Source organism: Serinibacter arcticus (assembly GCF_004786095.1).
GTDB lineage: Bacteria > Actinomycetota > Actinomycetes > Actinomycetales > Beutenbergiaceae > Litorihabitans > Litorihabitans arcticus.
The window spans coordinates 285,935-400,081 of record NZ_RHPJ01000001.1 but is presented as its reverse complement, the minus strand read 5'-3'; the positions used below and the strand labels follow the sequence as shown (position 1 = coordinate 400,081).

Sequence of the window (114,147 nt, the reverse complement as noted above, 5' to 3'; positions counted from 1 at the left end):
CTTCACGCTGTTCGGCCGCTACATCTTCGACTTCCTGCACGTCTCGGTGCCGGCGTTCCAGGCCTCGGGCGGGCTGCTGCTCCTGCTCGTCGCGCTCGACCTGCTCACGGGAAAGACCGAGGACCCCTCGCCGTCGCCCAGCGGGGTGAACGTGGCGCTGGTGCCGCTCGGGACGCCGCTGCTGGCGGGGCCCGGCGCGATCGTCGCCTCGATGCTGGCCGTGGAGAACTCGGACCGCTCGACCGCCGCCTGGGTGGCGATCGGGCTCGCGATCCTCGCGGTTCACGTGTGCCTCTACCTCGCGATGCGGTTCGCGGGGATCGTGCGCCGTGTCCTGGGCGACGGCGGTGTCACCGTCGTCACGCGCCTCGCGGGCATGCTGCTCGCCGCGATCGCGGTGCAGCTGATCGCCGACGCCGTGATGGCGTTCGTCGCGACCGCCTGAGCCCTACTCGAACGGAGTCGGGTCGCCGGCGCCGACGCGCACGACCTCGGGCTCGCCCGAGGAGAGGTCGACGACGGTGGTCGGCTCCGTGCCGCACTCGCCCGAGTCCAGCACGGCGTCCACGAGGTGCCCGATCTCCTCGTTGATCTGCCAGCCGTCGGTCAGCGGCTCGCTCGCACCGGGCAGCAGCAGCGTGGAGCTGAGGAGGGGTTCGCCGAGCTCGCGCAGCAGCTCCCGCACGACCGGGTTGTGCGGGATGCGCACACCGACCGTCTTCTTCTTCGGGTGGTGCAGCCGCCGCGGGACCTCCTTGGTCGCGGGCAGGATGAACGTGTAGGCACCGGGCGTCGCCGCCTTGATGGCGCGGAAGGCCCAGTTGTCCAGGTGCACGAGCGTGCCGAGCTGGTGGAAGTCGGAGCACACGAGCGTGAAGTCGTGCTTGGCGTCGAGGTCGCGGATCTGTCGGATCCGCTCGGGGCCGGTGACCGAGTCGAGCCGCGCGCCGAGCGCGTAGCAGGAGTCGGTGGGATAGGCGATCAGCGCGTCGTCGTCGCGGAGCATGGCCACGACCTGCGAGATCGCGCGCGCCTGCGGGTTGACGGGGTGGACCTCGAGGAAGCGTGCCATGCAGCCACCCTAGGACGCTGACACGGGGACCGACAGGGCCGACGGTCGAACCTCGCCCGCGATCCGTGATTCCTCTACGGTGGAAGAGATCAACGACGCAGCAGCGTGCCCGACCAGGACGCGCCCGAGCACGGAGGTCACCATGCACCACGCACGACACGGCGGTCGCGACAGCCGCACGCCTCGCACGATCACGACCACCATCGTCGCCCTGACGATCCTGTCGGCGTGCACGCCGCCGCAGCCGCCACCGCGCGTGCCGCCAGGGCCGGAAGCCGACGTGGCCTTCCGCGAGGCGCTGGACGAGGCGCTTCCCGGGGTCTTCACCGACGACGAGCCGGGGATGATTCCTGCGTCGTTCCACGCCCGGCTGACCTGTGGGGCGATGCTGCCGCCGAAGGACCGGCCCGGGGCGGACGCGAGCCACAGCAGGGCCGAGATCATCGACGTCTGGGCCGAGGATCTGGGGCCGGGGCGTGCCGAGACGTTCGTCGACGTCGCGATCGAGCACCTGTGCCCGGGCGCGGGACGCGGGGCGTAGCGGCGACAGGGCGGGACGCGACGATCCCGCCGTGACGACGCCGGAGCGCGTCCCGACGGGATCGTCGGGTGTGGTGCGGGGTGGGCTACTCGCCGGAGGCCACCGGGGTGGCGTCCTCGCCCGAGCCGGCACCGCCGCGACGACGACGACGGCGCGGTCGGCGCTCGCCACCCTCGTCGGGGGCTGCCGCCGTGCCCGGGAACGCGCCGGAGCGGTCGGGCAGGTCGATGCTCACGTCCGAGCCGGGCACCGTGACGCCCGACGAGGCCGGCGCAGCGGGCTCGGTGCCGGTCTCCTGGCGACGACGGCGGGGCTCGCCGTCGCGCGGAGCCTGACGTTCGGTGCGCTCCGCACGGGGCCGATCGGTGCCGCGGCCGCTGTCGCGTCCGCCGCGGCCACCCTCACGAGGTGCGCGGCCGCCGTCGCGACCGCCACGGCCGCCGTCCCGCGAACCGCCGTCGCGCGATCCGCCGCCGTCACGAGGACCGCGGCCACCGGCGTCGCCGCCGGCGCGCGAGTTGCGCTTGCCCGTCTCGCCCAGGTCCTCCACGACCTCGGCGCCGAGCCCGGCGCGCGTGCGCTCGGAACGGGGCAGCCGGCCCTTGGTGCCCTCGGGGATGTCGAGGTCGGTGTACAGGCTGGGGGTGGAGGAGTACGTCTCCGGCGGGTCGGGCGTCTCGAGGCCGAGGGCCTTGTCGATGAGGGACCACTTGGGCACGTCGTCCCAGTCCACGAACGTCACCGCGGTACCCGTGTTGCCCGCGCGACCGGTGCGACCGACGCGGTGCAGGTAGGTCTTGTCGTCGTCGGGGCACTGGTAGTTCACGACGTGCGTGACGTCGTCGATGTCGATGCCGCGCGCTGCGACGTCGGTCGCGACGAGCACGTCGACCTTGCCGTTGCGGAACGCGCGCAGCGCCTGCTCGCGCGCGCCCTGGCCGAGGTCGCCGTGGATCGCGGCCGAGGCGAAGCCGCGCTCGGCGAGGTCGTCCGCCACCTTCGCGGCGGTGCGCTTGGTGCGCGTGAAGACGATCGTCAGGCCGCGGCCGCGCGCCTGCAGGATGCGCGCGAGCACCTCGACCTTGTCCATCGCGTGGGCGCGGTAGACGAACTGCTTGATCGCCTTCAGCGTCACGCCGTCGTCGTCGGGGTCGTGCGCGCGGATGTGCGTGGGGTGCGACATGTAGCGGCGCGCGAGGGCGATGACGGCGCCGGGCATCGTCGCCGAGAAGAGCATCGTGTGGCGCGTGGGCGGCGTCGCGGCGATGAGGGTCTCGACGTCCGGCAGGAAGCCGAGGTCGAGCATCTCGTCGGCCTCGTCCAGCACGACGGTGCGGACGTGGGACAGGTCGAGGTGACGCTGCTTGAGCAGGTCGATCATGCGGCCCGGGGTGCCTACCACGACCTCGACGCCCTTGGTGAGCGTGTCGATCTGCGGCTCGTACGCACGACCGCCGTACAGCTGGATGACGCGGACGCTGCGGCGCCGCGAGGCGGTCGCGAGGTCTCCCGCGACCTGCGCGGCGAGCTCGCGCGTCGGCACCACCACGAGCGCCTGCGGCTTCCCGGGGGAGGCGAGCTCCTCGAAGCCGGGCTCGCCGGGGGAGGTGACGTTCTGCAGCAGGGGCACGCCGAAGCCGAGCGTCTTGCCGGTTCCGGTCTTGGCCTGGCCGATGATGTCGTGCCGCGAGAGGGCGACGGGGAGGGTCAGCGCCTGGATCGGGAACGGGTGGATGATGCCGACGTCGGCGAGCGACCCGACGATCTCGGGCGAGACGTCGAAGTCGGCGAAGGTCTGGGGGACCTCGGTGTGGGGGTCGACGGCGGGGCCGTCGAGCGTCTCGCTCGCGAGGGCCTCGATCTCGGCCTGCGACGCGGGCTCGACCGCGGCGTCGCCGGACACGTCGATCCCGGGCTCGTCGGAGGGGCTGGTGGTCGGCTCTGTCGAGCCGACGGGAGTCTCGGACATGTCTGCCTTGCTCTCGTGGCGCCGTCTGCACGCGGTGGGCGGTGCCTTCCGCGGCGATGCGTGCGCCTGGTGGCGGCAGCCGATCGCGGGTTTTCGCGCCCGTCCGTGACGTGTCACGACGACGGGCAGTGGCAGGGGCTTGGCAGCGACCGGGCAACCTGTGTCCGGGCCAGTGTAGTGCCGCCGATAGGCTGGCGTGCATGTCTCAGCCCGCCGGTCCCGGCGCCCACGATCCGTCCGTCGGCGCGCTCGACGCCCTCGCGCTCGTCGCGGCGAGCGAGCTCGCGAACTTCGCCCGACTGGCCGACGACGCCGCGCACGCCCCCGAGCTGCGCACCCGGATCGCGCTGTCGCGGATGGCTGCCGGGGAGCTCGCCTCGCTGGAGGCGGTCGAGACGCACGCGCACGCGCTCGGCGCCGGCGCCGAGGACTTCGACGACAGCATCTGGACGTTCCGCGAGCTGCTGAGCGAGTTCGACGCGCGACTCGTGCCGCGCGACTGGTGGGAGCGCCTGGTCAAGACCTACATCGGTTACGGGATCGTGCTCGACCTGCAGCGGGAGATCGTGAACGGACTGACCGGTCAGACCCGCGAGGTGGCCGCGGTGCCGCTCGCCGACAACGGGCACGGCGACTTCGTCGTCGCGACGCTCGAACCCGTCATCTCCGCCGAGCCCCAGGTGGCGGCGCGGCTGGCGCTCTGGGGGCGCCGCGTGGTGGGCGAGGGTCTCGGGATCACCGCCCGGCTGCTCGCCGTCCACCCCGGGCTCGCGACCCTGGCCGCGGGGCCGGGGTGGACCGTGGAGCAGGTCACGGCGCTGACGGGCCGTCTCACCGGTGAGCACGCCCGTCGGATGAAGCGACTGAACCTGACGGCCTGAGCCGGCGGTCGGGCGGCGGCGTCCTGACACCGCAGAACGAGAACGAGCCGGGCCCGCGGGCCCGGCTCGTTCTGCGTCGCACGTGGGGCGAGGGTGTCAGGCCTTGCCGAAGCCGACCCGACGCGTCTCCTCCACGCCGAGCTCGACGTAGCCGATGGCCTCGGACGGGACGATGACGCGGCGGCCGCGCGCGTCGGTGAGGTCGAGGATCGCGCCGGCGAGGGCCTTCTCCACCGCCGCCGTGACCTCGTCGGCCGTCTGGTTGGTCTCCAGGGTCAGCTCGCGAGCCACCTGGCGGATTCCGATCGTGATCTCCATGGCGTCATCGTAGGCAGCGCCGGTCCCGACCCGTGCGCGCGTTCGCTGGCGGCGCACCGCCGCGTTCGACCGGCGATGTCGGGCCGGCGCGGTCCGACCGACGATGTCGGACGGCCGTGATGGGATCGTCACCGTGACCGCACCTCCTACGCTCGCGCCGGACGGCGCCCGCGACCTCGACCCCGCAGCGGCGGGGGAGGCCGCGCTCGCGTCGGTGGTCGCCTCGGTGCGCGCGGGCGGGCACCACGTGGTCCTCGGCGCGCCGGGCAGCGGCCGCAGCACGGTCGCGCTCGAGCTGATGGCCGCTCTGGCGCGCGACGGCGGTACGGACGACCTCCTGCTGCTCGCCCCCACGCGACGCGCGGCGGGGCGCCTGCGCGACCAGCTCGCCCAGCTGCTCCCGGTGACGGTCGGTCGCGTGCTGGTCCGCACGCCCGCGTCGTTCGCGTTCTCGGTGCTGCGCGCTCGCGCCGCGCTCCTGGGGGACGTGCCGCCCAGCATGCTCACGGGCGCCGACCAGGACGCGGTCCTGACCGAGATGCTCGCCGGGCACGCCGAGGGTGTGGGCCGCGACCCGCGCTGGCCCGCGGACGTGCCCGAGGCGGCGCTGACGCTGTCGACGTTCCGCCACGAGCTGCGCGACCTCCTCATGCGTGCCGCGGAGGCGGGCTGGGACGGGCCGGAGCTCGTGCGTCGGGGCGAGCGGCACGGCCGTCCCGCCTGGTCGGCGGCCGGTCGCGTGCTGACCGAGTACGAGGAGATCACGCGACTGGGTGAGACGACGCCGGACCGCGGGCGGCGCTACGACGTCGCCACGATCCTGGACGAGGCGGTGCTCGCGCTGTCCTCCTGGGAGAACGACCTGCCCGGCCACCCCCGACCGCGGATGCGCGTCGTCGTGCACGACGACTACCAGGACGCGACCCTCGCGACCGCACGTCTGCTGCGCGTGCTGGCCGACGACGGCTCGCGCCTGGTCCTGCTGGGGGACCCGGACATCGCCGTCCAGACGTTCCGCGGCGCCGTCCCCGCGCTCCTGGACCGGGCCACGACCGGCCCGGCGGGGATGCTCGGCGGGATCGCCTGGCCGACCGGGGCCGGGTCGGCCCGAGGAGCTGCCGGCGGTGCCCCCGAGGTCGTGGGCGAGTTCGGTGCGCAGCCGCACGTGCTGCCCACGGTCTGGCGCGGGGACGACCGCCTGCGCGACGTCGTCGACGCCGTGACCGCCGGCCTGCCCGCGCTGGGCGACGTGCGACGTCGTCGCGCCCGCCCCGTGCGGACGAGCGATCCCGACGCCGCACCCACCTCGAGCGTGACCGTCTCCGTGCTGCGCAGCGTCCCCGAGGAGGCCCGCGCCATCGCCCGGACGCTGCGCACCCACCGGCTCCGCGACGGGATCGCCTGGAGCGGGATGGCCGTCCTGGTCCGGGCGAGCGGTCAGGTCGCTGCGCTGCGCCGCGGCCTGCGCGCCGGCGGCGTGCCCGTCGCCACGGCGCAGGGCGAGGTGCCGCTGCGCGAGGAGCCCGCCGTGCGGCCCCTCCTGCGCGCCCTCGCGCTCGCGGTGCTGCCCGACGACGAACCACCGCCCCCCGAGGAGATCACCGAGCTGCTGCTCTCGCCGATCGGCGGGCTCGATCCCGTCGGCATGCGCGCCCTGCGCCGGGCCCTGCGCGGGGCGGAGGCGCTCGCGGGCGGTGTGCGACCGAGCGACGAGCTCCTGGTCGAGGCGGTCCTGGCCGACGACGTCGCGGCCGAGGTCCCGCACCGGCTGCGATCCGGTCTGCGTCGCGTGACGCGCGTGCTGCGCGCGGGCCGTGGAGCGCTCGCGCAGCCGGGCGCCTCCCTCGAGAGCGCGCTGTGGGCGGTCTGGGACGCGACCGGCCTCGCCGCGTCCTGGCGCCAGCGTGCGCTCGGGACGGGGGCGGCCGCGGAGCGCGCCGACGCCGACCTCGACGCCGTCCTCGCGCTGTTCCGCGCGGCCGAGTCGTTCACGCTGCGGCAGGAGGGTGCCGCGATCGCCGGCTTCACCGCCTACCTCGAGGCGCAGGAGTTCGCCTCGGACACCCTGGCCGCCACGGGCGAGCGCAGCGAGGCCGTGACCGTCATGACGGCGGCGGCCGCCGCCGGGCTGGAGTGGGACGTCGTCGCCGTCGCCGGGGTGCAGGAGGACGTCTGGCCCGATCTGCGGCTCCGCGCGCGGCTGCTCGACCCGGTCGGCGTGAGCGACATCGCCACGGGGCGGGGCGACGCCCCGGTGCGGCCGGTCGACGCCCGCCGGGCGGTGCTCGCCGACGAGCTGCGCCTGCTCGCGAGCGCCGTCAGCCGGACGCGCGCGCACCTGCTCGTCACGGCCGTCCAGGACCCCGACACCCGGCCCTCGGGACTGCTCGACATCGTCGACCCCCCGCCGCCCGACGCCGATGCGGACCGCCCCGTGCAGCCGGTTCCGCCCGCCCTGGACCTGCGCGGACTCACCGCAGCACTCCGGCGCGAGGTGCTGCACCCCTCGTCCGCACGTCGCGCGCGTGCGGCCGGCGAGCTGCTGTCGCTGCTCGCGGCGCACGCCGTCCCCGGCGCGGACCCGTCGGCCTGGTGGGGCACGGCCGCCGACTCGAGCACCCGCGAGCTGTGGACGGACGGGGAGAACGTACGGATGACCCCGTCGGACCTCACGACCCTCGACCAGTGCGCCCTCAGGTGGGCGCTGACCAGCGCGGGCGGGCGTTCCGGCTCCTCCGTCGTCGCCGAGCTCGGCACGCTGGTGCACGGCATCGCCGCCGACCTGCCGCACGGCAGCGCGGAGGAGATGCTCACCGAGCTCGACGCGCGCTGGTCCGGCCTCGGGCTGGGCGACGCCTGGCCGGCCCGGCTCCAGCGTCGTCGGGCCGAGAACATGGTCCGGCTGCTGGCGGAGTACGTCGCCGGGGTCCCGGGGCGCGTCGACGCCGAGCAGGCGTTCGCGGTGACGGTCGGTCGGGCCGATCTGACCGGCCGGGTGGACCGCGTGGAGCACCTCGACGACGGCGCGGTGCGCATCGTCGACCTCAAGACGTCCTCGAGCAGGGTCAGCGTCGCCGACGCCGAGCACCACCCGCAGCTCGCCGCCTACCAGGAGGCCGTGCTCGCGGGCGGCTTCCCGGGCTCCGTGGTCGGGGGCGCTCGGCTCGCCTACGTCGACGGCACGGCGGCGAAGCACGGTCTGCGGGACCAGGCGCCACCGACGCCGGAGGATCCCTGGACCAGCCGGCTCGTCGCGGAGTCGGCGGACACGATGGCGTCGGCGACCTTCGTCGCGACGGCCGGACCCTACTGCGGCGGCTGCCCGGTGGCGAGCAGCTGTCCGGCCCAGGACGCCGGCGCCCGGGTGGTGGGACCGTGATCGGCGCGCGCGAGCTCGCCGCCGTTCTCGGCAAGCCCGAGCCGACCGACCAGCAGGTCGCCGTGATCGAGGCCCCCCTCGAGCCGATGCTCGTGGTCGCGGGAGCGGGGTCCGGCAAGACCGCCACGATGACCGACCGCGTGGTCTACCTCGTGGCGAACGAGATCGTCGCGCCGTCGGAGATCCTCGGCCTGACCTTCACCAGGAAGGCCGCCTCCGAGCTCGCGGGCCGCATCGAGCGGCACCTCCGCGCGCTCGCGCGCTGGCGGGCGGGGAGCGAGGGGCGCTCCGGTGTGCGGGAGCAGGGCGGCCAGGGACCGAGCACGGCCGATCACGGGTGGCTGACCGAGCGCCCCCGGATCTCCACGTACAACGCCTACGCCGGGCAGCTCGTGAACGACCACGGCGTGCGCCTCGGGATCGAGGCCGACCAGACGCTGCTGAGCGAGGCGGGCCGCTACCAGGTCGCCACCCAGGTGGTCGAGCGCTGGACCGGCGACCTCGAGCTGACGAAGGCCCCGATCACGGTGGTGCGCGCCGTCGTCACGCTCGCGGGCGAGCTGGCGGAGCACCTGAGCACGCCGGAGGCGGCCGCCGTCGAGCTGCACCGCATCGCCGACGGCCTGGCCGACGCCCTGCCGACCGCGCGGAAGAAGGACCCGTACGCGGACGTGGCCAAGGTCATCGGGTCGCTGCGCGACCGCGCGAGCCTGATGCCGCTCGTGGCGGAGTTCAGCGCGGGCAAGCGTGCCCGCGCAGCCATGGACTTCCCCGACCAGGTGGCGGCGGCGGCCACACTCGCACGACAGTTCCCGGTGGTTGGACGGGGCGAGCGCGACGCGGCGCGCGTGGTGCTGCTGGACGAGTACCAGGACACCTCCGTCGCGCAGCTGGAGATGCTGCAGGCGCTGTTCGCGCACGGCCATCCGGTCACCGCCGTCGGCGACCCGCACCAGGGCATCTACGGCTGGCGCGGCGCCAGCGCCGGTGCGCTGCTCTCCTTCCCCGAGCAGTTCCCGCGGGCCGACGGCGGGCCGGCGCCCGTGGCGCACCTGACGACGTCGTGGCGCAACGACGAGGCGATCCTCGCGGCCGCGAACCTGACGTCGGCGCCGCTGCGGGACGCAGGTGTCGACACGCACGCCGGGGTGGGCGCGGATGATGGTGCGGAGTCCGACGCGGACGCGGAGGCGCGTGCGGCCACGGACGTTCCCGACGTCGACGTGCCGCCGCTGCTGCCGCGCCCCGGTGCCGGGCCCGGCGTCGTGCGCTGGACGTTCGCGCCCGACTCCGCCGCCGAGGCGACCGCGCTCGCCCGGGCGCTGCGCACCGCCTGGCGCCCGGGGGAGCGGACCGCCGCCGTGCTGTGCCGCAAGCGCAGCCAGTTCGAGGCGGTCCGTGCCGCCCTCGCCGAGCACGGCGTCCCCGCCCAGGTGGTCGGGTTGGCCGGACTGCTGCGCACCCCCGAGGTGAGCGACGTCCGCGCCGTCCTGACGGCCGCGTACGACCCGTCGCGCGGCGACGCCCTGCTGCGCCTGCTCACGGGTCCGTCCCACCGGCTCGGCGCGAGCGACCTGTTCGCGCTGTCGGACCTGGCCCGCCGTCGCACGTCCGCGCGCCGCCTTGACGGCGCGGCTCGCGAGGACACCGACACCGCCAGCATCGTCGAGGCGCTCGAGATGCTGCCGCAGCAGGAGACCTGGACCTCCGACCGCGGCCGGTCGTTCACGCCGGACGGGCTGCTCCGCCTGCGCGACGCCGCGACGCTCCTGCGGGACGTGCGCGGCCTGACCCACCTGGCGCTCGCGGACCTCGTCGTGGCCGTGGAGCAGTCCCTCGGCCTGGACCTCGAGGTGCACGCGCACGCCGGCGGGGCCGCGCACGGCCGGGCCGACCTGGACGAGCTCGCCGTCGTGGCGGCCGAGTTCGAGGCGGGCTCGCCCTCGCCCACGCTGGGCTCGTTCCTGGCCTGGCTCGACGCCGCGGACGAGTACGAGCGCGGCCTCGACGTCGCCGCGAGCGAACCCGACCCCACGTGCGTGCAGATCATGACGATCCACGCGGCCAAGGGCCTGGAGTGGGACGTCGTGGGCGTGGTCGGCCTCATGGAGGGCGACTTCCCGAGCATCACGACGGCGAAGGGGATGCCCAGCTCGTCCGGGTGGACGACCTCGCTGGAGGCGCTGCCGTACGAGATGCGCGGCGACGCGTCGCACCTGCCCGACCTCGAGGTCCCTCCCGGGGCCGACCACGCGGGGGTCAGGGACGCGCTGGCGGACTTCAAGCTGGCCGACGGCGACCGCGCGCTGCGCGAGGAGCGGCGGCTCGCTTACGTCGCCTTCACCCGCGCTCGCTCGATCCTGGTGCTGACCGGGTGCTGGCACTCCGGGCGCACGACGGTCAACGCGCCGTCGCGATTCCTGCGCGCGCTCGTGGCGGGGGGCGCCGCGACCCCGCTGCCCGGTACGGCGCCGGACGCGCTCGAGACCCCACCGCTCGAGGCCGAACCGCCGGCCCCGGTGCAGGCGACGTGGCCGGTCGAGCGGGACGGTGACCTGCTCGAGGCGCTGCGGCGCGCGGCCGAGCTCGTGCCGCCGCCCGGCGAGCGCGTCCCGACCCCGCCCGCGACGGGCGGGGACCCGGTGCTCGTGCAGTGGCGCTGGCAGGCCGAGACCCTCCTCGCCGAGCTCGAGGACGCCGGCCGCGAGCGCACGGCCGCCGACCCGCAGCACCTCTCCGCCTCCGCCGTCGTCGCGCTCGCCACCGATCCGCAGACGTTCGCGCTCGACCGTCGCCGCCCGATCCCCGCACGCCCGTCGATCCACACCCGCCGGGGCACGCAGTTCCACGCGTGGGTGGAGCGGCACTTCGCGCGCGCCGCGCTGCTGGACGTCGACGACCTGGACGTGGCCGACGTCGTCGGCTCGGACGAGGAGCTCGCGGCGCTGCAGGACGCGTTCCTCGCCTCGCCGTGGGCCGACCGGGAGCCGATCGCGATCGAGGCCGACGTCGAGACGCCGGTCGCGGGCACGACGGTGCGGTGCCGCATCGACGCCGTCTTCCCGTGGGCGGGACCCGTCCCCGAGACGGGTCGGCAGCCGCTCGTGCACGTCGTGGACTGGAAGACCGGCGCCCCGGCGCGGGGTGAGCGGGCGCACCGGGCGCGCGAGCTGCAGCTCGCGCTCTACCGGCTGGGGTGGTCGCGCCTGCACGGCGTGCCGATCGAGCGGGTCGCGGCCTCGTTCCACTTCGTCGGCGCGGGCTACACGCACGACGCCCCGATGCTCGGCGAGGCCGAGGTCGAGGCGCTCGTGGGCGCGCAGCTCGGCGAGCTGCGCGGGATCGTGCCCGGTCGCTGACGGTCGCCGTCGGCCGTCGGTCCCCGACGGCCGGTCGGGCCTACGCCCCGACGATGTCCGCGGCGCCGTCGATCGCGATGGCGAGGTCGGCCAGCATGGCCTCGGCCTCGTCGGTCACGAGGCTGTCGCCGATCCGCAGGCCGTGCAGCAGCCAGCGTCCCAGCGCGAGCTCGCTGAGCAGCTGCGCACGCGCGATCACCATCGTGCCCGCGCCCTCGCCCCGGTGCAGCGCGTAGGCCTCGAGGATCGACTCCAGCGCGTCCTCGGGGGCGGCGGCGATGAGCCAGGCGAGGTCGACGGCGGGGTCGCCGATGTGCGCGGCCGTGAAGTCGGTGATCGCCAGCACGCGGTCGCGGTCCGCGAGCACGCGTTCGGGCGCGAGGTCGCCGTGCACGAGCACGGGGCGGAAGCGCCAGGCGCGGACGTCCTCGAGCGCGGCCTCCCAGCGGCGCAGCACCTCGGGCGCGACCCGGCCGGTCTGGGCCATCAGGTCGAGCTCGGCGAGCAGGCGGGTGCGGCACTCGTCGGCGGTGTAGACGGCCAGCCCGGAGTCGGCGATCGCGGCGGTCTCCACCTCGTGCAGCGCCGCCAGGCTGCGGCCGAGGTGGGCGCTCAGGCCCGGTCCGGGCACGAGCGTGTGCAGCGGCAGGTCCCGGCCGGGCAGATCGGGGTGCACGACGGCGCGGCCCCCCTCGTCGAGGTCGGCGAAACCGGTCGGGCGCGCGATCTCGAACGGGAGCTCGTCGTGGCGGGTGGCGTCGGCCAGCGCCGCGAGCAGCGCCCACTCGGCCTCGAGCGCGGCTCCGGCGGCGACCGTGCGCGGTGCCCGCACCACCCAGCTGCGTCCGGCGGAGTCCAGGATCCCGGTGTACTCCACGGTCTCCTCGACCCCGCGCGGGTGGCGCGTGGCGACCACCTCGAGACCGGGGACGGCCGCCGTCGCGAGCGCGGCCAGGAACACGGCCGAGCGGGGCGGCGCCGGCGTCGTCGAGGGGGAGGAGGGGGAGGAGTCGGCCACGGAACCACGGTAGCCGCGTGCGGGGGCCGGGCGGGTGAGCGCACGCCGGGGAGGGCCGACGAGGGCGGTCGCGGTGACGGCGTCGGCGGGATCGGCGACGGTGGCCGCCGCGGGCGTAGCGTGGCGCGCGTGACCCATCCCGCGCCCGGCTCCGCCGCGTCCAGCCCAGGCACCACAGCGACCACCCCGACACCGCTCCCGCTGCCGCTGGGTCGCTCCGCGATCTCGCGCGACGCCGAGCGTCGCGCGCAGGAGGGACTCGTGGCCACCCTGCTGGACGAGGCCTCGACTCGGGTCCTCGTGGTCGCCGCCCCGCACGTCCGCGTCACGGCACCGGACGCCCTCGACCTGCGGCCGGCGGCCGAGGTCCGTGACGAGCCGGGGGAGTGGTTCTACCTGGGGCGCGACGCGGAGCACTCCTACCTGGCGCTCGCACCCGCGTCGCCGCCCGAGATCGAGCGCGGCGCGACACCGCCCGGCTGGGCCTCGTTGCGCGACGCCGGGCACCTGCTGTCCGACGGCGAGGCCGGGCTGGCCACGGCCGCCGTCGCCCTGTCCGCCTGGCGGCGCGGCCACAGGCACTGCCCGCGCTGCGGCACGGCCACGGTGCTGACGGAGTCGGGCTGGTCGGCGCGGTGCGAGCGCGACGGGTCCACGCACTACCCGCGCACGGACCCCGCCGTGATCATGACCGTGCGCGACGGCCAGGACCGCCTCCTGCTGGCGCACTCGGCGGCGTGGCCGGAGCGGCGTCGGTCGGTGCTGGCGGGGTTCGTCGAGGCGGGCGAGGGCCTCGAGCAGGCCGTGCGGCGGGAGGTGGCCGAGGAGGTCGGCATCGAGGTGGACGCGCTCGCCTACCTCGGGGCGCAGCCCTGGCCGTTCCCCGGCTCGCTGATGGTCGCGTTCCACGGCTGGGTGGCCGACGGGGCGTCACCGCAGCCGCGTCCGGACGGCGTCGAGATCCTCCGCGCGGACTTCTTCACGCGCGACGACCTCGCCCGCGCGGTCGCGTCGGGCGAGGTCGTGCTGCCGATGCGGACGTCGATCGCACGCGTGCTGATCGAGTCGTGGTTCGGCGGACCGGTCGGGGACTGAGCCCCGGCTCGCGACTCAGGCGGCGGCGAGCTGACGCTTGACGTCGGCCAGCGAGGGGTTCGTGCTCGCCGAACCGTCGGGGAAGACGACCGTGGGCACGACCTGGTTGCCGCCGTTGACGGTCTCGACGAACGACGCGGCCTCGGGGTCCTCCTCGATGTTGACCTCCGTGTAGCCGATCCCGGCGGAGTCGAGCTGGGTCTTCAGCCGACGGCAGTAGCCGCACCAGGTCGTGGAGTACATCGTGACGGTGCCGGACTCGGGAAGCGTGGTGCTGCTCACGGGGATGCCCTTCGGTGGTGGCGGACGCGCGGACGGCGATCGGGATCGTCTGACTGGTCGAACCGCGTCGTCCGTCGGACTATTCCGGCCGACTCCCGTCCGCCGGCCCGGTCCCGGGCCCGCCCGACCGTGTCGGTGGGGCCTGGGAGGATGGGCGGTGATGTCCGACGCCTCCCGTTCCACCGCGCAGCTCAGCCCGGCCCAGCTGCTGGCCGCGCTCGACGACGACCAGCGCGCCGTCGCCGAGCACCTGTCCGGCCCGCTGTGCGTGCTCGCGGGCGCCGGCACCGGCAAGACCCGTGCCATCACCTACCGGATCGCCCACGGCGTGGCGACGGGCGCGTTCGCGCCGACCAGCGTGCTCGCGGTGACGTTCACGTCCCGGGCGGCGGCCGAGCTGCGGACCCGGTTGCGCGACCTCGGGGTGCAGGGGATCCAGGCCAGGACGTTCCACGCCGCGGCGCTGCGACAGCTGTCCTACTTCTGGCCGCAGGTCGTGGGGGGCGGGCTGCCGCGGATCGCCGAGCACAAGGCGCCCCTGGTCGCCGAGGCGTCGGGCCGGCTCGGCCTCGGCGCCGACCGACTCGCCATCCGTGACCTCGCCGCCGAGATCGAGTGGGCCAAGGTCAGCCTCGTCACACCCGACGACTACGTGCGCGCCGCCGCGGCCGCCGGCAGGCCGGGCGCAGCCGGCCACGACCTCACCACCGTCGCCCGGCTGCTTGCCGTCTACGAGGACGCCAAGACCGAGCGCGGGGTCATCGACTTCGAGGACGTGCTGCTGCTGACGGTGGGCGTGCTCGCCGAGCGCGAGGACATCGCCCGGACGATCCGCAACCAGTACCGCCAGTTCGTCGTCGACGAGTACCAGGACGTCTCGCCGCTGCAGCAGCGGCTGCTCGACCTGTGGCTCGGCGACCGGCACGACCTGTGCGTGGTGGGCGACGTCTCCCAGACCATCTACTCCTTCACCGGCGCCTCGCCGCGCCACCTCGTGGACTTCCCGAAGAAGCATCCCGGGGCACAGGTGGTCCGCCTCGTGCGGGACTACCGGTCCACGCCGCAGGTGGTCTCGCTGGCCAACGACGTGCTGGCGCGGGCCGGGCGCTCGCGGTCGGACGCCGCGGTGACGCTCGTGGCGCAGCGGCCCTCGGGCCCGGCCGCCTCGTTCGACGCCTACGACGACGACGAGGAGGAGGCCCGCGGCGTCGCGACGACGATCTCCGCCCTCGTCGCGCGGGGCGTGGCGCCGAGCGAGATCGCGATCCTGTACCGGACCAACGCCCAGGGCGAGGCGTTCGAGCAGGCGCTGTCCACGGCGGGGATCGGCTACCTCGTGCGCGGTGGCGAGCGCTTCTTCGCCCGCCGCGAGGTGCGCGAGGCGATCGCCCTGCTCCGGGGCGCCTCGCGCGCCGTCGACCCCGATCAGAGCATGCCTCAGGCCGTGCGCGACGTGCTCACCGGTTCCGGGTGGGAGACGCAGCCGCCCGCGGCGCGCGGCGCCGTCCGCGAGCGCTGGGAGTCGCTCGACGCGATCGTCAAGCTGGCCGACGACCTGTCGGCGCGGCGCGGCGCGGACCTGGGCGCCTTCGTCACCGAGCTGCTCGAGCGCGCCGCCGAGCAGCACGCGCCGACGCTCGAGGGCGTGACCCTCGCGTCGCTGCACGCCGCCAAGGGCCTGGAGTGGGACGCGGTGTTCCTGGCCGGGGTGTGCGAGGGACTGCTGCCGATCTCGTTCGCGGAGACGCCCGAGGCGGTCGAGGAGGAGCGGCGGCTCCTGTACGTCGGCGTCACCCGCGCCCGCGAGCACCTCGCGCTGTCCTACGCGCGGTCGCGCACGCCGGGCGGGCGGGCCAGCCGCAAGCCGTCCCGCTTCCTCGACGGCATCTGGCCGTCGAGCGACGGCGGCACGGGCGTCCCGGAGCGGGCGCGGCGCCGGGCGAGGGCCCAGGCGAACACGGACGCCCTCACCCACGGCGACGCCGACCCCGAGGTGTTCGCCGCCCTGAGCGCGTGGCGCGCCGACCTCGCGCGCGCCACGAGCAAGCCGCCGTACACGATCCTGCACGACACGACGCTCGTGGCCATCGCGACGGCGAAGCCGAAGACGCTGCGGCAGCTCGCCCTGCTCCGCGGGATCGGCGCGGCCAAGATCGAGGCTCACGGGGGCGCCGTTCTGGCCATCGTCGCAGGTGAGAGGCCTGCCGAGGCGCTCGACGGCGGAGCCTGAACCGCACGCCAGGAACCCGCGGGAAGAAAGTTCGGTTAATCGCTTGGCCCGCTGCGACGGGGGCGGCTAGGGTCGTCACCGTTCGTGTTCATCACTGCCCTGCCTCACCAGCACCAGGGGCCGCAACCGAAGGAGGTGTCCTGAAGATGTCCAACCAGATCATGACTCGCACCCGCGTCGCGTCGATCGCCGTTGTTCTCCGCATCCGCAGGACTCCCGTCCTCGGCGGCTCCGTGCACACCGCCTGACAGGCGTCAGCAGCGCAGCTCTGCTCCCACGGGAGCAGCACCCCGAGCCCTCGCGGCTCCTCGGCCCTCGTGGCCCTGTCTCCTGATGAACACGCAACACAGAAATCTCCGAGGTCTCCCTCATGTCTCTCACGATGTCCGACGCTGCCGTCGGCACGACCCTGTCCGCCCTCAACCCGTCCGCCCTCTCCGCGAGCGAGGACTCCGACCTCGACGTCACGCTGCCCTGCCAGGTGAGCACCACGATGGACCTGTGGTTCGCCGAGGGCGGAGCCGACGTCGAACGGGCCAAGTCGATGTGCACCGACTGCCCCCTGCGTGCCCAGTGCCTGGACGGCGCCCTCGAGCGTCGCGAGCCCTGGGGCGTCTGGGGCGGCGAGGTCCTCGTCGACGGCGCGGTCGTCGCCCGCAAGCGGGGGCGTGGCCGCCCGCGCAAGATCGCCGCGTGAGCCGCGCAATCCTCGCGCGTCCCTCACCCCCGCGCGTCCCCCTGGGCGCCGCACCCGCACTCCGGGTGCGGCGCCCAGCGTCGTTCCGCCACGCGTCCGCCGCCGACCTCGCGCGAGCGCTGCCACGGGGGACCGGCCCCGACGTCGCCCTCGTGGTCCGCCGCGTCCTCCATCCCTGACGCGTCACCGTCCAGCATGGCCAGGACGGCCGAGCACGCCAGCCCCGCCGCGGTCGCGACCGTCGCCGCGTCGTGCCGCGGGGGCGGCGCCACGGCCAGCTGCGTGGCGACGGCGGGCCAGCACGGATCGGCGTCGCGCCGGTGCAGGTCGAGGCAGCGCAGGCAGGCGTCGCGTCCCGGCCGGACCGCCGGTCCGACGACCACGTCCAGCTCGCGCTGCACCAGCGACAGGTGCGGCACGTCCCCGCCCAGCAGCGCGGACGAGCGGAACGGCACGCTGACCCGGCTCTCGACCAGCACCACCACGTCGGGCCGCTCGGGCGGTCGCGTCCGGACGTCGGGACGGCAGTGCCGCAGGTGGGCGACGGCGGCCACCTCCCGCGGGCGGCCGACGTCGGCGGCGTGGTAGCCGAATGCGGAGACGTCGCTCGTCAGCACCGGAGCCCTGTCCCACGGGGCCACCGTCCCGACGCCGGCCCCCGCCAGCAGGCGCGCGAGCGTCAGCCCGAGCGGATCGGCACCGAGGACGACGACGGCGGCCGTCCGCCGCCCGTGCGCGACCGGCCCCGCCGAGCCAACCGGCCCCGACGGGTCCGTCACCCCGGCCGGCCTCGCGGATCCGGCGAGGGCGGCGAGCCGGCGGGCGCGGGCCGCCCGCGCGAACCGGTCCGCCTCGGGTTCGGCCGACCACCGGGTCGCCGCCCACGCGGCGATCGACCGCGGGGGGTCGATCAGGACGCCCGCCCTGGCGAGGCGGCGGACGAGCTCGCGACTCTCGCGGACGCTGCCGCGCGACTGGTGCGCGAGCTCGACGCAGGACGCCACCGATTCCCGTGCCAGCACGTCGAGCGCACGCTGCTGAGGACCGCTCAGCCGGTCGAGCACCACCGCCAGCCGGGGGTCGGCCCCGAGCTGGCTCTCGCCGTCGCGCCGCCACAGGGTCAGCAGTCCGTCCGTGAGTCGCATGTCCACCTCCTGTCGGCCGAGGGTGGCACGGTCCCCGCGACGGCCGCGTGCCCGGACGTGCGCCTGTGGACGAGCGCCCTGTGGATGCACGCCGGCACCCGCTGACGGCGACCTAGGGTGGCCCGGTGACCTCATCCGACCCCCTGGCGCAGCGCGTCGTCCCTCGCGCCGACGACCCCGACGTGGAGGTCAGGCGCAGCCGCCGCCGCACCCGCACGGTGACGGCCTTCCGGGAGGAGGGGCGCATCGTCGTCGCCATCCCCGCCCGCTTCACCGCGGCGCAGGAGCGGGAGTGGGTGGAGAAGATGCTCGCCCGGCTGGCGCGCACCGAACGTCGGCGCCGGCCGAGCGACGAGGCCCTCGCCGCCCGCGCCGCCGAGCTCTCGCGGACCTACCTCGAGGGGCGGGCGCGACCGACGTCGGTCGCGTGGGTCACCACGATGCGCAGGCGGTGGGGCTCGGCCACCCCGAGCACGGGGGAGATCCGGCTCAGCCACCAGCTGCAGGGCGTGCCCGGCTGGGTGCTCGACGGCGTGCTCGTTCACGAGCTCGCACACCTGGTCGAGGCCAACCACACGCCGCTTTTCCGCGAGCTGACGCGCCGCTACCCGCGCCAGGTGGAGTCGGAGGCGTTCCTCGCGGGCATCACGTGGGCGCGCGGCCAAGGGGTCGACACGGCCGACGACGGCGACGGCGTCGACGAGGGGCCAGAGGCCGGTCCCGTGGAGTGAGGCGGAACCCGCCGGGTCAGGCGGTGCCGGGGCCCGAGGAACCGGGGCCCGTGGGACCGGTCCCCGAGGATCCGCTGCCGTCCCCGCCGTCGAGCAGATCGGCCAGGGCTGCGTCGATCTCGGCGTCCTGCCGGCCCTGCTCCTCGCGCCGCGCGACGAACGTCGTCGGGGAGTCGAGGTCCTCCGCACCGGGCAGCAGGTCGGGGTGGACCCAGATCGCGTCGCGGGCCTCGGGGCCGCCGTCGGCCACCAGGCTCGCCATCAGCGTGGCGGCCTCGCGCAGCCGGCGAGGGCGCAGCTGCAGCCCGACCAGCGTGGAGAAGACGTGCTCGGCGGGACCGCCGGCGGCCCGACGGCGTCGCATCATCTCGCGCAGCGGCACGCCGTGCGGGAGGTGCGGCGCCACGGTGCGGGCCGTGACGTCCTCGACCCAGCCCTCGACCAGCGCGAGCGCGGTCTCGAGACGTTCGAGCGCCCCGGCCTGCTCGGCGGAGACCTCGGGGGCGAACACCCCGCCCGAGAGCGCCGCGCGCAGCGCGTCGGGGTCGCTGGGGTCGATGCTGCGCACCGACTCCTCCATGCGCTCGAGGTCGATCGAGATGCCGCGCGCGTACTCCTCGACGAGGCCGAGGATGTGGGCGCGCAGCCACGGGACGTGCGCGTAGAGGCGGGCGTGGGCGCTCTCGCGGACCGCGAGGAACGCGAGCACCTCCTCCGCCCCGGCGTCGAGACCGTCGGCGAACGCGGCGACGTTGCTGGGCACGAGCGCGGTGCCCGGACCCTCCAGCAGCGGGAGCCCGGTGTCGGAGGAACCGAAGACCTCGCGCGCCAGGGTGCCGGCCGCCTGGCCGACCTGCAGCCCGAACACCGAGCCGCCGAGGCCGCGCAGCATCGCGGCGGGATCGCCGGCTCCCGGTCCGCCGAAGCCCTCGGGCAGACCGCCGAGGGCGCCGTCGCCCGAGGTCAGGACGGTCGCCAGGGCGTCGGAGACCGAGGAGGCGACGGGACCGGTGAGGCGCTTCCACGTCTCCAGGGTCGCCTCGACCCACTGCGCGCGGCTCCACGCCGACCGGGCGCCGCCCGCGGGCGGGAGGTCCGTGGCGGCGTCGAGCCAGAGGTCGGCGACGCTGAGGGCGGAGACCGTGCGGGCGCTCTCGGCGGCCGTCACGCTGGGGTCGCCGCCCTGGTGCGCGGTCTGACGGGCGATGTCGTGAGCGAGCGACCAGTTGACGCTCTGGCCGTCGGAGCCGGCCATCATCCGCTGCATCTGGGCCATCATCGCCTGCATGCCGGCGGCGTCACCGGGGAGTCCTGCGGCCTGCGCCATCTGGGCCGGGTCGAAGCCGCCGGCCTCGAGCGCCTCCATCGCGTCGCGGGCACCGTCCTCGCCGAGCATCTGGCGCAGGAGCTGCTCCCACGTCCGGCGGGCGTCGTCGGGGCTGCTGGGATCGCTCATCGGTGGCCGCCTTCGTCTGGGTGCACCCGAGCGGGCCGGCCCGGGTGCCCAACGTAACCCGCACGTCAGCGGCGGTCTCCGGGCTTTCGCTGACGGCGGATCGCCGGAACCCGCCCGTGGACCCCGTGCACGCGGGACGCCGCACGGTGGCGGAGAATGTCGGGATGAGCTCGCCGTCCGCCCCGTCGACGCCCCCCGAGGGACGCGCGGCGCCACGCACCTTCGAGATGATCCCGACGCCGACCCACGTCTGGGACCGCGTCCCCGCGGCGGCGTTCGTCCTCGGCCTCGTGCTCGCGGTCCTGCTGCTGCTGTGCGTCGTCGTCCCGGCCCCGTACGCGGTCCGGATGCCCGGACCCACGGTCGACACTCTGGGGGAGTCCGACGGCGTCGCGCTCATCACGGTGCGCGACGCACCGACGTACCCGACCGACGGACAGCTGCGGCTGACGACGGTCTCGGTCGCCGGCGGCCCCGGCTACCCGGTCTCGGTCGGCAACGTCGTGCGCGGCTGGCTCAACCCGGCCGTCTCGGTCGTGCCGCGCGAGTCCGTCTTCCCCGAGGGCGAGACGCGCGAGCAGGCCGACGAGCGCTCGCAGGCCCAGATGACGTCGTCGCAGACGTCGGCGACGGTCGCGGCTCTGGAGTCCCTGGACTACGAGGTGCCCGCGACCCTGAACGTCGCCGGGGTGGACGACGACGGCGCGTCCGTCGGCGTCGTCGAGGACGAGGACGTCATCACCGCCATCACCGTGGACGGCGTCGAGACACCCGTCGACTCCTTCTCCCGCCTCACCGACGTGCTGCGAGCGACGCCGCCCGGGACCGCGGCGACGCTCACGGTGCTGCGCGACGGCGCCGAGGAGGACCTCGCCGTCACCACGGGCGACGACGGCGACGGCGGCAGCACGCTCGGCGTCCTGCTCGACCCGGCCTACGAGTTCCCGGTCGACGTCGACATCGAGATCAGCAACATCGGGGGCTCGAGCGCGGGCACGATGTTCGCGCTCGGGATCATGGATCGCCTCACCCCGGGGGACGCGACCGGCGGCGAGATCATCGCGGGCACCGGGACGATGGACCTGGACGGCAACGTCGGCCCGATCGGCGGCATCGTGCAGAAGATGAACGGTTCGGTCCGTGACGGGGCGCGATACTTCCTCGCCCCCGCCGACAACTGCGACGAGGTCGTCGGCAACGTGCCGGACGGGATCAGGGTGGTGCGCATCGCGACGCTGGACGAGGCGTGGGCCTCGGTCCAGGCGATCGGCGACGGCTCGGCGGCCGACCTGCCCGCCTGCTCCTGACCGCGCGCCCGAGCCTCAGGCCAGCGTCGCCGCCAGCGCCGTCACCAGTCCCGGCACGGTGTCGCGGCCACCGACGACCTGCTCGTCGGTGTCGTGCGACCGGGCGCGCAGCGCGCACCACGACTCGCCCGTGCGCAGCACCCCGGCGGCGATCCGCACGTCCTGCGCGTCGGGGTGGGTGCTGAGCGCGGCGACGGCGGCCGCCTCGTCCGTCGGCAGGTCGGCCTCGGCGGCCGGAGGAACGACCAGGCGTTCGACGACGACGGCGGCGCCGTCGACCTGGTCGGGCCACGCGAGCTGAGCCAGCAGGTCCTCGAGCTCCTCGGCGTGCGGCAGCCCCTCCTGCTCGACGGCGGTGAGGTGGTGCGGGTCGCCGCCCGTGTCGGGCAGGACCGCCGCGAGCGAGGGGTCGGCGGCGAGCGCGGCGGCCGTGCGCACCAGAGCGAAGACGCGCACGGGACCGTCCCAGCCCGCGCCCGCGACGTGCTGCTCGGTCTCGCGCACGCAGCGCGCCAGGGCCGCCGTCGCGAGGCTGTCGGCCGGGGGAGCGGGGGTGCCGGAGTCATCGATAGGCGCGCCGATCAGGTCGTCGAGAGGGCCGTCGGAGGCCTGGTCCAGGGGCTCAGTCATCTCACGATCATGGCATCCCGCGCTCCCGCCCGACCCGCCCGGACCCCTGTGGGAAACTTGACGGAGGTGGTGGGCGTTGTCCCTGTGGTGGATTCGACCCCAGGTCGCCCCCGCAGACATTCCCCCGATCCGAAGGTGCTCCCTCGTGACCTCCGCTGCACCGGCCAAGCCGGCTCGCCGCCGTTCTGCCCTCGGGCCGACGATCCTCATCCTGGCCGCGCTCCTGGTGGCCCTGTTCGCGTCCTCCGGCCTCGTGACGGAGTGGCTCTGGTACAGCCAGCTCGACGTCACGCAGGTGCTCCGGACCGAGTGGGTCACCCGCGCGATCCTGTTCGCCATCGGCGCCGTCGTGCTCGGCGGTGCGACGTGGCTCAACCTCCACCTCGCCTACCGCAGCCGTCCGGTCTACGCGCCGGCCACCCAGGAGCAGCGCAACCTGGACCGCTACCGCGAGGCCGTCGAGCCCCTGCGCCGCGGCGTCCTGGTCGGCGCCCCGATCCTGCTGGGCCTGTTCGGCGGGCTCGCCGTCTCGAGCCAGTGGCAGACGGTGCTGCTCGCGATGAACGGGGAGTCGTTCGGTCAGACCGATCCGCAGTTCGGCATGGACCTGTCCTTCTTCATGTTCACGCTGCCGGCGCTGCGCTTCCTGGTCTCCTTCCTGATGGCCGTGGTGTTCATCTCCGCGATCGCCGCCGTCGTGACGCACTACCTGTACGGCGGCCTCCAGGTCGGCCAGGGCCCGCACGTCAGCCCGGCCGCCCGCGTGCACCTCGGCGTCCTGGCCGCGGTCTTCGCGCTCCTCATCGCCGGCTCGTACTGGCTCGACCGGTTCTCGCTGCTGGCGCAGGAGGGTGACCGCTTCGACGGCGCCGCCTACACCGACGTGAACGCCGTGCTGCCGGGTCGCGAGATCCTCGCGGGAATCGCGGTCGTCGTGACGGTGCTGTTCGTCATCGCGAGCGTGCGCGGCACGTGGCGGCTGCCCGCCGTCGCCGTCGCGCTCATGGTGGTGGCCGGCCTCGTGGTCGGCGGCATCTACCCGGCGCTCGTGCAGCGCTTCCAGGTGGCGCCGAACGAGCAGGACCTGGAGGAGCCGTTCATCCAGCGCAACATCGACGCGACCCTGGCCGCCTACGACCTCCAGGACGTCGAGACCAGCCCGTACGACGCGACGACCACCGCCGAGGCGGGCGCGCTGCGCGAGGATGCCGAGGCGACTGCCAGCATCCGCCTCCTGGACCCGACGATCATCTCGCCGACGTTCCGTCAGCTGCAGCAGATCCGCCAGTACTACTCCTTCCCCGAGACTCTCTCCGTGGATCGCTACGACCTCGACGGCACCAACGCCGACACCGTCATCTCGGTGCGCGAGCTCGACCTCGCGGGCCTGGGCGCGAGCCAGCGCAACTGGACGAACGACACCACGGTCTACACGCACGGCTTCGGCGTGGTCGCGGCCTACGGCAACACGCCGGGTGCGGGCGGTCAGCCCGAGTTCTTCGAGGGCGGCATCCCCAGCACGGGCGAGCTCGGCGACTACGAGCCGCGCATCTACTTCGGCCAGCAGTCGCCGGACTACTCGATCGTCGGAGCCCCCGAGGGCACGGCCCCGTGGGAGGTGGACTACCCCTCGGACGAGAGCGAGGGCGAGGTGCTGTCGACCTACACGGGCGACGGCGGACCGGTCATCTCCAACCCGATCCTGCGGGCGTTCTACGCGCTGCGGTTCGGCAGCCAGGAGATCCTGTTCTCCGACCGCGTGACGAACGAGTCGCAGGTGCTCTACGACCGTGACCCGCGCGTGCGCGTGGAGAAGGTGGCCCCGTTCCTCACGGTGGACTCCAGCACCTACCCCGCCGTCATCGACTCCAACGGTGACGGGACCGGCGAGGTCGTCTGGATCGTCGACGCGTACACCACCTCGAACGCCTACCCCTACTCGGCGCGTCAGGCGCTCGAGGAGGCGACCCTCGACTCCAACCTCGTGGATGCGGCAGGCAACCCGCTGACCGTCACCCAGATGCCCGAGTCGATCAACTACATCCGCAACTCGGTCAAGGCCGTGGTCAACGCCTACGACGGCAGCGTCACGCTGTACGCGTGGGACGAGAACGACCCGGTCCTGAAGTCGTGGGGCAACGTCTACCCGGACCTCGTGCAGCCGATGTCGGAGATGTCGGGCGACCTCATGAGCCACGTGCGCTACCCCGAGGACATGTTCAAGGTCCAGCGCACGCTGCTGAACACCTACCACGTGACCGACGCCGGGCAGTTCTTCGCCGGTTCTGACTTCTGGCGCACTCCGGAGGACCCGACGGAGGCCGGCAGCGTGCCGCAGCCGCCGTACTACCTCACGCTGCGGATGCCCGACCAGGAGGAGTCGGCCTTCTCGCTGACGACGTCGTTCATCCTCGACGACGACGGCCGCAACGTCCTGCGAGGCTTTGCGGCGGTGGACGGCGACGCCGGCACCGTGGCGGGGGAGCGGGCGGACGGCTACGGGCGGATCCGCCTGCTCGAGCTCCCGGCAGGGTCGGCGATCCCCGGACCGGGCCAGGTGCAGAACAACTTCGACACCGACCAGGCCGCCGCCAACACCCTGAACATCCTCGACTCGCAGGGCTCGCAGGCCGTGCAGGGCAACCTGCTCACGCTCCCCGTGGGCGGCGGGTTCCTCTACGTGCAGCCGGTCTACGCGCAGGCGTCCTCCGGGACGCAGTACCCGCTGCTGCGCTACGTGCTCGTCGCTTTCGGCGACAAGATCGGCTTCGCGACCACGCTGGACGAGGCCCTGGACCAGGTCTTCGGCGGCGACTCCGGGGCCGACGCCGGTGACGCCGGCACCGACCCCGAGGTCGAGGTGCCGGTCGAGCCGGGCACGGATCCGACCGAGCAGCCGACCGACGAGGGTTCCACCGATCCGGGCGACGGCGCGACCACGCCTCCGGCCGGCAGCGCGCAGGAGCGCCTGAACCTGGCGCTCGACGACGCGCAGGCCGCGCTCGAGGCGAGCCGCACGGCCCAGACCACGGGCAGCTGGGCGGAGTACGGCGTCGCGCAGGACGACCTCGCCGAGGCGCTGGAGCGCGCGATCGCGGCGCAGGACGAGATCGACGCTGCCGCTGGCTGATCCAACCGGTCGAGGCTGATCAGAGCCTCCCGACCTGGCTCGCGCGGGCCGCCACCGCCCGCGTGAGCCAGGTCACCCGGCCAGGATTTGGCAGTCCGGCAGAGGCCACGTAGAGTGGTCTTACCGACGCGGGGTGGAGCAGCTCGGTAGCTCGCCGGGCTCATAACCCGGAGGTCGCAGGTTCAAATCCTGCCCCCGCTACAAAGGAAGTACGAAAGGCCCGGACCACTGGTCCGGGCCTTTCGTCGTTCTCCGGCATCCCCGCAATGGACTTCCGCCGATGGTCGTGACAGTCTCGAACTGTTAGACGATCCAACCATTCGCAGGACTGACTGTCGGATGACGAGTGCCTCCGAGGAGAAGCCGTGACCACCGTGCCGAGACCCGTGTCCATAGCGCCGCGCTCGACGATGCGCGCCGCGGCGCACGTGCTCGTGACGACGGGCGCCGACCTCGTCCCGCTCGACCCGGCGGCCGCCGTCGCGGCGCCCACGCCGTCCGACGTGTGGTGCGCTCTCACGCCCGACGTCCGCTCGCAGCTGCTGCGCAGCCACGGCTCCGATCTCACCCCCGAGCAGGTCGTCAGCCTCGGGGACGCGGGCGGCGTGGTCGTGCTCGGGGACGCCGGACGCTGGGAGGTCGGGGACGACCTCTGCCGCTTCATCGCCCAGCTCACCCGGCTGCTCGAGCTGACCGACTGACCGTCAGAACAGCGCGCCCTGCACCTGGTCCGCCGGGACGAGCCGCTCGAGAGTCACGCCGAGCCCCGTCAGGCGGGGGAGCGGTGCGCGCTCCAGCAGGCCCCGCGCCAGCAGCTGCCAGTCCTCGTTCTGCGCCGTCGCCTCGACGCGCGAGGTCCGCAGCACGCGCGCGCGCTCGCCCGACGCCGGGGTGAGGGTCAGCGAGATCGAGGAGCCCGCCAGGCCGGAGCGCTCCGCCCGGTGGCAGACGCGCCCGACGCACGTCTCCAGCAGCTCCAGCGGGGTGCGGTCAGGGCGCGCGTAGCCCGACGTCGCCCCGGTCGCCGTGAACGAGGTCCGCCGGGTCACGGGACGCACGACCGCGTCGTCCGTGCCCTCGCGGATCTGGCGCAGGCGCCGCGCCATCGCCGCGCCGCACGTCTGCTGCAGCTCCTCGCGCGGGACGGCGTCGAGGTCGGCGAGGGTCGCGACCCCCAGGTCGGCCAGCCGGGCCAGCGTCCGGGGACCCACCCCCCAGACCCGGTCCGGCGTGAGGCTCGTCCGCAGCTCCCGGTCGCGCACGGCGTCGATCACGTGCAGCCCGTCGGGCTTGCCGGCCCGCGACGCGAGCTTCGCCATCAGCTTGGTGCGGCCGATCCCGACCGTGAGCGGCAGCCGCAGCTCCGACGCGGCGCGCCGTCGCAGCGACGCCGCGATCGCGACGGCCGTCTCGACGTCGTCCGTCCCCGGGTCGAGGAACGCCTCCTCGATCGATCCCGGCTCCACGGCGGGCGCGTGCGCGTGGAAGAGCTCGAGCAGCGCGTCACCGGCCTCCTCGATCTCACCGTGCGGGACGTCGAGCAGCACCAGCTCGGGGCAGTGGCGCAGGGCCTCGTCGATCCCCATGCCGGCGTGCACCCCGTGGGCGCGGGCGGGGTAGGAGGCGCACGCCACCACGACGTGGGCGACGACGGCGACCGGCCGCTCCCTCAGGTCCTGTCGGTCGCGGAGGGCGACGGACGCGAAGAACGCGTCGGCGTCGGCGTGGAGCAGCAGTCGTCGTCCCATCCTCGCATCGTACGCGCGTTCGAAGCAGGTCGACGGCGAGCGGTCATCCGTCGACTCGCCGCGACGTCATCGAGCGAACCGCCACCCCGACCGCGAGGACGACGAGTCCCACGACGACCGACGCCGGGGGCAGCGTCGCGACGAGCACGAGACACGCGAGCGCGCCGAGCAGGTTCAGGGCGCGCGGCATCCGGCGTTCGGGTCGCGGCTGCCGCCACGCGGCGAGCTGTGCGACGCCGTAGTAGAGCAGGACGCCGAACGAGGAGAAGCCGACCATCTCGCGCAGATCGACGGTCAGGACGAGGGCGACGACCGCGACAGCCACCGCGAGCTCGGCGCGCACCGGGGTGCCGCGACCGGCGTCGACGACGGCGAGGCCGCGGGGCAGGTCGCCCGTGCGTGCCATGGCCAGCGCCGTGCGGCCGACGCCGGCGACGAGCGCCAGCAGCGACGCCGCGCACGCCACGGCCGCCACGACGCGCACGCCGACGACCGCCGGACCGCCGAGACCGGCCACGAGGTCCGCGACGGGCGCGGCCGCCGTGGCGAGGTCAGCCCCCAGGCGCAGCTGCAGCACGGCTCCGAGCGCCAGGTACAGGGCGAGCACGATCGCGAGGCTGACGGCGACGGCGCGGGGGATCGCCCGGCGCGGGTCGCGCACCTCCTCGCCCAGGGTGGCGACCCGGGCGTAGCCCGCGAACGCGAAGAAGAGCAGACCGGCCGCCTGGAGCACGCCCAGCGGACCGGACGGCGGGGGGAGCGGGGCGGTTGCCGTCGCCGGACTCGGGTCGAGGACGAGGCCGACGGCGATCACCCCGATCAGCGCCGCCACGACGACGGTGGCCAGCACCCGCGAGACCGCCGCCGTCCGCGCCACGCCGCCGAGCGCCAGGAGCGTGATCGCGAGCACGGCCGCCACCGCCACCCAGCGCTCGCGGCCGGGGGCGACGTAGGCGCCCAGCGTCCACGCGACCGCGGCGCAGCTGGCGGTCTTGCCGACCACAAAGCCCCAGCCGGCGAGAAAGCCCGGCCAGGGACCGAGCCGCTCGCGGCCGTAGACGTAGGCGCCGCCCGCGACGGGGGAGGCGGCGGCGAGCTGCGCGGTCGCCGTGGCGTTGAGCGCGGCGACGACCCCGGCCACGCCGAGCGCCACCAGGAGGAGGTTGCCCGCGGCACCCGCGGCGGGCGCGAAGACGGAGAACACCCCGGCGCCGAGCATCGCGGCGAGGCCGACGGCGACGGCGTCGCGCGTCGTGAGCGCGCGGCGCAGCGTGGTGTTGGCGGGACCGCCGGGACCGCCGTGCATCGACACGCGGCTACATCCTGGCGTAGCGGGCGCGGGCGAAGGAGTACAGCCCGTAGGCGGCGAAACCGATGCCGACGGCGATCACCACGACGGGGCCGCCCGGGGCACCGAGCAAGGTCTCGACAGCGCCGTCGACCCCCTGCGCCTGCGCGGGGTCGGCCGTCATCGCCGCGAGCACGAAGAGGCCGCCGACCACCGCGAGCGCGACGCCCTTGGCCGCGTAGCCGATCGTGCCGAGGAGCTCGACGCCGCGGCCCAGCTCACCGCCCGGTGCCGCCCGCAGGTCCTCGCGGAACTTCTTCCTGGCGCCCTTGACGACGTGGTAGACCCCACCCGCCAGGATGCCGAGACCGACGACGGCGACCAGCACGCGCCCGGCCGGGGCGGCCATCAGCCCGGCCGCGAAGCCCTGGGCGCTCTCGTCACCCGAGCCCGAGCCCGAGCCCGAGCCCGAGCTGCCGGCGAGGGCGAGCGACCCCGCCGTGAAAGCGAGCGCGAGGTACAGGCCGCCGCGTCCGGCGGACTTCACGCGATCGACCGCCTCGTCCCGACCCGTCACGGCGTCGGCGAGCTGCCACGCCCCGAGCGCCACGAACGCGGCGACCGCGACCCAGAGCACGGCGGCGCCGAACGGGGTCCCGCCGAGCTGCCCGAGGGCGGCCTGCTGGTCCGCCTCGCCGCCCGCCCCGAGGCCGATCGAGACGATCGTCGCGCCGAGGACGAGGTGCAGGACGCCGCTGACCGCGTACCCCCCGCGGGCCACCCGCTCCCACGCGGTGCCGGCGTGGCGCTTCGCCGTCGAGGAGTCGATGCCGGAGCCGCTGCCCGACCCGCCGCCGGTCACGCCATCGCCCCGGTGGTCGGTGCGGGCGACCTCTCGGGTGCCGGATCGCTCAGCATCGGCGAGCTGACGAGCTCGTGCCGGCGCAGGTAGGTGTTGGCCACGGCCTGGATCGTCGCGGCGATCGGGAGCCCGAGGAACGCCCCGAGCGGCCCGAACACCGCGCCGAACGCGAGCACCACGACGAAAGAGACGGCCGGGTTCATCTCGAGCGCCTTCGCGGACACCTTGGGGGCGAGCAGCAGGTTCTCGATCTGCTGGTAACCCACGATGAAGGCCGCCACGATCACCGCGCGGGTCAGGTCCTGCGACGTCAGGGCGACGACGATCGGGAGGGCGCCGCCGACGTAGGTGCCGATCGTCGGGATGAACTGCGAGACCAGGCCGGTGAACAGTGCCAGCGGCAGCGCGTACGGGGTCCCGAGCACGAGCAGGAACGCCGCCGTCGCGACGGTGCAGAACGCGGCCAGCACCACGCGCGTGCTGATGAAGTCCGAGACCTTGGTCTGCGTGACGTCCCACAGCCGCAGCACCTCGGCCTGGCGGCTCGGGGTGAGGTAGCGGCAGATCGTGGCGCGGAACCTCGGGCCGGCCGCGAGCAGGTAGTAGGTCACGAGCATCACCGTGAGGAACGCGATGATGCCGCCCGCGATCGTCGTGCCCACCAGCAGAGCGCCGCTGGCGACGTCGCCGCCCCACGAGGCCAGCGCCTGGTCGATGAGCTCGCCCGACTCCGGCACCGTGACGTCGAACTGTCCCTCGACCCAGGCCGTGACGGTCCCGTAGGTCTCGGGGGCGGCCTCGATCAGCTGCACCAGCTGCTGCACGAACAGGTTGCCGAACATCGCGAAGACGCCGGCCGCCACGACGATCGACCCGATCAGCGCGGTCCCGGCCGCGGCACCGCGTCGCCAGCCGTGCCGCACCAGCCACAGCACGACGGGTTCGAGCGTGAGCGCGATGAACAGCGCGATGAGGAGGTTGACGAACAGGCTCTGGAGCGAGCCGAGGGCGTTCCACGCGAAGATCGCCGCGAACACGACCACGACCGCGAGGATCAGCGCTCGCAGCAGCCAGCGTGGTGGTCGGTTCGCGCCGGCGTCGCTGTAGCTCGGCTGCTCGGGCGGCGCGAGCCCCCGGCCGTCGGCCACCGCGGGCGCGCCGTCGACGACGTCGCTCGCGTACTCCCGCGCCTCGTCGGCGCCGGGCCCCTGCTTCCTGGATCGTCGTCTCACGCGCTCATCATGCCGGTCGCGCGGGACGGTCAGGTGAACGCGCCCGGGGCGCCCGCGCTCACGTCAGCGCAGCAGCCGCGACATGCGACGGTCGGCCAGCGGGGTGCCGCCGGTCTGGCACGTGGCGCAGTACTGCAGGCTGCGGTCGGAGAAGGAGACCTCGCGCACGACGTCGCCGCACACGGGGCAGAACTGGCCCGCCCGGCCGTGCACGGCCATCCCGCGCCGCTTCGCGTCCTTCAGCTCGGCCGCGGGCTTCCCGGTGGCCTGGGCGACGGCGAAGCCCAGGATCCCCGTCGTCGCGACGGCGAGGCGCGCGACGTCGTCGTCGGACAGGGAGGAGGTCAGCGCGAAGGGCGACATCTTCGCGGCGTGCAGGATCTCGTCGCTGTAGGCGTTCCCGATGCCGGCCACGAGGCTCTGGTCGCGCAGCGCACCCTTGATCTGCTGGTTGCGACGGCGCAGCGCCTCCCCGAGCGCCTGCGGCGTCATGGCCGTGACCGGGTCGAAGCCGAGGGTCGCGATCGGCGGGATGCTCGCGACGTCGGTGACGAGGTGGACGGCGAGCCGCTTGCGGGTGCCGGCCTCGGTGAGGTCGAAGCCGGAGTCGTCGTCGAACCAGACCCGCAGCGCGAGCGGACCGGCCGACCGGCCCATGGGGCGGCCCTTCGGGGTCGAGGCCGGGACCATCGACTCGCGCCAGCGCAACCAGCCCGCCTTGGCGAGGTGGAGCACGAGGTGGAGCTCGGCGTCGGTCGGGTCGATCTCGCCGCGCGGTCCCAGGCCGATCGCGAGCCACTTGCCGTGTCGCTCGACGCCGACGACGCCGCGTCCGACGACGTCGTCCAGCGGCGGGGCGAACGTCTTCAGCGCGCCGATCTGGGCGACGTGCGCGGCCACGACGACGCGGGACGTGGTGCGCTCGCGCAGGAAGGCTCCCAGCGCGTCGACCTCGGGCAGCTCCGGCATGGCACCACTGTGCCACCGGGGACCGACGGCGTCATCGTCCGTCGCGCAGCACCCACCAGGTCAGCGCCGTCACCGACACGAGCGCCCCGACCGTCAGCCACGGCAGCGCGGCGCCCGTGGCCTGCAGCGCCCACGCCAGCGCCGCTGCCACCTGGCCGACGCCCTGGGCGACGGCGAACCCCGGCAGGCGCCGTCGCAGCACGGTCAGCGGCACGAGGCCGCCCAGGGGCAGCGCCTCGGACAGCCGGGCCAGCTCGAGCGCGAGGTGCAGGGACAGGACGGCGCCCGCGAGGGCCGCCGGCTCCGGCGACGGACCCCGCAGCACGAGGGTCGCCGCGCCGAGCACGAGCGCCGCCGGACCGAAGGAGCGCGGCGCGAGCAGGAGCGCGAGGACGGCGAGCCCGCCGATCACGAAGCCGAGCGCCTCCCGCCCGAGCAGCGCGACGGCAGCGGCCCCGGCGAGCAGCGCCGCCAGGCGCAGCACCCAGGACCGGGTCGCCGGTCCGACCGTGAGGTCGACCGGGGTGGCGGTCCTCGGACCCCGAAGCCCCCCGATCATCGCGCCCCCCGCGGGCGGCGTGAGAGGACCGCGATCTCGGCGCGCGCGCTCGCGAGGTCGTCTCCGGCGCCGGCGGCGCTCGCGGCGTGCCAGGCCACGACGGCGATGCCGGCCGCCCCGAGCCGGCGCAGCCGCGCGGCGCGCTCGGCGAGCACGAGCCGTGCCGCGAGCACCTCGGCGGGCGGGAGGTCGGCGAGGTGCGGTGTGGTCAGGACGTCGACGGCGAGGACCCGGTGCCCGGCCGCGGCCCAGAGCTGGGCGGCCGCGGCGGCCTCGTCGTCGAGGAACGTGGAGGCGATCACGACGAGCGCGCCGGTCGGTACCTGCGGTGCGCGTCGCAGCCGTGCCGGCTCGCCCTCGGGCGCGGCCAGGGCGAGCGCGTGCGTGACCCGCTGCAGGTGCCGGCGCCCGCCACCGGGCGCGATCGCCCGCCGCCGCGTGCCCAGGTCGGCGAGGCCGACGCGGTCGCCCTGCTCGAGGTAGGCGCGCGCGAGGGTGGCGGCGGCGCGGCGGGCGACGTCGAGGGACGTGGGTTCCGTGTCGGCGCCCGGCCGGCCGCCGGACCAGGTGCGCACGTCGACGCCGACGTCGTCGCGCGAGTCCAGCACGATCATCACGACGGCCTCGGCGGGGGCCTGCGTCCGCCGCACGTAGAGCTGCGTCCCGATGCGGGGATCGCTCGTGCCCCGGCGGGCGGTGACGCGCCAGTCGATGCGGGGGAGGCGGTCGCCGGAACGGAACGGGGCGACGTCGTGCAGCTCGTCGCCGTCACCGCGCCGGCGTGAGGGGTGGGCCCCCGTGAGACCCACGAGGTGGTCGGGCAGCGGCAGCGCATCGAGCGTCCCGACCCCGGGCTCGACGACGACGCGGTCCGCCCTCCTGGTCGTCGGCACGGTCTCGAACCCGTCGGCGACGCCGGCCCAGTCGAGGCGGAACAGCTCCAGCGGTCCGGTGCGCGCCGAGAACACGTCGGCGGTCGCCGTCGCCCCCGCGGGCAGGAGCGCGTGGGCGGGGCGGTGGCGCGGCACGGACACGCGCAGCCGGACGTCGTGCCCGGCGGGGGCGCGCAGTCGCGCGAGGTGGTGACCGGCGGGGGCGTCGGGCAGTCGGTCGAGGGAGACGGGCGACGACGGCTCCGGGTGGCCTGCCGCGTCGGCCTTCGTGCGTCGGGCAGCACCGAGCGCGGCGGCGACGACGACCGGCACGACGAGCGCGACGGCGTCGGGCCGGCCGGTGACCACGCCCGCCAGTGCGACGGCTGCGGCGAGCCCCGTCGCCCCGAGCCACGCGGCGGTGGGACGCCAGGGGCTGGTGCGCACGCCCGCCGTCACGACGAGCGGGCCGCGGTCGCCGCCGGGCTCGGCACCTGGGTCAGCAGCTGCTCGACGACGGCGCCCGGGGAGACGCCGGCCGCCCACGCCTGCGGTGTCAGCGTCAGGCGGTGGGCGAGGGTCGCCTGCGCCACGTCCTTGACGTCCTCCGGGGTGACGAAGTCGCGGCCGTCGAGGACCGCCAGGGCGCGGGCCACCAGCACGAGCGCCTGCGATCCTCGGGGTGAGGCGCCGACCTCGACCTGGCGGTGCTCGCGCGTCGCGGCGGCGAGGTCGACGCAGTACGCCACGACGTCGCGGTCCACCTCGACGGCCTCGACCCCGGCCTGGAGGGCGCGCACGCCGTCGGCGTCCACGACGGCGCGGACCCGCGCGGCCTCCTCGCGGCGCGCGAGCCGGCGCACGAGCACGTCGGCCTCCGCGGCGGGGTCGAGGTAGCCGACGCCGAGCCGGACCATGAAGCGGTCGAGCTGAGCCTCGGGCAGCGGGTAGGTGCCCTCGTGCTCGACGGGGTTGGACGTCGCGATCACGTGGAACGGGGCGGGCAGCGGGTGCGAGGTGCCCTCGACCGTGACCTGGCGCTCGGCCATCGCCTCCAGCAGCGCCGACTGCGTCTTCGGCGGGGTCCGGTTGATCTCGTCGGCGAGGAACACGCCGGTGAAGACGGGGCCGGGCCGGAACTCGAACGCGGTGGTGGCCGGGTCGTAGACGAGCGAGCCGGTGATGTCGCTCGGCAGCAGGTCGGGCGTGCACTGCAGACGCCGGAAGTCCAGTCCCAGCGCCGTGGCCAGGCTGCGGGCCGCGAGGGTCTTGCCGACCCCCGGCACGTCCTCCAGCAGCACGTGGCCGCCGGCGAGGACGGTCGCCAGCGCCGTCCGCAGCGCCGGTGCCATGCCGACGACGGCGGTGGCCACCTCGGCGAGAACCGCCTCGCCCGTGCGGGCGATCTCGGCGACGGTCGGCGTGCGCGGTGCAGGCGTGCTGGTCATGGGGATCCCTTCGTGCGCCGGTCGAGCTCGTCGAGCCCCTCCAGCGCGGTCAGCGTGCGTCGGAGCTCGGACGGGGTCAGGTGGCCCGTGCGCAGCGGCCCGGCGGCCACCTCGCGCAGCACCTGCAGGTGGGGGTGGTGGGAGGGGTGCGGGTCGTCGCGAGGCCCGTCGTCGCCGGGGAGCGCCGACCCGGCGAGCCGCTCCTCGACCAGCAGCTCGACCCTGGTCAGGACCTGGTGGCCCACGACGCCGTCGCGCGAGCCCACGCCCCACGAGAGCCGGTAGACGTCGGCGCGCCGTCCCGACCGCTCGTCGGCGGGCAGCCGGGGCAGCCGCGGCGAGTCGGCGTCGGGCAGCACGCGCAGCAGGAGGACCACCCCGACCGTGAGCCCGACCACCAGCGCGGTGTCCGACGGCGCGAACCGGGCGACGGCCACGCCGACGACGATGACGACCGCGACGAGCGCGACCTCGCCGGCCAGGCGCGGCAGGCGGCGTCGGCCCCGCGCGTGCTCCGACGCGTCGCGAGGGGGGCGGCGTGACGCGGCGGCCGCGTCCGTGACGGAGCCACCCGCGGGAGGGCGCACGGGGATCCTCATCGGCCCTCCCACGTGGACTCGATGCGTTCGAGCGCCGCGGCGGCGGCCGCGACGTCGTCGTCGGTGGGCGCGCGACTGCCGAACCGCGCGGCCCGGTAGACGTCGCGCAGGCGGGCGACGGCGTCGGGATCGGCCGCGGTGCGGTGCAGGAGCCGGGTCGTGAACTCGGTCGGGGTGTCGGCCGCGGATCGCGCGGCGCCGGAGGCGGCCGCCGTCTCCTCGAGCGCCACCCAGGCGCCCACGATCGCGTCGGCGGGTGCGGCCCCCGCCCCGAGCGCGGCCGCGGCTCGCCGCAGGGCGGGGGACAGGTCGGGCACCTCCTCGTCCTCGCCGGCCTCCAGGGCGCTGACGGTGCCCGCTGCCTCCGCCCGCAGCGCGTCGGTGCGCAGGGTGCGGCGTCGGCGCCACAGCCACCACGCGCCGAGGGCCACGAGCCCCAGCAGCGCCGCGATCGCGAGGGCGAGCACGGTGTCGCTCGCCCACGCGGGAATGCCCGCGAGCGGGGGGTCGGTCGGGGTGGGCACCTCCTCCGGGAGGAGCGCTGTCTCGCTCTCGGTCACGGTGACGGGTGGCGGCGTCCCCGCCTCGGGGAGGCCGGCGCCGGGCGGGTCGGCGGTCCACGGACCGCGCAGGCCGGCGCCCAGGACCGCCAGCAGCAGCACGAGCGCGGCGAGCGTCACCGGCACCACGGTGCGCCGCTGGAGCCCCCCTCGCGTCGTCATCCCGGTCAGCTCCGCCGGTGGTGCACGATCCGCCAGCGGGTCCCGGTGGTCGACGTGCGCCAGCCGGCGACGTCGGGCGGGGTGACGTCGTGCCACTGCGCGGGGTCGAGCCGGGGCGCGGGGGTGAGGTGACCGTCCTCGGGTTCGGGCACGTCGATCTCGCTGACCACGAGGAGGTCGGCGTGCTCCAGCGCGAGCGCGTAGACCTCTCCGCCTCCCATGACCCACACCTCGGGCTCGTCGGCCAGCAGGGCGAGCGCCTCCGCGAGGGTGCCGACGACCTCGGCGCCCGGGGCGGACCACGCCTCGTCCCTCGTCAGGACGACGGAGCGCGAGTGGGGCATCGGCCTCAGGTCGGGCGGCATCGAGTCCCACGTCGCCCGTCCCACGAGGACGGCGTGACCGCGGACGGTGGCGTGGAAGTGCGCGAAGTCCTCGGGCACGTCCCAGGGCAGGGCGCCGTCGCGCGCGATCGTCCCCCCGGGCGTCTGCGCCCAGACCATGCCGATCGTGGGGCGTCCCACGTCAGCCCTCGGTGGTGATGACGAGGTCGACGCCGGCCCCCGCCTCCAGCGTGCGGGAGACGGTGCACAGCCGCTCGACCGCCTTGACGATCGCCGGTTCGAGCCGCTCGCGGCGACCGGGTTCGAGGTCGGAGGCGTCCACGACGAGCTCGACCTTCAGCCGCGGGTAGCGGTTCTCGCCGTCGTCCTTGGTGCGCGTGACGCCCACGGTGATCGCGACGTCGTCGCCCAGCTCCGAGGCCACGCGCGAGTCGGAGCTCATCCCGGTGCACCCGGCGAGCGCGATGGCGAGGAGCTCACCGGGGGAGAACACGCCGTCGGCGTCCTCCGGCCCGATCCGGACGCTGGCGCCCCGACCGTTGTGACCGGTGTAGGTGCGGGTGCCCGTGCGCTCGGCCCAGAGGGGATCGGGGGCGTTCGTGGAGTCGCTCATGCTCCATCCTGACACCCCGGCGACGCTGCCCGACGGCGCGGTTGCTGCAGGCGCCTCAGCCGACCTGGTCGCTCCGCCGCTCGAGCACGACCAGGTCGCGCCACACGCCGGCCATCGGGCCGTGGATCATCTTGCCGACCCGCTGCCGCGTGCCGACCACCCGGAACCCGAGCGAGGAGTGCAGGGCGATGCTGGCGACGTTCTCCGGGAAGACGGAGGACTGCAGCGTCCAGAACCCGGCCTGCTCGCTCTCGCTGACGAGATTCGCCAGGAGCGCGTGGCCGACGCCGTTCTCGCGGTGGTCGGGGTGGACGTAGATCGAGACCTCGATCACGCCGACGAACACGAGCCGGTGGGAGTGCGGGGCGCAGGCGAGCCAGCCGACGACGCGGCCGTCGTCGTCGAGCGCGACCGTGCGCAGGAGCGGCAGCTTGTCGTCGTCGAACGTGGCCCACGTGGGCGGGGTGTCGGAGAAGGTCGCGTGACCGGAGGCGATGCCGGCGGCGTAGATCGCGTGCACCTGCTCCCAGTGGGTGGCGTTCAGCGGAGCGAGTCGGACGCCGGTGGTGGTGATCCCCATGGAGCGATCGTGGGGGGTCGCGGTGTCGGACGAGGGACGAGATCGTTACGTTTTCGTGACGTTCGGTTGCTGTGAGGCAGGGCGGCCGCGACGGCGGAACAGCGCCGGCGTCTCGCCCGCCAGCCGTGCGAACTGGCGCGAGAACGCGGCCTGGTCGTAGAAGCCGGTGAGCTCGGCCACGCGAGCCAGCGGGGTGGTGGTCGTGGTCAGGAGGTGAGCCGCCCGGTCGATGCGCGCGCGGAGCAGCAGCTGGGAGGTGCTCAACCCCGTGATCCGGCGCAGCCGGCGGGACAGCACGGCCGGGGTCGTCCCCGCGATCGTCGCGAGCTCCGCTGAGGTGGGTGCATCGGTGCCGTCGAGCCGTTCCAGGACCTGCGCCAGACGCGGGAAGGCCGAGGTGTCGCGCGCGTCGTCGACGTCCTGCGACATCGTCACGACGCCGATCACCTGCCCGCCCGCGCGCACCGGCAGCTTGGCGGTCAGGTGCCAGCGGGGCGCTCCGCCCAGCGAGCGGATCAGCTCGAGCTCGTGGCGCAGCTCCTGGCCGGCCATGACGCGGGCGTCCTGCTCGACGTACCGGTCGGCGAGGTCGGGGACGAACAGGTCGTGCGCGCGGTGTCCGAGGACGGCGCGGCGCGAGGTCTGGCCGGCCCGGCGGACGAAGGTCGGGTTCACCGCGACGTAACGGCCGCTCGCGTCCTTGGCGCAGAACATCGTGGCGGTGAGGCCGTCCAGGAGCGCGAGCAGCGCGGGACCCATCGTGGCGGCGTCGAGGCCGCCGCTGCCATCGCTGCCGTCGCTCTCGGGGAGGTCGCTCATCGCCACCATTGTCGCGGAGCGCGCGCTGCGCGGTCGCTTCGGGACAAGACGGGCGGCGCGCCGATCACCAGACTTGGTCCATGACGACGGCGACCGGCCCCACCACCCTCCACGACCTCGTCCCCGCGGCGATCGACCTGGCGCGCCGCTGGGCCGCCGCCGAGGGCGAGGCGTCGGAGAACGCCGCCTCGGAGCGGCTCGGCCAGCTGGTCGCCGACCGCGCGGGCCTCGACCTCGCCGTCGCGTTCGTCGACAAGGTCGCGCGCCCGGAGGACACCGGCGTCGCCGCTCGCGAGCTCGCCGCCCTCCCGGCGCACGCCGCCCGCTCGTTCCTCACCCCGAGCGACGCGTTCCTGCTCGGCGTCGGTCAGCGCGTGGCGCGGCTGGCGCCGTCGCTCGTCGTCCCCCTGGCGCGGATGCGGCTGCGGCAGCTCGTCGGCCACCTCGTGGTCGACGCGAGCGACGCCGCGCTCACCGCCCACCTCGCGCGCTCGCGCGTCCAGGGCTACCGCCTCAACATCAACCTGCTCGGCGAGGCCGTGCTGGGCGAGCGCGAGGCCGCCTCGCGCGTGGCGCGCAGCATCGCGCTGGTGGGTCGCGACGACGTCGACTACGTCTCGATCAAGGTGTCCTCGCTCGTCTCGCAGATCTCCACGTGGGACACGCCCGGCACGGTCGCGCGCGTGCTCGAGCGGCTGCGTCCGCTCTACCGCGCGGCCCTCCGGGGCGGGGCGTTCGTCAACCTCGACATGGAGGAGTACCGCGACCTCGACCTGACGATGGAGGTCTTCGAGACGCTGCTGCGCGAGGAGGAGTTCGCCGACCTGGAGGCGGGGATCGTGCTGCAGGCCTACCTGCCGGACGCCCCGGCCGCGCTCGAGCGGCTCATCGACCTCGCGACGGCGCGGGTCGCCGCGGGCGGCGCCCGCCTCAAGGTGCGCCTCGTCAAGGGAGCGAACCTCGCGATGGAGCGCGTCGAGTCGCAGCTGCACGGCTGGCCCGTCGCGACCCACGCGAGCAAGGCGGACACCGACGCGACCTACGTCCGCATGCTCGAGCGCGCGCTGCGCCCCGACGTCGCCCCGGCGCTGCGTCTCGGCGTCGCCGGCCACAACCTCTACCACCTGGCCCTGGCGCACCTGCTGGCGCAGGCCCGCGGGGTGGGCGAGGCGATGGACGTGGAGATGCTGCAGGGGATGGCGCCCGCGCAGGCGCGCGCGGTGCGCGACACGGTCGGTTCCGTCCTGCTCTACACACCGGTGGTGGCGCGCGCCGACTTCGACGTCGCCGTGTCCTACCTCGTGCGGCGGCTCGAGGAGAACGCCTCGCCGGAGAACTACCTGCACCAGAGCACGGCCGAGGGCGGGCAGGACGAGGCGCGGGCACGGTTCGAGGCGTCCGTGCGGGAGGCGGCCGGGGTGACGACGGCGCCGCACCGGCGGGGCGAACCGCTCCTGCAGCACGGCGCGGAGGTGCTCGCGTTCGACAACGCGCCCGACGGCGACCCCGCCGTCGCGTCGGTGCGCGAGGCGGCGCGGGCGGCGCTCGCGCGCGGTGACGACGGCCGAGCGCCCCGCGCGGCGCACCTCAGCTCCCGGGGCGAGGTCGACGCCGTCGTCGGTCGGGCCCGGGGACTGGCCGCGGCGTGGGCGGCGACCGGGCCGGAGGAGCGCGTGGCCGTCCTGGCCGACGTCGCGAACCGGCTCGAGGCCGCCCGCACCGACCTGCTCGCGGTGATGGCGCACGAGGCGGGCAAGACGGTCGGCGAGGCCGACCCGGAGATCAGCGAGGCGATCGACTTCGCGCGCTGGTACGCAGGCAGCGCCGCGTCGCTGGCCGACGCCGGTGGTGACGAGCTCCGCTTCGACCCGGTGGCGGTCACGCTCGTGACGCCGCCCTGGAACTTCCCCGTGGCGATCGCCGTGGGAGGCGTGCTGGCGGCGCTCGCGGCGGGCTCCGCCGTCGCGATGAAGCCCTCGCCGCTCGCGGCGCGCTGCGGCGAGACGGTGGCCTCGCACGTGCGCGACGCCCTCGCGGCGGCCGGGCACGACGCCGATCTCGTGCAGATCGTGCAGGTGCCCGAGGACGAGGTGGGTCGCCACCTCGTGGCGCACGACGGTGTCGACCAGGTCGTGCTGACCGGATCGCTCGAGACCGCGGAGCTGTTCGCGGGCTGGCGTGCGGGGCGCCGCGGCAGCGGGGGGCCTCGCGTGTTCGCCGAGACCTCGGGCAAGAACACGCTGATCGTGACGCCGAGCGCTGACCTGGACCTCGCCGTCGCCGACGTGGTGCGCTCAGCCTTCGGTCACGCCGGGCAGAAGTGCTCGGCCGCCTCGCTCGTGATCCTCGTCGGGTCGGTCGGGCGCTCGCGGCGGTTCCACGACCAGCTCCTCGACGCCGTCACCTCCCTCCGCGTGGGGGTGCCGGACGACCTGGGTACGGGCATGGGGCCGGTGATCGAGAGGCCGGGCGGCAAGCTGCTGCGCGCCCTGACGACGCTCGAGCCGGGGGAGACCTGGGCCGTGGAGCCCCGCGAGGTCGCGCCGCCCGGTGACGGCGGTGGCGCGTGGGCGGGGCGGCTGTGGTCGCCCGGGGTGCGGGCCGGGGTGGCACCGGGATCGTGGTTCCACCTGACCGAGTGCTTCGGGCCCGTGCTCGGTGTCATGCGCGCCGACACGCTCGAGGAGGCCATCGCGTGGCAGAACGCCGTGCCGTTCGGGCTCACGGGCGGGCTGCACTCGCTCGACCCGGCGGAGATCGAGCTGTGGCTGTCCCGGGTGGAGGTGGGCAACGCGTACGTCAACCGCCACATCACCGGTGCCGTGGTGCAGCGTCAGCCGTTCGGCGGCTGGAAGGGCTCCTCGATGGGGCCGGGGTCGAAGGCCGGTGGACCGACGTACGTCGCCCAGCTCGGGCGATGGGTCGACGGCGACGGCGGGGCCGCCCGCGCGACCCGTGCCGGGCTCGGCGACGCCGAGATCGACCTGGCCGTGGTCGGTGCGGCGGACGACGCCTGGGCCGGGACGGCGCTCGTCGGGACGGACGAGGCCGCGCTGCCCGCCGAGGAGAACCGGTTGCGGTACGTGCCGGTGCCGTCGGTGACGGTGCGCGTGGCTGCCGGGGCCTCGCGGTGGGACCTGATGCGGGTGCTGAACGCGGCGACGGGGACGCTCGGGATCGAGGACGTGGCGGTGTCCGTGGCCGGGGGTGCCGAGGGAGCCGCGGGTGCTGCTGGCGCCGGGGCCGAGGCGGTGACGTTCCTGGAGTGGCGCGGGGAGTCCGACGGCGCGTTCGCCGCTCGGGTGCGCTCCGGCGGGGTGGAGCGCGTGCGCTGGATCGGTGGGGCGTCGGACGAGGTGGGCGCCGAGCTGTGGGAGGCGTCGATCGACGCCGGCGTGACGGTGCTGGACGCGCCCGTCGTCGCGAGCTCCGCCGTCGAGATGCTGACGCTGGTGCGGGAGCAGGCGATCTCGCGGACGCGGCACAGGTTCGGACACCTGACCGGGTGAGGGCGCGCTACCTCCCGAGGTGCGCGCGCAGCGCCGCGGGGTCGTCGGACACGATGAAGTCGACGTCGAGCCCGACCAGGCGATCCCAGTCGGCCGCCTCGTTCGCGGTGTAGACGCCCACCACGAGCCCGGCCTCGTGGGCGGCCACGACGACGGGCAGGGTGAGATCGTCGTGCGACGTCACCAGGGCGGCGAGCCCGAGCTCGGCCAGCTCCGCGACGTTCTCGGCGGGCGGCGTCGTCGCGGTCAGCAGCCCGACGGGGACCGGCAGCAGCGCGCAGCCGAGCTCGACCACCTCGGGGTCGAACGACGTGACCATGACGGTGTGCGCCTCGACGAGCCGCTGCCACGGTTCGGCCGTCAGGGTCGCTGCCACGTGCTGCACCACGGTGCGGGCGGCGTGCGCCGTCGGGGACTTGATCTCGAGGTCGAGGCCGACCGGTGCGCCGTCGTCGAGCGCTCGGGTCAGGAGCGCCGCGAGGTCGTCGAGGAGGGCGAGCCGCTCACCGGTGAACGAGCCCGCGAACCAGGATCCGGCGTCCAGCGTCCGCAGCGCCTCCCACGGCTGCGAGGACGCCGGTCGAGCGAGATCGAGCTGCTGCGCCCCGCCGTCGGTCGTCCGTCCGAGGGAGTCGTCGTGCAGCAGGAACAGCTCGTGGTCGGACGACAGCTGCACATCGGTCTCGACGGCGTCGGCGCCGAGCGCCGCGCGGAAGGACGCGAGCGTGTTCTCGGGTGCGGACGCGGCCGCGCCGCGGTGGCCGACGACCGCGGGACGTGCTCCCGCGAGCCAGAACGGGAGGACCGAGGGGGGCCGGGAGTCGCTCATGGCAACAACCTAGGGCGGGAGCAGGGACCGTGCGCACGACCTACGCTGGATGCCGTGTCGACCATGAGCGATCTGATCGCGACCCACGGCTCACTCAGCGCCTCCGAGGTGGACTGGCTCCACCTGCTGGTGGGGGACTGGCAGGTCATCTCCGACCTCGCGTTCGCCGATCTGGTGCTGTGGCTGCCCGACCGCAACGGCTCGTTCGTCGCCGTCGCGCACTGCCGCCCCTCCACGGGGAGCACGGTGCACTACGACGACGTCGTCGGGCGCCCCGCCCCCGAGGGCCAGGTCCCGTCGCTCGCCGCCGCGCTCGACCGGCTCGAGATCCGCCGGTCTCGCGTGCCGCGCTGGACGGGCGCCTACGCGGTGCGTGAGGAGGCCGTACCGGTCGTCAAGGACGGCCGCGCGATCGCCGTCCTCGGCCGCGAGACGAACCTCGGTGAGGCACGGACTCCCGGGCGGCTCGAGATCAACTACATCGAGGCCGCCGACGAGATGTGCGCGATGATCTCGCGCGGCGAGTACCCGTCCTCGAACGCCGCGACCGGCCGGCTGCGCGGCGCGCCCCGCGTCGGCGACGGCCTCGTCCGGCTGAACTCCGAGGGCGAGGTCCTCTACGGCAGCCCGAACGCGATGTCCTGCTTCCACCGGCTCGGCGTCATCGGCGAGATCGTCGGCCGCGCCCTCGCGCAGCTCATCGCCGACCACGTCGAGGAGTCCGAGACCGTCGACGAGGCCCTCCCGCTCGTCGCGATGGGACGCGCGTCCTGGCGGACCGACATCGAGTCGCGTGGCGTCTGCCTGTCGCTGCGCTCCATCCCGCTGACCAACGAGGGCGAACGCATCGGTGCCGTGCTGCTGTGCCGCGACGTGTCCGAGCTGCGCCGTCGCGAGCAGGAGCTCATCACGAAGGACGCGACGATCCGCGAGATCCACCACCGCGTGAAGAACAACCTGCAGACGGTCGCGGCGCTGCTGCGTCTCCAGGCCCGTCGCACCGAGTCGATCGACGCGCGAGCAGCGCTGGAGGAGGCGATGCGTCGCGTCGGCACCATCGCCACGGTGCACGAGGCGCTCTCGCAGACCATCGACGAGATCGTCGACTTCGACGCCGTCTTCGGCCGCACGCTGCGGCTCGCCGTCGACGTCGCCTCGTCGGAGGCGTCGGTGCGGATGGTGCGCGAGGGCAGCTTCGGCAAGCTCGCCGCGACCGAGGCCACGGCGCTCGCCGTCGTGCTGACCGAGCTCGTGAGCAACGCGGTCGAGCACGGTCTGGCGGTCACCGGTGGCACCGTGACCGTCGCCGCCGAGCGCGACGGCCGCGACCTGATCGTCACCGTGAGCGACGACGGCGTGGGCATCGACCCCGCGGCCAAGCCGTCGGGCACCGGGCTGGGCATGCAGATCGTCCGCACCATGGTGGCCGGCGAGCTCCGCGGCAGCATCACGTGGCAGCCCGGCGAGCGGGCGGGCACCATCGTGACCGTGCGGGCGCGGCTCGGGTACGCACCGCCGTCGGACGGCGAGCGCGAGCAGTTCTGAGGGTGCGCACGGGCGGGGGAACGACGAGACCCCCGCCCGAGGGCGGGGGTCTCGTCAGGCCGCGGTGCGGCGTCGTTCAGCTGGCGCGGCGAGCCCGCGCGGTGCGGCGCTTGAGGGCGCGGCGCTCGTCCTCCGACAGGCCACCCCAGACGCCCGAGTCCTGACCGGTCTCGAGCGCCCACTTCAGGCACGCGTCGACGACGTCGCAGCGCTGGCACACGGCCTTCGCCTCGTCGATCTGGGACAGGGCGGGGCCGGTGTTCCCGATCGGGAAGAAGAGCTCCGGGTCCTCGGTGAGGCAGGCAGCCTCGTGACGCCAATCCATGCTGATATCTCCTCAGGGCGCGACAGTGCCGATCGCGAAACAGTGGGGGATCGGGCACCTGATCTGGCAGGTTCTGAGAGCAACTCTCACATGTGGTCCAGCGCCGCACAAGGGTTTCCGGGAAGTTACCTGCCGGTGTCCCTGAGTTGTACATCACACGCCATCCCGGCCCTCCCGACGCGGTGAACACGGTTCGTCGACGTCCGGGTGGTGGATGCGGGAGTCGACCTACAGTGAGGCCGTGACCTCCCACGATCGTCCGCCGCACGACCGCGACCACACCCGCGACCACGCCCGCGACGGGGAGGCGCGACCGGTCGCCCTGGTCGTCGCCGCAGCCCTGCTCGCGCTCCAGGCCGTCGGCTTCCTCGGCCTCACGGTGGCGATCGTGGCCGACGCCGTGGCTGCCGACGACGCCGTGGCCGGCATCGCGACGGCCGCGTTCACCGCGGTGGTCGCGCTCGGCGCCGCGCTCGTCGCGGTCGGCCTGTGGCGACGACGCCGGTGGGCTCGAGGGCCGGCCGTGGCCTGGTCGGTGCTGGTCGTGCTGGTGGGCGCGTCGCAGCTCTCGGTCAATCCCGGCGTGGCCGCCGCGATCATCGTGGTGGGTCTCGTCGGGGCGGTCGCGGCCGCCTCACCGGCGACGCGCGAGGCCCTCAGCGGTGAGCCATCTGGATCGGAACCACCCCCGTCCCGGTGACGAGGACCGCGCGCCCGACGCCGCCGCGCGAGTCGCGCGCCGCGCGGGCGTGGGCGCAGTGGGCGGGCAGCGTTCCGCCGAGCGCGAGGACCGTCCGCGCCTGCGCCACGGACGCCACGATCCCGCGGTAGACGGTCTGGGTCGCTGTGGCCGACGTCGCCACCACCGCTCGGTGGGTCACGGCCAGCCCCGCGAGCGCGTCGGCGGTCGCGGGATCGAGCAGCTCGGCGTCGTCGACCAGGATGACGGCGTGGACCGGCGGCGCGGCGGCGTCGAGCGGAGACTCGGGTGACACCAGCACCACGGGGTCCTCGCACTGCGCGGCGATCACCCGCAGCGCCTCGGTCCGACCCGACGACGCCGGACCGCACACCAGCCACGGCCGGCCGGGAACCAGGTCGGCCGCCACGACGCCGGCGTCGTCACCCCCGACCCCGAGCACGGGTCGCCACGGCTCGGTCCTCGTGCGCGACGGCGGCGGCGCCCCCGCGAGGGACGGGACCACGAGGTCGGCCAGGCGCACGAGGGTCGGCAGGGGCGCCAGGACGAGACCGCGCGGCGCGGCGTGCTGGCCGGTGACGGTGGACCTGGCGAGGTCGCTCGGGTCGTCGTCGAGAACCACCTGGACCTCGCGCGACTCCTCGCCGCCCAGGAGCACGCCTCGGCCCGGCGGCGCGCCCGCCCGGACGAGCGCGCGCGGGACCCCGACGAGACCGGCGGCGCCCACGTCCCGCACCCGCAGCGCCACGTGGTGCGCGGCGAAGGAGGCCCAGCGGTGCGGGGCCGTCGTCGCGAGAGCGACCCGGGAGACGTGGCCGGACCGCAGCAGGGCCGTCAGCAGCTCCTGACCGGCCCCCGGACCCGACGCCCCGTCGATCGCCTCGACGACCTGCTCGACGTCGTCGACGACGAGGCTCGAGCCGGGGTCGGCCCCGTGGGCGAGGAGCGAAAGGAGCCGCTGGAGGCGGCGCGGGTCCGTCGTCGGGACCGTCGTCCCGACCGCCGTTCCCGGCTCGCGCCCCGGCGACCACCCCTCCCGCGAGACGACGTGGCACCCCCGGCCCGCGGCGGCCTCGACCGCGGCGAGGGTCTGCAGCGCCGTGGTGCGGCCGGAGCGTGGTTCACCGCTGACCAGCACCACCCCGCCGTCCCACGACCAGAGGCTCCGGCGCTGACGGTCCGGCTCGTCGACGAGGAGCAGGGCGGTGCGCTCCGGACCGGCGGGCCCACCCTCGTCGAGGGCGCTCCCGCGCGCCAGCGCCCCGAGCGCGCGGCGTCCGACCACGGCCGGCAGGTCCGGCAGCCACGGCCGATGGACGCGCAGCAGGTCCTCGCGCCGGGCACGGCGCGAGCGGTCGGCCGCGCCCCGGACCACCGCCACGAGCTCCTGCGCCGCCGGCCCGGGGAGCCACGCGACCTGCAACCGCACCGGCGCCGCACCGCTCTGGACGTAGGCGCCGCCGGGAGCGAGCGGGAGCTGGCAGGCGTCGGGAACCCCGATGACGTCGGTGGAGTCGCCCGGATCCAGCACCCGCAGCGACAGCCGGAGATTGACGTTGGCGCGCAGCTGGGCGTTGACGACCCCGCTCGGACGCTGCGTCGCCAGGACGAGGTGCACGCCGAGCGACCGGCCCTGCGTCGCGAGCCGGACGAGGTCGCCGAGCCGGTCGGGGGAGTCCTCGACGAGCGCTCGCAGCTCGTCCACGACCACGACCAGGCGTGCCGGCGGCTCCGTCAGCTCCTCGATCCCGCGCGCCCCCGCGGCCGCGACGAGGTGCTCGCGCCGTCGCAGCTCGGCGCGCAGCGCCGTGAGCGCCCGGTCGCTCGCGGCGCTGTCGAGATCGGTCAGCAGGCCGACCGTGTGCGGCAGGTCGGCCGCGGCGGCGAACGTCGCCCCGCCCTTGTAGTCGACGAGCAGGAGCTGCAGGCGACGCGGTGGGTGCCGCACCGCCATCGCGATCGCCCAGGCGGCGAGCAGCTCGGACTTGCCGGATCCCGTCGTCCCGGCGACCAGAGCGTGCGGTCCGTCGGCGACCAGGTCGACGAGGCGGGGGCGCCCCGTCGGATCGAGGCCGAGAGGGACCGCGAGGGTGTCGGTCCACGTGCCGCTGCCGGCCCAGGCGGAGGCGATCCCGTGCGTCGTCGGTCGTCCGAGGAGCGCCGTGAGCTCGCTCGGGAGCGCCGTCGGGGACAGCGCCGCGAGAAGCGTCCGCCGCCAGAGCGGCGCGACGCCGCAGCGACCCGCCGCGTCGATGCGCGTCCACGGCCCCGGTGGCACCCCCGCCGAGGTCGGCGCGGCGAGGACGGGGACACCGTCGTGCCCGGCGACGTCGAGCTGCGCGCGAAGCCAGCGCGCGACGCCGTCGGCCCCGTCCCCGCTGACCGCCAGGCCGGCGGGGGGCACGGTGAGGCGGTGGGCGGAGGCGACAGGGCCGTCAGGGTCGGCGGGGCCGAGCACCGCGCCACCGCTGCTCAGCACCGTCCCGGCGTCGAGGTCGATCACCGCGCTCACCGTCGCCGTCGCCGTCGCCCCGAGCGCGCTGAAGCCTCTGAGCCCCCCGACGCCTCCCACGCCCCCGGCGCCCGCCGCCGCGGACGGCCAGCGCTCGTCGACGCGGCCGAGACCGGCGGCGCCGAGCGCCAGTGCGGCGGGGTCCGTGCCTCCCGGTGGGCGAGCCTCGCCCGGCGGGCCGGAGCCGGGTCGTGACCGCGCCGGCACCCGACGGTTGCGGGCACCGACCACCAGCGTCACGACCACGGAGACCCCGATGCCGCCGAGCATCACCCAGCGCAGCGCCGGCGAGGCTCCGCCCCCGACCATCAGCCCGAGCACGGCGACGGCCGGCAGCAGCGTCAGCACCATCGTCAGGCGGTGACGCCCGCCGCCGCGCCGGTTCTCGCCGTACCGGAGCCCGCCGTCCCCGGACTCGCGCACCCCGGCGGTGCCGCGACCACCGTGCGCGGGACCGGCTCGCACCTCGAACCGGCTCGACCCGGCCACGAGCTCGTCACCGACGGCGACCGTCCGCCACCGGTGGGTCACGCGGGCACCGGGACCGCTCGCCCGGTCGATCGCGGCGGCCACGGCGAGGGCCGAGCCATCACCGCGCCGCAGCGCCCGCGCCAGGCGTCGCTGCCGTCGTCGCCGTCCGCCCGGCCGACGCGCGGGGCGCAGCAGGACGGTGCCGTTCACGGTTCTCTCGTCGCGGACGTGGACGACGCCGTCGGCGTCCGGTCGCAGCGTGAGGTGGCGGTGGTCGAGCGCCGGGTCGGCGATCTCGAGCTCGCTGCCGCGACGACCGACCGTGACGGTGCGGTCCAGGGGGAGGAGCCAGCCGGCGTCGGGCCCGTGCGTGACCGCCAGGTGCAGGGGCGCGGCCCAGCACTCGCGCCAGGTGACCAGCACGGCTGCGGCGTCGCTCCGGTGCGCGGCCTGTCCGTCGAGCACGCGGCCGCCGAGCACGGCGCCGCCGAGCACATCGCTGCCCTGGACACCGCCGGCGCCGCCGGCGTCCTCACCCGCACCCGTCGTGTCCACGGACCCACGGTGCGTCGTGGGACCGACGGTCGCGCACCGCTCCCCCCGGATCGCGGACCGGAGCCCTCCTGCCACCGGTCTGGGGACAGCGGGGGGCGACCCGCGCGCGGCGCTACCCGATCCTGCCCGGCACCTACAGCCCGGGCGTGATGAGGCCGGTCTCGTAGGCGGTCACGACGATCTGGACGCGATCGCGCGCCCCGAGCTTGGCCAGGATCCGGCCGACGTGCGTCTTCACCGTCGCCTCCGCCACGAAGAGGTCGCTCGCGATCTCGGAGTTGGTGCGCCCGCGCGCGATGAGGATCAGCACCTCGCGCTCGCGGTCGGTGAGCGCGTCGAGGACGGCGGTGGGGGTGCGATCGGCGAGCGGCATCGTCGTCGCGACGTGCTCGATGAGGCGACGGGTCGAGGACGGCGCGATCACGGCGTCGCCCGCGTGGACGGTGCGGATCGCGGCGAGCATCTCGTCCGGCGGGGTGTCCTTCAGCAGGAACCCGCTGGCGCCCGCCTTGATGGCCGAGAAGACGTACTCGTCCAGGTCGAACGTCGTGAGGATGACGACGCGCGGGACGGCGCGACCCTCGGGACGGGCAGCGGTCAGCACCTGCTCGGTGGCCGCGATCCCGTCCAGGCCGGGCATGCGCACGTCCATCAGCACGACGTCGACGTCGTAGCTCGGCAGCAGCCGCACCGCCTGCGTCCCGTCCCCGGCCTCGAGCACGACCTCCATGTCGGGCTGGGAGCCGATGACCATGGCGAAACCGGCGCGCACGAGCTGCTGGTCGTCGACCAGCGCGACCCGGATCGGCGGGGCGGGCGGCTCGGGGGCGTAGGGCGGCTGCATCGGCGGGACGGCTCCGTCTCGGTGGTCGGGTCGGTGGTCGGCTGAGTGGTCGGATCGGTGGTCCGAGGTCGGTACGCGGTCAGAACCCCGCCGGCCGGAACGTCGCGGGCGGCAGGGGGAACGCTGCGTTGACACGGTAGCCGCCGCCGGGCCGCGGCCCCGCGGTCAGCGTGCCGCCGTAGAGCGCCACCCGCTCGCGCATCCCGATCAGGCCGTGGCCCGAGCCGTCGGCGGCGTCGGAGCCCGCCCCCGCGCCGCGTCCGTCGTCGTCGATCTGCACCACGAGCCAGCCGGGGTGGAAGGCGAGGTCGACGCGCACGTGCAGCCGCTGGACCGGTCCGGCGTGCTTCATCACGTTCGTCAGCGCCTCCTGGCAGATGCGGTACACGGCGAGACCCATCCCGGTCGGCAGCTCCTGCGGTGCACCGCTGCGGACGAGCTCGACGGGGACCCCGGAGGACCGCACCTGCTCCACCAGGGTCGCGACGTCGGCGGCGTCGGGCTGCGGTGCGGTCGGCGAGCTGTCGCCGTCGCGCAGCACGCCGAGGATGCGACGCATGTCGCGCAGCGCCCCGCGGCCCGTGGTCGAGATGGTCTCGAGCACGCGAGCGGCGGCCTCGGGGTCCTGCGCGGCGATGTAGCGGCCGCCGTCGGCCTGCGCCACGACGATCGAGAGGGAGTGGGCGACGACGTCGTGCATCTCGCGGGCGATCCGCGCGCGTTCGGCGGCGACGGCGATGACGGCCTGCTGGTCCCGCTCGCGCTCGAGCCGCGCGGCACGGTCGGCGAGGGACTCGCGGCGCTGCCGGGTCGAGAGGCGCAGGAGTCCGAGCGCCCAGCAGATGACGGCGGGCGCCGCCAGGCCGACGAAGGCGAACGTGCTGGACAGCAGCATGTCCAGCCGTCCGCCGGCCCAGCCGGTCGCCAGCGAGGCCGCCACGAGCGCGCTGCCCAGCAGTGCCGAGCCGAGGCTGAGGCGCCGGGCCCAGCGCGGAGCGTGGACGGTGGTGGAGTACACCGAGACGTAGATGAGCAGGTCCACCGGCAGGAGCGAGTTGCCGACGGTGAAGTGCAGGAGCGCGAGCGCGTTGACGGTGACGGCGCTGGCGACCGGGTAGGGCCGGCGCACGGCCAGCGCGAACGGCATCCCGATGCTCGCGAGCACCACGGCGATGGTTCCCGGCGTTCCGATCGAGGCGCCCGTCAGCAGGCTGAACCCGCCGAGCAGGAGTCCGCCGAGGACCGCGAGCACGATGTCGACGACCAGACCGTGCCGGGCGAGCCACGCGTCCACCCCCGCGAGCGAGGACGACGGCGGAGCGATGGTGCCGTAGCCCGCCTGCGGGTAGCCCGGCGGCGGGAAACCCGTCTGAGGATGGCCCGGCGGCGGGTAGCCCGTCTGCGGATGGGGCGTCTGCTGGTAGGGCGGCGACCCGAGGGGCACGGGCCCGCCGGGAGCGGGGCCGGGCGCGCTCGTCACTCCACGAGCCTAGGTCGCGCTGCTCGACGGCGGGATCCACCCGCGGGCGGAACGTCGCCGCGCGGATGCGACCAGGGGTGGCCCCACCCCGGCTAGACCGCCTCGAGCAGCCGCGCGTCGTTGTGGCGGACCGACCCGACGCGGGTGCCGACCTCGTACCACCGCAGCTCCGGCGGGGCGGCGGCGAGCACCTCCAACGCATCGTCCGCGCCGGTGCACGTCGGGTCGAGCCACGCCGCCACGGCATCGGCGGGGAGCACGACCGGCTCCCGGTCGTGGATGGCCTCGAGGCCGTCGCGCGCGGGCTGGGTCAGCACCGTGGTGGACAGGACCCAGCGCTCGGGGTCGTCCTCCTCGCGCGCCGGGTCGCGCCACCAGGAGTACAGGCCGGCGAAAGCGAGCGACGGCGTCGTGCCGTCCGCCGCGGCCGCGCGGTGGATGAAGAACGGGGTCTTGACGGGCTTGCCGCCGTCGGGCGCCGGGTCGGTGCGCCACTCGTAGTAGCCGTCCGCCGGGACGACGCAGCGGCGCGCCGCGAGCGACGTCCGGAACGCGGGCTTGGTCGCCACCGTCTCGATGCGCGCGTTGAACATGGGGGCGCCGCCGCCGCGCAGGGCCTTGGCCCACGACGGCACGAGCGCCCACCGGGCGAGGTGCATCTCGCGGGTCACGGCACCCGTGCCGCCGTCGACACCGACGTCGCCCCGATCGGGCTTCGGCGCCCGGTCGAGCACGACGCGCACCCCGTCCGTCGGAGCCACGTTCCAGGAGGCCTCGTGCTCCGCGGCGGCGGCCTCGACCACCTCGACGTCGAACTCCCGGGCGAGGTCCTGCGCCTCACGAAAGGCTGCGTAGCGTCCGCACATGGGGCCAGCCTAGGGACGGGGTCCGACATCGGGCCCGCGGACCCCGCACCCGCGTCGTTCACCCACCTCCCGACGTCCCGCCGTCGAAGCGCCATCCACCCGCCACCCGAATGCTCCCGCCCCGTCACCCGCGCTCCCTACCGTCGTGATCGTGCGGGTCCTCGTGGTGACCGAGTCCTGGAAACCGAGCACGAACGGCGTCGTCCGTTCGGTCGAGCAGGTGGTGACGCATCTCGTCGCCGCCGGGGTGGAGGTCGCCCTCGTCGCGCCCGGCGCCTCCCGCGAGCACGGCTCCCCGGGGGCGGTCGACGGCGTCGCGCGCGTCCTGTCCACGCCGTCGCTCCACGTCTCCCGGCTGGGCTGCTCCACGTCGGTGCCCGCAGCTGGGCTGCGAGCGTTCGTGCGGGACCTCGCGCCCGACGTCGTGCACGTCGCCTCGCCGTTCCTGCTCGGGGCGCAGGCCGTCCAGGTGGCGGCGGAGGAGGGCGTCCCGAGCGTCGCGGTCTACCAGACCGACGTCGCCTCGTTCGCCGTCGCGAACGGCCTCGCGTTCGCCGAGCGCCCGGTCTGGCGCTGGATCGCCCGGATCCACCGGCGCGCCACGCTGAACCTCGCCTGCACGCACGACGCGCTGACGGCCCTGGCGGCGCAGGGGGTGCCGCGGCTGCGGCGCTGGCACCGCGGCGTCGACCTCGGCCTCTTCACGCCCGCGGTGCGCGACGCCGACGTGCGGACCGCGCTCGCCGGCGGCCGGGACGTGCCCGTCGTCGGCTACATGGGCCGGTTGGCGCCCGAGAAGGAGCTGCCGCTGCTGCGCGTGCTCGCCGGACGCGAGGACCTGGCGCTCGCTCTCATCGGCGACGGACCGAGCCGCGCCGAGCTCGCCGCGAGCCTCCCCGGCGCGACCTTCACCGGTCGGCTCGACCGCGACGAGCTCGCCCGCGCCGTCGCGAGCCTGGACGTGTTCGTCCACCCCGGCCGCCACGAGACGCTGTGCCAGGCCGCGATGCAGGCGATGGCGTGCGGCGTGCCCGCCGTCGTGCCCGATGCGGGAGGGGTGGCCGAGCTCGTGGACGGCACCTCGGGCGCACGCTTCGTCCCCGGGAGCGCGGCCTCGCTGGACGACGCCGTCGCCGCGGTCCTGTCCGACCGCACCGCCCGCGGCGCGCGCGCCCGGGAGGTCTCGCTCGAGCGCGGCCTCGCGGCGTCCGTGGCCGAGCTCAGGGGGCACTACGAGGAGGCCGTGCGCCTCGCACGCGCCTCGCGCACCACCACCGCAACGTCGAGCACCACCACCACCACGAGCCGGGAGGCCGCATGAGGATCATGCAGATCGCCAACTTCGTCTCACCGACGTCCGGCGGGATCAGGACGGCGCTGGGCCACTGGGCGCAGCAGTACGGCGACCGCGGTCACGACATCGCGGCCGTCATCCCCGACCACGGCACGCCCTGGGTCTGGGACACCCCGGCCGACGTCACGCTCGCGCGGTCCCGGCAGGCGCCGGGCGCCCCCGGCTACCGGCTGGTCACGGCGCGCGCCGAGGTGGCCGACGCCGTCACCCGGTTCGCGCCCGACGTCCTGGAGATCAGCGACCGCACCACGCTGCGGTGGCTGGCGCGGTGGGCGCGCTCGCGCGGGATCGCCTCGGTGCTGGTCTCGCACGAGAGCGTCACCGACGTCGCCCGCACCTACGGCGTCCCGCGCCCCGTGGCCGCGACCCTGGCCTCGGGCATCCACCGCGGTGGCGCGCTGCCGTTCGACGCCGTGGTCGCACCGAGCCGCTTCGCCGCGCGCGAGCTCCGGCTGGCGGGGGTGCGGGCGCGGGTGGTGCCGCTCGGCGTCGACCGCGCGACGTTCCACCCCGCCCCGCTCGACGTCAAGGCCGATGCCGACGCCGGTGCCGGACAGCCCACCGGCGCCTCGCCCCTGCGGCTCCTGCACGTCGGGCGCCTGTCGCAGGAGAAGTACCCGTTCCTGTCGGTCAAGACGCTGATCGAGCTCGTCCTGTGGGGTGTGGACGCCGAGCTCGTGGTGGTCGGCGACGGACCGCACCGCGAGCGCGTGCAACGCGCGGCGGCGGGGTTCCCCGTGACCTTCCTCGGGCACCTGGACGCGGAGGAGGTCGGGGAGCACATGCGAGCGTCCGACGTCGTGCTCGCGCCGGCGCCCGCCGAGACGTTCGGCCTGGCCGCGCTCGAGGCGCTCGCGTGCGGCACGCCGGTGGTCTGCGGGACGACGGGCGCCCTGCCGGAGGTGGTGGGCGACGGCGGTCGCGTCGTTCCCGCCAGCCCGACGGCCTTCGCCAACGCGGTCCTCGCGCTGACCCGGGACCCCGCCGTCGCGGCGCGCGTGCGGGCGAGGGCGCGGGACCGGGCCGCCCGCCTCACGTGGGAGGCCTCGGCCGGCGCGATGCTCGAGGTGCACCGCGACGCGGTCGAGACGTGCCGGGCCCGCACGCCCCGCGTCGCCCGCGTCGCCAGGGCGGGCAGGGCGCTCGGAGCGGCGTAGGCCGGCGCGACCTACTCCAGCAGCGTCCCGGCGACGCGCTCGCCGTCGGAGCGCTCGGCGAGGTCGCGGAAGGACTCGGGCGCCGGCGTCGCAGGCTGGAACTCCACGCCCGCGTCCGGCGACCACAGGAAGCTGCCGCGCAGCGCGTCGTCCTGCTCGGGGAAGTCGGAGCGGTTGTGGCAGCCGCGCGTCTCGCGCCGCTCGAGGGCGCTCTCGAGCGTGGCTCGCGCCGCGAGCAGGGACCCCTTGAGGTCGAACGCGTGCGCGAGGTCGTCGAAGCCCGCGATGTCGGGATGGGCGGTGACGTCGAGCTCGCGCTGCTCGAGCTCGGCGAGGGTCTCGAGACCGGCGAGCAGCCCGGTCTCCGACCGGACGACGCCGGCGTGCTGGGTCATGAGGTCGCGGATCGCGCGCTGGAGCCGACGCGGGGTCTCGCGCCCCCGACCCTCGAGCAGCCCGGTCATCTCGGCCCGGGCCTCCGCCACGGCGTCGGTGCTGCGGGCGACGGCGGTGCGCCCCTGCACGTAGGCGGCGGCGGCCGATCCGGTGATCCGGCCGTAGACGAGGAGCTCGATGAGCGAGTTCCCGCCCAGGCGGTTGGCGCCGTGGAGACCGGAGGAGGCCTCACCGATGGCGTACAGCCCGTCGATCCCCGTGCCGTGGTGCTCGGGCTCGACCCAGACGCCACCCATCGAGTAGTGCGCGGTCGGGGCGACCTCGATCGGCTTCTCGGAGATGTCCAGCATCTGCAGGTCGATCAGGGTGCGGTACAGGCGAGGCAGCTTCTCGAGGATCACCTCGCGGGACAGGTGAGAGACGTCGAGCAGCACCCCGCCGCGCTCCGTGCCGCGACCCTCCGCGATCTCGGTGTAGTTCGCCAGCGCGACCCGGTCGCGGGTCGAGAGCTCCATCCGCTCGGGGTCGTAGCGCTCCATGAAGCGCTCGCCGCGGGCGTTGCGCAGCACGCCACCCTCGCCGCGCGCCGCCTCGGAGACCAGCGTGCCCGCGGCGTCGTCGGGCTCGATGAGGCCGGACGGGTGGAACTGGACCAGCTCGGCGTCCCGCAGCTTCGCCCCGGCGAGCGCGGCGAGGCGGAAGGAGTCCCCGGTGTTCTCGTCGCGGCGCGAGGACGTGTAGCGCCAGATGCGGGTGTGTCCGCCCGCCGCGAGGATGACGGCGTCGGCACGGATCTGCACGGGGGCGCCGTCCACGACGTCGAAGCCGTAGACGCCGAACACCGTGCCGTCGGCCACGAGGATGCGGGTGATGTAGATCGTGTCGATGACGCGGACCTGGAGCTCGGTCGCGCGGCGCACGAGCGTCCGCTGGATCTCCAGGCCGGTGTAGTCGCCGGCGTAGGCGGTGCGGCGGTAGGTGTGGGCGCCGAAGAACCGCTGGCTGATGCGGCCGTCGGACTCGCGCGCGAACGGCATGCCCCAGCGCTCGAGGTCGGAGATCCCCTCGGCGGCCCCGCGCGTCACGTGCTCGACGATGGCGGGGTCGGCGAGGAAGTAGGACTCGCGGAGCGTGTCGGCGGCGTGCTGCTCCCAGGAGTCCTCGGGGTCCATGGTGCCGAGCGCGGCGTTGATGCCGCCGGCCGCCAGCGTCGTGTGGGCGTCGTGCTTGCGCCGCTTGCCGACGGCGAGGACGTCGATCCCGCGCTCGGCGAGCTCGATCGAGGCGCGCAGACCCGCGCCCCCGGTGCCGATGACGAGGACGGAGGTGGACAGGAGGCGTTCGTGCCGAGCGCTGGAGGTCATCACACGACGCTAGGAGCCGGCCGGGCATACGTCCAATGACGATGATCGGGGTGTGGCATACGCTCGGTGCATGACCTTCTCGCTCGACCAGCTGCGTGGGCTCGACGCCGTCGCGCGCACCACGAACGTGACGCGGGCCGCGGCCGAGCTGTTCGTCTCCCAGCCCACCCTGAGCCGCCAGCTCGCGGCGCTGGAGACGGAGGTCGGCGCCACGCTCCTGGACCGGGGGCCGACCGGGGTCTCGCTGACGGCTGCGGGGGAGGCGCTCGTGCCGATCGCGCGGCGCATGCTCGCCGACGCCGAGGCGGCCCGCAGCGAGATGCGGGCGTTCGCCGGCCTGGAGCGCGGGCGCGTCGTCCTCGGGGCGCCGCCGACGCTGTGCGTGTCGGTGGTGGCCGATGCGCTCGGGGAGTTCTGCGCCGCGCACCCCGACGTCGAGGTCGTCGTCCGCGAGGCCGGTTCGCGCGAGCTGCGGGACGAGCTGGCGGAGGGCGGCCTCGACCTCGCCCTCACCGTCACGCGCGACCGCGCGCGCCCCGACCCCGTGCTGCTGGCGGTGCCGCTGTTCACGGAGGAGCTCGTGGTGGCGTCCTCGGCCGCGGCGCCGCCGCCGACCCTCGCCGGGGCGGACGCCGCCGGCGGGCTCACGCTCGCCGCCTTGGCGCAGCTGCCACAGGTCGTGTTCAACCGCGGCTACGACCTGCGGGTCGCGACCGACGCCGCGTTCACCAGCGCGGGGCTGACGCCGCGCGTCGCCGTCGAGGGCGCGGAGATGGACGCGGTCCTGCGGTTCGTCGAGCGGGGCATCGGCGTCGCCGTCGTCCCGACGACGATCCTGCTGGGGCGGCCGGGGCTGCGGGGGACCCGGCTGCGGCGCCCGTCGCTGACCCGGACCGTCGAGCTGACGCGCCGCGTCGGCGTGCGCCCGTCGGCGGCGTCGGCCGAGCTCGAACGCGTGGTGCGCGCCGTCGTCGACCGCCTGCTCACCGACGACGACGGCGTGGGCGCACGTCTGCGGCGCGCCTGATCCCGTTGCCGCGCCAGAGCGGCGTCAGTCCCGGCGCCGCCCCTCGCGCCAGGCGCGCCACGCCCCGGTCGACCACAGCGCCAGGAGGACCAGGCCGACCTGCCCGGGCAGTCGCGCCAGGCGCTTGGCGTCGGTGTCGAGCCCGAAGCCGTCCGTGCGCTCCAGGTACTGCGCGATGTTGCCGGGGAAGATGATCACGAAGAAGGCCGCGACGATCCACCCGACCTGGATCCGGCGTCGACCACGGGCCAGCAGCAGCGAACCGCCCAGCGTGATCTCCACGAGGCCCGAGCCGACGACCACGAGGTCCTCGTCCAGCGGGAACCAGCCCGGCACCTGCGCCTGGAACTCCTCGCGCGCGAAGGTCAGGTGGGAGATGCCCGCGAAGATCAGGATCGCGCCCAGCGCGATGCGGCCGATCGTGCGGGCGGGGGAGGACGCGGCCTCGGCGGGCGACGGCGTCGCGCCCGTCGCCCGGCCGGTCGCGGACCCGCGCCGCCTCACGCCGTCGTCCCCACCGCGACCGTGCCGGACCCGCCCAGGGCCGCGTACTCGGCGTCGCTGAAGACGCGCGAGCGGATGAGGAAGCGCACGCCCTCCGGGGCCTCGAGCGAGAACCCGGCGCCGCGGCCGGGGACGACGTCGATCGTCAGGTGGGTGTGCTTCCAGTACTCGAACTGGTTGCGGCTCATCCACACGGGCACCGTGAAGGCGGTCGACCCGGCACCGCCGTCGCCGTCGTCCTGACCGACCCGCAGGTCACCCAGGTGCACGTCGGCGTCCCCCGTGAGGAAGTCGCCGTCGGGGTAGCACATGGGGGAGGAGCCGTCGCAGCAGCCGCCGGACTGGTGGAACATCAGCTCACCGTGCTGGGTGCGCAGCTGCGCCAGCATCGCGGCGGCGGCCTCGGTGACGGCGACGCGTTCCACGGTGGCGGGCGCGGGCGCCGGCGTCGTCCGACCCGCCTCGGGGGCCAGCGGTGCAGGGGTGCTCATGACGACTCCTCCAGTACCTCAGGTGGTGCGTGCCCGGCGTCGTTCGACGACGAGGTCCTCGGTCATGTCCTCCAGCTCGCGGCCCTTGGTCTCGGGGACCTTGCGCAGCACGAAGAAGAACGACAGCAGCGCCATGGCCGCGTAGAACCCGTAGGCCAGCGAGAGCGAGATGCTGGACATGGCGGGGAAGGACGTGGAGATCGCGAAGTTCGCGATCCACTGGGCGGCCGCGGCGACGGCCAGGGCGCCCGCCCGGATCGAGTTCGGGAAGATCTCGCCCAGGAGCACCCACACCAGCGGACCCCAGGTGGCACCGAACGCGACGACGAAGACGTTCGCCGCGACGAGCGCGATCGTCGACCACGGGGCCTCGAGCTGCGCGCTCGTGGTGCCGTCGGCCGCCTCGACCAGGGTGGCGAACGAGAACGCGATCGCCATGATGCCCAGGGACAGGAACATCCCCACCGAGCCGACCAGCAGCATGAGGCGGCGGCCGACGCGGTCCACCAGCAGGATCGCCACGATGGTGACGACGATGTTCGTGACCGAGGTGATGACGGAGATGCGGAGCGCGTCGGACTCGTCGAACCCGACCGACTGCCACAGCGTCGTGGAGTAGTAGAAGATCACGTTGATGCCGACGAACTGCTGGAAGACCGACAGCAGGATGCCGATCCAGACGATCGGCTTCAGGCCGAGGCGGGGACCGCGCAGATCGCTGAGGGACTCCTTCTTCTCGGCGTTGATCGTCTTCTTGATCTCCTCGATCTTGAGGTTGACCTCGACGATCCCGGTGAAGTCGTGCAGCACCGCCGAGGCCTTGTCGTACTGGCCGCGCGCCACGAGGAAGCGCGGGGACTCCGGGAGCTTGAGCGCGAAGAGGCCGTAGACGATCGCGGGGACGGCCTCCGCCATGAACATCCAGCGCCACGCCTCCTGGCCGAGCCAGAGCTCGTTCGCGGCACCGCCGGCCGCGCCGGCCAGGATCGCGTTCGAGAGCAGGGACGTGAAGATGCCGAGCACGATCGCGAGCTGCTGCAGCGATCCGAGCCTGCCGCGCACGTGCGCGGGGGAGACCTCCGCGATGTAGGCGGGCGCGATGACGGACGCGGCACCGACGCCGAGGCCGCCGACCACGCGCCAGAGGATGAGGTCCCAGACGCCGAACGCGAGCCCGGAGCCGATCGAGGAGGCGAGGAAGAGCAGCGCGGCCACGAGCATGACCGGGATGCGGCCGTACTTGTTGGCCACGGGGCCGGCGAACCAGGCGCCCGCCGCGCAGCCCAGCAGTGCGGACGACACGGCGAAGCCCTGGAGCCCGGCGGAGAGCGAGAACTGCGATCCGATGGACTCCACGGCGCCGTTGATGACCGCGGTGTCGAACCCGAACAGGAAGCCGCCCAGGGCGGCCCCGATCGAGATGCCGATGATCCGGCCGTTCAGCCTGGCCGGCGGTGCTGATGCTGCTGACGTGCTCACGGTTCTCTCCTCGCTCTGCGCCGGCGTCGGTCCGCCGGATGCCCCCGCACCATCCTGGACCCGTGCCCCCGTCCTGGCCAGGACGGGGGCACGGGGTGGGACGGTGCGGGGCCGGGCCGGGCCGGGCTAGAAGAAGCCGAGCTTCGAGGGGGAGTAGCTCACCAGCAGGTTCTTGGTCTGCTGGTAGTGGTCGAGCATCATCAGGTGGTTCTCGCGCCCGACGCCGGAGCCCTTGTAGCCGCCGAACGCGGCCGCGGCGGGGTAGGCGTGGTAGTTGTTCGTCCACACCCGTCCGGCCTGGATCGCCCGGCCCGCCCGGTAGGCGGTGGTCGCCTCGCGCGACCAGACGCCGGCTCCGAGCCCGTACAGCGTGTCGTTGGCGATGCTGATCGCCTCGTCGTAGTCGCTGAAAGAGGTGACGGCGACCACGGGACCGAAGATCTCCTCCTGGAACACGCGCATCGAGTTCTTGCCCTCGAAGACGGTCGGGGTGACGTAGTAGCCCCCCGAGAGGTCGCCGCCGAGGTCGGAGCGCTCGCCGCCCGTGAGGATCGTCGCGCCCTCCTGCTTGCCGATGTCCATGTACCTGAGGATCTTCTCGAGCTGGTCGTTGCTCGCCTGCGCGCCGATCATCGTGTCGGTGTCCAGCGGGTTGCCCTGCTTGACCGCACGCGTCCGCTCGAGGGCGTCGGACAGGAAGCCGTCGTAGATCGAGGAGTCGATGAGCGCGCGCGAGGGGCAGGTGCAGACCTCGCCCTGGTTCAGCGCGAACATCGTGAAGCCCTCGAGCGCCTTGTCGTAGAAGTCGTCCTTCTCGCGCGCCACGTCGGCGAAGAAGATGTTCGGGCTCTTGCCGCCGAGCTCGAGCGTGACCGGGATGATGTTCTGCGCCGCGTACTGCATGATCAGGCGGCCCGTGGTGGTCTCACCCGTGAACGCGATCTTGCGGATGCGGGAGCTGGAGGCGAGCGGCTTGCCCGCCTCGACACCGAAGCCGTTGACGATGTTGAGCACGCCCGGCGGGATGATGTCGGCGAGCAGCTCCATCAGGTACAGGATCGACGCCGGCGTCTGCTCGGCGGGCTTGAGGACGACGGCGTTGCCCGCCGCCAGGGCCGGCGCCAGCTTCCACACCGCCATCAGGATCGGGAAGTTCCACGGGATGATCTGGCCGACCACGCCCAGCGGCTCGTGGAAGTGGTAGGCGATCGTGTCCTCGTCGATCTGGCTGAGCGTGCCCTCCTGGGCGCGGATGGCGCCGGCGAAGTAGCGGAAGTGGTCGATCGCCAGCGGGATGTCCGCCGCGAGCGTCTCGCGCACGGGCTTGCCGTTCTCCCACGCCTCGGCGACGGCGATCTCCTCGAGGTGCTGCTCCATCCGGTCGGCGATCTTGTTCAGGATGATCGCGCGCTCGGTGGGGCTCGTGCGCCCCCAGGCCGGGGCAGCCTTGTGCGCGGCGTCGAGCGCCGCCTCGATGTCGGCGGCGTCCCCGCGGGCGACCTCGGTGAAGGTCTTGCCGTTCACGGGTGAGGGGTTCTCGAAGTAGCGGCCGTTCACCGGCGCCCTGAACTCCCCGCCGATCCAGTGCTCGTAGCGGCTGCGATAGGTGACGAGGCTTCCCTCGGTTCCGGGTGCTGCGTAGACGGTCATGTCCACCTCCGTTGCTTCGGGCAGGGTGTGCCCGGCGCGGCGACGGTGCCGCGGTGCGGGCAGCGTAGGTCGGCCGGGGTTGCACGGACGTTGCACCGTCATCGCTGCTGGTGACCGGCACGCGGGAGAGGCGGCGACGCGTGCGGACGATACAGCGAACGCTGTACTGTCGTGGCCATGGCAGCCCCCGTGCAGGAGACCGTGACGCTCACCCACACGGCCGCGCTCGTGCGCCTGGGGTACGCGTTGTCGGACGAGACTCGCGCGAGGATCCTGCTCGCGCTGCGGGAGGCCCCGGCCTTCCCCTCCGACCTGGCCGAGGCCATCGGCGTCTCCCGCCAGGTGATGTCCAACCAGCTCGCCTGCCTGCGCGGGTGCGGGCTGGTGGAGGCCGTGCCGGAGGGGCGCCGGACCTCCTACCGCCTGGCGGACGCGCACCTCGCCCCGGCACTGGGTGAGCTCCTCGCGCTGGTGGTCGCCGTCGATCCCGACTGCTGCGCCGGCGAGGGGTGCACCTGCTCGTGACGACGATCAGGCTCACCTCACCCTCGGGCGACGCGCTCGGGCTCGCCCGTCGTGCCCTGCTCGAACGCCGGGTCCGCATCGTCGTCGCGATCACGATCACCTACAACGTGGTCGAGGCGGCCGTGGCCATCACCGCGGGGCGGATGGCGTCGTCGTCCGCCCTGGTCGGGTTCGGGCTCGACTCCGTCGTGGAGGTGCTGTCGGCCGCGGCGGTCGCGTGGCAGTTCGCCGGACCCGATCCGCAGCGACGCGAGCGGGTCGCGATGCGACTGATCGCAGTGTCCTTCCTCGGTCTCGCCCTCCTCGTCGGCGTCGACGCCGTGCGCTCGCTGCTCGGTGCCCTCGAGCCCGAGCACTCCACCGTGGGGATCGTGCTGGCGGCCGTGAGTCTCGCGGTGATGCCGTTCCTGTCGTGGTTCGAGCGGCGGACCGGGCGTGAGCTGGGATCGGCCAGCGCCGTGGCGGACTCGCGCCAGACGTTGCTGTGCACCTACCTCTCCGCGGTGCTGCTCGTCGGTCTCGTGCTGAGCTCGGCGCTCGGCTGGTCGTGGGCGGACCCGGTGGCGGCGCTCGTCATCGCTGCGGTCGCCGTGAAGGAGGGGGTGGACGCCTGGCGCGGGGACGCGTGCTGTGCCCCCACGCCCAGCTCCGCCCCCGCCGCCGCGCACGGGTGCGCCGACGGCTGCTGCGCCCCGCCGCGGCGCGACTAGCCCGTCGCCACCCCGCGCGCCAGCCGCTCCGCCGCGCGCAGCCCGGCGGCCGAGCCCGGCGCCGCCACCCGGGCGAGCCGTTCCCACGCCCACCAGTCCTCGGCCCCTGACTCGCTGGCGGTCCAGCGGGCGATGGCCCCGGCGTCGCGCGACGCGTGGACGGCCGCCCGCAGATCGGCCTCCAGATCGGCCCGCACGCGTTCGACGCCGGGCGCGTCCGAGCGCGGCAGCACCGGCCCGGGGCAGCTCGCGAGCGCCCGCGCCAGATCGCCGACGGCGAGCGCGGCCCGGACGGCGTCGACGTCCGTGTGGACGCCGTCGTCCACCCGGTAGGGGCGCGAGTGCGAGACGAGCACGCCCAGCGAGCGGCGCATCCGCGAGACCTCGGCCCGCACCGCCACGGTCGAGAGCTCGCTCCCGGACAGCAGGACCGCCAGCTCCTCGGCGGTGAGGCCCTGTCGGTGCTCCGTCAGGAGCAGCAGGATCTCGGCGTGCCGGCCGGTCAGGGCCGCCGGCCCGCCGCCGCCGCCGCGGAGGTGGCCGGATCCACCGAGCACCTGCAGGTGCGGCCGGGGTGCGGTCGGTGCTCGGCCCGCCGAGCCCTCCGCCGTCGACCCGAGCAGGATCGCCTCGACGGCCGCGACCGTCGCGCGCACGAGCGATCGCGCCATGCCTGAGCCGACCGGCGCGCCCCCCGTGATGTCGAGGACCCCGAGCACCGAACCGTCGGCGGCGTGCACGGGCGCGGCCGCGCAGTTGAGGCCGTGCACGGGCCGGGACCAGTGCTCGGCCCCGAGCACCTGGACGGCGCGGCCCGTCGCGAGGGCTGTCCCCGGCGCGTTCGTCCCGGCGACGTCCTCGCGCCACAGCGCCCCCTCGACGAACCCGACGCGCTCGACGGCGGCGCGGACGTCGCGATCGCCGTCGATCCACAGCAGCCGACCCTCCGCGTCGGTGAGGGCCGCGATCCACCCGGCCTCCGGCTCGATCAGCAGGCTGCGGACGACCGGTATCGCGACCGCGAGCGGATGGTCGCGGCGCAGCGACGTCAGGTCGACGGCGGAGATGTCGACCGGCGGGGCGGGGTGCTCGGGATCGACGCCGATGCGGGCGCTGCGACGCCACGACGCGGCGACGACGTCGCGCACCGACGGGGCCAACCAGCCGCGGGTCAGGAACTCCTCGTGGGCGCGGCGCATCGCCCGGGGGGCGGGGGGCGCCGACATGACCATCACCTCGACCTCGTCGTTGAGCAGGTGCGGGGCGAGTCTACGTGACCTGGGTCACGTTCCGGGGTCGCGCGACCGTCGCGCGACGGCTGGCTCAGCGCAGTCGCCGCAGCCGGGTCAGCGCCTCTTCGATGGTCGAGGCGTCCTTGCTGAACGTGAACCGCAACCACGGCGCGAGCGAGGCCGCCGTCGGCGACCCGGTCCGGCAGAACGCGGCCACCGGGACGCAGGCGACACCGACCGCCGCGGGCAGGGCGCGGGCGAGGGCGGCGCCGTCGGGCAGCTCCGCGGTGAGGAGGGGTGAGGCGTCGGCGCACACGAAGTACGCCCCCCGCGGCTCCACGACGGCGAGGCCCACCTCGCGCAGCCCGCGCACCAGGGTGTCGCGCCTGGCCCCCAGGGAGTCGCGCAGCTCGCGCACGTCGCCGTCGCCCTCGGCCAGCGCCCGCGCGATCGCCGGCTGGAACGGCGCGCCGCCGGAGTACGTGAGGAACTGCTTGACCGCGAGCGCGGCCTCCACGAGGTGCGCCGGACCGGTCGCCCACCCGATCTTCCACCCCGTGAGCGAGAACGTCTTGCCCGCCGAGGAGATCGTCAGCGTGCGCTCTGCCATCCCCGGCAGCGTCGCGATCGGGACGTGCGCCGCGCCGTCGTAGACCAGGTGCTCGTAGACCTCGTCGGTGACCACGACGGCGTCGGCCCGCACCGCCGCGGCGGCGACCGCCTCGAGCTCGGTGCGCGAGAGCACCGTCCCGGTCGGGTTGTGCGGGGTGTTGAGCAGGATGACGCGGGTGCGGGCGGTGGCCGCCGCGGCCAGCGCGTCGAGGTCGAGCCGGAAGCCGTCCGGACCGGGCACGAGCGGCGCGGTGGTGTGCGTGGCCCCGGCCAGCGCGATGCTCGCCGCGTGCGAGTCGTAGAACGGCTCGAGCGTGAGCACCTCGTCGCCCGGCCCGGCCAGCGCGAGGATCGCTGCGGTGATCGCCTCGGTGGCCCCGGCCGTCACGAGCACCTGCGTCTCGGGGTCGAGGGCCAGGTCGTAGTGCCGCGCCTGGTGGTCGGCGATCGCTCGGCGCAGCGCCGGTGTGCCGCGGCCCGGCGGGTACTGGTTGGCGCCCGACCGGATGGCGTCGACGGCGGCCTCGCGCACCCAGGCCGGTCCGTCGGCGTCGGGAAAGCCCTGCCCGAGGTTGACGGCGCCGGTCGCTGCGGCCAGCGCGGTCATCTCGGCGAAGATCGTGGGCCGGGTGCTGCCGTCCGGCGCGGCCAGTCCGGTCGCGGCGGCGACGGTGCGCCAGCGGGGCTCTGCTTCGTCAGTCACCCGGCGAGGCTATCGATCCGATCAGCGCGGCAGGACCAGCGGCAGGAGCAGGAGCATCCCGCTGGACCAGACGATGTGGGTGATGACCGGCCCGAGCACGCCGCCGGTGACCTGGCGCTGGAGGCCGGTGACGAGGCCGAGCACGGCGGCGGCGAAGACGAGCAGGGGCACACCGGTACCCACGGTGGACAGCGTGTACAGGGCCGTCGTGAGCAGGACGGCGTGGTGCGACCGGATCGCGGAGAACAGCGCGCCGCGGAAGAAGACCTCCTCCGCGATGCCGTTCACCACCGTGATCGCGAGCACGAGGGGCAGCACGCCGAAGCGCACGTGGTCGAGCAGCTGCTGCACGTTCTCGCGCAGCCAGTCCACCTGCGCCACCACGAGGGCCCCGAGCAGGAAGATCGCCAGCAGCAGAGCGGCCAGGGCCAGCGACTGCACCACCGATCGGCCGTCGCGGCCGCCGGACCGGGTCACGGAGCGACCCAGGTGGAGCGGGCCGGACACCACGGCACCGACCACCCAGACGAGCGCGAGACCCAGCGTGGCGCCGTAGAAGGCCGGGTCACCCGGTTCGATCCGCAGCGCGAGACCCATGGTGACGGCGCCGATCAGCAGCGTGACGGTCACGACGATCCGACGGCGGCGGAGCGCGCTCGGGGTCGGCGCCGGCCGTCGGACCTCGTCCGGGACGGGAGCGAACAGGGTGGCCGTGAGGAACTTGCGCACCTCGGCGATGGGTCCCGCCACGACGCCCCCCGACTTCCTCGGTTCTCCGCCCGGTGGTTTCCGCGCGCTCGAACCACCCTAGGCGCGTAGGGTCTGGATCGAGCACGGGAGTCCAGTGAGCTGGGCTGAGAGGGAGTTCTTCAACTCCGACCGTCGAACCTGATCCGGATCATGCCGGCGCAGGAAGCTACGCGTGACGACCGCCGTCCGCGCCCGTGCCGCGAGCCGAGAGGCTGCCGCATGATGCTCACCAGCACCACCCCTCGATCAACCCGCACCACCGACCCCACGACCGACCCGCTCACGTTCGGCGTCGGTGTCCGGGTGACCGCCGCCGTCATGGCCGACGACTACGCCGCGATCCTCACGCGCGCCCTGGCCGACCTCGACACCACCGGGCTCGTGGTCGACACCGGCGACGTCTCCACCTACGTCGGCGGCGCGGAGGCCGACCTGCTGCGCCACCTCACCGACCTGGCGCAGGCGCTCGCGGCGACCGAGCACCACGTCACGCTGACCGTCCACCTCTCGCGCGGCTGTCCCGGCGAGGTGGCGTGCGACCTGCCGGGAGGCGCCGGGCCACGCGCGGGCGACGTTCCGTCCCCGCGCACCACGGGGCGCTGGGCCGCGGCCGAGTGGGCGCTGTACCCGCTGGCCGACCAGGGGACCAGCGGCGTCGAGCCCGACCACATGCGCGACATCTACGCCGCGATCGACCACGCCCGCGAGCTCGGCACGTTCCGCGGGTCCGAGCACTTCGTGACCAGGCTGGAGGGCGACGTCGGGGACGTGCTGGCCACCGCCGTCGCCGGCTGGGTCCTGGTGGGGCGCCGCGTCCAGCACGTGACCTCCCACCTGACGCTCTCCCTCAACAGCCCGAGCCACGCCGCGGTGACCCGATGAGCGCCGTCGCGCGCGCGGGCTCCCGGCCGCGCCTCGCGCTCAAGGAGATCGTGCTGGTCGTCGTGCTCGGAACGGTGTTCGGCTTCCTGTACTGGGTGTTCGTGCAGGCGTGGACCGCCCTGTCGATCGCGATGGGGCCCGCGGGCGACCTCGCCCAGCACTTTCTGGCCGGCTCGTGGCTGCTGGTGGCGCCCATCGCGATCGCGATCGTGCGGCGCCCCGGCGTCGGCGTGCTGGCCGAGGTGCTGGCCTCGATCGTCGAGGTCGTCTTCCTCGGCAGCCCGGTCGGCCCGCTCCTGCTGGTCGCGGCGCTGATCCAGGGCGTCGGCAGCGAGATCCCGTTCGCGCTCGGGCGCTACCGGCGTTTCGGCTGGGGCCGCTACGCGCTGTCGGGCCTGCTCGGTGCCGGGCTGGTGTTCTTCTGGTCGGCGCTGCGGTTCGGCTGGTTCGGTCAGGACCTGGTGCTGGTGCGGTTCGGGGTGCAGGCCGCCTCGGGCGTGATCCTCGGCGGTCTGCTGGCCAAGGTGATCGTGGACGGGCTCCTGCGCACCGGTGTGCTCGCCAACTTCGCGATCGGCGCGGCGCACGACGACGGCGGAGCGGCCACCCCCGAGCTGGTGCGACGTGAGCGGTGACGTCGGCCTCGACCCTGCTGCGCCCGGCGCGCCCGGCGCGCCTGGTGCACCCGTGCTGGTCGCCGAGGAGCTGGAGGTGGTGCTGCCGGGCGGGGACGGCGTCGGGCCGCTGACGGCGAACGTGGCGCCGGGCGAGCACGTGCTCGTGCTCGGACCCTCCGGGTGCGGTAAGACCACGCTCCTGCGCACGCTGGCCGGCGCCGTGCCGCAGCACGTCAGAGCGAGGGTCACGGGCTCGGTGCTCGTGGCCGGGACCGATCCGGTCACGGCGGGCGTGGCGGCGGTGTCGGAGCACGTCGGCACCGTCGCGCAGGACCCGGTCAGCGGCGTGTGCCTCCCGCTCGTGGCGGACGAGGTGGCGCTGCCGCTCGAGAATCGCGCGGTGCCGCCCGAGCGGATCGGGCCCGCGGTCGACGGCGCGCTGGCCGCGGCGGGCGCGGCGCACCTGCGCGAGCGTGCGAGCGGAGAGCTCTCGGGCGGTGAGCTGCAGCGCGTCGCGCTCGCGGCGGCCACCGTGACCGACCCGCCGCTGCTCCTGCTCGACGAGCCGACCTCGATGCTCGACGCCCCCGGGGTGGCGTCGGTGCGCGACGCCGTCGCGCGGGTGGGGCCGCGCGTCGCCGTCGTGCTGGTGGAGCACCGGCTCGACGAGTGGGCGGGTGAGGCCGGCAGCGCCGGGCTGCCGGCGCGGACGATCGCGCTCGCGCGGTCCGGGCGGGTGCTGGCCGACGGTCCGACGGCGGCCGTGCTCGCGACGCACGGTCGCGAGCTGCTGCGGCAGGGCTGCTGGCTGCCGCTGGACGCCGAGCTCGAGGCGCTCCTCGGGCTGCCGGGCGGGCTGGCCTCCGACGCCGTCCGCGGGGCGCTGCGCGCGCTCGGGCGGGAGGCGGAGCCGGACCGGGTCGCTCGGACGGTGGGCGAGGTCGTGCTGCGGGCCCGGGGACTCGCGGTGGCGGCCGGCGGGCGGACCGTGCTGGCCGGCGTCGACCTCGACCTGCGCGCGGGCGAGCTGGTGGCGGTCGTGGGCGCGAACGGTGCCGGGAAGTCGACGCTGCTCGCGGCGCTCGCCGGGCTCGAGCCACCGGTGGCCGGCCGGCTCGACGGGCCACGCCCCGGGCTCGTGTTCCAGGACCCCGAGCACCAGCTCGTCGCCGCCACCGTGCGCGAGGAGGTGGGATTCGGTCTGGCGGCGGGCGAGGCGCGGGTGACCGACCTGCTGACGCGGTTCGACCTGCTCGACTGGGCCGACCGCAGCCCGTACGCGCTCTCGGGCGGGCAGAAGCGCCGACTCAGCCTGGCCGCGATGCTCGCGCACGACCGGCCGGCGCTGCTGGCCGACGAGCCGGGCTACGGGCTGGACCGCACGGCCACGACGACCGCGATGCGCGCGCTGCGGGCCGCGGCCGACGGCGGACTCACCGTCGCCCTGACGAGCCACGACCTGCGGGCGGTGGCGGCCTGGGCCGACCGCGTGGTGGTGCTCGCCGACGGCGGGGTGGCGGCGGACCTGACGCCCGAGCAGCTCGTGCGCGACCCCGCGGCGCTGCGCGCGGCGGGCATGTCGGTGCCGCCGCTCGTGGCGTTCCTCGCCGAGCACGACCTCCCGGTGCGCGGCACGCTCGCCGTGCTCGAGTCGCTCGCGAGCGACGTGGCGGTCGCGGCGTGACGGCGACGTCGGCCGGGCCCGTCGCGGCGGCCCCGCCCGGTCCGGCGCCCGCGCGCCGTGGCCCGACCACGTCGTGGCTCGCCGCGCGCAACCCGACCGTGGTGCTCGCGCTGCTCACGGCGCTGTCCGTCCTGACGCTGTTCCTCATCGACCCGGTGGGGCTCGCGGTCCTGTACGCCGTGCTGGCGCTCGGCGTGCTCGCCGCCACCCGGCTCGGGCCGTGGCGGTTCCTGCGGGCGCAGCTGCCGTTCGTCGCGTTCGGCGTCGGGCTGCTGACCGTGAACGCGCTGGCGCGGCCGGGTGAGGTGGTCTGGCCCGACCTGCCCGTGCGCGTGACGGCCGAGGGCCTGACGATCGGCGCGGCGCTCGCGCTGCGCACCCTGGTGATCGGGGTCGGGGCGGTGGCCTTCGTGGCGACGGTGGAGCCGCGCCGGCTCATGGTCAGCCTGGTGCAGCACGCGCGCGTCAGCCCGCGTTACGCCTACGCGCTGCTGGCGGGCTACCGGCTGCTCGGGGTGCTGCCGCAGCAGTGGCGCACGATCACCCGGGCGCACGCGGTGCGGGCGCCGCTGCGGGAGCGGGGACGACGGCGGGGGAGTCCGCGCCTAGGGGTGCGCGCGCTGGGGCGGTGCGCGTTCACGCTCCTGGTGACCTCCGTCCGGTCGGCCGAACGGATCGCGTTCGCGCTGGAGTCGCGCGGACTCGGCTCGGGGCCGCGGACCGTGTGGCGGCCGGTGGCGCTGGGGTGGCGCGACGCGGGGCTGGTCGCGGTAGGGGTGATCGTGGTGGTCGGGGTCGCCGTGACGGTCCCCTGACGGCAAGCAACAAGCTAAGAGTCAGCCCCCCCAATGCGTGGACTTTCTGAGTTGAGAGACAGGTTCGGGCTCACGCCATTCGATCAAGTTAGGGCTAGTTAGGGCTAGTTAGGGCCAGGCTAGTTTCGGTCCTACGACTGCTTTGCTCTGAGTCGATTTGTGAAAGCGCGCCCGTCAGCGCTACCAGCGCCCAACTGCGAGCCCGGCCCGGTTTGCATCACGGAACACCACGCGCCCTGCACGCAGACGGACGCCCACCCCATCGCTAGGTCGCACGCCGGGTCCCCTACGCCGGACGGGCGGTAGGCGACGGTCATCGCGACGCCGTCCCGCCAGGGTAGGAGTTCCCACGGGAGAATGCCTAGGCGGAGATGGCGGCGAGCGTGACCTGAGCGGTGGTGCCACAGACGGGGGTGCAGGCCCGGTCGCGGACCCGCAGGCGCGGAGCGTCGGCAGGCGAGGTTGGGGCGCCGAGCACGAATCGCTCGGCGCAGTCGGCTTAAACGCACGCCGCGATGTGGGAGCGCGCCGATAGGGCACATCCGATCCTGTTCAAGTCTGTTGGACCGCCACCTTGAGACTCATCGCAATGTGCTGGTCTCAGCAAGCTCCCCCCACCAGCTCAAGAGAGCGCCACGGACGATGTACTCGAACGTCGAAAGGAGCATGGGCGTCTCCTTCTTCATCCAAATTGCTCCTGCGCCGCCAGATGAAAGACCCCAGGGCGCCTCTTGAAGCGCCCCCGTGGAGTCTTCGCGCGGTGCCTTCCTCATGGGCAATGGAAATGGTTTTCCTGCATGGAGCGCATTCGAGCGGTGTGTGTAAATCGTCCGGGCGTGACGGCGCATGTCTGACCAATCAAGCTCGTCCCACGGAGGTCGAGGCTCGGGGGGATCAGGTGCAAGATCCTCGATGAAGTCGACAAATCGTCGAGACGCTCGCATCTGAGGCGCCAGCACTTCCGCCATTGCCGCGCGAACGGATGAGTCTGCTGGGGTGAGTGCCGCCCATGCCTCGGGCCAGTGCGTTTGCAGGAGATCTGTCGCTTCTGCGGAGTCCTTCTGACGTTGCGCGGCGGCAACCTCAACGGCGGAGATGAGGTGCAACCAGCCTTGGTCCGAATCCTCGTTGGCCCACCAAATGCCTGAGGTGTACTCGCGAGCCGCCCTGACGAGTGCGATAGCTGCTGCGCCCTCAAGCGATGGAAAACTGCCAAGGAGTTCCAGTTGATCTAGGTTCGGGTTGCGCTGAATTACCCGGGGCAGGACTTCGCGGTCATTTCGCCCAGGGCGAACCAGTGGGGAAACTTCGAGATGTAGGGGCGAGGAAGGCTTGTGCTCGTGGGTTCCTGACAGTTGCCGCGTACCCGCGACCCGCAGACGAACTCCCAGTTCGAGCGAGACAAGTGCGGCGATCTCATCACTTAGGCTGCCGCCGTGGTATGCGCTTGAGTCGGCTCGTGCGAGTCCACTATCGACTATGAGCTCGGGTGTGAGATTTGCGTGGATACCAGTCAGCATCATCACAGCTGGTCCCATCGTGCCCCCGTTGCGAAGCACTGCATGCAGCGCGGTAGGACCGACTTGGGTGGGGCCGCCGACAAAGCGTTGATCCGAGTAAGCCTCATCGAGCACATTCTCGAGTTCGGGTTCGTGAGAGTCGAAAGCTCGCCAGTTTTGCCATGCCTCGGTAGTCATAGGAGTAGCATGCCCCCTGTGCGATCCCGCCGCGTTCAACCTGGCGGTCGTGTCCCTTGCTCGCGGTGGGCAGGGCGTCGCGCCCGCGAAGAACCGACCTCGCTTTGGTCGACCTCGGCGCGAGTTTGGTGCTCTGGGTCGCAATGGCCTGAATTTACCGATCCACTACGTGGCGTGTCGATGTCGCCCGCTAGGATCAGTGTTTTTTGGAGCGATTGTATTCGGTTTGAGCGGGACGGTGAGCTCTGGAGTAGGTGCGAAGATGCCCGCTTGCCGCCTGCGAGGGTGCCTCGAGCTCGTATGGCAGGATGTGCGCAGGCGCGATGCCAGGTGAAGGATCAGTCGTCTAACGAACGCTGTAGGCCCCGATGCTCCAAGGAGGAGTCCGAATGGATTTGATCCAGTGGTTCGCCTTGGCCGAGCCCTCCGTCAAGATTAGTTCTATTGCGCTCTTGTTGTCGGTCAGCACTGCGATCGCGGCAGTGGTGGGTCAGGTGTTCAATGTGCGCTCCTTCAGGGCTGCAAGACGTCAAGAAAAGCGGCGGCAGCCTAGGGTCGACTTAAGCTACCTCGAAAGCCGCAGCGAAGATCTCGAGGGGGGTAAGCGGTACATTTTTAGGATGCTCTTCAAGAATCCTTCTGACGTGGGCAATTCTATCGCAAGCGCTGAACTCGAAGCGCGGTACAAAGTGGATAACTCAGTAATTTCGATGCGGCTTGCCAGCGACCCTGGGATCGACGGCCCGAGCGTGCCTTTCGCATTGGCGGCCGGTGCAAGTCTGGAGGTCTCGATCAGTTTCACGGCGCCGGGTGCGCTGCTAACTGGCCGCAGCTTAAGGGATTTCGTTGTTCACTTCCAAGATACGTACGGAAGTGAACTCAGTGTACCGGTCGAAATTGTTTATGCTGCCCCGGAGGGACGCCGATGAGCATGTACCGATCTTCGGATGTACAGATCGTTCACGTCTCGGGCTCGGCTGCGATCGCGGATCATGATACTGCGGGTGGAAGACTCATACCCGTGGTCATCGTTGACGCTAGCGGGCATCCGGAGGTCCGCGAAGTGATACGTCTTCATGAGTTTGCGGGCACCGGCGACTGCGCCAGCCAATGGGCATCCCCGGCGCTGGGTTCTGCCTATGTTCACCTGATTTTGACATTTGAGCGCCCAGTGGTGACCAAATTTGTTCTACAGTTCGCGCTTCCTGAATACGGTGGTGCGGTCGACGGAATATTGACCGCGAAGAGTATGTATCTCGTAGACGGGGCGGGAGGGGTGACCTTCTCGCAGGCGGAGGGACGGCCCCGGATTCTCATGGAAGTCGGCGCCGAGGGTTTTTACCCGCATTGGGAGAAATTATTTAGGAAGTCGGCGGAGCGCTCTTTTAGAGAGTTAGGATCCACGCGAAAGCAGGCGCGCCTAAGAGGGGCCGAATTCGTTGCTTCATGGCGTGCGGCGATGAACGAAATCGAATTATGATCTAACGCTATGGGCACGGCGATCGACGGCGTGCCGTGGCTCGTGGGCTACCGCCTCGACCTGACCGCGGGTACGCGGGAGGACTTCTCCTGGCACCGGGGCGGCTGCCGCCGCCGCGAGGCAGGTCCGGGCGACGTCGGCAGCGCTCGACTCGACGCCGACCACGGGGCCGGCCGCGCCCGTCCGGGGATCGTGGCCGACCACGGGGGCCCTGACGGTCTAAGTCACGGTCGTGGTCGCGCTCACGGCCGGAGCCTCGTCGTCGCTTCGAGCGGTGGCCCCCGGGGCGGTGGTCCCTGGGGCAGCGTCCGCCGGACGGTGGCGGCCGAGGCGGTGTCGGCAGGGGCGCCGGCACCCGACGCGACCGCGCGCTCGCGCTGGGGCGGTGCGCGTTCACGCTGCTGGTGACCTCGATCCGGTCGGCCGAGCGGAACGCGTTCGCGCTGGAGTCGCGCGGGCTCGGCTCGGCGCCGCGGACGGTGTGGCGGCCGGTGGCGCTGGGGTGGCGCGACGCGGGGCTGGTCGGGGCGGTGGCACTCGCGGTGGGGGGCCTCGTGCTTGTCTGACGCCGGTCACCGGTTCGGCCTTGACGCCTGGGAACCCCGGCGCCGAGGCCGAGATTCTCGTCCGGCACAGCTCCTTCGGCGTCAGCTCATCCGCGTAAGGTGGACGGCGCCCTGACCACCGGCCCGGCTGCGCCGAGGTCGGCGTACCGATCCCTGGAGCCTGACATGTCAGCTCGTTCGCCACGCCTTCTCGCTCTTGCCCTGGTGCCCGTTCTCGCGCTGGCGGCGTGCACGCCCAGCGACGGTCCGGACGCCGAGGAGGCGGCGACCGAGCCCGAAACTGCCACCCAGTCCGAAACGGCCACCGAGCCCGAGGTTCGCCAGGGCGAGGTGCACGAGCCTGCCGAGGCCTCGACGGTGCTGGGGGGGACGTCCCCGGCGGCGGTGGCGACCAGCACGAGCCAGAGCCTCTTCGCCTCGGCGCCCGTCGTCGTCCTCGCGGGGGAGGAGGACCTTGCCGGGCAGCTCCGTGGCGCCTCGGCCGCCGTCGCGCTCGGTGCGCCCCTCCTGCTCACGGGCGACGACGCAGGCCTCGCTGCGGAGATCGGACGCCTCGGGGCCGAGTGGGTGCTCGCCGTCGGGGCGGCCGAGCTGCCCGCTGGGGGCGCCGGGGTGGCACCAGACGACGGCGCGAGCGGCGCCGGTGAGGACGAGGACGAGGACGACGCCGCCGGATCGGCGTCGGGCGGGCCGGTGCTCGTCCGCGCCCCGCAGAGCGACGACGCGCTGGCCGAGATGCTCGGGATGAACGCCGGCGGGGTGACGTCGGCCGATACCGGGACCGAGATCACCCACGTCGCGGCGCTCGAGCCGGGGGCCTTCACCCCGCTCACCCCCGGCGCGGCCGCCGAGCCCGCGACGACCGGCGGCGAGGACACCGCGGCCGACGCCGCTGAGGCGGAGACTTCGACCGGTGGCACGACGGGGGCCGGGAGCGAGAGTGCGAGCCCGGACAGCGAGACGGGCACGCTGCCGCCGACCGAGCCGGCCGAGGCGCTCGCCGGCGTGGCCGTCCTGACGTCCGGCGAGGCAGCGCAGGTCGCCGCGGTCGCGACCGCGCGCTCGGCCGGTGCGCAGGTCGAGGTCGTTCCCGGCGGGGACCCTCGCGCGACCTCCGAGACGGTCCAGGCGATCGCGGCCCTCGAGGCCGAGCACGTCGTCGCGCTCGGGGACGCCTTCGGCGACGCCGAGGCCGTCGCCTGGCGCACGGCGACGGCCGCCACCGGCGTCGAGCTTCCCGGCGGTGGGCAGCTCGTGTTCCCGGGCAAGCGCTACGTGGCGCTGTACGGCACGCCGAGCACGACGGCGCTCGGCGTGCTGGGCGAGCAGGACGTGCCGGCCACGGTCCAGCGGGCCGCGGAGCACGCCGCGCCGTACGCGGAGCTCACGCAGGACACGGTCGTCCCCGCGATGGAGATCATCGCGACGGTCGCGGCCGGGCAGGCAGGTCCGGACGGCAACTACTCCAACGAGCTCGCGGTCGAGGACCTCCGGCCGCTCGTCGAGGCGGCGGGTGAGGCCGGGCAGTACGTCGTGCTCGACCTCCAGCCGGGCCGGGCGTCCTTCGTGGACCAGGCCGCGATCTACGCGGACCTCCTCGCGCTCCCGCACGTCGGGCTCGCACTCGACCCCGAGTGGAACCTCGGCCCGGACGAGGTTCACATGGTCAAGATCGGGTCGGCGACCTCGGAGGAGGTCAACGAGGTGGTCGACTGGCTCGCGGACTTCACCCGCGAGCGCAACCTGCCGCAGAAGATGCTCGTCCTCCACCAGTTCCAGGTCCGGATGATCCAGGAGGTCTCCGAGGTGGACCTGTCCCGCTCCGAGCTCGCCGTCCTCGTCCACGCGGACGGGCAGGGCGGGCAGCCCGCGAAGCAGGGAACGTGGGCGACGCTCCACGCCAACGCCCCGGACATCGAGTGGTGGGGCTGGAAGAACTTCTACGACGAGGACCTGCCCATGCTCACCCCCGAGCAGACGATGCGGGTCGAGCCCATGCCCCACTTCATCAGCTACCAGTAGCCGGCCAGGTGTCCTCGGCCATCAGGTTGACGACAGTGGAGACGAGGCGGCGGACCTCTGCGGCGAGAGCGGCGGCAGGGTGGGGCGCGGAGGTGGAGGCGTCAGGGAGCATCCGTCGGGAGCGGGATCACCGCGGCGTCGCGCCCCGCACGGAACGCCTCGACGTCCGCCCGGAACGCCTCGTGCGCGGCGGCCTTCCTCTCCGCAGGCAGCCATGAGGCCTCGATGCTCGCCACGGCCATGTCCGCCAGCTGCGACCGCGTCGCGCCGATCTGCTCGGACATGATCCGGTACTCGCTCGCGAGCGAGGTCGGGAACATGCCGGGGTCGTCGGAGCACGGGACGACGTTCAGGCCCGCCTGCAGCATCGCCTCGATCGAGGCGCGCCGCCACGGCCGCCAGGACCGGCGCGACGTCGTCGAGGCGACCGTGAACGCCACCTGCTGCTCGCGCAGACGCTCCACGACGGCGTCGTCCTCGAGCACGTAGTACCCGTGGTCGATGCGGTCGCAGCCCAGCAGGTCCAGGCACGTGATCGTGTTGACGGCCGTGGGCGCGTGCTCGGAGGCGTGCGCCGTCCGGCCGAGCCCGGCCTCACCGGCGAGCCGGTAGGCGTCCGCGAAGCGCTCCGGCGGTCCGGCGGTCTCGAGGTTGTCCAGGCCGATGCCGGCGACGACGGCGTGCGGGTTGTCCACCACGCGCCGCACCACCGCCAGCGCCTCCTCGCCGCTCCGGCTGCGGTCGATGCCCTGGATCATCAGGCCGGTCATGCCGAAGTCCCGCTCGGCCAGACGGATGCCCTCCGCGTACGCCTCGACGGCGCCGCGGTAGCCGAGGCCCTCCAGGTGGGGCGGGAGCGCGTCGAAGAACAGCTCGAGGTGACGGGTCCCGCTCGTGCGGTGCGCGTCCTCGAACGCCTCGTAGACGATCCGGGTGAGGTCGTCGGCGTCGCGCAGCACCTCCACCACCCAGGCCGAGACCTGGAACAGCGAGTAGGAGATCGCCGGCTCGCCCGCCGAACGTCCCTGCGGCACCGGGATCCGGGTGCCCTCGTAGAGGGAGGGGTCCGGGGGCAGGGAGTTGATGTCGGCGAAGATCCGCTCCGGATCGTCGGGCAGCGCCAGCCGCTGGCGTCGCGCCAGCTCGGCGAACGTGGAGGCTCGCACGGTGCCGATGAGGTGGCAGTGCAGGTCGGCCTTCGGCAGCCGCCGCAGGTCGTCGGGGTGGAGCATCTCGGTGGACTCGATCTCGGTGGACTGAATCTGGGTTGTCATGTCGCCGTTCGTGCGTGGGGGGACGGGGGTGCCGCGCGGAGGCGCCGGCGTCAGCGCGAGGAGACCTCGCGCGCGAAGCGCTCGAGCCACGCGGCGCGGTTCGGCGTCGTCTCGGCGGGGTCGAGCGTGGCGTAGCCGGCGGCGATCGGGTCGGTCGCGATGTCGCCGACGACGTCGGTGATCTCCGACGGGATCTCGGCCGCCAGGTTCACCGGCAGGTCACCGACGATCTCGGCCGACGCCGTCTGCGCCTCGACGCTCAGCAGGTAGTCGATGAAGGCCTGCGCGGCCGGGGCGTTCGGGGCGCCGGCGGGGATCATGGCGCGGTTGGTGGCCATGTACCGGCCCTCGGCCGGGGCGGTCCAGGCGACGGGCTCGCCCGAGGCGACCAGCGTCGTCGCGAATCCGCTGAGGGAGTCGGCCGCGACGATCTCGCCCTGCGTCAGCAGGTTCGTGACCTCGGTGGAGGAGGAGTAGAACTGCAGGATCCCGGGGGCCCAGCCGCCGATGACCTCGTAGGCCGTGTCGATGTCGTAGGGACCGTCGCCGTAGGACTCGGCCACGCCGGAGACGGCGAGCTGGCCCGCGGTCACGGAGAAGTCGGGGAAGGCGAGGCGGCCGGAGAGGTTCGCGTCCTCGAAGAGCGACCAGTCGGCCGCCTCCTCCGCCGTCACCTCGTCGGTGTTGTAGAGGATCCCGTTGAGCTGGTAGCTGTACGCGGGCCCGTCGAAGCCCTCCTCGACGGCGAAGTCGGCGATCTCCTCGAGGTTCGGGACCTCGGCGGCGCCGAAGGACTGGAACAGGTCCTTCTCCTGGCCGGCGGCGGCGAAGGAGTCGGAGATGAGCATGACGTCGACGCCGGAGCGGTCGCCCGCGAGCTCGAGCTGGGACAGGCGGTCGGCGTTGGAGCCGGTCTCGACCTCGACCGTGATGCCGGTGGCCTCGGTGAAGGGGTCGATGACCGCCTCCTGGAACTGCTCGACGCCGAACGGGAAGGTGCTGACGACGATCGAGCCGCCGGGCTCGCCGTCCTCGCCGGTGCTCGCGGACTCGTCGGCGTCGCCGCCGGAGCAGGCGGCCACGAGGGCGGTCGCGGCGAGGACGGCGGCGGCCGTGGCGAGGCGGCGCTGGGCGGGGCGGGCGGTGGAGCGGGTCATGGCGGGTCCTCTTTCGGGCGGTGGCGGGGCGGGCGAAGGAGTGGTGCGGGCGAGGGAGAAGGTGCGGGAGGAGGGCGGAGGGACGCGGGTGGTCAGCCGGCGAGCGTGACGACGTGCGCCTGGTCGGCGCTCAGCAGGATCCGGTCGCCCGGGCGGGCGGTGACGGCGCCGTCGCGAACGTCGGCCGTCAGGCGCACGGTCCGCCCGAGGCCGTCGTCGGCGTCGACCGTGACGAGGCGGTCCACACCGCGGAAGGCGACGTCGACGACGACGCCCTCGAGCGTGAGCCCCGCCGTCGTCGGCTCGGAGACGACGTTGAGGTGCTCGGGCCGCACGGTGCGCAGCGTGCCGTCGGCGCTCGTGACGAAGTTCTCGTAGCCGAGGAACTCGGCGACCAGGCGGTTGGCGGGGGCGGGGAAGACGTCGACCGGGGCGCCCTGCTGCAGGATGCGACCCTCGCGCATGACGACCATCTGGTCGGACAGCTCCAGGGCCTCGTCCTGGTCGTGCGTGACCAGCACGACGGTCAGGCCGGTCTCCGCCTGGATGCGGCGCAGCTCGGCGCGCATGTGGACGCGCAGGCGGGCGTCGAGGTTGGACAGCGGCTCGTCCAGCAGCAGCAGCTTCGGGCGGATGGCGATGGCCCGCGCCAGGGCGACACGCTGCTGCTGGCCGCCCGAGAGCTTCCTGGGGCGGCTGGCGGCCAGGTGCCCGAGCCCGACGAGGTCGAGGGTCTCCGCGACCACGCGCTTGCGCTCGGCGGCGGGCATCTTCCGCAGCTTGAGCCCGTACCCGACGTTCTCGGCCACCGTGAGGTGGGGGAAGAGCGCGTAGGACTGGAAGACCATGCCGAGGCCGCGGCGCTCGGGCGGGGTGCGGGTGCTGTCGACGCCGTCGATGAGGATGCGGCCCGACGTCGGGGTGCTGTAGCCCGCGAGCATGCGCAGCGACGTCGTCTTGCCGCAGCCGCTCGGGCCGAGCAGCGTGGTCAGCTGACCGGCGGGGATGGTCAGGTCGATCGCGTCGACGGCGGTGAAGTCGCCGAAGCGCTGGGTCACCTGCTGGAACTCGGCTGCGACGGTCATCGGTTGATCCCTCCGAAGATGCGGGCGAAGCCGACCGTGCGCTCGGCGACGACGGCGACGAGCACGGTGCCCGCGAGGATGATGGTGCTGGTGGCGGCGACCATGGGGTCGTAGCTCTGCTGGACGTAGTCGAGCATCGTGACGGGCAGGGTCCGGAAGTCGCGGCTCTGCAGGAGCAGCGACAGCGGGACGTTGTTGAACGAGGTCACGAAGCTCAGGAGCGCGGCCGAGAAGATTCCCGGGCGCAGGAGCGGCAGCGTCACGGTGAAGAACGCGCGCAGCGGCGAGGCGCCGAGGCCGCGGGCGGCCTCCTCCACGAACGGGTCGGCCAGGGCGAGCGAGGCGCCGGTGACGCGCACGGCGTAGGGCAGCATCAGCACGGTGTGGCCGATGAGGAGCACCGTGAAGTTGTCCAGGCGCAGACCGATCATCAGCTGCTGGAACAGCGCGAGGCCCACGACGAGCTCGGGCACGATCAGCGGCGAGAGGAACAGTCCCTCGACCAGGCCCTTGCCCGGCAGGCGCCCGCGGTGGATGGCGAGCGTCGCGGGGATGCCCAGGAGCAGCGCCAGCACCGTGGCGAGCGCGGCCAGCTGGAGGCTGGAGACCATCGCGGTGATGAACGGCGTGTGGTGCACGGCCGCGTCGAACCAGCGCAGCGACAGTCCCTCGGGCGGGAACCGCAGCGTGCTGCCGCCCGTGAAGGAGGTCGCCACCACGAACAGGATCGGAACGATCATGATGACGTAGCCGGCGACGGCGAGCGTCGCGGCCACGGGCCGCCTCGTGCTCATGAGGTCCGCCCCCGTCGTGCGGCGAGCGAGGACAGCCCCGAGACCACGAAGACCAGGACGGTCATGATCAGCGCCGTGGCGCTCGCGGCGGCCCAGTCGATGCTGACGCTGGAGTAGGAGAACAGCTGCGTGGACAGCATGCGTTGGCTGGAGCCGCCCAGGAGGTACGGCGTCGTGTAGGCCGTGGCGCTGCCGGCGAAGACCAGGGTCGCGGCCACGACGATGCCCGGCGCCGAGAGCGGCGCGACGATGCCCCAGAACGTGCGGGTGCGGGACGCGCCGAGGCCGCGTGCGGCGTCGTCCAGCCCGGGATCCACCTGGGCGACGGCGGAGTAGCAGGAGATGATCGCCAGCGGCAGGAACAGCTGGGTCAGGCCGAGCACGATCGCGAGCTCGGTGTACAGGAGCTGCGGCGCCTGGTCCACGAGCCCGAGGGCGAGCAGCAGCTGACCGATCGCACCGTTGGATCCCAGGACCACGAGCCAGCCGAAGGTCCGCACCACGTTGCTCAGCAGCAGCGGGAAGATCGCCAGGGCCAGCAGCACGCCGGACCACCGTGACGTCGAGCGCGCGAGCAGGTAGGCGATCGGGAAGCCGAGCACGAGGCAGATCAGGGTGACGATCAGGCCGAGCCGGACGGTCCGCCAGATGATCGCGAGGTCGTAGGGGTCGGTGAGCATCTGGCCGAGGCGCGCGAGGATGTCCGCCGGGCTGACGCCGGGGGGAGCCAGCAGCATCGCCGCCGACGGCACGAGGAAGCCGGCGAGGAGTAGGGCGAGCCCTGGCAGGACCAGCAGTCCGGTGCGTCGTGAGATCACGGCGGCCTCCGTCCGAGTCGGGTGTGAGGTGGAACCGGTTGTGCAAGCGGTTGCATCAACGGTAGCGGCTGGGGTGTCACAGGGGTACCCGTCGTGTGAACAGGGCGTAAAACCCTGCGGCGACTGACCTGCAACCGGTTGTGCTGCGCCCTAGGGTGGGGGCAGGTGTTCGGGTGACGGTGGGGGAGACGAGCTGGTGACGACGCTGGCCGATGTGGCGAGACGAGCAGGGGTGTCGAAGGCGACGGCGTCGCGCGCGCTGAGCCGGGCGGAGCTGGTCGCCCCGGCGACCGCCACGCGGGTGCGCGCCGCGGCCGAGGAGCTGGGTTTCGTCCGCAACCGCGCCGCGAGCCATCTGGCCCGGGGGCGCACGGGCATCGTGGCGCTCGTGGTCCCCACGCTCGAGAACACGTTCTTCACGCCGATCATCGCGGGGGCGCAGGCGCGTGCCGAGGCCGCGGACCTGCAGCTCACCGTGGCCGTGCACCCGATAGCGGCCGAGGCGGAGCTCGCTGGCCTGACGCGGCTCGCGACGCAGGTGGACGGTCTCGTGCTGGTGGCGCCCCGCGGACCCGACGCGCTCGTGCGCACGGTCGGTGACCTGGTGCCCACGGTGCTGGTGGACCGGGAGATCGCCGGGATGGAGTCGATCGTGGCGGACACCGCGACGGCGTTCGGCGCGCTCGCCGACCACCTCGTCACCGCCGGGCACCGGTCGGTCGTCTACCTCGGCGGCCCGGACGGCTCCTGGCAGGACGGTCAGCGGGCCGCGGCCATCGCGGCGGCGACCGAGGGGCGCGCCGAGCTGCACCGCCTCGGTCCCTTCCCCGCGACGTTCGCCGCCGGCACCGGCGCCGTGGACGACGTGCTCGCGAGCGGTGCGACGGCGGCGATCCCGTACGCGACGTCGGTCGGCCTCGGCCTGGTGTTCGCGCTCCGCGCGCGTGGCGTGGCCTCGCCGGGGGAGGTGCTCGTCAGCGCCGAGCGGCTCGTGGCCGACGCGATCGGGACCGGTGACGTGCCGGCGATCGACGTCGACGGCGAGGAGGTCGGCCGCGAGGCGATGGCGGCGCTGGTCGAGGCGATGGCAGGCAGGGCAGAGCCGGGCTCGGAGGCGCGGCAGCGGCGGCTGCGGGTGTCGCTGTACTGGCCGGCGCCGGCGACGGCCTAGGGCTGGACTCGGACCGCTCCGGTGGGGGACCCCTCCGATCTCAGGACGCCCGGGCCGACGAGGTCACGGTCATCGCGATGCCGTCGCTCCACGGGGCCAGCACCCACGGCAGGAACGCGGGTCGCGAGGTGGCGGTGAGCGTGACCTGGGCGGTGGTGCCGCCGTCGGGGGTCCCGGTGGGGTCGACGATCTGCAGGTCGGGGGCGTCGGTGAGGGACGCGGGTGCCGCCAGGAGGAAGTCGCGGGCGCTGGTGCGGACGGACTGGTCGGTGACGGCGAGCTCGCCGCCGGCGAAGTAGGTCTCCTCGTCCACCTGGCTGGCGGCGTAGGCGGCGGTGGAGTCGGCGAGCGAGAGCAGGGCCTTGCGGTCGAGGTAGACGGCGCTGGCGGTGGCCACGACGAGCACGAGCGCCACGGCGACGGCGAGTGCCCCGAGGGTGAGGACGAGGATGCGGCCGCTCTCGGCGTCCGGCCCCTCGCGCCCCCGCCTCACGACCGCTCCCGATAGCTGTCGACGACCGTGACGGCGTCGGCCTCGATCGGCACGGTCACGGAGCCGCCGGGCCAGAACGGCAGCGGGACCCTGGCGCTGATCGTCACCGATGCGGTGGCCCCCGGTGCGTCGCACGACGGCGAGCACGTGACCGTGAGGACGTCCGCGCCGTCGACCTCGATGCCGTGGTCGGCGAAGGCGAGCTCGACCCCGACGGCGGCGAGCTCGATCGCGGTCCCGGGGTCGGAGGAGGTGGCGACGAGGCGCCCGGTGTCGCGAGCCGCCCCCTGCGCGGCGAACGCCGCTCCCTGCAGCTGGGCCAGCGTGAGCACGAGGTAGACCAGCGGCACCACCAGGACGACCGTGCCGCCGAGGAACTCGACGACCGCGCTGCCGCGCTCGCCGTCGCCCGCCGCGGCACACCCCCGCGGGCCGTGCCTGAGCAGCGTCGCGGCCCGTCCCACACGCACACGCTTCCACGTGCGGACCGTTCTCACTGCTCCACCACCGCCCGGCCGGACACCGTCATCGTGCCGGTCGGTCCGATCGGTCCGAGCACCGGGATCGGGGCGGTCAGCTCCACGACCACGACGTCGTACCCGGCCTCGCGGTCGATCGAGGCGTTGGACGCATCGACGTAGGCGTCGCTGACCCCGGACGCAGCGACGAGCCGGGCCCGCTCCTCTCCGGAGGCGAGGTCGCCGTCGAGGAGGGCGGCGTAGCGCGCCCCCTCCGCGGCGGCGTCGATCAGGACCGTCCGCACCCAGAGCGCGTAGGCGAGCTGGACCACGCCGAGCACGAGGACCACCACGAGCGCGCCGACCAGCACGGTCTCGGCGACGGCGGAGCCCCGCTCGGGATCACCGTGCAGGAGCGGCCTCGGTCGCGCAGGCCTCAGGGGCCGCTGACGCGGTCGACGGCCTGCTGGAAGAGCTGGCGCAGCCAGTCGTCGGCGAGCACCCAGACGATGGCGACGAGGCCCGCCGTCATCAGCGTCACCATCACCCAGCCGGGGACGTCGCCGCGCTCGCCGTCGGCGATCCGCTGCCGTGCTCGACGGGCCAGCGCGCTCGACGCGGTCAGCACCGTCAGGAGCAGGCCGGTGGACGCGGCGGTCAACTTCTCGGGGAAGTGCCACATCGGGGTTCCTCTCGGGTGGCGGCGCTCAGGCCGACGGTGGTGGAGCGATGGGATGGATCGGGAGGAGCGTGTGTGCGGGTCGGCCGCGGCGTCGGGGACATCAGGGCGTCCCCAGATCGAGGACCGAGATGCCGGGGAACAGGGCGAACGCGACGGTCAGCGGCAGCAGCAGGAAGACGACCGGGGTCAGCATCGCGATCTCGCGTCGGCCGCCAGACTCCATCAGCTCGCGCTTGGCGGCGTCGCGCGCGTCGGCCGCCTGCGCCCTGAGCACGTCGGCCAGGGGGCTGCCGCGCTCGATGGCGATCGCGACGCCGTCGGCGAACCGCGAGACGACCGCGAGGTTGCTGCGCCGCCCGAGGGCGGTCAGGGCCTGCGCCACCGTGGCGCCCGCGCGCACGTCGGCCAGCGTGCGCTGCAGCTCGAACGCCATCGCGCCGTGCACCGTGCGCGCCACGCGGTCCAGCGCGGCGACGGGGGACTCACCCGCACCGACGGCCAGCGCCAGCAGCTCCGCGACGGTGGGGAACTCGGCCACGATGCGGCGCTCGCGGGAGCGGACCTGTCGCGTGAGGAACCAGTCGCGCAGCAGCGCGCCACCGACCCCGCCCAGCAGCACCAGCGCGGCCACGGGGAGCGGCTGCAGTCCGCGCGCGGCGGCCAGGGGCACGGCGAGGAGCAGCCCGAGCAGGAGACCGGCGGCGGCCCACAGCACCTGCTCGACCCTGAAGCCCTCGACACCGCCGCGCCCCGGGAGCAGCGCGAGTCGGGCGCGGATGCTGGCCGACGAGCTGCCGAGGTGCTCGAGCACGCGGGACAGGTCGGTGACGACCGGGGTGACCAGGGCACGGGCGAGGCTCGCGCCGGACCTCGACCCCGTGCGGGCGACATCCACCGTGGCGAGCAGGGACGACGTCGCCGGACGTGAACCGACGTAGGGCGCCACCCGGTCGACCAGGGTCGGACGCGAGGCGCGCCAGGCGCTGACCACGAGCAGGATCCCGGCCGCCAGACCGGCACCGACGAGTGCGCCGACGGGGTTCACCGCGTGCTCCGCAGCACGCGAGGGTCCTCGGGCAGCCGCCCGATCCGGAGCATGATCGCGTACGCGAGCGCCGAGACCACCGCCCCACCCGCGAGCAGCCCGACACCCGCGGGCGTGTCGAACGCGCTCGCTGACGAGCCCCGCCCGCTCATCATGGCCAGCACGAGCCAGGGCGCGGCGACGGCGAGCCTGGCACCGTTGACCGTCCACGACTGGCGAGCCTCGAGCTCGCCCCGCGTGCGCTGGTCGGTCCGCAGGAACTCCGACAGGGTGCGGAGCATGCGGCCCAGGTCGGTGCCGCCCACCTCGGTCGCCACCCGGAGCGTCACCGCCAGCCGGTCGGCGACAGGGTCGGCCAGCCGCTCCTGCCACACGGCCAGGGCATCGAGGAAGCGACCCGAGGCTCGGTACTCGGAGGCGAAGACGGCCATGTCGGCGCGCAGATCCTCCGGACCGCGGTGCGCCATCGCCATCATCGCCTCCGGGAGGGTCAGCCCGGCGCGAACGGCCGAGGTGAGGTCGTCCACGACGTCGGGCCAGAGCTGGCTCAGCTCGACACGTCGTCGTCGCGCGCGGGAGCGCACGTAGCCGAGCGGCAGCACCGCGACGATGGCCGCGAAGGCGATCGAGACGCTCACCGCGCTGCCGGTGCCGAGCGCGACGAACGCCACGACCAGCCCGAGTCCGACCGAGACTCCGGCGAATGCGGGGAGCGTCACCGCATGCATGCCGGCCTGCGCAGCGAGGTCGGTCCACGCCGTGCGCACGCGGTTCGGTGCCGCCAGGGTCGGCACGTCGTGCCAGGTGGCCGACCACATCAGCAGCAGACCGACGCCGAGCAGGAGCCCGACGGTCGCACCCATCAGGCGGCCCACCCGTCGTCGGCGTCGTCGCTCAGCAGGTCGGCGAGATCGTAGCCCGCGCGCTCGAACCGCTCCTCGCCCCCGGGGTAGCCGTTGCCCCGGGTGAGGCGGCCGGGCCGGTCGGTGCCGGATCGGTGGAACAGGTCGGAGGTCTCCACCACGCCGTTCTCGCTGCGTCCGGTCACGGCGACGATCTCCCGCACGCTGCGCAGACCCGAGCCGTCGAGCTCGACGTGCACGACGACGTCGATCGCGGTCGCGACCGTCGGGACCACGAACGTGCTGGACACGTTCGACCCGGCGAGGAGGGGCAGGAGGCAGAGCTTGTGGACCGCCTCGCGCGCGCTGTTCGCGTGGACCGTTCCCATGCCGGGCAGTCCAGCGTTGAGCGCGATCAGCAGGTCGAGCGACTCAGCCTCGCGCACCTCACCGATGACCAGCCGGTCGGGGCGCATCCGCAGAGCCTCCTTCACGAGCCTCCGGAGGTTGATCTCGCCGGTGCCCTCGAGGTTCGGCTGGCGGCACTGCATCCCCACGTGGTCTCGCACCCCGGGCTGCAGCTCGAAGACCTCCTCGCACGTCACCAGGCGCTGCGAGCTCGGGATCGACCCGCACAGGGCACCGAGCATCGTCGTCTTGCCGGCCTGGGTGCCGCCGCTGACGATGACGTTCAGCCCGACGGCGACCGCCGCGTCCAGGAAGTCGGCGGCGCGTCTCGGAAGGCTTCCGAGCGCGACGAGGTCGTCGAGGTGCTGGGCGCGCGCGGTGTACTTGCGGATGTTCACGGCGAGGTGGGTGCGGGTGACGTCGGGAATGACCACGTGGACGCGCTCACCCGTCGCGAGGGTCGCGTCGACGAACGGCGTGCTCAGGTCGAGTCGGCGCCCCGAGGGTCGCAGCATGCGCTCGGTGAGATCACGAACCTCGTCGGTGGTGAGCATCAGCGTCGTCAGCTCGGACAGGCCGCGCCGGGCCACGAACACGCGGCCGGGGGCGTTGATCCAGATCTCCTCGATCTCGGGGTCGTCGAGGAAGGCCTGCAGCGGCCCGAGCCCGGCGACGGCGTCGACCATCGCCTTGGCTGCCAGCGGCACGTCGTCGAGCGCCGGGACCAGGCTGCGCAGGGCGCGCTCCTCGTAGTCCGTGATCGCCTCGGCGACGAGGGATCGAAATGCGGACTCCTCCCGGGTGGGGTCGAGGGCGCGACGCCGGACGAGCTCGCGCACCTCTGCCTCGAGACGTACCAGTGAATCGACCATGACCACCCTCCGGGGTTGCGACAGTAGGGGAGGGGTGGGGGACGTGGCTAGCCACTCTTCGAAATTGTGGACAACTCTGTGTGACGGTTCGGCCCCGTCCGATCAGGGACCTCTCGTCAGCCGAATGCGCCGGCCAGGGCGGCGATGCCCAGCCCCAGGGCCGGGCCCACCACCGCGAAGATCGCCACGCCGAGCCCGAGCTTCGACACCCCGTTCATCGTCTTGCGCAGTCCGAGGCGCGTGGCCGCCTGCTCGATGAGGGCGTTGCCCTCGCCCGAGCTGAAGGTGTAGTCGACGACGACACCGGGCCGCAGGTCGTCGTCGAACGCGAACTCCTTGCGGAACGAGAACTCCCGGATCGTGCCCGTCGCGTACGACATGCCACCGCGGATCACCGGACGCGGCATCCCGCCGGAGACGTCGAGGCCCGCCTGCCACGCCAGGGTCTTGCGGGTGTCGCGCACGGAGTAGGACCGACCGTCGTCGCTGACCTTCACCAGGTGCGTGAAGACGTACCGCAGACCCTTGCGCTGGAACAGCGTCCACCACTGCGCGTCGACCACGTCGATGTGCACGGTGAAGGCGTCGTCGGTCTCGTCCACCACGGTGTACGGCCGGCCCTGCGTGAGCTGCCGGACCTCCTGCGCGAGAGCGGCGGCGGGGCGGGCGGCTGGCGGGGGCGTCGTCATGCGCCCACCGTAGGCAGCGCCGCCCGCGCGCGGTGAGGTGGAGGTCTCAGTCGTCCTCAGCGGGCACCTCGGCGACGGGCGGCCTCCACGTCATCGGTGTCGGGGGAGGGCGCGCCTTCCCAGGTGCTGCGCGGGGACGAGCCGCGTCACGCGTGCGGCGTCGATCGAGGTCGTGCAGACGGTGCCGGGGACGCGCCGCGCGTGGACCAGGTGATTCGCCGCCCGCGACGACCGTCAGGCGCGGCCGCGGGTCCCGACGCCGGCGAGACCCCAGCGGATGGTGGCCGTGGCCAGCGCGCCGCCCGCCCGACGCAGGCGGTCGCCGCGCGGGCCGCCCAGGCGCAGCTCGGCGCGCGTCCAGTCGGGCATGAGACCGATGGCGCCGGCGGCGATCAACCGGTACGGCTGCCGCGACGTCCACGCGAGCGGCGGTTCGCGCAGCAGGAAGTGCGCCGTGTCGACGGCGGCCTCGCTCGCCGTCAGCTCCGGGCGGTAGGACGCGAGGGACTCGGCGAGCTCCGCCGTCGTCGTCGGGACGTCGGTGGCCCCCAGCGACCGGGCGACGCGCGAGGTCTGGGCCACGTAGGTGTCGGCCTCGGCGTCGGTCAGCGGGCGAGCCCCGTGGAGCTGGTGCGCACGGAGGAAGGAGTCGATCTCGGCGATGTGGACCCAGGTGAGCAGGTGCGGGTCGGAGGCGCGGTAGGGCCGGCCGTCGGGTGCCTTCCCGCGCACGCGCTCGTGCACGGCGCGGATGCGATCGATCATCGCCTGGGCGTCGTCGGCCGTGCCGAAGGTCGTGACCGCGAGGAACGTGGAGGTGCGCTCGAGGCGCCCCCACGGGTCGCCGCGGTAGCCGGAGTGACCCGCCACGCCCGCCATCGCGAGCGGGTGGAGCGACTGCAGGAGGAGAGCGCGCAGGCCGCCGACGAACATCGAGGCATCGCCGTGCACGCGCTGGATCGGGCTGTCGGCCTCGAACCAGCGGGGACCGGGGGTGTCGTGGATGCGACTGCGCGCGTCGTAGCCGTTCGTGCCCGCCACCTTGGTGAAGAGGGCGTGACCGATCTGTTCCCGTGCTCGCGCCACCGGCGTCGTGATGCCCACGTCTCCATGGAAGCACGCCCGGGCGGCCGGGGCACGGTTCGAACGCACCGGACCCCGTCAGCGAGCGGCGACCCGCGGGTCGAGCCGCAGCGTGCCGTCCGAGCGCCGGTGCTGGACGAGCGCCAGGACCGAGGCGAGGGCGAGGCCGACGGCGGCCATCTCCAGCACCTCCTCGACCATGGTCCCGTAGAGGTAGGCGTTCGTGACGATGCCGTCGTTGCGCTCCAGGATGCTGCCGTTAACGGTCTCCACCCCGACGGCGCCGAGGACGAAGAGCGTCCCGGCGACCACGATCCCGAGCCTGCTCGCGGCGGGCAACGACAGCACGGCGCGCAGCAGCACCGCCGCCACCACCACGGCGATGGGCAGCCCGACGAGCACCCACGTGAACCAGAGGTCGAACGGCAGGGCGGTGGCCAGGCTCTGCGCCGGACCGTCGAGACGCTCGTGCAGCTCGAGGTACTCGTCGGCGGAGGCGAGCGTCGCCACGACGGCGATGAACCACCACGACCGCGGCCGCTGCGGTCGCGCCAGCGCGATCGCGATCGACGCGACGGCCAGGAGGAGCCACAACCCGGCGGAGTACCAGGTGGCCACGTTGTGCTCGCGGCCGACGTCGAAGTGCCAGAAGACGGTGTGGATGTCGTCGAAGTACTGGGCCGGCGCATTCTGCAGCAGGGTGAGGGTCGCGAGGGCGATGAGCGTGATGAGCAGCCCGATGCCGGCGGTCACGGCCGCCATCCGGCGCAGCGGCAGCGAGCGGTAGCCCCGGTCGGTGTCCGCGGGGTCAGACGTGTCCGCGGCGTCCGCGGCGCCGGCGGCGGCTCCGGGGTGCTGGTGGTTCGTGGGAGCGTCGATGCCGTCTGTCACCCCGACACGGTAGTGGCGGTGCATGAGACCAACATGAGAGAGGCTGGACGAGCTCGTCCAGCCCCACCTGGTAGAAGTGGGGGACCAGTCCGCTCGTCCCCGGAGGCACCGTTGCGTTCCCGCCGTCTGCTCGTCCTCGCCCTGCTGCTGCCGCTCGCCGCGTGCACGAGCGAGCCAGCGCCGGACTCGACCGAGACCGCGCCCAGCCCCACCGCCGTCGAGACGACGCCGGTGGAGATCCCCGGACCGCGCGACCTCGAGGTGACGCGCGTGATGATCCAGGACGGTGAGGTCGCCCAGGGGCAGGCGGAGATGCTGCCGGCGCAGTCGCGCTTCCACGTGGACGCCGCGTGCCTGGCGGGCGACCCGACGGCGCTCGCCGCCGTCTCCGTGCTGATCGACGGCGCGTCCTCGACCGCCAAGGAGATGGCGTGCGACGGCACGCCCGTCTCGATCCAGATGCTCGGCAAGCCGCAGGACGCGACCGTGCAGCTCTCGCTCTCCGTGCCCGAGGGCGACGACGTCACGGCCTACGCCGTCGGCACCGCGGAGTAGGTCCAGGACCTGAGGATCGGCCTGATCTGACCCGCACCGTGCCGTCGGATGGCGGCTGGTTGACCGAGGCTTGAACAGCCCAAGAACGTTGCAGTCCCGCGCTTCGAAACGATTCGACAAGACCCGGGTGAGGGGCGCAGACTGGGGTGCCACCGACAGCGCCCACGCGTCGGCACGGCGAGCCCCGACGACACCTCGCGCCCCGAAACTGAGCCAGCCATGACCCAAGCGCCCGCCCGCCCCTCGCTCTCCGCCGCCCCCTCCGTTCCCGGCAACGCCGGCCCGTCCGTCGACGGCGTCGCGACCGGTCGCCCGCCCCGCCCCCGCCCGGCCCTCGTCGGCCTGCTCGGGGCGATGTCCGCCGTCTTCGCCATCACGGTCGACATGTATCTTCCCTCCCTGCCGCAGGTGGCGGAGGAGATGGAGGTCAACGCCGCGACGGCGCAGCTGACGATCTCGTTCATGATGTTCGGCGCGGCGTTCGGCCAGCTCGTCGTCGGACCGTGGTCCGACCGCGTCGGCCGCCGCAAGCCCGTCATCATCGGTGCCGCGTTGCACATCGTCGCCTGCCTCCTGGTGCTGTTCGGCTCCGGGATCGCGGTGTTCCTCGGCCTCCGGCTGATGCAGGGCGTCGGCGCCGCAGCCCTGGGCGTCTGCGCCCAGGCGTTCATCCGCGACCGCTACAACGGTCCCGTCGCCGCCGCGACCCTCTCGCGCCTCATGCTCGTCATCGGCGTCGCGCCCCTGTTCGCGCCGACCGCCGGCGAGTTCATCGCCCACCACTGGGGCTGGCGCGCGGTCTTCGGCGTCCTGGCGGCGTGCGGTCTGCTCGTCATGCTCGCGGTGTGGAAGTTCCTGCCGGAGTCGCACCCGCCCGAGCGGCGCGCCGTCGGCGGCGTCTCGACGGCGCTGCGCAGCTACCGCGTGCTCGTGGCCGACCGGCGGTTCCTCGCGTTCGCGGTGCTGCCCGGGCTCATCAGCGGTGCGCTGATGGCCTACGTCTCCGGCTCACCGTTCGTGCTGCAGGGCCAGTTCGGTCTCACCGGCGCGCAGTTCTCGCTGTTCTTCGCCGTGGCGGGCGTGCTCATGGTCGGCATGGCGCAGATCAACGCCTCGCTCGTGCACCGGTACTCGCCGATCCGGATCATCAGGGTCGCGCTCCCGGCCCAGATCCTCGTGGTGCTCGTGCTGCTGGGGATCTCGCTCGCGGGCTTCGGCGGCGTGTTCGGGTTCCTGATCCCGCTCGCGATCGCCGTGTCGTTCCAGAACTTCGTGCCCCCGAACGCCACCGCGATCGCCCTCGGTCGCCACGGCGAGCGGGCCGGTGCCGCCGCCGCGGTCTGCGGATCGCTCGGCGCCCTCCTGCCCGCCGCGATCAGCCCGCTGGTGGGCGTGTTCGGCGGCACCGCGGTGTCCATGGCCGCGGTGATGCTGGGATCGCTGCTCCTCGCGCTCGCCGTCGTCGCCTTCGCCACCCCGGCCTTCCGCCGCGGCGGGTACGAGGCCGGACGGGACTGACGCCGTCGCGATCGACCCCACTGCCGTTCGTCAGCTGGAGCTGACCTCGCGGCGGCGCGCGTACCGCGCCGCCAGGTACAGCAGCGAGCCGATCACGGCGTAGCCGAGCGCCCCGAGCCAGACCACGCCGCTCTGCTGGAACAGCAGCACGATGCTCGTGATGATCGCGAGCACCGGCACGACGCGCGGGATCGAGAAGTGCTCGTGCTCGACCTTGTCCTTCTTCAGCACGAGCACGCTGACGTTCGCGGAGATGAAGACCAGCAGCAGGAGCAGCACCGTCGTCTCGGCGAGCGTGCCGACGTTGCCCAGGAACGACAGCCCGATCGTCGCGGCACCGACCACGATGATCGAGACCCACGGCGTGCCGCGCTTCGGGAGCACGCGACCGAACGCGCGGGGGAGCAGGCCCGCCTCGGCGAGACCGAAGCCCACGCGGCTGGCCATCACCATGAACAGCAGGCCACCGTTGGCGATCGCCACCAGGGCGATGAGGCTGAACAGCCAGGTCGGGACGCCGATGCCGGTGGCCTGGACGACGTCGAGCAGCGGGCCGCTCGAGCTCGCGAGCTCGTCGGCCGGCAGCACGATGGCGGCGCCGACGGCGATCCCGAGGTACACGACGGCCGCCGTGATGAGCGCGCCGAACAGCGCCCGCGGGTAGACCTTGCTCGGGTTGCGGACCTCCTCGGCCATGTTGGCCGCGGCCTCGAAGCCGAGGAAGGAGAAGAACGCCACGACGGACGCCGCGAACGCGCCCTGCACCGGCGGCACGCCCTCGGCGAAGGTCACCAGGCGCGAGGCGTCGCCGCCCCCGCCGAAGAAGAACATCGACGCGACCGTGATCACGATGACCAGACCGCTGACCTCGATGACCGAGGCCACCAGGTTCGCGGTCAGCGACTCCTTCACGCCGCGCAGGTTCACGAGCGTCAGCACCACGATGAAGACGACGGCGACGATCTGCGGGTTCACGTCCACCAGGGCGGTGAAGTAGTCGCCCGAGAACGCGTTGGCGAGGGCGGCCGCCGTCGTGATCCCCGAGGAGAGCATGAGGAAGCCGACGATGAAGGCGACGTACGGCTTGCCGAACGCGCGCTCGGCGAAGCGGGCGGCGCCGCCCGCGTGCGGGTACTTCGTGATCAGCTCGGCGTAGGTGCCGGCGGTCAGGAGCGCGACCACCAGCGCGATCAGGAGCGGCAGCCAGATGACGCCGCCGACGTCCGTGGCCATGGTCCCGACCAGCGTGTAGATGCCTGCCCCGAGGGTGTCGCCGACGATGAAGGCGAACAGCAGGGGCCCCGTGATCACCTTCTTGAGGCCGCCGCTCGATCGAGCCGCGCCGTCGCCCGTCGTCGTGGTGGTGCCGGATCCAGCGCTGGGTTCGCTCATCGGGCCACCTCACTACGTCACCGCCGTCAGCGCAAGAACGGGCTTCCTCGTCCGCCCGCCTGCGGCGGGGCAGGATGGAACGCATGCTGATCGACGACGACACCACCACGCGCCCCGACCTGCTCGGCACCCACGGCATGGTCGCCTCGACCCACTGGCTCGCCTCGGCCTCCGGGATGGCGGTGCTCGAGGCGGGCGGGAACGCGTTCGACGCCGCCGTCGCCGCGGGCCTCGTGCTGCACGTCGTCGAGCCGCACCTCAACGGGCTGGGCGGCGACATGCCGGTGATCGTGCACGAGGCGGCGACGGGCACCACGCGCGTCGTCAGCGGTCAGGGTGTCGCACCGCAGGCGGCCACGACGGCGGCCTACCGCGACCTCGGGGTCGACGCGATCCCCGGCACGGGGCACCTCGCCGCCGTCGTGCCCGGGACGTTCGGCGCCTGGATGCACCTGCTCGGCCGCTACGGCACGAAGCCGCTGGAGGAGCTGGTGGGCTACGCCGTCGGCTACGCGCGGCACGGCCATCCGACGCTCCCGCGCGTGACGAGCACGATCGAGGCGGTCGCGCACGTGTTCCGCGACCACTGGACCGCCTCGGCCGGGGTCTACCTCGCGGGCGGTGCGGCCCCCGCGCCCGGGTCGCGCCTGCGCAACCCCGACCTCGCCGACACCCTCGACCGTCTCGGTCGCGAGGCCGCGGCGGCCGGGTCCGACGTCGCAGCCCAGGCCGAGGCCGCCCGCGCCGCCTACTACGAGGGCTTCGTCGCCGAGGCCGTGGACGCCTTCGCGCGCACGCCGCAGTGGGACGGCGTCGGACCGGACGCCGCCGACGCGACGCACCGCTCGTTCCTGACCGGCGCCGATCTCGCGGCCTGGCGCGCGACCGAGGAGGCGGCGGCCTCGCTGACGTTCGGCGGCGTCGAGGTGCTCAAGCCCGGGCTGTGGAGCCAGGGCCCCGTGCTGCTGCAGCAGCTCGCGATCCTGCAGGCGGCGGGCGTGGGTGACCTCGCTGCCGACGACCCGCGCTGGATCCACCTCGCGATCGAGGCGAGCAAGCTCGCGATGGCCGACCGCGAGGCCTTCTACGGCGACTCGCTCGCGCCGGGCGACCCGCGCGCCGTGACCGTGGCCGACCTCCTCGACCCCGCCTACGTGCGCTCGCGCGCCGCGATCGTCGGCGACCGTGCCCTCGACGGCTTGCGGCCCGGCTCGCCGCGCGGCGTCGAGCCGCGGCTGCCGGCGCACGTGCGTCGCGCGATGGGGGGCGACGGCGGAGCCTGGCCCCGCGGGCTGGGTGAGGTTCGCCCCGGCGAGGGCGAGCCGACCGTGGCGCGCGGTGACACGTGCCACCTCGACGTCGTGGATCGGTGGGGCAACGTGGTCTCGGCGACGCCGTCGGGCGGCTGGCTGCAGAGCTCGCCGGTGATCCCCGGGCTCGGGTTCTCGCTGCCCACGCGCGGGCAGATGTTCTGGCTGGAGGAGGGCCACCCGGCGTCGCTGCGCCCGGGCGTCCGCCCGCGCACCACGCTCAGCCCCGGCCTGCTGCGCGGCCCGGACGGACGCGTGACGGCGTTCGGCACGCCCGGCGGCGACCAGCAGGACCAGTGGACCGTGCCGTTCCTCGTGCGCCACCTCCTGCACGGCGCGTCGCTGCAGGCCGCGATCGACGCCCCGAGCTGGCACAGCACGCACGCGCCGAGCTCGTTCTCCCCGCGTGGGGCCGAGCCGATGGGCGTGGTCGCGGAGTCGCGCCTGGGGGAGCGGGCGCTGGCCGACCTGCGCAAGCGCGGGCACCTGGTGGAGGAGTCGGGCCCCTGGTCGCTGGGGCGGATCTCGGCGGCGGGCGTGCGCGCCGACGGCCTCCTCGAGGCGGCGGCGAACCCGCGCGGGATGCAGGGCTACGCCGTCGGGCGCTGACGCCCCGCGACACGCAGACACCCCTTCAGGTTGCCTCGACCATAAGCCCGGGTCTACTCTCGACCCAGGACTTAACGTCGATGCGACCAGAAGGGGTGGACGATGGCTCTCCAGCTCGCCGTCTCCAGCGTGATCCTCGCGCTGCGCCCCTCTCCTGACGACGACGGCGACGACGGCGGTGGCGTCCTCGGCCTCTGGATCCCGCTCGTCCGCCGCATCCGCGAGCCGTACGAGGGTCGGTGGGCGCTGCCCGGCGGCCCGCTGGGGGAGGGCTGCGGCCTCGAGCAGGCGGCGCGCAACGCCCTGACGACCTCCACCGGTCTCGACCCCGCCTACCTCGAGCAGCTCTACGCGTTCGGAGGCCTGGACCGCTCGCGCGACCGCGAGAACGAGGGCCCCGACCCCGACCGCGTCGTCTCGATCGTCTACTGGGCGCTCGTGCGCGCCGAGGAGGACCAGGCCGCGGTGCGTGCGCACAACGTCGAGTGGTTCCCCGTCGACGCGCTGCCCGACCTCGCGTTCGACCACATCCAGGTCATCGACTACGCCCTGGCGCGGCTGCGGGCCAAGATCCTCTACTCACCGATCGCCCACGCGTTCCTCCCCACCGAGTTCACGCTCGCGGAGCTGCGCGCGGTCCACGAGGCGGTGCTCGGGCGCGAGCTCGACCCCGCCAACTTCCGCCGACAGACGCTCGCCTCCGGCGGCGTCGAGCCGACCGGACGCCGGCTCGAGGGCACCAACCACCGCCCGCCGAGCCTGTACCGCTACCGCGCCGAGAGCGTGGCCACCAGCCCCACCCCACCCCCCAGGAGCGCGTCATGACCTCCGTCGCCGAACGCATCGCCAGCTCGGCCACCGCGAGCACGGCCCACAGCCTCGCCACCACCACCTGCGACACGGACCTCGCCGAGCCCACGTGGGTCTTCGACGCGCTCCCGACCTACGGCCCCGGCGCCTCCGTGGCCGACCCGATCCCGGCCGAGACGCCCAACGCCACGCGCCGCCCCGGTCAGCTGCCGCTCGCCTACCAGAAGATGAGCGAGGAGGAGCTGCACGCGCGCATCGTCGCGGCCAAGGAGGCGATGGGCGACCGCCTCGTCATCCTCGGCCACTACTACCAGCGCGACGAGATCGTCGCGTACGCGGACTTCGTGGGCGACTCCTTCCAGCTCGCCAACGCCGCCCTGACCAGGCCCGACGCCGAGGCGATCGTGTTCTGCGGCGTCCACTTCATGGCCGAGACGGCCGACATCCTGGCCCGCGAGGACCAGCACGTGATCCTGCCGAACCTGGCGGCCGGCTGCTCGATGGCGGACATGGCCGACGAGGAGTCGGTCGAGGCCGCGTGGGAGGAGCTCGCCGAGGTCTACGGCTTCGACCCCGCGCAGGAGATCGACGCCGGGTGGTTCGAGCGCAACCCCGGGGTGAAGCTGCCCGTGATCCCCGTGACGTACATGAACTCCAACGCCGCGCTGAAGGCGTTCTGCGGCCGCCACGGCGGCATCGTGTGCACGTCCTCCAACGCGCGCACGGTGCTGGAGTGGGCGTTCGAGCGCGGCGAGCGCGTCCTGTTCTTCCCCGACCAGCACCTCGGTCGCAACACCGCCAAGGCGATGGGCGTCCCGCTGACGCAGATGCCGATGTGGAACCCGCGCAAGGACCTCGGCGGCAACACCGAGGCCGATCTGGACGCCGCGCGCGTCATCCTGTGGCACGGCTTCTGCTCGGTCCACAAGCGCTTCACGACGGCGCAGATCGACGCCGCCCGCGCGGCCCACCCCGACGTCCAGGTCGTCGTGCACCCCGAGTGCCCGATGCCCGTGGTCGACGCCGCGGACGCGGCCGGCTCGACCGAGCTGATCCGCCGCTTCGTCGCCGACGCCGCCCCCGGCTCGACCATCGCGATCGGCACCGAGGTCAACATGGTCAACCGCCTGGCGGCGCAGCACCCGGACAAGACGATCTTCTGCCTCGACCCCGTCATCTGCCCCTGCTCGACCATGTACCGCATCCACCCGGGCTACCTCGCCTGGACGCTGGACGGCCTGGTGCAGGGGGAGTGGCGCAACGAGATCCACGTCGACCCCGACGTCGCCACCCACGCCCGCATCGCCCTGGAGCGCATGCTCGCCGCCGCTCCCCAGCCGCTCACCGGAGGTGCACGATGAAGCTCGTCGTCGTCGGATCGGGTCTCGCCGGTCTTCTCGTCGCCATCGAGGCGAGCGAGAGCATCGCCGACGCCGAGGTCACGCTCGTCACCAAGGGCTCGCTGCTGGAGTCCAACACGGCCTGGGCGCAGGGCGGCGTCGCCGTCGTCGGCCCGCAGCCGGACACCGTGGTCTCCCACGTGACCGACACCCGCCGCGCCGGGGCCGGACTCTCCGACCCGGCCGCCGCCATGGCGCTGGCGGCCGACGGTCCGACGGCCATCGACCGGCTGCTGGAGCTCGGCGTCACGTTCGACCGCGAGGGCGGCGTGCTGTGCCGCGCGCTCGAGGCGGCGCACAGCCACCCGCGCGTGCTGCGGGCGGGCGGTGACGCCACCGGCGCCGAGATCGTCCGGGCGCTCGTCGTCGCGCTGAACGACCGCGCGGTCACGGTGCTCGAGCACACGCACGCGATCGACGTGGAGCTGCGCGATCGCGCGGGCGCCGCGTCGGAGGTGGCGGGCCTCCTCGTCCGCACGCCGGCCGGCGACGTCGAGCGCCTCGACGCCGACGCCGTCGTCCTCGCGACCGGCGGCGCGGGCCAGCTGTACGCCACCACGACCAACCCGGCCGTGGCGACGGCCGACGGCGTCGCGATCGCCCTGCGCGCGGGCGCCGAGGTCGCCGACCTCGAGATGGTCCAGTTCCACCCGACCGTGCTGGCGGGCGAGCACCCGTTCCTGGTGTCCGAGGCCGTGCGCGGCGAGGGTGCCGTCCTCCTGGACGACGCCGGCCGCCGCTTCATGGTCGACGTCCACCCGGACGCCGAGCTCGCGCCGCGCGACGTCGTCGCCCGCGCCATCGCCGGGCAGGAGGCCCGCCAGGGCTCGCCCGTGATGCTGGACGCGACCCGGCTCGGCGCCGCGGCGATCGCGCAGCGGTTCCCGACCATCGTCGCCGCGTGCGCCGAGCGCGGTCTCGACATCACCACGCAGCCGGTCCCCGTGACCCCCGCCGCGCACTACTGGATGGGCGGCGTGCGCACGGACCTCGCCGGCCGCACCAGCGTGCCGGGGCTCTGGGCCGCCGGCGAGGTGGCGTGCACCGGCGTGCACGGCGCGAACCGGCTCGCCTCGAACTCGCTGCTCGAGGCGGCCGTGTTCGCGCGCCGCACCGTCGTCGCGCTGGCCGAGGCCGCCGCGACCGGCCCGCGGGCCGCCGCGCCCAGCGGGGGCGCGTGGACCGCGGCGGCCCCGCTCGACCTCGAGGACGGACCCGGCGCCGCCGACTGGGACCGCGCGCAGCTGCAGGACCTCCTGTGGGAGTACGCGGGACTGACGCGTGACGCCGACGGGCTCGCGCGCGCCGCCCACGTCCTGGCGGGGTTCGCCACGCCGTCGCTCCTGCCCGACGCGATGTTCGGTCTCCAGGCGCGCGACGTGGAGGACGCCAACCTGCTGCTCGCCGCCCGTGCTCTCGTGGCGGCCGCGGCCGCCCGCGCCGACTCGCTGGGCGCGCACACGCGCCGCGACAGCCTTCCCGTCGGGGCCGACCTCGCCGCCGACACGCAGCACCACGTCCTGGTGGCGCCGCTGCGGTACGGGGTCGGGCTCGACTTCGGGTCGGACGCGGAGCTGGTGTGAGGAGCGCGTCGTGCTGACCCGCCAGGTGCTGGACGCCGTCGTGACCCTCGCGCTGCTCGAGGACGCCCCGTCCGGCGACCTCACGGGTGAGGCGTTCGTCCCCGCCCCGGCCCGGGCGCGTGCCGTGGTGCGGGCGCGCGAGGAGGGCGTGATGGCGTGCGGCGACGTGGTCGCTGCCGTGATGCACGCCGTCGACCCGGCCGTGGCCGTGACCGACGTGCTGCCCGACGGCGCCGCGTTCGGCCCCGGCGACGTGCTGGCGACGATCGACGGTCCGGCGCGCGCCGTGCTGCGCGGTGAGCGCGTGCTGCTCAACCTGCTGGCGCGGATGGTCGCCGTCGCGACCCGCACGCGCGCGTACGTGGCCGAGGTCGACGGCGCCCGCTCGGCCAGCGGCCGGGCGGTGCGCGTGGTCGACACGCGCAAGACGACGCCGGGCCTGCGCGCGCTGGAGAAGCACGCGGTGGTCTGCGGCGGCGGCCACAACCACCGGTTCTCGCTGTCGGACGCCGTGATGGTCAAGGACAACCACCTCACGACGCACGCGGCCGGCGAGGTCACGGCGGCGCTTCGGTCGGCGGCCGAGCGGCTGCCGCACACCACCCACATCGAGGTCGAGGTGGACCGGCTCGACCAGATCGAACCCGTGCTCGCCTCCGGCGTGGTCGGCACGATCATGCTCGACAACTTCACGCTCGCCGATCTCGCGACCGGGGTCGCGCAGGTCGCGGGCCGAGCACTCGTCGAGGCCAGCGGGGGAGTCACGCTGGCGAGCATCGGCGCGATCGCGCGCACCGGCGTCGACCTCGTCTCCGTCGGCGCGCTGACGCACGGCGCGGGGTCCGTGGACCTCGGTCTCGACATCGACGTGTCCGCGGACGCCGGGGCCACCGCGGACGCCGGCGCCTGACGTGGTCTACCTCGACGCCGCCGCCACGACGCCTGTGCGCCGCGAAGCGCTCGAGGCGATGTGGCCGCACCTGACGGGGCGGTTCGGCAACCCCTCGTCGGTGCACGCCCTGGGGCACGACGCCGCGGCGGTGCTCGACGACGCGCGGCGCGCGGTCGCCCGCGTGCTCGGCGCGCGACCCGCCGAGGTGTCCTTCACCTCGGGCGGCACCGAGGGCGACAACGCCGCGGTCAAGGGCCTCGCGCTCGCGCGGCGCGAGGCGACCGGGGCGACGCGCGTGGTGGTGAGCGCCGTCGAGCACGACGCCGTGCTGGCCTCCGCGCACTGGCTCGGCCGGTTCGGTTTCGAGGTCGTGGTGCTCGGGGTCGACGGCGACGGACGGGTCGATCCCGGCGAGGTCGCCGCGATCCTGGACGGGGGCGACGTCGCGGTCGTCTCGCTGCAGCTCGCGAACAACGAGGTCGGCACGGTCCAGCCGGTGGCGCAGGTGGCGGCGCTGACCCGGGCCGCCGGGGTGCCGCTGCACACCGATGCGGTGCAGGCGGCCGGGTGGCTGCCGCTCGACGTCGCGGCGCTGGGCGCTGACGCCCTCACGCTCTCGGGCCACAAGGTCGGGGCTCCGCCCGGAACCGGCGCGCTCTGGGTGCGGCGCGGTGTGCGCCTCGAACCGCTGGTGCACGGCGGGGGACAGGAGCGCGGTCGGCGCTCGGGCACGGAGAACGTGCCGGGTGCGGTGGGGTTCGGCGTCGCACTCGGGCTGGCCGAGGCCGAGCGGGTGACCGCGACCGGCGACGGCGTCGACCCCGTCTCGCGCGACCGCGACGCCTTCGTGGCGGCGGTGCTCTCCGGCGTCGGCCCGCTCCTGCCGGGCGATCGCGGTGTCCGGCTGACCGGACACCCGACGCTGCGCCTGCCGGGACACGCGTCGTTCGTGCTCGGCGGTGTGAGCGGTGAGGCGGTGCTCCTGGAGCTGGAGGAGCGCGGCGTGCTGAGCTCGTCCGGCTCGGCGTGCCACGCGGGCTCCGACGAGCCCTCGCACGTGCTGACGGCGATGGGGATCGACCGCGAGACGGCGCAGACCGCGCTGCGGTTCACCTGGTCGCGCACGACGTCGGCGTCCGATCTGACGTCGGCCGCGCACGCTCTCGTCGACGCGGTGAGCACCCTCCTCCCTTGACTCGCGAGGTACTTCTGGGCGTCTCCGAGGTACTTCTGGCCGTTCGCGAGGTACTTCCCGAGCCCGATCTCGCACGGAAAGTACCTCGCCGACGCCCGAAATCACCTCGCGAACGCCCCAAAGTGCCTCGCGGTTGACGGCGTGGGCGGACCTGTGGTTCATTACTCAAGTAACGAACCAAGGAGGACCGATGTTCGACGGACCCGAGCCGCTCTACGTGCAGATCGCCACGCACGTGCGCGACCAGGTGCTCTCCGGCGACCTCGGCGAGGAGGAGCAGGTCATGTCGACCACCCAGTTCGCCACCACGTACCGGATCAACCCCGCCACCGCGGCGAAGGCCTTCGCCGGCCTGGTCGAGGAGGGCGTGCTCTACAAGCGCCGCGGCCTCGGCATGTTCGTCGCCCCCGGCGCCCGCGAGCTCCTGCTCGACTCCGGACGCCGCGCCTACGTCGCCGACGTCCTGGACCCGGCGTTGGCGCAGGCCGCCCGCCTCGGGATCCCGATGGACGTCGTGCTCGCCCGGGTGCACGCCTCGGCGCTCGCCGTACCCCCCGCCGCACCCGCGTCCGCGCAGGACGCCGCCTCCGGGACGGTGCGGTCGTGACCGCCGCGTCCCTCACCCGTACCGTGCTGGCGCGCGTCGCCCGCCCGCGCACCCTGGCTCCGTGGGCCTGCAGCATCGCCGGCGGTCTCGGCGGCTGGGCGCTGCTGACGCTCTGGTGGGACCAGGACCTCGACGCCGTGGGGCTCGGCCTCGTCGCCGCGATGCTCGTCGTGGGGCTCGCAGGGTCCGTCTCGGTCCTGCTCGCCTCCGACGTCCTGCGTCTCGCGCTCGTCGCCGGCGCGACGCGTCGCCGCGTGCTCGCGGCGTGGGCCCTCCTGACCGTCCCGCTCGTCGTCCCGGTCGTGGCGGTCGTCGTCGCCGGGGTGTCGGCGGTCGGTGCGTCCTGGGGCTGGATCCCGAGCGGCCTCGTACCCCTCCTGATCGTCGCGACGACGACCTGGTTCGGCGGGCTCGGCCTGCTCTGCGCGCTCGCGTCCCCGCGGCGACGGGTCCGCCGCACCGCCGCCCCCGGGCTCCTCCTCCTCGCCCTCGCCTCCGCCGTGGGTGCGGGAGCCACGACGTTCGACCCCGTTCCCGGGTGGGCGATCCTCGCCGTCGCCCTGGTCCTCACCATCGCCGTGGCCGCGCGCCTCGCCCTGGGCACCTCCGTGCCCCCCGACCGCGCCGGCCTGCTGGCCCGCACCCCCACCACCAGGAGAAAGGTCGCCCGATGACCACCGCACCGATCGCCGTCGCAGCGCACGGCCTGACCAAGCGCTACGACGACGTCGACGCCCTCGCCGGCGTCGACCTCGAGATCCGCGCCGGCGCCGTCACGGGCCTGCTCGGCCGCAACGGCGCAGGCAAGTCGACGCTCCTGCAGCTCGTCGCGGGCTTCGAGCGCCCGACGTCGGGCCGCATCCTGGTCGACGGCGAGGATCCGTTCGACAACGCCGTCACCATGGCCGACACCCAGCTCGTCCGGGAGGGCGGGGACGCCTTCGCCTCCGAGCCGGTCACCGACACCCTCGGCTGGTACCGCGACCTCCGCGAGCACTGGGACGCCGACCTCGCCGCCGGTCTGGCCGACGCCTTCGAGCTGGACACCAGCCAGAAGGTCGAGAACCTCTCGCGCGGCCAGTCCTCGATGGTCGGCGCGATCATCGGTCTCGCCTCCCGGGCGCCGCTGACGATCTTCGACGAGACGTACATCGGCATGGACGCACCCAACCGCGAGACGTTCTACGAGGCGCTGCTGACCGACTACGCGGCGCACCCGCGCACGATCGTGATCTCCAGCCACCTCATCTCCGAGGTCGAGCGGATGTTCGAGGACGTCGTCATCCTCGACGCCGGGCGCGTGCTCGTGCACGGCGACGCCGACGAGGTCCGCGCCCGCGGCCTGACCCTCACCGGGCGCGCGACCGAGGTCGAGCGGCTGCTCGGCACGCGCGACGTCCTCGCCCGTCGCGATCTCGGCCCGACGTCGCAGATCACCGTGCTCACCCAGCCGGGCGACGAGCTGCCTGCCCTGGCGCGCCAGGCCGGCCTCGAGGTCGACGGCGTCGGCCTGCAGGACCTGTTCGTCCACCTGACGCGGCGCACCGCCGCCTCGCCCGAAGGAGAGTCGCGATGACCGCCGCCACCCCGACCCCGATCCCGCGCCCGACCCCCGCCACGCCCGGTGCCCCCGCGGACCGCGAGGCGCGCCGCCGCCGGCTGGAGGGGCGGGCCACACTGCAGGCGTTCCTCGGGGCAGCCGGCATGGTCGCGTCCATCGGCCTGTGGTTCTGGGGCATCCTCGCGGTCGTCCAGATCGGTCTCGGCGTGCTGCTCCCGCGCCTGCTGGACGTGCTCGGCTCCGGCAGCTCAGGCGCCTCGGTCCAGGTCGGCCCGGTGGGCGCCCCGCAGGTGTTCCTGTTCGTGATGGGGATCATCACGGGGTCCGCCTTCCTCGACGTCCACGTGGCGGCCGGCGCCACGCGTCGCTCCGCGTGGCGCGGTTGGGTGCTCGCCGCCCCGGCCGTCGGGATCGCCTTCGCGGCCGTCGGACTCCTGACGACGGCGCTCGCCCGGTTCGTGACCACCACGATCGTCCCGGACGAGGCGGCAGCGGCCGTCGCCCACGGCCCGTTCGACGACGCCCTCCCCGTCGCTGCAGCCCTCGCGGTCCTCGGCGCGACGGCGTTCCTCGTCGGCATCGCGGTCAACCTGGTCTACCGGCACCTCGGCGGTGGTCTCGGCACGCTGGCGCTGCCGGTCGCCCTCGCCCCCGTCGTGCTCGCTCACGTCGTCCTGCTGCAGGGCGGTGCCTCGACGCCGGACGGCGGCAGCGTCCCCGGTGTCGGCACCTCACCCCTGGGCTGGTCGCTCGCGGTGGTCTGCCTCGCGCTCACCCCGCCCCTCCTGCACGTGCTGCTGCGCCGTCTCCCGATCACCTGACCGGGGCGGCCGGTAGGCTGGCTCATCGTGGCCACCGACTTCCCCGCCGAGATCTCCTCGCTCCGCGGCACCCTGAACCAGATCACGATCGTCAGCGACCCCGAGAAGCTGCGGGCCACGATCGCCGAGCTGGAGCAGGCGGCGTCCGCCCCGGACCTGTGGGACGACACCGAGAAGGCGCAGGGCGTCACCAGCCGGCTCAGCCACGCGCAGTCGGACCTCGAACGTCTGACGAGGCTCGCCGACCGCATCGACGACCTCGAGACCCTGGTGGAGCTGGCCAGCGAGGAGAGCGACGCCGAGACGCTGGCCGAGGCCGAGGCCGAGCTGATCGTCATCCGCCGGGCGCTGGGCGAGCTCGAGGTCCGCACGCTGCTCGCGGGGGAGTACGACGCCCGCGAGGCCGTCATCACCATCCGCTCCGGCGCCGGCGGCGTGGACGCCGCTGACTTCGCCGAGATGCTGATGCGCATGTACCTGCGCTGGGCCGAGCGCCACGGCCACCCCACCACGGTGATGGACACCTCCTACGCGGAGGAGGCGGGCCTGAAGTCCGCGACGTTCGAGGTCAAGGCGCCCTACGCCTTCGGCACCCTCAGCGTCGAGGCCGGAACGCACCGCCTCGTGCGCATCTCGCCCTTCGACAACCAGGGCCGTCGTCAGACCTCCTTCGCCGCCGTCGAGGTCATCCCGCTCATCGAGCAGACCGACCACATCGAGATCCCCGAGAACGAGATCCGCGTGGACGTCTTCCGCTCCTCGGGCCCGGGCGGGCAGTCCGTCAACACGACCGACTCGGCCGTGCGCCTGACGCACATCCCGACCGGCGTCGTCGTCTCGATGCAGAACGAGAAGTCCCAGATCCAGAACCGCGCCGCCGCGATGCGCGTGCTCCAGTCGCGTCTTCTCCTGCTGCGCCAAGAGCAGGAGAACGCCAAGAAGAAGGAGCTCGCGGGCGACGTCAAGGCGTCCTGGGGCGACCAGATGCGCTCGTACGTGCTGCAGCCCTACCAGATGGTCAAGGACCTGCGCACGGAGCACGAGTCCGGCAACCCCTCGGCGGTGTTCGACGGCGAGATCGACGACTTCATCGACGCCGGCATCCGTTGGCGCCGCCAGGGTCAGATCGCGGCCGAGGAGGCCTGAGCCCTCGAGGCCGAGGCCCCTCTCCCAGGCCCTTCACAGGAAACAAGGGTCCGGCGTGGCGTGCGTCGAGCACTTGCGGCGTGTGCCTATGGTGGCTCGGGCCAGAGCGTGACCACCGTTCCCCGTACCCGAGACTGGCCCGCTGTGAGTGACGTGCTGCTGTGATTCGTTTCGCTAAGGTCTCCAAGGTCTACAAGCGCGGGGCCCGTCCCGCGCTCGACCGCGTGTCCCTCGGGGTGGAGCGCGGTGAGTTCGTCTTCCTCGTCGGCGCCTCCGGCTCCGGCAAGTCGACGTTCCTGCGCCTCGTGCTCCGCGAGGAGCGCGCCACCTCGGGCCGCGTGCACGTCGCCGGCCGCGAGATCACCACGCTCTCGCAGTGGAAGGTGCCCGGCCTCCGCCGCCAGATCGGCGTCGTGTTCCAGGACTTCCGCCTGCTCCAGAACAAGACCGTGTTCGAGAACGTCGCCTTCGCGCAGCAGGTCATCGGCCGTCCCCGGCACACCATCGCGCGCGAGGTCCCCGAGACCCTGGAGCTCGTCAAGCTCGCTGGCAAGGAGAAGCGGCTGCCGCACGAGCTCTCCGGCGGTGAGCAGCAGCGCGTCGCGATCGCGCGCGCCATCGTCAACCGGCCGAGCATCCTGCTGGCCGACGAGCCCACGGGCAACCTCGACCCCGCCACGTCCGCCGGCATCATGAAGCTCCTCGACCGCATCAACTCCACCGGCACCACCGTGGTCATGGCCACGCACGACGAGGTCATCGTCGACCAGATGCGCAAGCGCGTCGTCCAGCTGATCGACGGCGAGGTGGTCCGCGACGAGAGCGAGGGCCGCTACGTCGTCGACTCCGAAGCCGCAGCGGCCGCAGCCCTTGCGGGCGCCCGCACCGACCGCACCCGCACGGAGCGCTCCGCATGAGCCGGTTCAGGTTCGTCCTCGGCGAGATCGGCCAGGGACTCCGGCGCAACATGTCGATGGCGGTCTCCGTCGTCCTGGTCACGTTCGTCTCCCTCACGTTCGTCGGTGCCGCATCGCTGCTGCAGATGCAGATCGGCAAGATGAAGGGCGAGTGGTACGACCGCGTCGAGGTCTCCGTCTTCCTGTGCCCGAGCGGCACACCGCGCGTGGAGACGTGCGCGGGCGGTGAGGCGACGCAGGACCAGATCACCGAGATCCAGGGCATCCTCGAGGCGCCCGCGATGGCCTCCTACGTGGACGAGATCTTCTTCGAGACCAAGGAGCAGGCCTACGAGGCCGTCCGCGCGCAGGCCGGCGAGGAGGACTGGTTCCAGCTCCTGTCCGTCGACCAGATGCAGGCCTCGTTCCGGGTCAAGCTGACCGATCCCACGCAGATCGACATCGTCATGGACGAGGTGGCCGGCCGCACCGGGGTGGAGGAGGTGCTGGACCAGCGCGAGATCTTCGAACCGATCTTCCTGGTGATGAACCGCGCCACCGTGCTCTCGGTGGGTCTCGCCGTCGTCATGACGGTGACGGCCGTGCTGCTGATCACCACGACGATCAGGCTCTCGGCGATGAGCAGACGCCGGGAGACCGAGATCATGAGGTTCGTCGGCGCCTCCAACTTCTTCATCCAGCTGCCGTTCATGCTCGAGGGTGCGCTCGCCGCGCTGCTCGGTGCCGTGCTCGCCACCGGGACCCTGTGGTTCGGGGTGCGGTACGGCGTCGAGGACTGGCTCAGCAGCTCGGTCGGTTTCGTCACCGACTACGTCACGACGGCGGAGGTCTGGCTCATCGCGCCGGTCCTCGCGGCCATCGGGATCGCCATCGCCGCCATCAGCTCGCTCGTGAGCCTGTCCCGCTACACGAAGGTCTGAGGTTCGCCCCGATGTCCTCCCGCACCCCCCTCGCCGGTCACCGGTCCCGCAACCGCACCCGAGCTGCTCTCGCGGCCGTGCTCGCCGGCGCCGTTCTGCTCGTCGGCGGCATCGCGCAGGCCGACACGCTCGAGGAGCTGCAGAGCCAGCGCCAGGCGAACGAGAGCGAGCAGGAGCGCCTGTCCTCGGAGATGGAGGGGACGGACGCGTCGCTGCAGACCGTCTACCTCGAGCTGACCCGCATCGCCAACGAGATCCCGATCGCGCAGGCGGAGGTTGACCAGGCGGTGGAGGACCTCGCCGCGGCCGAGCGCCACCAGACCTCCGTCGACGACCGCCTCACGGTCGCCGAGACCGAGGCCACCACGCTGACGGGCGAGGTCGAGGAGTCGCAGGCCAAGATCGCCAGCACCGAGGACGGGATCGGCGAGCTCGCCCGGTCCACCTACCGCGGCGGCGACGGCCTGACCGCGCTGCGCGTGGTGTTCGACGCCGGCAGCCCCGAGGAGTTCGCCACCCGCACCTCGGCCGTCAACTCCGCCATGCGGTCGCAGACCGACGTGCTGGACGAGCTCGAGACGACGGCCGCCACGCAGCGCAACTCGCAGTCGCGCCTCGACGCCGTCAACGTCCGCATCGGTGAGCTCAAGGTCGAGGCGGACGAGGCCGTCGTCGCCGCGGACGAGGCCCGCGACGCCGCGCAGGACCGCCGCAACGACCTCGACACGCTGCAGACGCAGGAGACGGCCAAGCAGGCCGAGCTCGAGACCTACCAGGACACGATCGCGGTGCAGCAGGAGCAGATCGCGACCGACAACGCGAACCTCGACGCCGAGATCCAGGCGATCTTCGCCGCGCAGGCCGCCGAGCGTGCGCGCCAGGCCGAGGAGAAGCGCAAGGCCGACGAGGCCGCCGCGGCCGCGGCTGCGGCCGCCGCCCAGGCGGAGCGGGAGCGTCAGGCGGCTGCCGAGGCCAACCGCGGCTCCGGCGGCGGTGCTCCGGCGCCGGCTCCCGCGCCCGCCCCGGCACCGGCGCCCCCGGCATCGGGCGGCGGCGCCGGCCTGATCCCACCCGTGCCCTCGCCGTTCCACGTCACCTCGCCGTTCGGCATGCGCACCTACCCGATCAACGGCGGGCGCTACATGCACAACGGGACGGACATCCGCTCCGCGTGCGGCAACCCCCAGGTCTCCGCCGCGAACGGCACCGTCGTCGGCGTTCGTCCCGCACGCGGCAACGGCACGCACGGCAACCAGGTCCTCGTCGACCATGGCGTCATCAACGGCGACTCCTGGGTCACCGTCTACAACCACCTCTCGCGGTTCGCGGTCAGCAACGGCCAGTCGATCTCGCAGGGGCAGACGCTCGGCTACACCGGGATGACCGGCGCCGTCACCGGCTGCCACGTGCACGTCGAGACGTGGCGCAACGGCACCCCGATCAACCCGGAGTCCCTTCCGGGCTGGAACCGCACCAACTGACGTCCGTCCCCGATCCGCAGAGGTGAAGCGATGCGTTCCCCCGGTCTGACCGCCCTCGTCGACGACGCCGCGTTCCTCTCCCACGAGGCGCAGCTCCACCTCACGGACCTCCACGGCTCCGACGCCCGCTGGGGCGTGGACCTGGCCGAGGGGACGTTCACGTTCGACGGCGAGGCGAGCGCCACCTACCCCGTGCAGCTCCTCGGGTCGGCGGCCCCCGGCCCACGGTCGTGGCTCTGGGGGTGGGCGAACCCGTCGGGCTACTCCGAGGGCGTGCTGCGCGCGGCGACGGCGGCCCGCACCCTGGGGGAGACCTACGGCATCCCCGAGCTCACCTCGGGTGAGGTGCCCTTCGACGCCGCGGACGGCGAGACCGCCCAGCGCGAGGTGGCGCCCGGCTACGCCGTGTCGGCGGATCTGGCGCGCGCCGCCGCCGTCGCGTCAGGCATCTGGTTCACCTACTCCGGCGCGGTCTCCGGCGGCACCCGCGTCTGGATGCTGCTCGAGGGCCTGACCCTGCCGCCCGCGACGTTCTCACGCGTCGGCCGGCTGCTGCCCGAGGTGCTCCAGGCCGGCGTGGTCACCGACCACCGCCGCGCCCTGGCCAGCTACGCGACCCTGCGCGACCTGGGCTGGGACGGCACGCACCTGGTCCTGCCCGACGGCGCCTTCACGATCACGTTCGACGACCGGGGCCGGATCTCCGGGATCGACGGGACCTCGGGCGCGCCGACCTCCTGAGCCCGGAGCCCGCTCCGCTCGCCGCGCAAAGCACGTGACCCCTCGCGGGGCCGCGACTAGGCTGGGTGACCATGTCCCGGATGAAGAACGCCGAGCGAGCCGAGCGCGCGGCCGCCGCCAGGGCCGACCGTCCGGCCAAGGTCGTCGTCGCCCGCAACAAGAAGGCGCGCTACGACTACCACATCGACGCCACGTACGAGGCGGGCATCGCGCTGACCGGCACCGAGGTGAAGTCGCTGCGCGCCGGCCGAGCCTCGCTCGTGGACGGCTTCGTGCTGATCGACCGCGGCGAGGCCTGGCTCGAGGGTGTGCACATCGCCGAGTACGCCGAGGGCACCTGGACCAACCACGCGCCGCGCCGCAAGCGGAAGCTGCTGCTGCACCGCCTCGAGATCGACAAGCTCGCGGGCAAGATCGGTGAGAAGGGTTTCACCATCGTCCCGCTGGAGCTGTACTTCCTCGGCAGCCACGCCAAGGTCGAGATCGCCCTCGCGCGCGGCAAGAAGGAGTACGACAAGCGCCAGACCCTGCGCGAGAAGCAGGACATGCGCGAGGCCACGCGAGCCATCCGCCAGCGCGAGATCGCCTGACACCCGACCCCTTGGAGCCCCCGACGTGAGAACGCCGATCCGACGACTGCTCGCGACCGCCGGGGCCACGCTCCTGCTGACGACCGGGGTGGCCACCGCCGCCCAGGCGGACGAGGACGACTGGACCATCACGCGCTACGCGGTGGTGGCCGAGGTGGCCGCCGACGGTGGCGCGCAGGTCACGATCGACCTCGACTTCGACTTCGGTCCCGACGACGACGCGCACGGTCCCTACCTCTCGCTCGTCGAGCGGCAGGAGATCGAGGGCGACCCCGACCGCTACCGCGTCACCGAGGTCGGCGACATCGCCGTCACCAGCAGCACCGGAGCCCCGACCGACCTCCTTGTCGAGCGCGAGGACGGCGGCGTCGTCGTCCGCGTGGGCGACGAGGACGTGGAGATCGGCGGCGTGCAGAGCTACACCGTCAGCTATCGGCTCGACTCCCTCGCGACGCCGGCCGAGGGCGCCGACGCGACGGACTCGATCGTGTGGAACGCCGTCGGGCTCGGGTGGGAGGTGCCGATGGAGAACGTCTCCGTGACGATCGTGGCACCGGGGGAGGCGACGTCCCTGGAGTGCGTCGCGGGCGGCGTGCGATCGACGACGCCGTGCGCCCGGTCCGCCGCGACCGGCGATCCCGGCGGCGGGGCCACGGTGACGCAGGACCGGCTCGAACCGGGCCAGGGTCTCACCGTGGCGGCGCTGTACCCGACCGGCACGTTCCCCGACGCCGCGGTCGCCTACGCGCCGCGACGCACGTTCGGCAACACCTTCGGCGTGACGCCCGCGACCGGCGCGGTCGGGGGTGCGGCGCTGGTCGGAGGCGTCGGCGCGCTCCTGCTGGTGCGTCATCGCCGTCGTGACGACGACGCCGTGACCGCCGTCGGTGCCGGCACGGGGGTCGTCTCGAGCGACCTGCCCGAGGGCTTCGCGACCGAGCCGCCGGCCGACGTGCCGCCGGGGGAGTTCGGCACCCTCATCGACGAGCGGGCGCAGACGCACGACGTCGTCGCCGTGCTGCTCGACCTCGCCGTGCGCGGGGTCCTGCACATCGAGGTCGTGCCCGAGGAGGACGACGAGGACCCCGAGCCCGGCCCGACGACGGACGAGCCCGAACCGGTCGACCCCGAGGACCTCGACTTCGAGCTCATCAGGGTCCAGGGCCCGCACGACCTGCGCGACTACGAGCGCGCCCTCGTCGACGGGATCTTCGGCGAGCGCCGCGACACCGTGCGGGTCAGCACGCGCTCGACCGAGATCGCCAAGGCGATCGCGGCCGCCCAGATCGGGTTGGACGACGCCGTGACGACCCACGGCTGGTTCGCCGGCAGCCCGCGGCGGGTGCGCAACCGGTGGCTGCTGGGCGGTCTCGGCCTGATCGTGGCCGGCCTGGTCGCCGCCGTCGTGCTGGCGCTGACGATCGGCTGGGGGCTCGTCGGTCTCGCGGTCGCCGCGCTCGGCGTCGTGACGATGGGCTTCTCCTCGGTCATGCCCTCGCGCACCGCGCGCGGCAGCGAGCTGACGCGCGAGGCGCACGCGTTCGAGCGGTACCTGCGCGACGTCACGTCGGACGAGCCCGCGTGGCCGCAGGGGCGCGAGCGACTCGTCCCGAGCGTCTTCGAGGCCTACCTGCCCTACGCCGTCGCGCTGCAGCTCGAGGAGCGCTGGACGCAGGCGTTCGCCGGGGCGCTCGACCGCGGCGAGCTGACGCAGCCGGACTGGTACCTGACCCCCGCGAGCCCGCTCTACCTGGGGCTGTGGTCCTCCGGAGGCTTCTCGAGCTCGATCGGGCAGGTCACGGCCGGGTTCGCGGCGACCACGACGGTGGCGGCGTCGACGGGCGGCGGGAGCGGCTACACGCCGTCGGTCGGCGGCGGTGCCGGCGGCGGTGGCGGGGGCGGCTGGTAGCGAGGACCGCTTCGCGGGGGGCGCGGGAGGCGGACGTAGGCTGGAACGCGCATCGTCCCCGAGCTCCAGGAGGCCTCCGTGTCCGCCGCCCTGCACCGTCTTCCCCTCCGCGCCACCACCGGCGCGTTCATCCTCAACTCCGGCATCGGCAAGCTGTCGCTGGACGCCGAGTCCGCCGCCGGCCTGCAGGCGATGGCCGCGAACGCGTTCCCGCAGCTGAAGGACATGAAGCCGGAGGAGTTCGGCAAGCTGCTCGCCGTCGGTGAGACGGCGCTCGGCGCCGCCCTCCTGCTGCCGTTCGTGCCTCGCCTGGTCGCCGGCCTCGGCCTCACCGCGTTCTCCGGCGCGCTGCTGTGGATGTATCACAAGACTCCCGGCCTGACCCACGACGGCGTCCGCCCGACGCCGGACGGCGTCGGCGTGGCCAAGGACGTCTTCATGCTGGGCGCCGGCCTGTCGCTCCTGCTGGACAACCGCCGCTCGAAGTAGGGAATGGGTCCCGGGCTCCATGCGTTCGAATAGACATGGAGCTCGGGATCTACACGTTCGGTGACATCAGCGACGGCGACGACGCGGCGGTGACGCTGCGCCACGTGCTGGAGCGCGTCCGGCTCGCCGAGGAGGTCGGCCTGGACTACGTCGGCATCGGGGAGCACCACCGCCCCGAGTACGCCGTCTCCTCGCCGGCGACGGTGATATCGGCCGCGCTCGCGCAGACGAGCCGGATCCACGTCGGCAGCGCCGTCACGGTCCTGTCGACCGAGGACCCCGTGCGGGTCTACCAGCAGTTCGCCACGATGGACGCGTTCTCGGGCGGTCGCGCCGAGCTGCTCGCCGGCCGCGGCTCGTTCATCGAGTCCTACCCGCTGTTCGGTGCCGAGCTCGAGGACTACGACGACCTGTACGACGAGAAGGTCGTGCTGCTGCTCGCGCTCGACGACGCCGGTGCGCTCGACGAGGCGATCACCTGGCGCGGGCGCTTCCGCCCCGATCTGACCGACGCCGTCGTGCTCCCGCGTCCCGCCGACGTGGCCGGGCGTGGCCGCCACCTCAACGTCGCTGTCGCCACCGGCGGCAACCCGCAGTCCTCGGTGCGCGCCGCGCTGCTGGGGCTGCCCATCAACTACGCGATCATCGGCGGCCGCCCGGCGCAGTTCGCGCCGCTCGCCGACCTGTACCGGCGCGAGTTCCGCGCCCGCGCGGCCTTCCCGACGGCGCAGCCCGCGGTGACGCTGTCGGGCTTCGGCTTCGTGGGGGAGGACTCGGGCTCGGCGCGCGAGACGTTCTACCCCTACTGGCACCGCAGCATGACCGCGATCTCGCGCGAGCGCGGGTTCGCGGCGCCCAACCGCATCACGTTCGACGCGACGGCCGCCCCCGACGGCGCCTACGCCGTCGGGAGCCCGCAGGAGGTGGCGGCCAAGATCGTGCGGACGCACCGCGCCGTCGGACACACGCGCCAGATCTTCCAGATGGACGTCGCCGGCGTGCCGCAGGTCGAGCAGCTCCGGGCGATCGAACGCCTCGGGACGCAGGTGCGGCCGCTGGTCGAGGCGGCGCTGGCCGAGGGTTCGCCGGCCGCTCAGGCGTGACGGCGCGGAATAATGGTGCGCCCCGCGGCGCTGCACCGGTAGCATGGAGACGCACGAGTGCTTGACAACAGAACACGGGGGTGAACGGTTTCGACGACGGCCGTTCAACCAGGGGAAGCGAGTCGAGGACGCACGGTTATCTCGTTAACGATCCGCGCAAAACCACAGGTGCCGATTCCAAGCGCACCGACTTCTCTCTCGCCGCCTGAGCAAGAGTAGAAGTCCGTCAGTCTCGGGGTGCTCTCGACCGAGTTGCTGGCGTCACCAAGAGAGCCACTGCTCGTAGCCTTCGTCAACGGGGCTGCGGGGACTTCTAGTTGACTGGGCCCGTCGGCTGGTTGTCAGCGACACAGCCGGGGCCGAGCAGAACAGCAGCTGACTGCACTCGGAGAAGTCCTGGTTCCACACCGTCGGACGCGGGTTCGATTCCCGCCACCTCCACCCCGTGATCGAGCACGAAGGCCCGTCCCCCTCGGGGGGCGGGCCTTCGTGCTGTCCGGGCTCCGCCGCCTGCCGCCTGCCGCCTGCCGCCTGCCGCCGCGGGACGCCCGGTGCGCCGACTCAGGACGCCGCGATCAGCCCCGCCGAACCGAGCACGCGCTCGGGCACCAGCTCGATCGCCACGCGCAGCGGGTTGGGCTGCGGCTGCCGGTAGCGCCCCGCGTAGAGCTCCACGGCACGGGCGATCGCGTCGGGGTCGCGCGTGACCGTGGCGCGCCCCGCGAGGCTCAGCCACTGCGGTCCGGCGACCTGACCCACGGTGGCCAGGCCGTCGCGCTCGATGTTGCGCACCTTCTGGCTCCCGTCGCGCGTGATGACGCGCACGACGCCGTCGTGCCACGTGAACCCCACGGCGACGGTGTGGATGAGGCCACCGGGGCCCATCGTCGACAGCGTGGCGAGGTGGCGGTCGGTGACGAAGGTGAACCCCTCGGGGGTCAGATCGATGCTCATGCGTCGATTGTCGCGCGGGCGGCGGCCGCGAGGAGTAGGTTCACCCTCGTCGGACGGCGGTGGTGCGACCCGGTCAGGACGCGCCACCGCTCCGTCGGCGCTCGGCGACGCCCCCTGGCCCGCGCGTCGCCGCTGTGGGAGGCTGGAACCAGCGCACGGATGCGCGAGCGGACGAGGGAGCTGTACCCGCACAGGACAAGACGGCCAGCGAAGGAACGTCATGTCCGACCCGTCCGCCCTGTCCAGCCTCGACGGCCTCCAGCTGCACTGGCCGATCCTCGTCGTCTCCGGTGTCCTCGAAGCCGTGTGGGCCGCGGCCCTCGCCGCGTCCCAGCGGTTCCGCCGACCCGTCCCGTCCGCGATCTTCGTCGTCGCCCTCGCCCTGTCGATGGCCGGCCTCGCGCACGCCATGACCGCCATCCCCGTCGGCACCGCCTACGCGGTCTGGGTCGGGATCGGGGCCCTGCTCGCCGTCGTCTGGAGCATGATCACCGGCGCCGAGCGCATCACCCGCGCGCGGGTGCTGCTCCTGCTCGGTCTCGTGATGTGCGTCGTCGGCCTGAAGGTGGTGGCCTGATGACCGCGCGTCGCGCCTGGACGATCCTGCTCGTCAGCGCCGTGCTCGAGGCCGTCT

General features: G+C 73.9%; 106 protein-coding genes, 1 tRNA gene, 1 other RNA gene and 1 riboswitch (2 of these 109 only partly in view). Of the genes, 54 read left to right on the top strand and 54 right to left on the bottom strand.

Annotated elements, in window-relative coordinates:
• Positions 1-445, top strand: the 3' portion of a protein-coding gene (locus SERN_RS01875; protein WP_135848418.1) for a MarC family protein. 173 nt of this gene lie to the left of the window's left edge; only the last 445 of its 618 coding nucleotides appear in the window; its start codon lies beyond the left edge, outside the window; it ends in the stop codon at positions 443-445.
• Positions 446-448: 3 nt separating this feature from the next.
• Here SERN_RS01875 and SERN_RS01870 read toward each other — a convergent pair whose 3' ends face one another.
• The gene (locus tag SERN_RS01870) at positions 449-1,072 is read right to left on the bottom strand and encodes an L-threonylcarbamoyladenylate synthase (protein WP_135848417.1); all 624 of its coding nucleotides are present in this window, start codon (positions 1,070-1,072) and stop codon (positions 449-451) included.
• A gap of 142 nt (positions 1,073-1,214) precedes the next feature.
• Between SERN_RS01870 and SERN_RS01865 the strand changes: the two genes are divergently transcribed.
• On the top strand, positions 1,215-1,613 hold the full coding sequence (locus tag SERN_RS01865; RefSeq protein WP_135848416.1) for a DUF732 domain-containing protein: 399 nt from the start codon (positions 1,215-1,217) through the stop codon (positions 1,611-1,613).
• Between the two features lie 85 nt (positions 1,614-1,698).
• On the opposite strand, the gene SERN_RS01860 is transcribed toward SERN_RS01865, so the two are convergent.
• Positions 1,699-3,582: a DEAD/DEAH box helicase gene (locus SERN_RS01860; RefSeq protein WP_135848415.1), complete on the bottom strand. Its 1,884-nt coding sequence runs from the start codon at positions 3,580-3,582 to the stop codon at positions 1,699-1,701.
• 200 nt (positions 3,583-3,782) lie between these two features.
• Here SERN_RS01860 and SERN_RS01855 point away from each other — a divergent pair, with 200 nt between their 5' ends.
• Complete coding sequence (locus SERN_RS01855; protein ID WP_158292540.1) at positions 3,783-4,463, top strand: ferritin-like fold-containing protein; 681 nt, start codon at positions 3,783-3,785, stop codon at positions 4,461-4,463.
• A 96-nt stretch (positions 4,464-4,559) separates the two neighbouring features.
• Here the strand turns inward: SERN_RS01855 and SERN_RS01850 are convergent, their stop codons facing one another.
• On the bottom strand, positions 4,560-4,781 hold the full coding sequence (locus SERN_RS01850; protein ID WP_135848413.1) for a DUF3107 domain-containing protein: 222 nt from the start codon (positions 4,779-4,781) through the stop codon (positions 4,560-4,562).
• A gap of 133 nt (positions 4,782-4,914) precedes the next feature.
• Here SERN_RS01850 and SERN_RS01845 point away from each other — a divergent pair, with 133 nt between their 5' ends.
• Both SERN_RS01845 and SERN_RS01840 read left to right on the top strand, forming a co-directional pair.
• Positions 4,915-8,160 (top strand): UrvD/REP family ATP-dependent DNA helicase, encoded by a 3,246-nt coding sequence (locus SERN_RS01845; protein ID WP_158292539.1) that lies wholly within the window; start codon positions 4,915-4,917, stop codon positions 8,158-8,160.
• The gene (locus SERN_RS01840) at positions 8,157-11,519 is read left to right on the top strand and encodes an ATP-dependent DNA helicase (protein WP_233251402.1); all 3,363 of its coding nucleotides are present in this window, start codon (positions 8,157-8,159) and stop codon (positions 11,517-11,519) included. Before SERN_RS01845 ends, SERN_RS01840 begins: the two co-directional genes overlap by 4 nt.
• A 40-nt stretch (positions 11,520-11,559) precedes the next feature.
• Here SERN_RS01840 and SERN_RS01835 read toward each other — a convergent pair whose 3' ends face one another.
• Positions 11,560-12,537: a phosphotransferase gene (locus tag SERN_RS01835; protein WP_233251401.1), complete on the bottom strand. Its 978-nt coding sequence runs from the start codon at positions 12,535-12,537 to the stop codon at positions 11,560-11,562.
• A gap of 129 nt (positions 12,538-12,666) precedes the next feature.
• Here SERN_RS01835 and nudC point away from each other — a divergent pair, with 129 nt between their 5' ends.
• Entirely contained in the window at positions 12,667-13,632 is a 966-nt protein-coding gene (gene nudC / locus SERN_RS01830) for an NAD(+) diphosphatase (RefSeq protein ID WP_199241473.1), read from the top strand.
• A gap of 15 nt (positions 13,633-13,647) precedes the next feature.
• Here the strand turns inward: nudC and SERN_RS01825 are convergent, their stop codons facing one another.
• Positions 13,648-13,875 (bottom strand): mycoredoxin, encoded by a 228-nt coding sequence (locus SERN_RS01825; protein WP_135848968.1) that lies wholly within the window; start codon positions 13,873-13,875, stop codon positions 13,648-13,650.
• 199 nt (positions 13,876-14,074) lie between these two features.
• On the opposite strand from SERN_RS01825, the gene SERN_RS01820 reads away from it, so the two are divergent.
• A complete protein-coding gene (locus tag SERN_RS01820; RefSeq protein ID WP_135848410.1) occupies positions 14,075-16,144 on the top strand; it encodes an ATP-dependent DNA helicase UvrD2 in 2,070 nt (689 codons plus the stop codon).
• A gap of 370 nt (positions 16,145-16,514) precedes the next feature.
• On the top strand, positions 16,515-16,841 hold the full coding sequence (locus SERN_RS15650) for a WhiB family transcriptional regulator (protein WP_135848409.1): 327 nt from the start codon (positions 16,515-16,517) through the stop codon (positions 16,839-16,841).
• Between the two features lie 23 nt (positions 16,842-16,864).
• On the opposite strand, the gene SERN_RS01810 is transcribed toward SERN_RS15650, so the two are convergent.
• Positions 16,865-17,986, bottom strand: coding sequence for a ThiF family adenylyltransferase (locus SERN_RS01810; protein WP_158292538.1), 1,122 nt, complete (start codon positions 17,984-17,986; stop codon positions 16,865-16,867).
• Positions 17,987-18,111: 125 nt separating this feature from the next.
• Here SERN_RS01810 and SERN_RS01805 point away from each other — a divergent pair, with 125 nt between their 5' ends.
• On the top strand, positions 18,112-18,717 hold the full coding sequence (locus SERN_RS01805) for a M48 metallopeptidase family protein (protein WP_233251400.1): 606 nt from the start codon (positions 18,112-18,114) through the stop codon (positions 18,715-18,717).
• A gap of 16 nt (positions 18,718-18,733) precedes the next feature.
• On the opposite strand, the gene SERN_RS01800 is transcribed toward SERN_RS01805, so the two are convergent.
• Positions 18,734-20,173, bottom strand: a complete 1,440-nt coding sequence (locus SERN_RS01800) for a zinc-dependent metalloprotease (RefSeq protein ID WP_135848407.1) — start codon at positions 20,171-20,173, stop codon at positions 18,734-18,736.
• A 164-nt stretch (positions 20,174-20,337) separates the two neighbouring features.
• Here SERN_RS01800 and SERN_RS01795 point away from each other — a divergent pair, with 164 nt between their 5' ends.
• On the top strand, positions 20,338-21,480 hold the full coding sequence (locus SERN_RS01795) for a YlbL family protein (protein ID WP_233251399.1): 1,143 nt from the start codon (positions 20,338-20,340) through the stop codon (positions 21,478-21,480).
• 15 nt (positions 21,481-21,495) lie between these two features.
• On the opposite strand, the gene SERN_RS01790 is transcribed toward SERN_RS01795, so the two are convergent.
• Positions 21,496-22,110 carry a PPA1309 family protein gene (locus tag SERN_RS01790; protein WP_233251398.1) on the bottom strand — a complete coding sequence of 205 codons (615 nt, stop codon included), beginning with the start codon at positions 22,108-22,110 and terminating at the stop codon, positions 21,496-21,498.
• Between the two features lie 145 nt (positions 22,111-22,255).
• Here SERN_RS01790 and SERN_RS01785 point away from each other — a divergent pair, with 145 nt between their 5' ends.
• The 3 genes from SERN_RS01785 to SERN_RS01775 all read left to right on the top strand — a co-directional run bounded on the left by SERN_RS01785 (position 22,256) and on the right by SERN_RS01775 (position 25,941).
• Positions 22,256-25,240: a UPF0182 family membrane protein gene (locus tag SERN_RS01785; protein WP_135848406.1), complete on the top strand. Its 2,985-nt coding sequence runs from the start codon at positions 22,256-22,258 to the stop codon at positions 25,238-25,240.
• Between the two features lie 127 nt (positions 25,241-25,367).
• Positions 25,368-25,441, top strand: a tRNA-Met gene (locus tag SERN_RS01780).
• 164 nt (positions 25,442-25,605) lie between these two features.
• Positions 25,606-25,941 (top strand): hypothetical protein, encoded by a 336-nt coding sequence (locus SERN_RS01775; RefSeq protein ID WP_135848405.1) that lies wholly within the window; start codon positions 25,606-25,608, stop codon positions 25,939-25,941.
• Between the two features lie 3 nt (positions 25,942-25,944).
• Here the strand turns inward: SERN_RS01775 and SERN_RS01770 are convergent, their stop codons facing one another.
• The 14 genes from SERN_RS01770 to SERN_RS01705 all read right to left on the bottom strand — a co-directional run bounded on the left by SERN_RS01770 (position 25,945) and on the right by SERN_RS01705 (position 37,895).
• Positions 25,945-26,988 carry a Y-family DNA polymerase gene (locus SERN_RS01770; protein WP_135848404.1) on the bottom strand — a complete coding sequence of 348 codons (1,044 nt, stop codon included), beginning with the start codon at positions 26,986-26,988 and terminating at the stop codon, positions 25,945-25,947.
• A gap of 43 nt (positions 26,989-27,031) precedes the next feature.
• Complete coding sequence (locus tag SERN_RS01765) at positions 27,032-28,294, bottom strand: APC family permease (protein ID WP_135848964.1); 1,263 nt, start codon at positions 28,292-28,294, stop codon at positions 27,032-27,034.
• Positions 28,295-28,304: 10 nt separating this feature from the next.
• Positions 28,305-29,138 (bottom strand): DUF1206 domain-containing protein, encoded by an 834-nt coding sequence (locus SERN_RS01760; protein WP_233251397.1) that lies wholly within the window; start codon positions 29,136-29,138, stop codon positions 28,305-28,307.
• Positions 29,135-30,370, bottom strand: coding sequence for an AI-2E family transporter (locus SERN_RS01755; protein ID WP_233251396.1), 1,236 nt, complete (start codon positions 30,368-30,370; stop codon positions 29,135-29,137). Before SERN_RS01755 ends, SERN_RS01760 begins: the two co-directional genes overlap by 4 nt.
• 63 nt (positions 30,371-30,433) lie before the next feature.
• A complete protein-coding gene (locus SERN_RS01750; protein ID WP_135848403.1) occupies positions 30,434-31,339 on the bottom strand; it encodes a DNA-formamidopyrimidine glycosylase family protein in 906 nt (301 codons plus the stop codon).
• A 31-nt stretch (positions 31,340-31,370) separates the two neighbouring features.
• The gene (locus tag SERN_RS01745; protein ID WP_135848402.1) at positions 31,371-31,898 is read right to left on the bottom strand and encodes a hypothetical protein; all 528 of its coding nucleotides are present in this window, start codon (positions 31,896-31,898) and stop codon (positions 31,371-31,373) included.
• Positions 31,895-33,217: a DUF58 domain-containing protein gene (locus SERN_RS01740; RefSeq protein ID WP_233251395.1), complete on the bottom strand. Its 1,323-nt coding sequence runs from the start codon at positions 33,215-33,217 to the stop codon at positions 31,895-31,897. The genes SERN_RS01745 and SERN_RS01740 overlap by 4 nt, the downstream gene beginning before the upstream one ends.
• Positions 33,218-33,225: 8 nt before the next feature.
• Positions 33,226-34,218, bottom strand: a complete 993-nt coding sequence (locus tag SERN_RS01735) for an AAA family ATPase (RefSeq protein WP_135848400.1) — start codon at positions 34,216-34,218, stop codon at positions 33,226-33,228.
• Positions 34,215-34,817 (bottom strand): hypothetical protein, encoded by a 603-nt coding sequence (locus SERN_RS01730; protein WP_158292537.1) that lies wholly within the window; start codon positions 34,815-34,817, stop codon positions 34,215-34,217. Before SERN_RS01730 ends, SERN_RS01735 begins: the two co-directional genes overlap by 4 nt.
• Positions 34,814-35,539, bottom strand: a complete 726-nt coding sequence (locus tag SERN_RS01725) for a DUF4129 domain-containing protein (protein ID WP_135848398.1) — start codon at positions 35,537-35,539, stop codon at positions 34,814-34,816. Before SERN_RS01725 ends, SERN_RS01730 begins: the two co-directional genes overlap by 4 nt.
• A 5-nt stretch (positions 35,540-35,544) precedes the next feature.
• A complete protein-coding gene (locus SERN_RS01720) occupies positions 35,545-36,063 on the bottom strand; it encodes a dihydrofolate reductase (RefSeq protein WP_233251394.1) in 519 nt (172 codons plus the stop codon).
• Between the two features lies 1 nt (position 36,064).
• Positions 36,065-36,496, bottom strand: coding sequence for an OsmC family protein (locus SERN_RS01715; protein WP_135848397.1), 432 nt, complete (start codon positions 36,494-36,496; stop codon positions 36,065-36,067).
• A gap of 55 nt (positions 36,497-36,551) precedes the next feature.
• Positions 36,552-37,076 (bottom strand): GNAT family N-acetyltransferase, encoded by a 525-nt coding sequence (locus tag SERN_RS01710; RefSeq protein WP_135848396.1) that lies wholly within the window; start codon positions 37,074-37,076, stop codon positions 36,552-36,554.
• A gap of 45 nt (positions 37,077-37,121) precedes the next feature.
• Positions 37,122-37,895 (bottom strand): helix-turn-helix domain-containing protein, encoded by a 774-nt coding sequence (locus tag SERN_RS01705; protein WP_135848395.1) that lies wholly within the window; start codon positions 37,893-37,895, stop codon positions 37,122-37,124.
• An 80-nt stretch (positions 37,896-37,975) separates the two neighbouring features.
• Here SERN_RS01705 and SERN_RS01700 point away from each other — a divergent pair, with 80 nt between their 5' ends.
• On the top strand, positions 37,976-41,404 hold the full coding sequence (locus SERN_RS01700; RefSeq protein ID WP_135848394.1) for a proline dehydrogenase family protein: 3,429 nt from the start codon (positions 37,976-37,978) through the stop codon (positions 41,402-41,404).
• 7 nt (positions 41,405-41,411) lie between these two features.
• On the opposite strand, the gene SERN_RS01695 is transcribed toward SERN_RS01700, so the two are convergent.
• On the bottom strand, positions 41,412-42,233 hold the full coding sequence (locus SERN_RS01695; protein ID WP_135848393.1) for a glycerophosphodiester phosphodiesterase: 822 nt from the start codon (positions 42,231-42,233) through the stop codon (positions 41,412-41,414).
• Between the two features lie 63 nt (positions 42,234-42,296).
• On the opposite strand from SERN_RS01695, the gene SERN_RS01690 reads away from it, so the two are divergent.
• Positions 42,297-43,778 carry a sensor histidine kinase gene (locus SERN_RS01690; RefSeq protein ID WP_135848392.1) on the top strand — a complete coding sequence of 494 codons (1,482 nt, stop codon included), beginning with the start codon at positions 42,297-42,299 and terminating at the stop codon, positions 43,776-43,778.
• A gap of 76 nt (positions 43,779-43,854) precedes the next feature.
• Here the strand turns inward: SERN_RS01690 and SERN_RS01685 are convergent, their stop codons facing one another.
• The gene (locus SERN_RS01685) at positions 43,855-44,103 is read right to left on the bottom strand and encodes a WhiB family transcriptional regulator (RefSeq protein WP_135848391.1); all 249 of its coding nucleotides are present in this window, start codon (positions 44,101-44,103) and stop codon (positions 43,855-43,857) included.
• Positions 44,104-44,344: 241 nt separating this feature from the next.
• Here SERN_RS01685 and SERN_RS01680 point away from each other — a divergent pair, with 241 nt between their 5' ends.
• The gene (locus tag SERN_RS01680; RefSeq protein ID WP_135848390.1) at positions 44,345-44,803 is read left to right on the top strand and encodes a hypothetical protein; all 459 of its coding nucleotides are present in this window, start codon (positions 44,345-44,347) and stop codon (positions 44,801-44,803) included.
• Here SERN_RS01680 and SERN_RS01675 read toward each other — a convergent pair.
• The 4 genes from SERN_RS01675 to SERN_RS01660 form a co-directional block, all read right to left on the bottom strand.
• Positions 44,760-48,341, bottom strand: coding sequence for an FtsK/SpoIIIE domain-containing protein (locus SERN_RS01675; protein ID WP_135848389.1), 3,582 nt, complete (start codon positions 48,339-48,341; stop codon positions 44,760-44,762). The two genes, SERN_RS01680 and SERN_RS01675, sit on opposite strands and share 44 nt — an antisense overlap.
• A gap of 133 nt (positions 48,342-48,474) precedes the next feature.
• Complete coding sequence (locus SERN_RS01670) at positions 48,475-49,185, bottom strand: response regulator (protein ID WP_135848388.1); 711 nt, start codon at positions 49,183-49,185, stop codon at positions 48,475-48,477.
• 79 nt (positions 49,186-49,264) lie between these two features.
• Entirely contained in the window at positions 49,265-50,665 is a 1,401-nt protein-coding gene (locus SERN_RS01665; RefSeq protein WP_199241472.1) for a sensor histidine kinase, read from the bottom strand.
• Positions 50,666-50,757: 92 nt separating this feature from the next.
• Entirely contained in the window at positions 50,758-51,531 is a 774-nt protein-coding gene (locus SERN_RS01660) for an SOS response-associated peptidase (protein ID WP_135848387.1), read from the bottom strand.
• A 151-nt stretch (positions 51,532-51,682) separates the two neighbouring features.
• On the opposite strand from SERN_RS01660, the gene SERN_RS01655 reads away from it, so the two are divergent.
• Complete coding sequence (locus SERN_RS01655) at positions 51,683-52,852, top strand: glycosyltransferase family 4 protein (protein ID WP_158292536.1); 1,170 nt, start codon at positions 51,683-51,685, stop codon at positions 52,850-52,852.
• Complete coding sequence (locus tag SERN_RS01650; protein WP_135848385.1) at positions 52,849-54,042, top strand: glycosyltransferase; 1,194 nt, start codon at positions 52,849-52,851, stop codon at positions 54,040-54,042. Before SERN_RS01655 ends, SERN_RS01650 begins: the two co-directional genes overlap by 4 nt.
• A gap of 11 nt (positions 54,043-54,053) precedes the next feature.
• Here SERN_RS01650 and SERN_RS01645 read toward each other — a convergent pair whose 3' ends face one another.
• Positions 54,054-55,802, bottom strand: a complete 1,749-nt coding sequence (locus SERN_RS01645; RefSeq protein ID WP_135848384.1) for an L-aspartate oxidase — start codon at positions 55,800-55,802, stop codon at positions 54,054-54,056.
• Positions 55,803-55,872: 70 nt separating this feature from the next.
• Between SERN_RS01645 and SERN_RS01640 the strand changes: the two genes are divergently transcribed.
• Positions 55,873-56,829: a LysR family transcriptional regulator gene (locus tag SERN_RS01640; RefSeq protein ID WP_135848383.1), complete on the top strand. Its 957-nt coding sequence runs from the start codon at positions 55,873-55,875 to the stop codon at positions 56,827-56,829.
• Between the two features lie 24 nt (positions 56,830-56,853).
• Here SERN_RS01640 and SERN_RS01635 read toward each other — a convergent pair whose 3' ends face one another.
• The 4 genes from SERN_RS01635 to exaC all read right to left on the bottom strand — a co-directional run bounded on the left by SERN_RS01635 (position 56,854) and on the right by exaC (position 60,953).
• Complete coding sequence (locus SERN_RS01635) at positions 56,854-57,249, bottom strand: DoxX family protein (RefSeq protein WP_135848959.1); 396 nt, start codon at positions 57,247-57,249, stop codon at positions 56,854-56,856.
• Positions 57,250-57,329: 80 nt separating this feature from the next.
• The gene (locus SERN_RS01630) at positions 57,330-57,722 is read right to left on the bottom strand and encodes a DUF779 domain-containing protein (RefSeq protein WP_233251468.1); all 393 of its coding nucleotides are present in this window, start codon (positions 57,720-57,722) and stop codon (positions 57,330-57,332) included.
• 120 nt (positions 57,723-57,842) lie between these two features.
• A complete protein-coding gene (locus SERN_RS01625) occupies positions 57,843-59,384 on the bottom strand; it encodes a sugar porter family MFS transporter (RefSeq protein ID WP_135848381.1) in 1,542 nt (513 codons plus the stop codon).
• Positions 59,385-59,429: 45 nt separating this feature from the next.
• Positions 59,430-60,953, bottom strand: coding sequence for an acetaldehyde dehydrogenase ExaC (gene exaC / locus SERN_RS01620; RefSeq protein ID WP_135848380.1), 1,524 nt, complete (start codon positions 60,951-60,953; stop codon positions 59,430-59,432).
• 177 nt (positions 60,954-61,130) lie between these two features.
• Between exaC and SERN_RS01615 the strand changes: the two genes are divergently transcribed.
• A complete protein-coding gene (locus tag SERN_RS01615) occupies positions 61,131-61,478 on the top strand; it encodes an ArsR/SmtB family transcription factor (protein WP_135848379.1) in 348 nt (115 codons plus the stop codon).
• A complete protein-coding gene (locus tag SERN_RS01610; RefSeq protein WP_408640854.1) occupies positions 61,475-62,188 on the top strand; it encodes a cation transporter in 714 nt (237 codons plus the stop codon). The genes SERN_RS01615 and SERN_RS01610 overlap by 4 nt, the downstream gene beginning before the upstream one ends.
• Here the strand turns inward: SERN_RS01610 and SERN_RS01605 are convergent.
• The 3 genes from SERN_RS01605 to SERN_RS01595 form a co-directional block, all read right to left on the bottom strand.
• Entirely contained in the window at positions 62,185-63,414 is a 1,230-nt protein-coding gene (locus SERN_RS01605; RefSeq protein ID WP_135848378.1) for a sigma-54-dependent transcriptional regulator family protein, read from the bottom strand. The genes SERN_RS01610 and SERN_RS01605 overlap by 4 nt on opposite strands.
• A 97-nt stretch (positions 63,415-63,511) precedes the next feature.
• A complete protein-coding gene (locus tag SERN_RS01600) occupies positions 63,512-64,735 on the bottom strand; it encodes an aminotransferase class I/II-fold pyridoxal phosphate-dependent enzyme (RefSeq protein ID WP_233251392.1) in 1,224 nt (407 codons plus the stop codon).
• Between the two features lie 21 nt (positions 64,736-64,756).
• A complete protein-coding gene (locus SERN_RS01595; protein WP_135848377.1) occupies positions 64,757-65,485 on the bottom strand; it encodes a CPBP family intramembrane glutamic endopeptidase in 729 nt (242 codons plus the stop codon).
• A 73-nt stretch (positions 65,486-65,558) separates the two neighbouring features.
• Positions 65,559-65,667, top strand: a riboswitch (TPP riboswitch).
• A gap of 37 nt (positions 65,668-65,704) precedes the next feature.
• Between SERN_RS01595 and SERN_RS01590 the strand changes: the two genes are divergently transcribed.
• From SERN_RS01590 to SERN_RS01575, 4 genes are read left to right on the top strand one after another with little or no spacing between them, the layout of a single operon-like run.
• Positions 65,705-66,367: a YkoF family thiamine/hydroxymethylpyrimidine-binding protein gene (locus tag SERN_RS01590; protein ID WP_135848376.1), complete on the top strand. Its 663-nt coding sequence runs from the start codon at positions 65,705-65,707 to the stop codon at positions 66,365-66,367.
• On the top strand, positions 66,364-67,002 hold the full coding sequence (locus SERN_RS01585) for an ECF transporter S component (RefSeq protein WP_135848375.1): 639 nt from the start codon (positions 66,364-66,366) through the stop codon (positions 67,000-67,002). Before SERN_RS01590 ends, SERN_RS01585 begins: the two co-directional genes overlap by 4 nt.
• Positions 66,992-68,668: an ABC transporter ATP-binding protein gene (locus SERN_RS01580; RefSeq protein WP_158292535.1), complete on the top strand. Its 1,677-nt coding sequence runs from the start codon at positions 66,992-66,994 to the stop codon at positions 68,666-68,668. Before SERN_RS01585 ends, SERN_RS01580 begins: the two co-directional genes overlap by 11 nt.
• Complete coding sequence (locus SERN_RS01575; protein WP_135848373.1) at positions 68,665-69,483, top strand: energy-coupling factor transporter transmembrane component T family protein; 819 nt, start codon at positions 68,665-68,667, stop codon at positions 69,481-69,483. Before SERN_RS01580 ends, SERN_RS01575 begins: the two co-directional genes overlap by 4 nt.
• Before the next feature lie 581 nt (positions 69,484-70,064).
• Here the strand turns inward: SERN_RS01575 and SERN_RS01570 are convergent.
• The gene (locus SERN_RS01570; protein WP_135848372.1) at positions 70,065-71,180 is read right to left on the bottom strand and encodes a hypothetical protein; all 1,116 of its coding nucleotides are present in this window, start codon (positions 71,178-71,180) and stop codon (positions 70,065-70,067) included.
• A gap of 389 nt (positions 71,181-71,569) precedes the next feature.
• Between SERN_RS01570 and SERN_RS01565 the strand changes: the two genes are divergently transcribed.
• The 4 genes from SERN_RS01565 (at position 71,570) to SERN_RS01550 (ending at position 75,248) form a co-directional block, all read left to right on the top strand.
• Positions 71,570-72,109, top strand: a complete 540-nt coding sequence (locus SERN_RS01565; protein WP_135848371.1) for a hypothetical protein — start codon at positions 71,570-71,572, stop codon at positions 72,107-72,109.
• A 92-nt stretch (positions 72,110-72,201) separates the two neighbouring features.
• Complete coding sequence (locus SERN_RS01560; RefSeq protein ID WP_135848370.1) at positions 72,202-72,660, top strand: hypothetical protein; 459 nt, start codon at positions 72,202-72,204, stop codon at positions 72,658-72,660.
• A gap of 404 nt (positions 72,661-73,064) precedes the next feature.
• Positions 73,065-73,226 (top strand): hypothetical protein, encoded by a 162-nt coding sequence (locus tag SERN_RS15645; RefSeq protein ID WP_233251391.1) that lies wholly within the window; start codon positions 73,065-73,067, stop codon positions 73,224-73,226.
• A 204-nt stretch (positions 73,227-73,430) separates the two neighbouring features.
• Positions 73,431-75,248 carry a hypothetical protein gene (locus tag SERN_RS01550; RefSeq protein ID WP_135848369.1) on the top strand — a complete coding sequence of 606 codons (1,818 nt, stop codon included), beginning with the start codon at positions 73,431-73,433 and terminating at the stop codon, positions 75,246-75,248.
• A 101-nt stretch (positions 75,249-75,349) separates the two neighbouring features.
• Here SERN_RS01550 and SERN_RS01545 read toward each other — a convergent pair whose 3' ends face one another.
• The 5 genes from SERN_RS01545 to SERN_RS01525 all read right to left on the bottom strand — a co-directional run bounded on the left by SERN_RS01545 (position 75,350) and on the right by SERN_RS01525 (position 80,376).
• The gene (locus SERN_RS01545) at positions 75,350-76,522 is read right to left on the bottom strand and encodes an adenosine deaminase family protein (protein WP_233251390.1); all 1,173 of its coding nucleotides are present in this window, start codon (positions 76,520-76,522) and stop codon (positions 75,350-75,352) included.
• Positions 76,523-76,572: 50 nt separating this feature from the next.
• The gene (locus tag SERN_RS01540; protein WP_135848368.1) at positions 76,573-77,679 is read right to left on the bottom strand and encodes an extracellular solute-binding protein; all 1,107 of its coding nucleotides are present in this window, start codon (positions 77,677-77,679) and stop codon (positions 76,573-76,575) included.
• A 92-nt stretch (positions 77,680-77,771) separates the two neighbouring features.
• Entirely contained in the window at positions 77,772-78,764 is a 993-nt protein-coding gene (locus SERN_RS01535; protein ID WP_135848367.1) for an ABC transporter ATP-binding protein, read from the bottom strand.
• Positions 78,761-79,558, bottom strand: coding sequence for an ABC transporter permease (locus tag SERN_RS01530; protein WP_135848366.1), 798 nt, complete (start codon positions 79,556-79,558; stop codon positions 78,761-78,763). The genes SERN_RS01535 and SERN_RS01530 overlap by 4 nt, the downstream gene beginning before the upstream one ends.
• Positions 79,555-80,376 carry an ABC transporter permease gene (locus tag SERN_RS01525; RefSeq protein WP_135848365.1) on the bottom strand — a complete coding sequence of 274 codons (822 nt, stop codon included), beginning with the start codon at positions 80,374-80,376 and terminating at the stop codon, positions 79,555-79,557. The genes SERN_RS01530 and SERN_RS01525 overlap by 4 nt, the downstream gene beginning before the upstream one ends.
• 196 nt (positions 80,377-80,572) lie before the next feature.
• Between SERN_RS01525 and SERN_RS01520 the strand changes: the two genes are divergently transcribed.
• Positions 80,573-81,547 carry a LacI family DNA-binding transcriptional regulator gene (locus SERN_RS01520; protein ID WP_135848364.1) on the top strand — a complete coding sequence of 325 codons (975 nt, stop codon included), beginning with the start codon at positions 80,573-80,575 and terminating at the stop codon, positions 81,545-81,547.
• 40 nt (positions 81,548-81,587) lie between these two features.
• Here SERN_RS01520 and SERN_RS01515 read toward each other — a convergent pair whose 3' ends face one another.
• From SERN_RS01515 to SERN_RS01470, 10 genes are all read right to left on the bottom strand, one after another.
• A complete protein-coding gene (locus SERN_RS01515; protein WP_135848363.1) occupies positions 81,588-82,040 on the bottom strand; it encodes a glycosyltransferase in 453 nt (150 codons plus the stop codon).
• A complete protein-coding gene (locus SERN_RS01510; RefSeq protein WP_233251388.1) occupies positions 82,037-82,504 on the bottom strand; it encodes a pilus assembly protein in 468 nt (155 codons plus the stop codon). The genes SERN_RS01515 and SERN_RS01510 overlap by 4 nt, the downstream gene beginning before the upstream one ends.
• Positions 82,505-82,533: 29 nt before the next feature.
• Positions 82,534-82,869, bottom strand: coding sequence for a TadE/TadG family type IV pilus assembly protein (locus tag SERN_RS01505; RefSeq protein ID WP_233251387.1), 336 nt, complete (start codon positions 82,867-82,869; stop codon positions 82,534-82,536).
• A gap of 65 nt (positions 82,870-82,934) precedes the next feature.
• A complete protein-coding gene (locus SERN_RS01500; protein ID WP_233251386.1) occupies positions 82,935-83,180 on the bottom strand; it encodes a hypothetical protein in 246 nt (81 codons plus the stop codon).
• Between the two features lie 100 nt (positions 83,181-83,280).
• On the bottom strand, positions 83,281-84,225 hold the full coding sequence (locus tag SERN_RS01495; RefSeq protein WP_135848362.1) for a type II secretion system F family protein: 945 nt from the start codon (positions 84,223-84,225) through the stop codon (positions 83,281-83,283).
• On the bottom strand, positions 84,222-85,088 hold the full coding sequence (locus SERN_RS01490; protein WP_135848361.1) for a type II secretion system F family protein: 867 nt from the start codon (positions 85,086-85,088) through the stop codon (positions 84,222-84,224). Before SERN_RS01490 ends, SERN_RS01495 begins: the two co-directional genes overlap by 4 nt.
• Complete coding sequence (locus SERN_RS01485; protein ID WP_135848360.1) at positions 85,088-86,347, bottom strand: CpaF family protein; 1,260 nt, start codon at positions 86,345-86,347, stop codon at positions 85,088-85,090. Before SERN_RS01485 ends, SERN_RS01490 begins: the two co-directional genes overlap by 1 nt.
• Before the next feature lie 116 nt (positions 86,348-86,463).
• Positions 86,464-87,036: a hypothetical protein gene (locus SERN_RS01480; RefSeq protein WP_135848359.1), complete on the bottom strand. Its 573-nt coding sequence runs from the start codon at positions 87,034-87,036 to the stop codon at positions 86,464-86,466.
• 234 nt (positions 87,037-87,270) lie between these two features.
• Positions 87,271-88,140 (bottom strand): oxygenase MpaB family protein, encoded by an 870-nt coding sequence (locus tag SERN_RS01475; RefSeq protein WP_233251385.1) that lies wholly within the window; start codon positions 88,138-88,140, stop codon positions 87,271-87,273.
• Positions 88,141-88,197: 57 nt separating this feature from the next.
• The gene (locus SERN_RS01470; RefSeq protein WP_135848358.1) at positions 88,198-89,010 is read right to left on the bottom strand and encodes a hypothetical protein; all 813 of its coding nucleotides are present in this window, start codon (positions 89,008-89,010) and stop codon (positions 88,198-88,200) included.
• Positions 89,011-89,121: 111 nt separating this feature from the next.
• On the opposite strand from SERN_RS01470, the gene SERN_RS01465 reads away from it, so the two are divergent.
• Complete coding sequence (locus SERN_RS01465; RefSeq protein WP_135848357.1) at positions 89,122-89,565, top strand: hypothetical protein; 444 nt, start codon at positions 89,122-89,124, stop codon at positions 89,563-89,565.
• 219 nt (positions 89,566-89,784) lie between these two features.
• A complete protein-coding gene (locus tag SERN_RS01460) occupies positions 89,785-91,083 on the top strand; it encodes a multidrug effflux MFS transporter (protein ID WP_135848356.1) in 1,299 nt (432 codons plus the stop codon).
• A 30-nt stretch (positions 91,084-91,113) separates the two neighbouring features.
• Here the strand turns inward: SERN_RS01460 and SERN_RS01455 are convergent, their stop codons facing one another.
• Positions 91,114-92,475, bottom strand: coding sequence for an APC family permease (locus tag SERN_RS01455; RefSeq protein ID WP_135848355.1), 1,362 nt, complete (start codon positions 92,473-92,475; stop codon positions 91,114-91,116).
• Positions 92,476-92,558: 83 nt separating this feature from the next.
• On the opposite strand from SERN_RS01455, the gene SERN_RS01450 reads away from it, so the two are divergent.
• From SERN_RS01450 to ssrA, 20 genes are all read left to right on the top strand, one after another.
• The gene (locus SERN_RS01450) at positions 92,559-94,394 is read left to right on the top strand and encodes a gamma-glutamyltransferase family protein (protein WP_135848354.1); all 1,836 of its coding nucleotides are present in this window, start codon (positions 92,559-92,561) and stop codon (positions 94,392-94,394) included.
• Between the two features lie 102 nt (positions 94,395-94,496).
• Positions 94,497-95,219 (top strand): NUDIX hydrolase, encoded by a 723-nt coding sequence (locus SERN_RS01445; RefSeq protein WP_135848353.1) that lies wholly within the window; start codon positions 94,497-94,499, stop codon positions 95,217-95,219.
• Positions 95,216-96,565: a quinolinate synthase NadA gene (nadA, locus tag SERN_RS01440; protein ID WP_135848352.1), complete on the top strand. Its 1,350-nt coding sequence runs from the start codon at positions 95,216-95,218 to the stop codon at positions 96,563-96,565. The genes SERN_RS01445 and nadA overlap by 4 nt, the downstream gene beginning before the upstream one ends.
• Positions 96,562-98,187, top strand: coding sequence for an L-aspartate oxidase (gene nadB / locus SERN_RS01435; RefSeq protein WP_135848351.1), 1,626 nt, complete (start codon positions 96,562-96,564; stop codon positions 98,185-98,187). The genes nadA and nadB overlap by 4 nt, the downstream gene beginning before the upstream one ends.
• A 10-nt stretch (positions 98,188-98,197) precedes the next feature.
• Complete coding sequence (gene nadC, locus SERN_RS01430; RefSeq protein ID WP_135848350.1) at positions 98,198-99,097, top strand: carboxylating nicotinate-nucleotide diphosphorylase; 900 nt, start codon at positions 98,198-98,200, stop codon at positions 99,095-99,097.
• Position 99,098: 1 nt separating this feature from the next.
• Positions 99,099-100,274 carry a cysteine desulfurase family protein gene (locus SERN_RS01425; RefSeq protein ID WP_135848349.1) on the top strand — a complete coding sequence of 392 codons (1,176 nt, stop codon included), beginning with the start codon at positions 99,099-99,101 and terminating at the stop codon, positions 100,272-100,274.
• 190 nt (positions 100,275-100,464) lie between these two features.
• The gene (locus tag SERN_RS01420) at positions 100,465-100,881 is read left to right on the top strand and encodes a GntR family transcriptional regulator (protein ID WP_135848348.1); all 417 of its coding nucleotides are present in this window, start codon (positions 100,465-100,467) and stop codon (positions 100,879-100,881) included.
• The gene (locus SERN_RS01415; protein ID WP_135848347.1) at positions 100,878-101,555 is read left to right on the top strand and encodes a hypothetical protein; all 678 of its coding nucleotides are present in this window, start codon (positions 100,878-100,880) and stop codon (positions 101,553-101,555) included. Before SERN_RS01420 ends, SERN_RS01415 begins: the two co-directional genes overlap by 4 nt.
• Positions 101,552-102,457 carry an ATP-binding cassette domain-containing protein gene (locus SERN_RS01410; protein ID WP_135848346.1) on the top strand — a complete coding sequence of 302 codons (906 nt, stop codon included), beginning with the start codon at positions 101,552-101,554 and terminating at the stop codon, positions 102,455-102,457. The genes SERN_RS01415 and SERN_RS01410 overlap by 4 nt, the downstream gene beginning before the upstream one ends.
• Positions 102,454-103,263, top strand: coding sequence for a hypothetical protein (locus SERN_RS01405; RefSeq protein ID WP_135848345.1), 810 nt, complete (start codon positions 102,454-102,456; stop codon positions 103,261-103,263). Before SERN_RS01410 ends, SERN_RS01405 begins: the two co-directional genes overlap by 4 nt.
• Before the next feature lie 24 nt (positions 103,264-103,287).
• The gene (prfB, locus tag SERN_RS01400; RefSeq protein WP_135848344.1) at positions 103,288-104,409 is read left to right on the top strand and encodes a peptide chain release factor 2; all 1,122 of its coding nucleotides are present in this window, start codon (positions 103,288-103,290) and stop codon (positions 104,407-104,409) included.
• A gap of 161 nt (positions 104,410-104,570) precedes the next feature.
• Positions 104,571-105,326, top strand: coding sequence for a cell division ATP-binding protein FtsE (gene ftsE / locus SERN_RS01395; protein WP_135848343.1), 756 nt, complete (start codon positions 104,571-104,573; stop codon positions 105,324-105,326).
• Entirely contained in the window at positions 105,323-106,246 is a 924-nt protein-coding gene (gene ftsX, locus SERN_RS01390; RefSeq protein WP_135848342.1) for a permease-like cell division protein FtsX, read from the top strand. Before ftsE ends, ftsX begins: the two co-directional genes overlap by 4 nt.
• Positions 106,247-106,257: 11 nt before the next feature.
• On the top strand, positions 106,258-107,727 hold the full coding sequence (locus SERN_RS01385; RefSeq protein WP_135848341.1) for a M23 family metallopeptidase: 1,470 nt from the start codon (positions 106,258-106,260) through the stop codon (positions 107,725-107,727).
• A gap of 30 nt (positions 107,728-107,757) precedes the next feature.
• On the top strand, positions 107,758-108,468 hold the full coding sequence (locus tag SERN_RS01380; protein WP_135848340.1) for a DUF6882 domain-containing protein: 711 nt from the start codon (positions 107,758-107,760) through the stop codon (positions 108,466-108,468).
• A gap of 71 nt (positions 108,469-108,539) precedes the next feature.
• Complete coding sequence (gene smpB, locus SERN_RS01375; RefSeq protein WP_135848339.1) at positions 108,540-109,058, top strand: SsrA-binding protein SmpB; 519 nt, start codon at positions 108,540-108,542, stop codon at positions 109,056-109,058.
• Between the two features lie 25 nt (positions 109,059-109,083).
• On the top strand, positions 109,084-110,967 hold the full coding sequence (locus SERN_RS01370; RefSeq protein ID WP_135848338.1) for a DUF2207 domain-containing protein: 1,884 nt from the start codon (positions 109,084-109,086) through the stop codon (positions 110,965-110,967).
• Between the two features lie 78 nt (positions 110,968-111,045).
• Positions 111,046-111,456, top strand: coding sequence for a DoxX family membrane protein (locus SERN_RS01365; RefSeq protein WP_135848337.1), 411 nt, complete (start codon positions 111,046-111,048; stop codon positions 111,454-111,456).
• Positions 111,457-111,491: 35 nt separating this feature from the next.
• The gene (locus tag SERN_RS01360; RefSeq protein ID WP_135848336.1) at positions 111,492-112,559 is read left to right on the top strand and encodes an LLM class flavin-dependent oxidoreductase; all 1,068 of its coding nucleotides are present in this window, start codon (positions 111,492-111,494) and stop codon (positions 112,557-112,559) included.
• A 76-nt stretch (positions 112,560-112,635) separates the two neighbouring features.
• Positions 112,636-113,003, top strand: a transfer-messenger RNA (tmRNA) gene (gene ssrA, locus SERN_RS01355).
• Positions 113,004-113,120: 117 nt separating this feature from the next.
• Here the strand turns inward: ssrA and SERN_RS01350 are convergent.
• On the bottom strand, positions 113,121-113,513 hold the full coding sequence (locus SERN_RS01350) for a TIGR03618 family F420-dependent PPOX class oxidoreductase (RefSeq protein ID WP_135848335.1): 393 nt from the start codon (positions 113,511-113,513) through the stop codon (positions 113,121-113,123).
• A gap of 262 nt (positions 113,514-113,775) precedes the next feature.
• Between SERN_RS01350 and SERN_RS01345 the strand changes: the two genes are divergently transcribed.
• Both SERN_RS01345 and SERN_RS01340 read left to right on the top strand, forming a co-directional pair.
• Positions 113,776-114,090 carry a DMT family transporter gene (locus SERN_RS01345; protein WP_135848951.1) on the top strand — a complete coding sequence of 105 codons (315 nt, stop codon included), beginning with the start codon at positions 113,776-113,778 and terminating at the stop codon, positions 114,088-114,090.
• Positions 114,090-114,147: the start of a DMT family transporter gene (locus SERN_RS01340; protein WP_135848334.1), read on the top strand. 344 nt of this gene lie beyond the right edge of the window; the window shows 58 of its 402 coding nt (coding positions 1-58); it begins with the start codon at positions 114,090-114,092; its stop codon lies off the right edge, out of view. Before SERN_RS01345 ends, SERN_RS01340 begins: the two co-directional genes overlap by 1 nt.

Coding starts and splice junctions, on each gene's coding strand:
- SERN_RS01690 (WP_135848392.1), top strand. CDS start 42,297: ATGAGCGATCTGATCGCGACCCACGGCTCACTCAGCGCCTCCGAGGTG.
- SERN_RS01700 (WP_135848394.1), top strand. CDS start 37,976: ATGACGACGGCGACCGGCCCCACCACCCTCCACGACCTCGTCCCCGCG.
- SERN_RS01800 (WP_135848407.1), bottom strand. CDS start 20,173: ATGAGCGATCCCAGCAGCCCCGACGACGCCCGCCGGACGTGGGAGCAG.
- SERN_RS01500 (WP_233251386.1), bottom strand. CDS start 83,180: ATGTGGCACTTCCCCGAGAAGTTGACCGCCGCGTCCACCGGCCTGCTC.
- SERN_RS01570 (WP_135848372.1), bottom strand. CDS start 71,180: ATGACTACCGAGGCATGGCAAAACTGGCGAGCTTTCGACTCTCACGAA.
- SERN_RS01765 (WP_135848964.1), bottom strand. CDS start 28,294: ATGCACGGCGGTCCCGGCGGTCCCGCCAACACCACGCTGCGCCGCGCG.
- SERN_RS01865 (WP_135848416.1), top strand. CDS start 1,215: ATGCACCACGCACGACACGGCGGTCGCGACAGCCGCACGCCTCGCACG.
- SERN_RS01615 (WP_135848379.1), top strand. CDS start 61,131: ATGGCAGCCCCCGTGCAGGAGACCGTGACGCTCACCCACACGGCCGCG.
- SERN_RS01695 (WP_135848393.1), bottom strand. CDS start 42,233: ATGAGCGACTCCCGGCCCCCCTCGGTCCTCCCGTTCTGGCTCGCGGGA.
- nadA (WP_135848352.1), top strand. CDS start 95,216: ATGACCTCCGTCGCCGAACGCATCGCCAGCTCGGCCACCGCGAGCACG.
- SERN_RS01650 (WP_135848385.1), top strand. CDS start 52,849: ATGAGGATCATGCAGATCGCCAACTTCGTCTCACCGACGTCCGGCGGG.
- SERN_RS01585 (WP_135848375.1), top strand. CDS start 66,364: ATGAGCGCCGTCGCGCGCGCGGGCTCCCGGCCGCGCCTCGCGCTCAAG.
- SERN_RS01670 (WP_135848388.1), bottom strand. CDS start 49,185: ATGCAGCCGCCCTACGCCCCCGAGCCGCCCGCCCCGCCGATCCGGGTC.
- SERN_RS01565 (WP_135848371.1), top strand. CDS start 71,570: ATGGATTTGATCCAGTGGTTCGCCTTGGCCGAGCCCTCCGTCAAGATT.
- SERN_RS01540 (WP_135848368.1), bottom strand. CDS start 77,679: ATGACCCGCTCCACCGCCCGCCCCGCCCAGCGCCGCCTCGCCACGGCC.
- SERN_RS01530 (WP_135848366.1), bottom strand. CDS start 79,558: ATGAGCACGAGGCGGCCCGTGGCCGCGACGCTCGCCGTCGCCGGCTAC.
- SERN_RS01855 (WP_158292540.1), top strand. CDS start 3,783: ATGTCTCAGCCCGCCGGTCCCGGCGCCCACGATCCGTCCGTCGGCGCG.
- SERN_RS01385 (WP_135848341.1), top strand. CDS start 106,258: ATGTCCTCCCGCACCCCCCTCGCCGGTCACCGGTCCCGCAACCGCACC.
- ftsX (WP_135848342.1), top strand. CDS start 105,323: ATGAGCCGGTTCAGGTTCGTCCTCGGCGAGATCGGCCAGGGACTCCGG.
- SERN_RS01825 (WP_135848968.1), bottom strand. CDS start 13,875: ATGTACTCCACGACCTGGTGCGGCTACTGCCGTCGGCTGAAGACCCAG.
- SERN_RS01420 (WP_135848348.1), top strand. CDS start 100,465: ATGTTCGACGGACCCGAGCCGCTCTACGTGCAGATCGCCACGCACGTG.
- SERN_RS01745 (WP_135848402.1), bottom strand. CDS start 31,898: ATGATCGGGGGGCTTCGGGGTCCGAGGACCGCCACCCCGGTCGACCTC.
- SERN_RS01750 (WP_135848403.1), bottom strand. CDS start 31,339: ATGCCGGAGCTGCCCGAGGTCGACGCGCTGGGAGCCTTCCTGCGCGAG.
- SERN_RS01710 (WP_135848396.1), bottom strand. CDS start 37,076: ATGGGGATCACCACCACCGGCGTCCGACTCGCTCCGCTGAACGCCACC.
- SERN_RS01445 (WP_135848353.1), top strand. CDS start 94,497: ATGGCTCTCCAGCTCGCCGTCTCCAGCGTGATCCTCGCGCTGCGCCCC.
- SERN_RS01870 (WP_135848417.1), bottom strand. CDS start 1,072: ATGGCACGCTTCCTCGAGGTCCACCCCGTCAACCCGCAGGCGCGCGCG.
- SERN_RS01545 (WP_233251390.1), bottom strand. CDS start 76,522: ATGACAACCCAGATTCAGTCCACCGAGATCGAGTCCACCGAGATGCTC.
- SERN_RS01660 (WP_135848387.1), bottom strand. CDS start 51,531: ATGTGCGGACGCTACGCAGCCTTTCGTGAGGCGCAGGACCTCGCCCGG.
- SERN_RS01405 (WP_135848345.1), top strand. CDS start 102,454: ATGACCGCCGCCACCCCGACCCCGATCCCGCGCCCGACCCCCGCCACG.
- SERN_RS01455 (WP_135848355.1), bottom strand. CDS start 92,475: ATGAGCGAACCCAGCGCTGGATCCGGCACCACCACGACGACGGGCGAC.
- SERN_RS01380 (WP_135848340.1), top strand. CDS start 107,758: ATGCGTTCCCCCGGTCTGACCGCCCTCGTCGACGACGCCGCGTTCCTC.
- SERN_RS01795 (WP_233251399.1), top strand. CDS start 20,338: ATGAGCTCGCCGTCCGCCCCGTCGACGCCCCCCGAGGGACGCGCGGCG.
- SERN_RS01590 (WP_135848376.1), top strand. CDS start 65,705: ATGATGCTCACCAGCACCACCCCTCGATCAACCCGCACCACCGACCCC.
- SERN_RS01605 (WP_135848378.1), bottom strand. CDS start 63,414: ATGTCGGCGCCCCCCGCCCCCCGGGCGATGCGCCGCGCCCACGAGGAG.
- SERN_RS01705 (WP_135848395.1), bottom strand. CDS start 37,895: ATGAGCGACCTCCCCGAGAGCGACGGCAGCGATGGCAGCGGCGGCCTC.
- SERN_RS01770 (WP_135848404.1), bottom strand. CDS start 26,988: ATGGGACGACGACTGCTGCTCCACGCCGACGCCGACGCGTTCTTCGCG.
- SERN_RS01640 (WP_135848383.1), top strand. CDS start 55,873: ATGACCTTCTCGCTCGACCAGCTGCGTGGGCTCGACGCCGTCGCGCGC.
- SERN_RS01535 (WP_135848367.1), bottom strand. CDS start 78,764: ATGACCGTCGCAGCCGAGTTCCAGCAGGTGACCCAGCGCTTCGGCGAC.
- SERN_RS01485 (WP_135848360.1), bottom strand. CDS start 86,347: ATGGTCGATTCACTGGTACGTCTCGAGGCAGAGGTGCGCGAGCTCGTC.
- SERN_RS01715 (WP_135848397.1), bottom strand. CDS start 36,496: ATGAGCGACTCCACGAACGCCCCCGATCCCCTCTGGGCCGAGCGCACG.
- SERN_RS01810 (WP_158292538.1), bottom strand. CDS start 17,986: ATGCGACTCACGGACGGACTGCTGACCCTGTGGCGGCGCGACGGCGAG.
- SERN_RS01490 (WP_135848361.1), bottom strand. CDS start 85,088: ATGGGTGCGACCGTCGGGCTCCTGCTCGGCGTCGGTCTGCTGCTGATG.
- smpB (WP_135848339.1), top strand. CDS start 108,540: ATGTCCCGGATGAAGAACGCCGAGCGAGCCGAGCGCGCGGCCGCCGCC.
- SERN_RS01350 (WP_135848335.1), bottom strand. CDS start 113,513: ATGAGCATCGATCTGACCCCCGAGGGGTTCACCTTCGTCACCGACCGC.
- SERN_RS01725 (WP_135848398.1), bottom strand. CDS start 35,539: ATGACGACGCGAGGGGGGCTCCAGCGGCGCACCGTGGTGCCGGTGACG.
- SERN_RS01860 (WP_135848415.1), bottom strand. CDS start 3,582: ATGTCCGAGACTCCCGTCGGCTCGACAGAGCCGACCACCAGCCCCTCC.
- SERN_RS01360 (WP_135848336.1), top strand. CDS start 111,492: ATGGAGCTCGGGATCTACACGTTCGGTGACATCAGCGACGGCGACGAC.
- SERN_RS01410 (WP_135848346.1), top strand. CDS start 101,552: ATGACCACCGCACCGATCGCCGTCGCAGCGCACGGCCTGACCAAGCGC.
- SERN_RS01820 (WP_135848410.1), top strand. CDS start 14,075: ATGTCCGACGCCTCCCGTTCCACCGCGCAGCTCAGCCCGGCCCAGCTG.
- SERN_RS01480 (WP_135848359.1), bottom strand. CDS start 87,036: ATGACGACGCCCCCGCCAGCCGCCCGCCCCGCCGCCGCTCTCGCGCAG.
- SERN_RS01735 (WP_135848400.1), bottom strand. CDS start 34,218: ATGACCAGCACGCCTGCACCGCGCACGCCGACCGTCGCCGAGATCGCC.
- SERN_RS01730 (WP_158292537.1), bottom strand. CDS start 34,817: ATGAGGATCCCCGTGCGCCCTCCCGCGGGTGGCTCCGTCACGGACGCG.
- SERN_RS01630 (WP_233251468.1), bottom strand. CDS start 57,722: ATGCTGGCGCAGCTGCGCACCCAGCACGGTGAGCTGATGTTCCACCAG.
- SERN_RS01450 (WP_135848354.1), top strand. CDS start 92,559: ATGCTGATCGACGACGACACCACCACGCGCCCCGACCTGCTCGGCACC.
- SERN_RS01790 (WP_233251398.1), bottom strand. CDS start 22,110: ATGACTGAGCCCCTGGACCAGGCCTCCGACGGCCCTCTCGACGACCTG.
- nadB (WP_135848351.1), top strand. CDS start 96,562: ATGAAGCTCGTCGTCGTCGGATCGGGTCTCGCCGGTCTTCTCGTCGCC.
- SERN_RS15650 (WP_135848409.1), top strand. CDS start 16,515: ATGTCTCTCACGATGTCCGACGCTGCCGTCGGCACGACCCTGTCCGCC.
- SERN_RS01645 (WP_135848384.1), bottom strand. CDS start 55,802: ATGACCTCCAGCGCTCGGCACGAACGCCTCCTGTCCACCTCCGTCCTC.
- SERN_RS01685 (WP_135848391.1), bottom strand. CDS start 44,103: ATGGATTGGCGTCACGAGGCTGCCTGCCTCACCGAGGACCCGGAGCTC.
- SERN_RS01850 (WP_135848413.1), bottom strand. CDS start 4,781: ATGGAGATCACGATCGGAATCCGCCAGGTGGCTCGCGAGCTGACCCTG.
- SERN_RS01460 (WP_135848356.1), top strand. CDS start 89,785: ATGACCCAAGCGCCCGCCCGCCCCTCGCTCTCCGCCGCCCCCTCCGTT.
- exaC (WP_135848380.1), bottom strand. CDS start 60,953: ATGACCGTCTACGCAGCACCCGGAACCGAGGGAAGCCTCGTCACCTAT.